At 64.0% G+C, this 114,059-nt stretch carries 97 protein-coding genes and 1 tRNA gene (1 of these 98 running past the window's edge); 35 read left to right on the forward strand and 63 right to left on the reverse strand.

What is annotated here, in order from left to right; genetic code table 11:
* Positions 1–265: 265 nt before the first annotated feature.
* The 8 genes from RTI28_RS09875 to glnE form a co-directional block, all read right to left on the reverse strand.
* Entirely contained in the window at positions 266–1,708 is a 1,443-nt protein-coding gene (locus RTI28_RS09875) for a lipopolysaccharide kinase InaA family protein (protein ID WP_316920281.1), read from the reverse strand.
* Positions 1,708–2,460: a lipopolysaccharide kinase InaA family protein gene (locus tag RTI28_RS09880; RefSeq protein ID WP_316920282.1), complete on the reverse strand. Its 753-nt coding sequence runs from the start codon at positions 2,458–2,460 to the stop codon at positions 1,708–1,710. Before RTI28_RS09880 ends, RTI28_RS09875 begins: the two co-directional genes overlap by 1 nt.
* Positions 2,457–3,191: a lipopolysaccharide kinase InaA family protein gene (locus RTI28_RS09885; RefSeq protein WP_316920283.1), complete on the reverse strand. Its 735-nt coding sequence runs from the start codon at positions 3,189–3,191 to the stop codon at positions 2,457–2,459. Before RTI28_RS09885 ends, RTI28_RS09880 begins: the two co-directional genes overlap by 4 nt.
* Positions 3,191–3,997 carry a lipopolysaccharide core heptose(I) kinase RfaP gene (gene rfaP / locus RTI28_RS09890; protein WP_316920284.1) on the reverse strand — a complete coding sequence of 269 codons (807 nt, stop codon included), beginning with the start codon at positions 3,995–3,997 and terminating at the stop codon, positions 3,191–3,193. The genes RTI28_RS09885 and rfaP overlap by 1 nt, the downstream gene beginning before the upstream one ends.
* Positions 3,994–5,115, reverse strand: a complete 1,122-nt coding sequence (locus RTI28_RS09895; protein ID WP_316920285.1) for a glycosyltransferase family 4 protein — start codon at positions 5,113–5,115, stop codon at positions 3,994–3,996. The genes rfaP and RTI28_RS09895 overlap by 4 nt, the downstream gene beginning before the upstream one ends.
* Positions 5,115–6,176: a lipopolysaccharide heptosyltransferase I gene (gene waaC, locus RTI28_RS09900; RefSeq protein WP_316920286.1), complete on the reverse strand. Its 1,062-nt coding sequence runs from the start codon at positions 6,174–6,176 to the stop codon at positions 5,115–5,117. The genes RTI28_RS09895 and waaC overlap by 1 nt, the downstream gene beginning before the upstream one ends.
* Entirely contained in the window at positions 6,177–7,226 is a 1,050-nt protein-coding gene (waaF, locus tag RTI28_RS09905) for a lipopolysaccharide heptosyltransferase II (protein WP_316920287.1), read from the reverse strand.
* A gap of 135 nt (positions 7,227–7,361) precedes the next feature.
* Positions 7,362–10,295, reverse strand: coding sequence for a bifunctional [glutamate--ammonia ligase]-adenylyl-L-tyrosine phosphorylase/[glutamate--ammonia-ligase] adenylyltransferase (glnE, locus tag RTI28_RS09910; RefSeq protein WP_316920288.1), 2,934 nt, complete (start codon positions 10,293–10,295; stop codon positions 7,362–7,364).
* 383 nt (positions 10,296–10,678) lie between these two features.
* On the opposite strand from glnE, the gene aceE reads away from it, so the two are divergent.
* The 5 genes from aceE to RTI28_RS09935 all read left to right on the forward strand — a co-directional run bounded on the left by aceE (position 10,679) and on the right by RTI28_RS09935 (position 19,459).
* Positions 10,679–13,324 (forward strand): pyruvate dehydrogenase (acetyl-transferring), homodimeric type, encoded by a 2,646-nt coding sequence (gene aceE / locus RTI28_RS09915; RefSeq protein ID WP_316920289.1) that lies wholly within the window; start codon positions 10,679–10,681, stop codon positions 13,322–13,324.
* A 13-nt stretch (positions 13,325–13,337) separates the two neighbouring features.
* The gene (aceF, locus tag RTI28_RS09920) at positions 13,338–14,981 is read left to right on the forward strand and encodes a dihydrolipoyllysine-residue acetyltransferase (RefSeq protein WP_316920290.1); all 1,644 of its coding nucleotides are present in this window, start codon (positions 13,338–13,340) and stop codon (positions 14,979–14,981) included.
* A 391-nt stretch (positions 14,982–15,372) separates the two neighbouring features.
* Positions 15,373–18,063, forward strand: coding sequence for a putative bifunctional diguanylate cyclase/phosphodiesterase (locus RTI28_RS09925; RefSeq protein WP_316920291.1), 2,691 nt, complete (start codon positions 15,373–15,375; stop codon positions 18,061–18,063).
* A gap of 88 nt (positions 18,064–18,151) precedes the next feature.
* Positions 18,152–18,820, forward strand: coding sequence for a peptide-methionine (S)-S-oxide reductase MsrA (gene msrA, locus RTI28_RS09930; RefSeq protein ID WP_316920292.1), 669 nt, complete (start codon positions 18,152–18,154; stop codon positions 18,818–18,820).
* A gap of 9 nt (positions 18,821–18,829) precedes the next feature.
* On the forward strand, positions 18,830–19,459 hold the full coding sequence (locus RTI28_RS09935; protein WP_316920293.1) for a glutathione S-transferase: 630 nt from the start codon (positions 18,830–18,832) through the stop codon (positions 19,457–19,459).
* 214 nt (positions 19,460–19,673) lie between these two features.
* On the opposite strand, the gene creD is transcribed toward RTI28_RS09935, so the two are convergent.
* The 4 genes from creD to RTI28_RS09955 form a co-directional block, all read right to left on the reverse strand.
* Positions 19,674–21,005 (reverse strand): cell envelope integrity protein CreD, encoded by a 1,332-nt coding sequence (gene creD / locus RTI28_RS09940; protein WP_316920294.1) that lies wholly within the window; start codon positions 21,003–21,005, stop codon positions 19,674–19,676.
* Between the two features lie 86 nt (positions 21,006–21,091).
* The gene (creC, locus tag RTI28_RS09945; RefSeq protein ID WP_316920295.1) at positions 21,092–22,525 is read right to left on the reverse strand and encodes a two-component system sensor histidine kinase CreC; all 1,434 of its coding nucleotides are present in this window, start codon (positions 22,523–22,525) and stop codon (positions 21,092–21,094) included.
* On the reverse strand, positions 22,525–23,208 hold the full coding sequence (gene creB / locus RTI28_RS09950) for a two-component system response regulator CreB (RefSeq protein WP_316920296.1): 684 nt from the start codon (positions 23,206–23,208) through the stop codon (positions 22,525–22,527). The genes creC and creB overlap by 1 nt, the downstream gene beginning before the upstream one ends.
* Before the next feature lie 67 nt (positions 23,209–23,275).
* Positions 23,276–23,773 (reverse strand): ATP-dependent zinc protease, encoded by a 498-nt coding sequence (locus RTI28_RS09955; protein ID WP_316920297.1) that lies wholly within the window; start codon positions 23,771–23,773, stop codon positions 23,276–23,278.
* Positions 23,774–23,951: 178 nt separating this feature from the next.
* Here RTI28_RS09955 and RTI28_RS09960 point away from each other — a divergent pair, with 178 nt between their 5' ends.
* Positions 23,952–24,839, forward strand: a complete 888-nt coding sequence (locus RTI28_RS09960; RefSeq protein WP_316920298.1) for an acyltransferase — start codon at positions 23,952–23,954, stop codon at positions 24,837–24,839.
* Here the strand turns inward: RTI28_RS09960 and RTI28_RS09965 are convergent.
* The 8 genes from RTI28_RS09965 to RTI28_RS10000 all read right to left on the reverse strand — a co-directional run bounded on the left by RTI28_RS09965 (position 24,831) and on the right by RTI28_RS10000 (position 33,717).
* Complete coding sequence (locus tag RTI28_RS09965) at positions 24,831–25,424, reverse strand: DUF2780 domain-containing protein (protein ID WP_316920299.1); 594 nt, start codon at positions 25,422–25,424, stop codon at positions 24,831–24,833. The genes RTI28_RS09960 and RTI28_RS09965 overlap by 9 nt on opposite strands.
* Positions 25,425–25,574: 150 nt before the next feature.
* On the reverse strand, positions 25,575–25,730 hold the full coding sequence (locus RTI28_RS09970) for a hypothetical protein (protein WP_316920300.1): 156 nt from the start codon (positions 25,728–25,730) through the stop codon (positions 25,575–25,577).
* Positions 25,727–26,833, reverse strand: coding sequence for a PepSY-associated TM helix domain-containing protein (locus tag RTI28_RS09975; RefSeq protein WP_316920301.1), 1,107 nt, complete (start codon positions 26,831–26,833; stop codon positions 25,727–25,729). The genes RTI28_RS09970 and RTI28_RS09975 overlap by 4 nt, the downstream gene beginning before the upstream one ends.
* A gap of 6 nt (positions 26,834–26,839) precedes the next feature.
* A complete protein-coding gene (locus tag RTI28_RS09980; RefSeq protein WP_316920302.1) occupies positions 26,840–29,266 on the reverse strand; it encodes a TonB-dependent siderophore receptor in 2,427 nt (808 codons plus the stop codon).
* A 192-nt stretch (positions 29,267–29,458) separates the two neighbouring features.
* Positions 29,459–30,439 (reverse strand): FecR family protein, encoded by a 981-nt coding sequence (locus tag RTI28_RS09985; protein WP_316920303.1) that lies wholly within the window; start codon positions 30,437–30,439, stop codon positions 29,459–29,461.
* A complete protein-coding gene (locus tag RTI28_RS09990; RefSeq protein ID WP_316920304.1) occupies positions 30,436–30,954 on the reverse strand; it encodes an RNA polymerase sigma factor in 519 nt (172 codons plus the stop codon). The genes RTI28_RS09985 and RTI28_RS09990 overlap by 4 nt, the downstream gene beginning before the upstream one ends.
* A 118-nt stretch (positions 30,955–31,072) precedes the next feature.
* Complete coding sequence (locus RTI28_RS09995; RefSeq protein ID WP_316920305.1) at positions 31,073–31,783, reverse strand: 3'-5' exonuclease; 711 nt, start codon at positions 31,781–31,783, stop codon at positions 31,073–31,075.
* Positions 31,780–33,717, reverse strand: a complete 1,938-nt coding sequence (locus tag RTI28_RS10000; protein ID WP_316920306.1) for a putative nucleotidyltransferase substrate binding domain-containing protein — start codon at positions 33,715–33,717, stop codon at positions 31,780–31,782. Before RTI28_RS10000 ends, RTI28_RS09995 begins: the two co-directional genes overlap by 4 nt.
* 211 nt (positions 33,718–33,928) lie before the next feature.
* On the opposite strand from RTI28_RS10000, the gene RTI28_RS10005 reads away from it, so the two are divergent.
* A complete protein-coding gene (locus RTI28_RS10005) occupies positions 33,929–34,369 on the forward strand; it encodes a response regulator (RefSeq protein WP_316920398.1) in 441 nt (146 codons plus the stop codon).
* Positions 34,370–34,493: 124 nt separating this feature from the next.
* Here RTI28_RS10005 and RTI28_RS10010 read toward each other — a convergent pair whose 3' ends face one another.
* Positions 34,494–36,671 carry a malate synthase G gene (locus tag RTI28_RS10010; protein WP_316920307.1) on the reverse strand — a complete coding sequence of 726 codons (2,178 nt, stop codon included), beginning with the start codon at positions 36,669–36,671 and terminating at the stop codon, positions 34,494–34,496.
* A 440-nt stretch (positions 36,672–37,111) separates the two neighbouring features.
* On the opposite strand from RTI28_RS10010, the gene RTI28_RS10015 reads away from it, so the two are divergent.
* On the forward strand, positions 37,112–37,630 hold the full coding sequence (locus tag RTI28_RS10015) for a glycine cleavage system protein R (protein WP_316920308.1): 519 nt from the start codon (positions 37,112–37,114) through the stop codon (positions 37,628–37,630).
* A 226-nt stretch (positions 37,631–37,856) separates the two neighbouring features.
* On the opposite strand, the gene rarD is transcribed toward RTI28_RS10015, so the two are convergent.
* The 5 genes from rarD to RTI28_RS10040 all read right to left on the reverse strand — a co-directional run bounded on the left by rarD (position 37,857) and on the right by RTI28_RS10040 (position 43,481).
* Positions 37,857–38,744 (reverse strand): EamA family transporter RarD, encoded by an 888-nt coding sequence (gene rarD / locus RTI28_RS10020; protein WP_042124013.1) that lies wholly within the window; start codon positions 38,742–38,744, stop codon positions 37,857–37,859.
* 60 nt (positions 38,745–38,804) lie between these two features.
* Positions 38,805–39,779: a serine/threonine protein kinase gene (locus RTI28_RS10025; protein WP_316920309.1), complete on the reverse strand. Its 975-nt coding sequence runs from the start codon at positions 39,777–39,779 to the stop codon at positions 38,805–38,807.
* A 174-nt stretch (positions 39,780–39,953) separates the two neighbouring features.
* The gene (locus tag RTI28_RS10030) at positions 39,954–41,855 is read right to left on the reverse strand and encodes a PhoX family phosphatase (RefSeq protein ID WP_316920310.1); all 1,902 of its coding nucleotides are present in this window, start codon (positions 41,853–41,855) and stop codon (positions 39,954–39,956) included.
* 64 nt (positions 41,856–41,919) lie between these two features.
* The gene (locus RTI28_RS10035) at positions 41,920–42,684 is read right to left on the reverse strand and encodes a TOBE-like domain-containing protein (RefSeq protein ID WP_316920311.1); all 765 of its coding nucleotides are present in this window, start codon (positions 42,682–42,684) and stop codon (positions 41,920–41,922) included.
* 59 nt (positions 42,685–42,743) lie between these two features.
* Complete coding sequence (locus tag RTI28_RS10040) at positions 42,744–43,481, reverse strand: ComF family protein (protein WP_316920312.1); 738 nt, start codon at positions 43,479–43,481, stop codon at positions 42,744–42,746.
* Positions 43,482–43,570: 89 nt separating this feature from the next.
* Here RTI28_RS10040 and bioB point away from each other — a divergent pair, with 89 nt between their 5' ends.
* The 9 genes from bioB (at position 43,571) to RTI28_RS10085 (ending at position 53,945) form a co-directional block, all read left to right on the forward strand.
* The gene (bioB, locus tag RTI28_RS10045) at positions 43,571–44,629 is read left to right on the forward strand and encodes a biotin synthase BioB (RefSeq protein WP_316920313.1); all 1,059 of its coding nucleotides are present in this window, start codon (positions 43,571–43,573) and stop codon (positions 44,627–44,629) included.
* The gene (gene bioF / locus RTI28_RS10050; RefSeq protein ID WP_316920314.1) at positions 44,626–45,798 is read left to right on the forward strand and encodes an 8-amino-7-oxononanoate synthase; all 1,173 of its coding nucleotides are present in this window, start codon (positions 44,626–44,628) and stop codon (positions 45,796–45,798) included. Before bioB ends, bioF begins: the two co-directional genes overlap by 4 nt.
* Positions 45,791–46,522 carry an alpha/beta fold hydrolase gene (locus tag RTI28_RS10055; protein ID WP_042124000.1) on the forward strand — a complete coding sequence of 244 codons (732 nt, stop codon included), beginning with the start codon at positions 45,791–45,793 and terminating at the stop codon, positions 46,520–46,522. Before bioF ends, RTI28_RS10055 begins: the two co-directional genes overlap by 8 nt.
* Positions 46,515–47,339: a malonyl-ACP O-methyltransferase BioC gene (gene bioC, locus RTI28_RS10060; protein ID WP_316920315.1), complete on the forward strand. Its 825-nt coding sequence runs from the start codon at positions 46,515–46,517 to the stop codon at positions 47,337–47,339. The genes RTI28_RS10055 and bioC overlap by 8 nt, the downstream gene beginning before the upstream one ends.
* A gap of 2 nt (positions 47,340–47,341) precedes the next feature.
* The gene (bioD, locus tag RTI28_RS10065; protein ID WP_316920316.1) at positions 47,342–48,022 is read left to right on the forward strand and encodes a dethiobiotin synthase; all 681 of its coding nucleotides are present in this window, start codon (positions 47,342–47,344) and stop codon (positions 48,020–48,022) included.
* A 171-nt stretch (positions 48,023–48,193) separates the two neighbouring features.
* On the forward strand, positions 48,194–48,490 hold the full coding sequence (locus tag RTI28_RS10070; RefSeq protein ID WP_316920317.1) for a pyrroloquinoline quinone biosynthesis protein PqqE: 297 nt from the start codon (positions 48,194–48,196) through the stop codon (positions 48,488–48,490).
* 268 nt (positions 48,491–48,758) lie between these two features.
* Positions 48,759–50,564, forward strand: a complete 1,806-nt coding sequence (locus RTI28_RS10075) for a phenylacyl-CoA dehydrogenase (protein WP_316920318.1) — start codon at positions 48,759–48,761, stop codon at positions 50,562–50,564.
* Between the two features lie 196 nt (positions 50,565–50,760).
* Positions 50,761–52,044, forward strand: a complete 1,284-nt coding sequence (locus RTI28_RS10080) for a GGDEF domain-containing protein (protein ID WP_316920319.1) — start codon at positions 50,761–50,763, stop codon at positions 52,042–52,044.
* Positions 52,045–52,166: 122 nt separating this feature from the next.
* A complete protein-coding gene (locus RTI28_RS10085; protein ID WP_316920320.1) occupies positions 52,167–53,945 on the forward strand; it encodes an acyl-CoA dehydrogenase C-terminal domain-containing protein in 1,779 nt (592 codons plus the stop codon).
* A 230-nt stretch (positions 53,946–54,175) separates the two neighbouring features.
* Here RTI28_RS10085 and RTI28_RS10090 read toward each other — a convergent pair whose 3' ends face one another.
* Positions 54,176–55,096 carry a LysR family transcriptional regulator gene (locus RTI28_RS10090; protein ID WP_316920321.1) on the reverse strand — a complete coding sequence of 307 codons (921 nt, stop codon included), beginning with the start codon at positions 55,094–55,096 and terminating at the stop codon, positions 54,176–54,178.
* A gap of 103 nt (positions 55,097–55,199) precedes the next feature.
* On the opposite strand from RTI28_RS10090, the gene RTI28_RS10095 reads away from it, so the two are divergent.
* The 3 genes from RTI28_RS10095 to RTI28_RS10105 all read left to right on the forward strand — a co-directional run bounded on the left by RTI28_RS10095 (position 55,200) and on the right by RTI28_RS10105 (position 57,469).
* On the forward strand, positions 55,200–55,898 hold the full coding sequence (locus tag RTI28_RS10095) for an MOSC domain-containing protein (protein ID WP_316920322.1): 699 nt from the start codon (positions 55,200–55,202) through the stop codon (positions 55,896–55,898).
* Positions 55,895–57,163 carry an aspartate aminotransferase family protein gene (locus RTI28_RS10100; protein ID WP_316920323.1) on the forward strand — a complete coding sequence of 423 codons (1,269 nt, stop codon included), beginning with the start codon at positions 55,895–55,897 and terminating at the stop codon, positions 57,161–57,163. Before RTI28_RS10095 ends, RTI28_RS10100 begins: the two co-directional genes overlap by 4 nt.
* 147 nt (positions 57,164–57,310) lie before the next feature.
* A complete protein-coding gene (locus tag RTI28_RS10105; RefSeq protein ID WP_042123980.1) occupies positions 57,311–57,469 on the forward strand; it encodes a YqaE/Pmp3 family membrane protein in 159 nt (52 codons plus the stop codon).
* Between the two features lie 49 nt (positions 57,470–57,518).
* Here RTI28_RS10105 and RTI28_RS10110 read toward each other — a convergent pair whose 3' ends face one another.
* The 11 genes from RTI28_RS10110 to panB all read right to left on the reverse strand — a co-directional run bounded on the left by RTI28_RS10110 (position 57,519) and on the right by panB (position 69,075).
* Complete coding sequence (locus RTI28_RS10110) at positions 57,519–59,327, reverse strand: S9 family peptidase (RefSeq protein ID WP_316920324.1); 1,809 nt, start codon at positions 59,325–59,327, stop codon at positions 57,519–57,521.
* Positions 59,293–60,453 (reverse strand): pyrroloquinoline quinone biosynthesis protein PqqE, encoded by a 1,161-nt coding sequence (gene pqqE, locus RTI28_RS10115; RefSeq protein WP_410478974.1) that lies wholly within the window; start codon positions 60,451–60,453, stop codon positions 59,293–59,295. Before pqqE ends, RTI28_RS10110 begins: the two co-directional genes overlap by 35 nt.
* Positions 60,425–60,700, reverse strand: coding sequence for a pyrroloquinoline quinone biosynthesis peptide chaperone PqqD (gene pqqD, locus RTI28_RS10120; RefSeq protein ID WP_316920326.1), 276 nt, complete (start codon positions 60,698–60,700; stop codon positions 60,425–60,427). The genes pqqE and pqqD overlap by 29 nt, the downstream gene beginning before the upstream one ends.
* Positions 60,697–61,452 carry a pyrroloquinoline-quinone synthase PqqC gene (gene pqqC, locus RTI28_RS10125; RefSeq protein ID WP_316920327.1) on the reverse strand — a complete coding sequence of 252 codons (756 nt, stop codon included), beginning with the start codon at positions 61,450–61,452 and terminating at the stop codon, positions 60,697–60,699. The genes pqqD and pqqC overlap by 4 nt, the downstream gene beginning before the upstream one ends.
* A gap of 8 nt (positions 61,453–61,460) precedes the next feature.
* Positions 61,461–62,372, reverse strand: a complete 912-nt coding sequence (gene pqqB / locus RTI28_RS10130; protein WP_316920328.1) for a pyrroloquinoline quinone biosynthesis protein PqqB — start codon at positions 62,370–62,372, stop codon at positions 61,461–61,463.
* A gap of 68 nt (positions 62,373–62,440) precedes the next feature.
* A complete protein-coding gene (gene pqqA / locus RTI28_RS10135) occupies positions 62,441–62,512 on the reverse strand; it encodes a pyrroloquinoline quinone precursor peptide PqqA (RefSeq protein ID WP_003243383.1) in 72 nt (23 codons plus the stop codon).
* A 160-nt stretch (positions 62,513–62,672) separates the two neighbouring features.
* The gene (gene pqqF / locus RTI28_RS10140) at positions 62,673–64,997 is read right to left on the reverse strand and encodes a pyrroloquinoline quinone biosynthesis protein PqqF (RefSeq protein WP_316920329.1); all 2,325 of its coding nucleotides are present in this window, start codon (positions 64,995–64,997) and stop codon (positions 62,673–62,675) included.
* A gap of 41 nt (positions 64,998–65,038) precedes the next feature.
* Positions 65,039–65,836, reverse strand: coding sequence for a carbon-nitrogen hydrolase family protein (locus RTI28_RS10145; protein WP_316920330.1), 798 nt, complete (start codon positions 65,834–65,836; stop codon positions 65,039–65,041).
* A 13-nt stretch (positions 65,837–65,849) separates the two neighbouring features.
* Positions 65,850–67,532: a flavin monoamine oxidase family protein gene (locus RTI28_RS10150; protein WP_316920331.1), complete on the reverse strand. Its 1,683-nt coding sequence runs from the start codon at positions 67,530–67,532 to the stop codon at positions 65,850–65,852.
* 217 nt (positions 67,533–67,749) lie between these two features.
* Positions 67,750–68,211 (reverse strand): Lrp/AsnC family transcriptional regulator, encoded by a 462-nt coding sequence (locus RTI28_RS10155; protein WP_316920332.1) that lies wholly within the window; start codon positions 68,209–68,211, stop codon positions 67,750–67,752.
* Between the two features lie 42 nt (positions 68,212–68,253).
* Positions 68,254–69,075, reverse strand: a complete 822-nt coding sequence (panB, locus tag RTI28_RS10160; RefSeq protein WP_316920333.1) for a 3-methyl-2-oxobutanoate hydroxymethyltransferase — start codon at positions 69,073–69,075, stop codon at positions 68,254–68,256.
* 81 nt (positions 69,076–69,156) lie between these two features.
* On the opposite strand from panB, the gene RTI28_RS10165 reads away from it, so the two are divergent.
* Complete coding sequence (locus RTI28_RS10165; RefSeq protein ID WP_316920334.1) at positions 69,157–69,942, forward strand: helix-turn-helix transcriptional regulator; 786 nt, start codon at positions 69,157–69,159, stop codon at positions 69,940–69,942.
* Here RTI28_RS10165 and RTI28_RS10170 read toward each other — a convergent pair.
* On the reverse strand, positions 69,939–70,916 hold the full coding sequence (locus RTI28_RS10170) for a cyclase family protein (protein WP_316920335.1): 978 nt from the start codon (positions 70,914–70,916) through the stop codon (positions 69,939–69,941). The two genes, RTI28_RS10165 and RTI28_RS10170, sit on opposite strands and share 4 nt — an antisense overlap.
* Before the next feature lie 173 nt (positions 70,917–71,089).
* On the reverse strand, positions 71,090–71,971 hold the full coding sequence (locus RTI28_RS10175) for a LysR family transcriptional regulator (RefSeq protein ID WP_316920336.1): 882 nt from the start codon (positions 71,969–71,971) through the stop codon (positions 71,090–71,092).
* Positions 71,972–72,362: 391 nt separating this feature from the next.
* Here RTI28_RS10175 and kdgD point away from each other — a divergent pair, with 391 nt between their 5' ends.
* The 4 genes from kdgD to RTI28_RS10195 all read left to right on the forward strand — a co-directional run bounded on the left by kdgD (position 72,363) and on the right by RTI28_RS10195 (position 78,065).
* Positions 72,363–73,274 (forward strand): 5-dehydro-4-deoxyglucarate dehydratase, encoded by a 912-nt coding sequence (kdgD, locus tag RTI28_RS10180; RefSeq protein WP_316920337.1) that lies wholly within the window; start codon positions 72,363–72,365, stop codon positions 73,272–73,274.
* Positions 73,275–73,377: 103 nt separating this feature from the next.
* On the forward strand, positions 73,378–74,745 hold the full coding sequence (locus RTI28_RS10185; protein ID WP_316920338.1) for an MFS transporter: 1,368 nt from the start codon (positions 73,378–73,380) through the stop codon (positions 74,743–74,745).
* A gap of 78 nt (positions 74,746–74,823) precedes the next feature.
* Positions 74,824–76,377 (forward strand): galactarate dehydratase, encoded by a 1,554-nt coding sequence (gene garD, locus RTI28_RS10190; protein WP_316920339.1) that lies wholly within the window; start codon positions 74,824–74,826, stop codon positions 76,375–76,377.
* Between the two features lie 104 nt (positions 76,378–76,481).
* A complete protein-coding gene (locus RTI28_RS10195) occupies positions 76,482–78,065 on the forward strand; it encodes an aldehyde dehydrogenase (NADP(+)) (protein WP_316920340.1) in 1,584 nt (527 codons plus the stop codon).
* A 45-nt stretch (positions 78,066–78,110) separates the two neighbouring features.
* On the opposite strand, the gene RTI28_RS10200 is transcribed toward RTI28_RS10195, so the two are convergent.
* Positions 78,111–78,869: a FadR/GntR family transcriptional regulator gene (locus tag RTI28_RS10200; RefSeq protein ID WP_316920341.1), complete on the reverse strand. Its 759-nt coding sequence runs from the start codon at positions 78,867–78,869 to the stop codon at positions 78,111–78,113.
* A gap of 622 nt (positions 78,870–79,491) precedes the next feature.
* Here RTI28_RS10200 and RTI28_RS10205 point away from each other — a divergent pair.
* The 4 genes from RTI28_RS10205 (at position 79,492) to RTI28_RS10220 (ending at position 82,115) form a co-directional block, all read left to right on the forward strand.
* Positions 79,492–79,959: a helix-turn-helix domain-containing protein gene (locus RTI28_RS10205; protein WP_316920342.1), complete on the forward strand. Its 468-nt coding sequence runs from the start codon at positions 79,492–79,494 to the stop codon at positions 79,957–79,959.
* Complete coding sequence (locus RTI28_RS10210) at positions 79,956–80,531, forward strand: PIN domain-containing protein (RefSeq protein WP_316920343.1); 576 nt, start codon at positions 79,956–79,958, stop codon at positions 80,529–80,531. The genes RTI28_RS10205 and RTI28_RS10210 overlap by 4 nt, the downstream gene beginning before the upstream one ends.
* Before the next feature lie 76 nt (positions 80,532–80,607).
* Positions 80,608–81,222 (forward strand): hypothetical protein, encoded by a 615-nt coding sequence (locus tag RTI28_RS10215; RefSeq protein WP_316920344.1) that lies wholly within the window; start codon positions 80,608–80,610, stop codon positions 81,220–81,222.
* Between the two features lie 47 nt (positions 81,223–81,269).
* A complete protein-coding gene (locus RTI28_RS10220; RefSeq protein WP_316920345.1) occupies positions 81,270–82,115 on the forward strand; it encodes an abortive infection family protein in 846 nt (281 codons plus the stop codon).
* Positions 82,116–82,249: 134 nt separating this feature from the next.
* On the opposite strand, the gene RTI28_RS10225 is transcribed toward RTI28_RS10220, so the two are convergent.
* The gene (locus tag RTI28_RS10225) at positions 82,250–82,462 is read right to left on the reverse strand and encodes an AbrB/MazE/SpoVT family DNA-binding domain-containing protein (protein ID WP_316920346.1); all 213 of its coding nucleotides are present in this window, start codon (positions 82,460–82,462) and stop codon (positions 82,250–82,252) included.
* A gap of 46 nt (positions 82,463–82,508) precedes the next feature.
* A complete protein-coding gene (locus RTI28_RS10230) occupies positions 82,509–83,549 on the reverse strand; it encodes a hypothetical protein (RefSeq protein ID WP_316920347.1) in 1,041 nt (346 codons plus the stop codon).
* A 267-nt stretch (positions 83,550–83,816) separates the two neighbouring features.
* On the opposite strand from RTI28_RS10230, the gene RTI28_RS10235 reads away from it, so the two are divergent.
* Positions 83,817–84,152 carry a hypothetical protein gene (locus tag RTI28_RS10235; RefSeq protein WP_316920348.1) on the forward strand — a complete coding sequence of 112 codons (336 nt, stop codon included), beginning with the start codon at positions 83,817–83,819 and terminating at the stop codon, positions 84,150–84,152.
* On the opposite strand, the gene RTI28_RS10240 is transcribed toward RTI28_RS10235, so the two are convergent.
* Both RTI28_RS10240 and RTI28_RS10245 read right to left on the reverse strand, forming a co-directional pair.
* Positions 84,153–86,411 (reverse strand): DotA/TraY family protein, encoded by a 2,259-nt coding sequence (locus RTI28_RS10240; RefSeq protein ID WP_316920349.1) that lies wholly within the window; start codon positions 86,409–86,411, stop codon positions 84,153–84,155. It abuts the gene before it with no gap.
* 292 nt (positions 86,412–86,703) lie between these two features.
* Positions 86,704–86,931, reverse strand: a complete 228-nt coding sequence (locus RTI28_RS10245) for a hypothetical protein (protein ID WP_079743374.1) — start codon at positions 86,929–86,931, stop codon at positions 86,704–86,706.
* A 580-nt stretch (positions 86,932–87,511) separates the two neighbouring features.
* Here RTI28_RS10245 and RTI28_RS10250 point away from each other — a divergent pair.
* A complete protein-coding gene (locus tag RTI28_RS10250) occupies positions 87,512–87,754 on the forward strand; it encodes a hypothetical protein (RefSeq protein ID WP_316920350.1) in 243 nt (80 codons plus the stop codon).
* A 62-nt stretch (positions 87,755–87,816) separates the two neighbouring features.
* The gene (locus RTI28_RS10255; RefSeq protein ID WP_316920351.1) at positions 87,817–88,230 is read left to right on the forward strand and encodes a hypothetical protein; all 414 of its coding nucleotides are present in this window, start codon (positions 87,817–87,819) and stop codon (positions 88,228–88,230) included.
* 522 nt (positions 88,231–88,752) lie between these two features.
* Here the strand turns inward: RTI28_RS10255 and RTI28_RS10260 are convergent.
* The 6 genes from RTI28_RS10260 to rpsU all read right to left on the reverse strand — a co-directional run bounded on the left by RTI28_RS10260 (position 88,753) and on the right by rpsU (position 98,359).
* On the reverse strand, positions 88,753–89,832 hold the full coding sequence (locus tag RTI28_RS10260) for a site-specific integrase (RefSeq protein ID WP_316920352.1): 1,080 nt from the start codon (positions 89,830–89,832) through the stop codon (positions 88,753–88,755).
* 125 nt (positions 89,833–89,957) lie between these two features.
* Positions 89,958–90,034 (reverse strand) — tRNA-Ile (locus tag RTI28_RS10265).
* 13 nt (positions 90,035–90,047) lie between these two features.
* A complete protein-coding gene (locus RTI28_RS10270; RefSeq protein ID WP_316920353.1) occupies positions 90,048–93,791 on the reverse strand; it encodes a bifunctional diguanylate cyclase/phosphodiesterase in 3,744 nt (1,247 codons plus the stop codon).
* A gap of 125 nt (positions 93,792–93,916) precedes the next feature.
* Complete coding sequence (rpoD, locus tag RTI28_RS10275) at positions 93,917–95,767, reverse strand: RNA polymerase sigma factor RpoD (protein ID WP_316920354.1); 1,851 nt, start codon at positions 95,765–95,767, stop codon at positions 93,917–93,919.
* A 67-nt stretch (positions 95,768–95,834) separates the two neighbouring features.
* The gene (gene dnaG / locus RTI28_RS10280) at positions 95,835–97,820 is read right to left on the reverse strand and encodes a DNA primase (protein ID WP_316920355.1); all 1,986 of its coding nucleotides are present in this window, start codon (positions 97,818–97,820) and stop codon (positions 95,835–95,837) included.
* Between the two features lie 323 nt (positions 97,821–98,143).
* The gene (rpsU, locus tag RTI28_RS10285) at positions 98,144–98,359 is read right to left on the reverse strand and encodes a 30S ribosomal protein S21 (RefSeq protein WP_002551877.1); all 216 of its coding nucleotides are present in this window, start codon (positions 98,357–98,359) and stop codon (positions 98,144–98,146) included.
* A 202-nt stretch (positions 98,360–98,561) separates the two neighbouring features.
* On the opposite strand from rpsU, the gene tsaD reads away from it, so the two are divergent.
* Positions 98,562–99,587, forward strand: coding sequence for a tRNA (adenosine(37)-N6)-threonylcarbamoyltransferase complex transferase subunit TsaD (gene tsaD, locus RTI28_RS10290; RefSeq protein WP_316920356.1), 1,026 nt, complete (start codon positions 98,562–98,564; stop codon positions 99,585–99,587).
* Positions 99,588–99,613: 26 nt separating this feature from the next.
* On the opposite strand, the gene plsY is transcribed toward tsaD, so the two are convergent.
* Entirely contained in the window at positions 99,614–100,183 is a 570-nt protein-coding gene (plsY, locus tag RTI28_RS10295) for a glycerol-3-phosphate 1-O-acyltransferase PlsY (RefSeq protein ID WP_316920357.1), read from the reverse strand.
* A 75-nt stretch (positions 100,184–100,258) separates the two neighbouring features.
* Between plsY and folB the strand changes: the two genes are divergently transcribed.
* Positions 100,259–100,615 (forward strand): dihydroneopterin aldolase, encoded by a 357-nt coding sequence (folB, locus tag RTI28_RS10300; RefSeq protein WP_042123928.1) that lies wholly within the window; start codon positions 100,259–100,261, stop codon positions 100,613–100,615.
* Positions 100,606–101,118, forward strand: a complete 513-nt coding sequence (gene folK / locus RTI28_RS10305) for a 2-amino-4-hydroxy-6-hydroxymethyldihydropteridine diphosphokinase (protein ID WP_316920358.1) — start codon at positions 100,606–100,608, stop codon at positions 101,116–101,118. The genes folB and folK overlap by 10 nt, the downstream gene beginning before the upstream one ends.
* 13 nt (positions 101,119–101,131) lie before the next feature.
* On the opposite strand, the gene RTI28_RS10310 is transcribed toward folK, so the two are convergent.
* The 11 genes from RTI28_RS10310 to RTI28_RS10360 form a co-directional block, all read right to left on the reverse strand.
* Positions 101,132–102,361 carry a multifunctional CCA addition/repair protein gene (locus RTI28_RS10310; RefSeq protein WP_316920359.1) on the reverse strand — a complete coding sequence of 410 codons (1,230 nt, stop codon included), beginning with the start codon at positions 102,359–102,361 and terminating at the stop codon, positions 101,132–101,134.
* Between the two features lie 60 nt (positions 102,362–102,421).
* On the reverse strand, positions 102,422–103,984 hold the full coding sequence (locus RTI28_RS10315) for a SpoVR family protein (protein WP_316920360.1): 1,563 nt from the start codon (positions 103,982–103,984) through the stop codon (positions 102,422–102,424).
* Positions 103,981–105,252 (reverse strand): YeaH/YhbH family protein, encoded by a 1,272-nt coding sequence (locus RTI28_RS10320; protein ID WP_316920361.1) that lies wholly within the window; start codon positions 105,250–105,252, stop codon positions 103,981–103,983. The genes RTI28_RS10315 and RTI28_RS10320 overlap by 4 nt, the downstream gene beginning before the upstream one ends.
* Before the next feature lie 141 nt (positions 105,253–105,393).
* Positions 105,394–107,316 (reverse strand): PrkA family serine protein kinase, encoded by a 1,923-nt coding sequence (locus RTI28_RS10325; RefSeq protein ID WP_316920362.1) that lies wholly within the window; start codon positions 107,314–107,316, stop codon positions 105,394–105,396.
* Positions 107,317–107,597: 281 nt separating this feature from the next.
* On the reverse strand, positions 107,598–107,927 hold the full coding sequence (gene glpE, locus RTI28_RS10330; protein ID WP_316920363.1) for a thiosulfate sulfurtransferase GlpE: 330 nt from the start codon (positions 107,925–107,927) through the stop codon (positions 107,598–107,600).
* Positions 107,928–107,959: 32 nt separating this feature from the next.
* A complete protein-coding gene (locus tag RTI28_RS10335) occupies positions 107,960–108,805 on the reverse strand; it encodes a symmetrical bis(5'-nucleosyl)-tetraphosphatase (RefSeq protein WP_316920364.1) in 846 nt (281 codons plus the stop codon).
* Positions 108,805–109,185 carry a Co2+/Mg2+ efflux protein ApaG gene (gene apaG / locus RTI28_RS10340; RefSeq protein WP_316920365.1) on the reverse strand — a complete coding sequence of 127 codons (381 nt, stop codon included), beginning with the start codon at positions 109,183–109,185 and terminating at the stop codon, positions 108,805–108,807. Before apaG ends, RTI28_RS10335 begins: the two co-directional genes overlap by 1 nt.
* Positions 109,186–109,291: 106 nt before the next feature.
* A complete protein-coding gene (rsmA, locus tag RTI28_RS10345) occupies positions 109,292–110,098 on the reverse strand; it encodes a 16S rRNA (adenine(1518)-N(6)/adenine(1519)-N(6))-dimethyltransferase RsmA (protein ID WP_042123911.1) in 807 nt (268 codons plus the stop codon).
* The gene (pdxA, locus tag RTI28_RS10350; protein ID WP_316920366.1) at positions 110,095–111,084 is read right to left on the reverse strand and encodes a 4-hydroxythreonine-4-phosphate dehydrogenase PdxA; all 990 of its coding nucleotides are present in this window, start codon (positions 111,082–111,084) and stop codon (positions 110,095–110,097) included. Before pdxA ends, rsmA begins: the two co-directional genes overlap by 4 nt.
* Entirely contained in the window at positions 111,081–112,397 is a 1,317-nt protein-coding gene (gene surA, locus RTI28_RS10355) for a peptidylprolyl isomerase SurA (RefSeq protein ID WP_316920367.1), read from the reverse strand. Before surA ends, pdxA begins: the two co-directional genes overlap by 4 nt.
* Positions 112,378–114,059, reverse strand: the 3' portion of a protein-coding gene (locus RTI28_RS10360; RefSeq protein WP_316920368.1) for an LPS-assembly protein LptD. 1,138 nt of this gene lie beyond the right edge of the window; 1,682 of the gene's 2,820 nt are visible here — the last part of the coding sequence; its start codon lies off the right edge, out of view; its stop codon occupies positions 112,378–112,380. The genes surA and RTI28_RS10360 overlap by 20 nt, the downstream gene beginning before the upstream one ends.

Here is a 114,059-nt window from a genome sequence, read left to right on the forward strand (position 1 = left end):
CGAAACCGGGAACAGACTGGTCTGGCTGCGAGACTCTCCTTGTATGTAGGCCATAACGAAAAATGCTCCGTATCTTTCGATACGGAGCATTCTCTTAAAGGGCCGGGCAGATTGCTAGGTTTTCACACAGTCTGATGATTGGCCCCTTCTTCATTGTTGGCTGGTCGGGSCTCATCGCGGGCAATGCCCGCTCCCACAGGTTACGTGGCGCACACAAAACCTGTAGGAGCGGGCGTTGCCCGCGATGAGGCCAGCAGCAACACCCTCAATCCGCCAGTTTCGGCAGACACTCATCCAGCCGCTTGTACAGGGCACTCTCCACCGGCCAGTTCCTCAGCAAGCGCGCCCGGTCCCTGGCGAATGCCGGGGCGAAGCTCAGTTGCGTCGCATGCTGGCTCATCGCATCGAGGTCGATCAGCGCCCACTGCCCGTCCTGCCAGAACAGGTTGTAGGCCTTCAGGTCGCCATGGCTGATGCGTTCGTGGATCAGCTGTGCCAGCAACTGCTGCAACGCCGCCAGCTGCTCCTCCGGCACCTCGCCACTGTCCACGTAGGGCGCGAAGCTGGTCATCAGGTCCGGCCCGTCGAGCAGTTCGGTGACCAGGTAGGCCTTGCCGCGCAGGCCCAGCCAGCGCGTCTCCAGCACCGCCAGCGGGGTGGGCGTGGCGAAGCCGAGGAATGCCAGGCGATGCCCTTCGATCCACGAATGCCAGGCCCGGCTCGGGCGCCAGAAACGCTTGAACCAGTGGGCGGTGTTCTTGATGTTGTAGCGCTTGATCACCAGCGCCCGACCATCGGCCTCGACCCGCGCCACGCTGGCGGCACCGCCGGTCTTGTACAGGTGCCCGGCGTCGATCAGCGCGTCAGCGTTGTCCAGTACCGGCTGCATCGCGGCGACCTGCTTGCGCGGGATCGCCTTCAGGCCCGAGGCGCCACGCTCGACGCTGAACAGCGTGCAGTCACGGCCGGCCTTGTCCAGGTAGTCCTTGAGACGCCAGTGGCGGACCTTGTCGATCTGCTTCTGCAGGGCTTCCAGCGGCAGCGCGTGCTCGCTGTTGGCCAGCAGGTAGTGCACCAGCAGTTCTTCGATGAAGGGTTCGAGGCGCTTGGGCAACTGGGCGAAGAGCACCCCGAGGTTCTGCAGCACCTGCTGGCGCGACAGGGGCTGGCCCGGGGTTTGCGCCTTGATGCCGCCGCCGTCGATGACGTAGAGCTGGCCGTCATGGCGCAGCAGGTTGTCCAGGTGCAGGTCGTCCTGCCACAGGCCCTTGGCGTGCAGTTGCGCGACCGCGGTAAGGGCTTCGCCGAGGACCAGGCTCTGCGCGTCGCTGAGCGGTGCCTGGCCTTCGACTTCAGCCCAGGCGTCGCCCAGGCTGCTCGAGCCTTCGAGGTATTCGAACAGCAGCCAGCCGCCTTCGCCTTCCTTCAGGCCGTCGGCCAGCAGCCGCGGGGTAGTCACGCCGTTGTCGGCGAGCAGGCGCACGCCGTCCCGCTCCCGCTGGAAATGCCGCGCGGCGCTGCCGCCGACCAGCAATTTGGCCAGCACCGGCGTGCCCCGCCAGACCCCGGCACCGACATAGCGCTGCCCCGGCAGCACCCGCAGCAGGCTGAGCAGTTGCAGCTCGGCGCTGCCGGCGGCATCGGCGAGGGTAATGCTCAGCGGCAGGGCCGGGGCGCGCCCGGCATCCTTGAGTTCGGACAAACGCATCAGCGGGATTCCTTATGACGACGGCGACGCAGCAGGCGCTGCAGCCAGGCATTCACCAGCGCGCTGTCCGCAGGCTGATCCAGGTACGCCGAGAGCAGCAGGCGCACGTCCGCCTCGCTCCAGAGCGGCGCGCGGCGCAGCAGCGGCTCCAGGTCCTTGAGGCGGTCACGTTTGCCGAACAGCAGTGGCCGGGTCTTTTCCAGGTCGATCAGCTGGGCCTGCCAGCCGTCGCCGCGTTCGCGCAGGAAGATGTGCTTGGGGTAGAAGCAGCCGTGGACCTGCCCGGCACCATGGACGGTGCGGGCCAGCTGGCCGCAGGCGCGCAGGATGCCGTGGCGCTGGCCGGTGTCCAGCTGTTGCCACTGGCCGAGCAGCAGGTCGAGATCGGTCCACTCGTCCAGCGCCCGGGTCATGAGGATCGCCCGGCGCTCGCCGTCGACCTTGCGCTCGCCGTAGAACACCGCCTGCAGCGCCGGAATGCGCAGCTTCTGGTAGCGGCGGATATTGCGGAATTCGCGGGCGAAGGTCGGCTCGCCGAACGGCCGGTGCAGGGTGTGGGTCAGGTAGTTGCTCTGGCGCTTGAGGTAGTAACCCTTGCCCTCGAGTTCCAGGCGAAACACGCTGCTCCAGCCACCGCGGCCGGTGTTGGGCTCGTCCACCGCGTCCAGTTGCACGGCCCAGAGCTGATCGAAGCCCTTCAGGCCATGGCGTTCGAGCAGCGCCGTGTCGCTGCTGGCGACAAAATCACTCATTCGCGTCCCTCGAAAAACTTCACGATATGGCGGATGCGCTTCTTGTCGGCCGCGTTCAGGCGCTCGCGGTTGCGGTACTGCAGGTAGAAGCGCAGGCGCTGGGTGGCCGACAGATGATACTTGGCCACTTTGTCCAGGCACGCCAGGTCCTTGGTGATGCGGTAGCGCAGCATGAAGCTGCGCCAGAAGTCGCCGGTCGGGCAGTCGATGAAGAACAGCGTGCCCGCGTCGTCCACCAGCAGGTTGCGCCACTTCAGGTCGTTGTGGGTGAAGTGGTGGTCATGCATGACCCGCGTATGCCGGGCCAACTGGCGGCTGATGTGATCGACCCAGCGGCGGTCGGCCAAGCGCGGATCGTTGCGCTCGGCCAGGGCGTTGAGATCCTCGGTGCGCGGCAGTTCGCGGGTGATCATCGCGCCGCGGCCGAAACTCAGGCCATTGCGCTCCAGGCCGCAGGCCACCACCTCGGCGGTGGGGATCTGCCATTTGGCGAACTGCTTGAGGTTCTGCCACTCGGCCTTGATCCGCGGCCGTCCCAGGTAGCGGCGCAGGTGCTTGCCGGCGCCGATGTAGCGTTTGACGTAGTAGTTGATCCCGTCACGCTGGATGCGGATCACCTCGCTCAGCGGATCGCGGGTGAGCTGCTCGCCCTGCAGGGCGAACACCTTGTCGATACTGCCGAAATCCTCTGCCAGGGCCGCGTACTTCGGCTCCAGTGTCCAACCCGCCATCAGAGCGCATCCCCATACCGTTGCTTACGCTCGTAGAGCTTTTGCGCCTTGCCGTCCAGCCAGCGCAGCAGGCCCGCGTGTTCGGCGAGGATCTGCCGCAGCGGCTGCTGGAAATAGCCGCGCAGGAAGCGCAGTTTGTCGCGCCGCGTCAGGCCGATGTCCAGCGCCGAGAAATACAGGGCGGCCAGGTCCTTGTCGCGCCAGCGCCGGGTGATCCTGTCACGGGTCTGGGCGCGGTGCAGGTCGATGACCGACAGCTTGAAGTCATCCGCCGTCACCGGTTTGTCGGTGTGCAGGAGGAAGTGGCAGATGTAGCAGTCGCGGTGGTTGACCCCGGCGCGATGCATGCCGCCGGTCATCTTCGCCACCTCGGCGATCAGCGCGCGCTTGAGGCGCGGTTCTGGCGGCTGGCGCAGCCAGTCGATGCTGAAGTCTTCCAGGCTGACCGTCGGCGCCAGTTCCTCGGTGACGATGAACGAGTGCTGGGTCGCCGGATTGCTGCCGCGCTCGCCGAAGGCCACCGCGGTCATGGTCGCTACGCCGGCCTGGTGCAGGCGCTGGATCGCCGTCCATTCCTGGCCGGCGCCGAGCACCGGCAGCTTGGCACTGAACAGGTTCTTGAAGATCTCGCCCCAGCCGATGCCGCGGTGGATCTTGACGAAATAACCGTCGCCGGCGACCTCGGTGCGCAGGGTGCGGCGGCCTTCCAGTTCGCGGTAGACCTCGCCCTGCAGCGCTTCGACGGCCTCGAAGGGATCGCGTCCGGCCCACAGGCGCTTGAAGGGTTCTGCCAGGATCAGCTTCATGGGCGCTCCCCGAGAATCACGTCGGCGGCATGCTCCGGCATGCTGTACAGGTCGGCGGTCTCGGCGAAGGCCAGGCCATTCTGGCCCCAGCTGGCGCGGGCCGCCGGGTCTTCGAGCATGCGCTGCAGGTAGCGGTTGAGCTGCTCCTGCTCGAACGGTTCGTCCAGCACCAGGCCGCTGTCGGCCTCGGCGATGTAGTGGGCGTAGCCGCACACCGCGGTGACCAGCACCGGCAGGCCGGCGACCAGCGCCTCCAGCAGCACGGTGCCGGTGTTCTCGTTATAGGCGGGGTGGATCAGCACGTCGGCGCCGAGCAGGAAGCGCGGGATATCGCTGCGTCCCTTGAGGAACTGCACCTGGTCGCCGAGGCCCAGGGCGGTGCTCTGCAACTGGAACACCTTGGGATCGTCCTGGCCGATGACCATCAGCCGGGTGCGCTTGCGCAGGGCCGGGGGCAGGGCGGCGAGGGCCTTGAGGCTGCGGTCGGTGCCCTTGGTCTTGAACCCGGAGCCGATCTGCACCAGCAGCAGGTCGTCGTCGCCCAGGTCGAATTCGCGGCGGAAGTCGGCGCGGATCCCGGCGGCGTTGGCCGGTGCCCGGCGGTCCTGGGATATGCCCGGCGGCAGCAGGTGGAAGCGCTCTTCCGGGGTGCCGTAGTGCTTGATGAACAGCGGCTGCTGCACCTCGGAAATCATCAGGATCTCGGTGCGCGCGTCCTTCGCGAAGACCGCGCGCTCGTACTCGGCAAAGTGCCGGTAGCGGCCCCAGCGCCGGTACAGGCCGCCGCGCAGGGTCTGGGCCTTGTCCTCGAAGCAGCCGTCGGCGGCGTAGTAGACGTCCAGGCCGGGCATCTTGTTGAAGCCGATCAGGCGGTCGACCGGGCGTTTCGCCAGGTCGGCGGCCATCCAGGCGCTGAGTTTTTCATTGCGGCGGTGGTTGAACAGCGCCTTGACCGGCGCCACCAGCACCTCGAAGCCGGGCGGCACGTCGCCTTCCCAGATCAGGGTATAGACACGGATCCTGTGCCCGCGGCGCTGGCACTCCAGGGCGATGCGCATGAAGTCACGCTGCAGGCCACCGAAGGGGAAATACTTGTAGAGCACGAAAGCCAGTTGCATCAACGAACATCCTCGGCCCGCAGCAGCTCGCCCAACTGGCGTGCCACACGTTCGGGATTCAGGCGAGTGAAGCACAGCGGCCACTCACGTTTGAGATCGAACCGGCGCAGTTCCTCGGCGCCCGGTTTGTAGGTGCACTTCTTGCGCAGGCAGGGCGCACAGGGGAAATCGCTGGCCACATGGACCTGGGATTTGCCATAGGCCCCGGTGAGGCCCGGATTGGTCGGGCCGAACAGGGAAATGGTCGGCACGTCCAGTGCCGCCGCGAGGTGGCCGAGTCCGGTATCGACGGCCACGCAGGCCTTGGCCGAGGCCAGCACCTTGCCCACCCCGGCCAGGTTCAATTTGGGTAGTACCTGGGCATTCTTCAAGCCCTGGGCGATGCGCTCGGCGCGGGCTTTCTCCGTCGGATTGCCCCATGGCAGGCAGACATGCAGGCCGGCGCGACCGAGGCGCTCGGCCAACTGGCGCCAGTACAGTTCGGGCCAGTGCTTGGTGTCCCAGGTGGTGCCATGCAGGAACACCACGTAGGGCGCCACGCCGATCTGCTCCAGGCGGCTGCGGTCCAGGCCGTAGTCGCCGATGCCTTCCGGCAGGTCGTAGCCCAGGGCCAGGGCGAACAGCTGGCGGACCCGCTCGACCGCGTGCTGGCCGGTGGCAACCGACAGGCGGCGGTCATAGAAGCGGCTGGAGAGCCCTTCGCGCGCCGAATAGCGGTCGAGGCCGGCGACCGGGGTCTTCTTCACGTAGCGGGTCAGCCAGGCGCTCTTGACCAGGCCCTGGGCATCGATCACCAGATCGTACTTGCGCTCGCGGATGCGCTTCTTGAACTGGCCCCATTCGCCGCTCTTGAAGGTCTGCCAGAGGTTCTTGCGCCAGCGGCGGATCGCCACCGGGATGACCTGGTCCACCGCCGGATGCCAGCTGGGGATCTCGGCGAAGCCTTCTTCCACCACCCAGTCGAATCGGATGCCGGGGATGGCATGGGCCGCGTCGCTCAGGGCCGGCAGGGCGTGGATCACGTCGCCCAGGGATGAGGTCTTGATCAGCAGCACGCGCACTTAGTCGACCTCTGGACTGATGTCGACCAGCGACGGGCCGTTGAGGCGCTGCAGTGCCGCCGCGACGGCATCCGGCTCCAGCTGGCGCAGGCAGTTGTAATGGCCGTAGCGGCAGGTGCGGTCGAAGCACGGGCTGCAATCCAGGCCCAGGCGCACCACCTCGACCTGGTCGGCGAGCGGCGGGGTGAAGCCCGGCGACGTGGAGCCGTAGACCGCCACCAGCGGCCGGTTCAGTGCCGCGGCGACGTGCATCAGCCCGGAATCGTTGGACACCACGGCATCGGCGCAGGACAGCAGGTCGATGGCCTCGGCCAGCGAGGTTTCCCCGGCCAGGTTGTACGACTCTTCACGAAAGCCCGGGATCAGGCGCGCGCGGATCTGCTCGCCGACCGGATGGTCGTTCTTCGAACCGAACAGCCAGACCTGCCAGCCTTCACGGATCTTCAGCTCGGCGACCTTGGCGTAATGCTCGGCCGGCCATTTCTTCGCCTCGCCGAACTCGGCGCCCGGGCACAGGGCCAGGACCGGACGGTCCAGCTCCAGGCCGAACTTGGCCAGGGCCGCGGCTCGGCTGGCATCCTCGATGCGCAGGCTGGGGCGCGGGTAGGGCTGTGGCAGGTCGCTGTCAGCCGGGTAGGCGAGGGCCATGAAGCGCTCGATCATCAGCGGGTAGCGCGCCTTGTCCAGGCGCCGCACGTCGTTGAGCAGGCCGTAGCGGAATTCGCCACGCCAGCCGGTGCGCCTGGGAATCCCGGCGAAGAACGGCACCAGCGCCGACTTCAGCGAGTTGGGCAGGAGGATTGCCTGGTCGTACTGGCCGGCCAGGGACTTGCCGATGCGCCGCCGCGTGGCCAGGTCGAGCACGCCGTGGCCGAGCGGGAAGCTCAAGGCCTGGCGCACTTCGGGCATGCGTTCGAGGATCGGCCGGCTCCATTCGGGTGCCAGCACGTCGATCACGCAATCGGCGTGACGCTGCTTCAGGACCTGGAACAGCGTCTGCGCCATCACCATGTCGCCCACCCAGCTGGGCCCGATTATCAAAATTCTCATGCGTTTTCCAGAAACGATCAGGGAGGCTGCAGTCTGTCTTGCAACAGCCTGGCCTCCCTTCTTTATATTCAGGCTCGGTCCAGTGTAAGTCACTGAGTGTAGGCTGGCGTCCTGCCAGCCGTTTGCGCTCACTGTTCAGCCAAGCCCCAACTCGCTCCAGATACGCCGGACTTCACGGCGTTCCGTGGCGAACTGGGCCGCGTCGATCACCCCGGCCTGTTTCTGCAGGGCCTGGCGGTGCGCGGCGGAGCGGAACGCCTTGTACACCTCGCGCAGCAGCACGGCATCGCTGGCGGGCATCAGCCCGGCCTCCTCGAGACCCTCGAGAATGCGGATGTTGTCGGTGTAGCGCAGCAGCGCCGGATGGCTGTGGGACCAGGCGAGCGCGGCGTATTGCACCATAAATTCAATATCGACGATACCACCGGCATCCTGCTTGATATCGAAGGGAACGCCGGCGTCGTAGGCATTGCCCGCAGTGCCGGCGGCGGTGCCTTTGGTGCCCAGGTTGTCGCGCATCTTGGCGCGCATCTCGCTGACTTCGACACGCAGGGCGGCCAGGTCGCGCTGCTTGCCCAGGACTCGCGCACGCACGTCCTCGAAGGCCGCGCCGACCTGTTCGCAGCCCACCAGCACGCGGGCGCGGACCAGGGCCTGGTGCTCCCAGGTCCAGGCTTCGTTCTGCTGGTAGCGCTCGAACGCCCCCACCGAGCTGACCAGCAGCCCGGACGCTCCGGACGGCCGCAGGCGCATGTCGACGTCGTACAGCTGGCCGGAGTTGGTCTGGGTGGTCAGCAGGTGAATGATGCGCTGGCCCAGGCGGGTGAAGAACTGCGCGCTGTCGATCGGCTTGGCGCCATCGGTCTCGGCCTGCGGGTCGCCATCGTGGATGAACACCAGGTCGAGGTCCGAGCCGTGGCCCAGTTCGAGGCCGCCGACCTTGCCATAGCCGACGATGATGAAGCCCGGGTCGCAGGGGCTGCCGTCGCTGCGCTGCGGGCGGCCGTGGCGGGCCACGGTCTGGCGCCAGGCCAGGGCCAGCACCTGGTTGAGAATGGCCTCGGCGAGCCAGGTCAGGTAGTCGCTGACCTTCATCAGCGGCAGGCTGCCGGCGATTTCCGAGGCGGCGACGCGCAGGCTGTGGGCCAGCTTGAAGTGACGCAGGGCCTCCATCTGCTGTTCCAGGTCGTCCTCGGGGATGCGGGTCAGGCGTTCGCGCAGCTCGGCGGCCAGTTCCGGCGCCTTCGGCGGGCTGAACAGACGGCTTTCGTTGAGCAGTTCGTCGAGCAGCAGCGGGAAGCGGGCGATCTGCTCGGCGATCCACGGGCTGGCGGCGCACAGGGTCAGCAGGCGGCGCAGGGCCCCGGGGTTTTCCGTGAGCAGCACCAGGTAGGCGGAGCGGCGCGCCACGGCCTCGACCAGTGGCAGTACCCGCTCCAGCACCAGGTCTGGATCGTCGTGCTCCACGGCCTGGGCCAGCAGGCGCGGAATAAAGGCATCGAGGCGCTCGCGGCCAAGGCGCTGCATGGCCCGCAGCTGCGGGCTGGAACGCAGCGCGGCGAGCAGCTTGAGGGCGCGCTGCGCGTCGCGGAAGCCGGCGTCCTGCAACTGGCGGCAGGCGGCTTCCTCGTCCTGGGCCTCTTCCCACAGCGGCAGCCATTCGCCGCCGACCACCACTTCGCCGTCGCCTTCCTCCTCGTCCGGATCGGCGATGACCTGGCGGAAGTGCCAGTCGATACGCCCGCGCCAGTGCATCAGCTGGGTATGGAAGGCCTCCCAGTCGGAGAAGCCGAGCATGAAGGCGATGCGCGCGCGGTCGAGGTCGTCGTCCGGCAGCATCTGGGTCTGGCGGTCGCCAATGGCCTGGATGGCGTGCTCGGTATAGCGCAGGAATTCGTAGCCTTCGCGCAGCTCGGCGACCACCGCGGCGGGCAGGTAGCCCTGGCCTTCGAGGGTCGCCAGTACTTTAAGGAGGGGACGCTGCTGCAGGCTCAGGTCGCGACCGCCGTGGATCAGCTGGAAGGCCTGGGCGATGAACTCCACCTCGCGGATGCCACCGGCCCCCAGCTTGATGTTCGCCGACATGCCCTTGCGCCGGACTTCCTGCTGGATCAGCTGCTTCATGGTGCGCAGGGCTTCGATGGCAGAGAAGTCCAGGTAGCGGCGGTAGACGAAGGGCCGCAGCATTTCCTGCAACTGCGCGCCGGCGGCCTGGTCGCCGGCCACCACGCGGGCCTTGATCATGGCGTAGCGTTCCCAGTCGCGGCCCTGGTCCTGGTAGTACTGCTCCAGGGCATTGAAGCTCAGCACCAGGGCGCCGGACGAACCGTAGGGGCGCAGGCGCATGTCGACACGGAAGACGAAGCCGTCGACGGTGATCGGGTCCAGCGCCTTGATCAGGCGCTGGCCGAGGCGGGTGAAGAACTCCTGGTTGTCCAGCGAGCGCTTGACCCCGGTGGTTTCGCCGCCTTCGGGGTAGGCGAAGATCAGGTCGATGTCCGAGGACAGGTTGAGCTCCACCGCGCCGAGCTTGCCCATGCCCAGCACCACCATCTGTTGCGGCTGGCCGCTGCGGCTGCCGGTCGGCGTGCCGAACTGCTCGCACAGGCGCGGGTAGAGCCATTGATAGGCCTGGTCGATGGCAGCGTCGGCCATGTCGGAGAGGTCGCGGCAGGTTTCGATCAGGTCGGCCTGGCGGGTCAGGTCGCGCCAGACGATGCGCACCTGGTGGCGGTTGCGCTGGCGGCGCAGGGCGCGGGCCAGGTCGTCCTCGGTGGCGGCGGCGCTGGCCGCGGCGGCCAGTTGCGCGCACAGCTCGCCGGGGGCGAAGCGGCGGTCGAGGTCGCCGCTGGCGGCCAGCTCGAGGAGCATCGCCGGGTCGCGCAGGCTCTGTTCCAGGACGAACACGCTGGCGGCCGAGACCCGGGCGAACGCGGCCCAGCGTTCGGCGTTCCAGTCATCCAGGCTCAGACCGTCGACGGCGGCCACGGCCCCGCGCAGGGCCTGTTGATTGTCGAGGGCGGTGGCTTGCAGGGGTTGTGGCAGCTCGACCAGCAAAGGCAGGCTCATGGTCTATCCTTGATCCGCGGGAAAAGGCAGGCAGTGACGAGGTGGCTGAAGCGCGGCCCGGGTTGGACTGTCATACAAAAGTGAGAAATAGCTGCAATCTCGGAATTTCTGGCAGAAATCATCACGGCAGACCTTTTCGTAACCGGTTTTTAATCGCCGGTATCGTTTTATCTCACAAGCCAACGGATGGCCCGAGGCTGTTCTCATGTAGTTTTACTACTGCTTTTTTCAGTCGAAGGCATGTAATGACGAACGATTTGTAGTAAAACTACACGCCGCCGGGACTACCTCCGGTAATCCAAGAATTCATGTCGTCTGCCCAAAAGGCCAGTCGCAAACTTCAGGCAACCGATTCTGGAAGCCTTTCCGCCCTGGAGCAAGCCATGCAAGACCTCGATCCCGTCGAAACCCAGGAATGGCTGGACGCCCTGGAGTCGGTCCTCGACAAAGAAGGCGAAGACCGCGCTCACTACCTGATGACCCGTATGGGCGAGCTGGCCACCCGTAGTGGCTCGCAGCTGCCATACGCAATCACCACGCCATACCGCAACACCATTCCCGTCACCCACGAAGCACGCATGCCTGGCGACCTGTTCATGGAACGCCGCATTCGCTCGCTGGTACGCTGGAACGCATTGGCCATGGTAATGCGCACCAACCTGAAGGACTCGGACCTGGGCGGCCACATCTCTTCGTTCGCCTCCAGCGCCACCTTGTATGACATCGGCTTCAACTACTTCTTCCAGGCGCCGACCGAAGAGCACGGCGGCGACCTGATCTTCTTCCAGGGCCACGCCTCGCCAGGCGTCTACGCCCGCGCCTTCATGGAAGGCCGCATCAGCGAAGACCAGATGAACAACTTCCGCCAGGAAGTCGATGGCAAGGGCCTGTCGTCCTACCCGCACCCATGGCTGATGCCTGACTTCTGGCAGTTCCCGACCGTTTCCATGGGTCTGGGTCCGATCCAGGCGATCTACCAGGCACGTTTCATGAAGTACCTGGAAGCCCGCGGCTACATCCCGGCCGGCAAGCAGAAAGTCTGGTGCTTCATGGGCGACGGCGAGTGCGACGAGCCGGAATCCCTGGGCGCGATCGCCCTGGCCGGCCGCGAGAAGCTGGACAACCTGATCTTCGTCATCAACTGCAACCTGCAGCGCCTCGACGGCCCGGTTCGCGGCAACGGCAAGATCATCCAGGAACTCGAAGGCGTGTTCCGTGGCGGCGGCTGGAACGTCAACAAGGTGGTCTGGGGCCGTTTCTGGGACCCACTGCTGGCCAAGGACACCGACGGTATCCTGCAGCGCCGCATGGACGAAGTCATCGACGGCGAGTACCAGAACTACAAGGCCAAGGACGGCGCGTTCGTCCGTGAGCACTTCTTCAATACGCCAGAACTCAAGGCCATGGTCGCCGACCTGTCCGACGACGAGATCTGGAAGCTCAACCGTGGCGGCCACGACCCGTACAAGGTCTATGCGGCCTACCACCAGGCGGTCAACCACAAAGAGCAGCCGACCGTCATCCTGGCCAAGACCATCAAGGGCTACGGCACCGGTGCTGGCGAAGCCAAGAACACCGCGCACAACACCAAGAAGGTCGACGTCGACAGCCTGCGTCACTTCCGTGACCGCTTCGACATCCCGGTCAAGGACGAAGAGCTGGAAAACCTGCCGTTCTTCAAGCCGGAAGAAGGCAGCGCCGAAGCGCGCTACCTGGCCGAGCGCCGCGCCGCGCTGGGCGGTTTCGTACCGCAGCGCCGCAGCAAGTCGATCAGCATCCCGACCCCGCCACTGGAAACCCTGAAGGCGATCCTGGACGGTTCGGGCGACCGTGAAATCTCCACCACCATGGCCTTCGTGCGGATCCTCGCGCAACTGGTCAAGGACAAGGAAATCGGCCAGCGCATCGTTCCGATCATCCCGGACGAAGCCCGTACCTTCGGTATGGAAGGCATGTTCCGCCAGCTGGGCATCTACTCGTCCGTCGGTCAGCTCTACGAGCCAGTCGACAAAGACCAGGTGATGTTCTACCGCGAAGACAAGAAGGGCCAGATCCTCGAGGAAGGCATCAACGAAGCGGGCGCCATGTCCTCCTTCATCGCGGCCGGTACTTCGTACTCGAACCACAACCAGCCGATGCTGCCGTTCTACATCTTCTATTCGATGTTCGGCTTCCAGCGTATCGGCGACCTGGCCTGGGCTGCCGGCGACAGCCGTACCCGCGGCTTCCTGATCGGCGGTACCGCCGGCCGTACCACCCTCAACGGTGAAGGCCTGCAGCACGAAGACGGTCACAGCCACATGCTGGCCGCGACCATCCCGAACTGCCGCACCTATGATCCGACCTACGGCTACGAGCTGGCGGTGATCATCCAGGACGGCATGAAGAAGATGACCGAAGAGCAACAGGACGTCTTCTACTACATCACCGTGATGAACGAAGCCTACACCCAGCCAGCCATCCCGGCCGGCGCCGAGGAAGGCATCATCAAGGGCATGTACCTGCTTGAGGAAGACACCCGCGAAGCGGCGCACCACGTCCAGCTGCTGGGCTCGGGCACCATCCTGCGCGAAGTCCGCGAAGCGGCGAAGATCCTGCGCGACGAGTTCAACATCGGTGCCGATGTCTGGTCCGTCACCAGCTTCAACGAACTGCGTCGCGACGGCCTGGCCGTGGAGCGCAGCAACCGCCTGAAGCCGGGTCAGAAACCACAGGTCACCTACGTCGAAGAGTGCCTGGCAGGTCGCAAGGGGCCGGTCATCGCTTCCACCGACTACATGAAGCTGTTCGCCGAGCAGATTCGCCAGTGGGTACCGAGCAAAGAGTTCAAGGTCCTGGGTACCGATGGCTTCGGTCGCAGCGACAGCCGCAAGAAGCTGCGTCACTTCTTCGAAGTCGACCGTCACTTCGTCGTGCTGGCTGCCCTGGAAGCCCTGGCTGACCGTGGCGAGATCGAACCGAAGGTGGTGGCTGACGCCATCGTCAAGTTCGGCATCGACCCGGACAAGCGCAACCCACTGGACTGCTGAGGAGTATTTTTAAGTGAGCGAAATCATTCGCGTACCTGACATCGGCAGCGGTGAAGGTGAAATCATCGAGCTGTTCGTCAAGGTCGGTGACCGTATCGAGGCAGACCAGAGTCTGCTGACCCTGGAGTCCGACAAGGCCTCCATGGAGATCCCGGCTCCCAAGGCCGGCGTGATCAAGGCGCTGAAGGTCAAGCTGGGCGACCGCCTGAAAGAAGGCGACGAACTGCTGGAACTGGAAGTCGAGGGTGCCGCCGCCGCGGCCCCCGAGGCACCTGCCGCCGCGCCTGCCGCTGCCGCGCCTGCCGCCGCGCCTGCCGCAGCACCGGCACCTGCCGCCGCGCCAGCCGCGCCGGCTGCCGCCAGCGTGCAGGACATCCACGTGCCGGACATCGGTTCGTCGGGCAAGGCCAAGATCATCGAAGTGCTGGTCAAGGCCGGCGACACCGTCGAAGCCGACCAGTCGCTGATCACCCTGGAGTCCGACAAGGCCTCCATGGAGATCCCGTCGCCTGCCGCGGGCGTGGTCGAAGCCGTGATCGCGAAACTGGACGACGAAGTCGGCACCGGTGACCTGATCCTCAAACTGAAAGTCGCTGGCGCCGCGCCAGCCGCGGCTCCGGCACCTGCTGCCGCTGCCCCGGCCCCGGCTGCTGCTCCGGCTGCCGCGCCAGCACCTGCTGCGGCCCCGGCCGCTGCGCCAGCCGCTGCCGCTCCGGTCGCCGCACCGGCGCCAAGCGGTGCCAAGGTTCACGCCGGTCCTGCCGTGCGTCAGCTGGCCCGCGAGTTCGGCGTCGAGCTGAGCGCCGTGGCGCCGACCGGTCCGCACGGTCGCGTGCTGAAGGAAGACGTGCAGGTCTACGTCAAGGCCATGATGCAGAAGGCCAAGGAAGCCCCTGCCGCTGGCGGCGCTACCGGTGGCGCGGGCATCCCGCCGATCCCGGCCGTCGACTTCAGCAAGTTCGGTGAAGTGGAAGAAGTGGCAATGACCCGCCTGATGCAGGTCGGTGCCGCCAACCTGCACCGCAGCTGGCTGAACGTGCCGCACGTGACCCAGTTCGACTCGGCTGACATCACCGAGCTGGAAGCCTTCCGCGTCGCGCAGAAAGCCGTGGCCGAGAAGGCCGGCGTCAAGCTGACCGTGCTGCCGCTGCTGCTCAAGGCCTGCGCCTTCCTGCTCAAGGAACTGCCGGACTTCAACAGCTCGCTGGCGCCAAGCGGCAAGGCGATCATCCGCAAGAAGTACGTGCACATCGGCTTTGCCGTGGACACCCCGGATGGCCTGCTGGTCCCGGTGATCAAGAACGTCGACCAGAAGAGCCTGCTGCAACTGGCTGCCGAAGCGGCTGCCCTGGCCGAGAAAGCCCGGACCAAGAAGCTCTCCGCGGACGACATGCAGGGTGCCTGCTTCACCATCTCCAGCCTCGGCCACATTGGCGGCACCGGCTTCACGCCGATCGTCAACGCGCCGGAAGTGGCGATCCTCGGTGTCTCCAAGGCCACCATGCAGCCGGTCTGGGACGGCAAGGCTTTCCAGCCGAAGCTGATGCTGCCGCTGTCGCTGTCCTACGATCACCGCGTGATCAACGGCGCCGCCGCCGCGCGCTTCACCAAGCGCCTGGGCGACGTGCTGGGCGATATCCGCACCATGCTGCTGTAACGAAAAGCTGTTACCTGTCTTCCTCTGCCGGGGAAGACAGGGCTTGACCCTTTCGAGCTGCCACGCTCGTACCTCAACCCCGTCATCTGGCGGGGCTTTTTTTTGCCTGTGAAAACAAAAACAGGCCTGCGCGCCCTTCCCGTAGGAGCGTGGCTTGCCCGCGAAAGGACCGCATAGCGGTCCCAGAGTCTCTCTTTGGGGACCGCTATGCGGTCCTTTCGCGGGCAAGCCACGCTCCTACGGGCTGAAGAAAAGCATTGCCGTGCCGACATAGATCAAACCGGTGCCCAACCAATTGCTTGTCAGCCTCCGGCGCATGATGCAACCTTGCCCGCACGTGCATAGCAAAGTGCCAAGCCCGTGCCATCAGTCTTATTCGAGCGAGCTTCCCATGAAGAGCCAAACCGATGCTGCCAGCCGTCCGGCGGCCGAGGTAGTGACGCAGTTACCGGTGCCATCACGGCTCGGCATGCTGCGTTTCGAGCGGCTGAACGAAGCGAGCTGGGCGATGCTCTATCTCGATCCGTGCTGCGAGCGCCAGTTCGGCCTGCCGGCTGTGGAGCTCTGCGCCCTGGTCGGCTCGCCCTACGCCAGCCTCATGGAGCCCGAAGCCCGCTACAAGCTGCATGACACCATCCAGGCGCAACTGGCGGCGAGCAATCACTACGTCAGCCGCTACACCCTGCACACCAACCACGGGCCGCTGAACCTGCTGGAACTGGGCGAAGCCTACAAGCAGCACAATCGCCAGCTGCTGCGCGGCTACCTGCTGGTGCTGGACGAGCAGGAAGGCATCAGCCCCGAGCTCAGCGCCGAAGACCTGGAAACCCGCAACAGCCGCCTGCAGATCGCCCTCAAGCTGAACCAGCAGGCACAGCAGGAGCAGCTCGAACACCTGGAGCGCGTGCGCGCCCAGCAGGACCTGATCCTGCACCTGGCGCGGCACCGCTACAGCGCCAGCAATTCGCTGCAGGAAGCCGCCGAGCTGATCACCCGCAGCGCCTGCGATATCTACCGGATCGAATGCGCCAGCCTGTGGTACCTGGAAGACCAGCGCCTGGAGCCGATCTCCGCGTTCTACCGCGAGACCCGCGAGTACCGCACACCCAAGCCGATCGATGCGAGCCTGTTCCCGGATTACCTGGAGGCCCTGCACACCAGCCGCGCCATCGATGCGCACAACGCCAGCCACGATCCGCGTACCCGCGACATCACCGAGAGCCTGCGCCCGCGTGACGTGATCGCCATGCTCGATGCCAGCATCCGCGTCGATGGCCAGGTGGTCGGCGTGCTCTGCCTCGAACACGGCGGCAGCCCGCGGGCCTGGCAGGCCGACGAGATCGCCTTCGCCGGCGAGCTGGCCGACCAGTTCGCCCAGGTCATCAACAACCACAACCGCCGCGCCGCGACCAATGCCCTGCACCTGTTCCAGCGCGCGGTGGAGCAGAGCGCCAACGCCTTCCTGCTGGTCAATCGCGACGGTGTGGTGGAGTACGTCAACCCGAGCTTCACCGCGATCACCCAGTACAGCTCCGAGGAAGTCCAGGGCCATCGCCTGTCCGAGCTGTCGGCCCTGGAGAACCTCAGCGAGCTGCTGTTCGACGAGTCCAGCCTGGCCGTGGGCAACAGCTGGCAGGGCGAGTTCAAGAGCCGGCGCAAGAACCTCGAGCCGTACTGGGGGCAACTGTCGATTTCCAAGGTGTATGGCGACAACCGCGAGCTGACCCACTACATCGGCATCTACGAAGACATCACCCAGAACAAGCTGGCCCAGCAGCGCATCGAGCGTCTGGCCTACACCGACAACCTGACCGGCCTGGGCAACCGTCCGGCGTTCATCCGCAACCTCGACGAGCGTTTCGCCCGCGACAGCGACACGCCGATCTGCCTGCTGCTGGTGGACATCGACAACTTCAAGCGGATCAACGACAGCCTCGGCCACCAGACCGGCGACAAGCTCCTGGTCAGCCTCGCCCGGCGCCTGCGCAACAGCCTCAGCCCGGGCGGCAGCCTGGCGCGCTTTGCCAGCAACGAATTCGCCGTGCTGCTGGACAACACCGACCTGGAAAGCGGCCAGCAGATCGCCCAGCAGTTGCTCAACACCCTCGACAAGCCGATGTTCGTCGACAACCAACTGATCAACGTCACCGGTTCCGTGGGCCTGGCCTGCGCGCCGCTGCATGGCCGCGACCCGCAGACCCTGATGAAGAACGCCGGCCTGGCCCTGCACAAGGCCAAGGCCAACGGCAAGCACCAGGTCCAGGTGTTCACCGAGGCGCTGAACGCCGAGGCCAGCTACAAGCTGTTCGTCGAGAACAACCTGCGCCGGGCCCTGGCGCAGAACGAACTGCAGGTGTTCTACCAGCCCAAGCTGTGCCTGCGCACCGGGCGCCTGCTCGGCCTGGAGGCCCTGCTGCGCTGGAACCATCCGGAGAAGGGCATGATCCGTCCGGACCAGTTCATCAGCGTCGCCGAGGAAACCGGCCTGATCATCCCCATCGGCAAATGGGTGGCGCGCCAGGCCTGCCGCATGAGCCAGCAACTGGCCGCGGAAGGCATGGGCAGCCTGCAGGTGGCGATCAACCTGTCGCCCAAGCAGTTCTCCGATCCGGACCTGGTCGCGTCGATCGCCAACATCCTTCAGGAAGAGGCGCTGCCGCCGCACCTGCTGGAGCTGGAGCTGACCGAGGGCCTGTTGCTGGAAGCCACCGAGGACACCCGGCGCCAGCTCGACCAGCTCAAGCAGCTGGGCCTGACCCTGGCCATGGACGACTTCGGCACCGGCTATTCGTCGCTGAGCTACCTGAAGAAGTTTCCCATCGACATCATCAAGATCGATCGCAGCTTCATCAACGAGATCCCGGCCAACCAGGACGACATGGAAATCACCTCGGCGGTGGTGGCCATGGCCCACAACCTCAAGCTCAAGGTGGTCGCCGAGGGGATCGAGACCGCCGAGCAGCTGGCGTTCCTTCGTCGGCATCGTTGCGACGTCGGTCAGGGCTACCTGTTCGACAAGCCGATTCCCGGCGACGAACTGGTCGACAAGCTCAAGCGCTACCCGCGTGGCCCCAGCGCCTGACAGTCACGCAACACTCGGGCACACTACCGGTCTATCCCACTGAGGGCATCGCTGGCGATGCCGCCTACCTGACAAGAGGAATGGGTCAATGGTCCTGCGTTCGGAGATCCTCGTGAATAAAAGCGTCCTGCCTACCGCGGAACAGGCCCTGCCTGGCCGCGAAACCCCGATGGCCCTGCCGGAAAAGCATTTCGTCTTCACTGAAACGCCCCTGCTCGGTCCCTTCTTCGAGAACGCCGTCGACTTCGCCATCTTCGGCCTGGGCTGCTTCTGGGGTGCCGAGCGGCGCTTCTGGCAGCGCGAGGGCGTGATCAGCACCGTGGTCGGTTATGCCGGCGGCTTCACCCCGAACCCGACCTACGAAGAAGTCTGCTCGGGCCTGACCGGCCATACCGAAGTGGTGCTGGTGGTGTTCGACAAGGACAAGCTCAGCTACCGCGAACTGCTGGCGATGTTCTGGGAACTGCACAACCCGACCCAGGGCATGCGCCAGGGCAACGACATCGGCACCCAGTACCGCTCGGTGATCTACTGCACCTCGCCGCAGCAACTGACGGAAGCCGAGGCAAGCCGCGAGCAGTATCAGGCCGAACTGAGCAAGTCCGGTTTCGGCGAGATCACCACCGAGATCGCCCAGGCGCCGACCGTGTACTTCGCCGAGGCCTACCACCAGCAGTACCTGGCGAAGAACCCCGATGGCTACTGCGGCATCGGCGGTACCGGCGTGTGCCTGCCACCTAGCCTGCAAGGCAACTGAGGAGCGACCATGAGCACAGCGAGCATGACCCTGTTTCACTCGCCGATGTCGCCCTTCGTGCGCAAGGTGAGAGTGGTGCTGCACGAGACCGGCCAGACCGACCGGGTCGCGCTGCAGGCGGTCAATGTCACCCCGGTCAGCCCTGACGCCGACCTCAACCAGGGCAACCCGGCGGGCAAGCTGCCGGCGCTGCGCCTGGAGGATGGCACCGTGTTGCACGACAGCCGGGTGATCGTCGATTTCCTCGACCAGCAGCATGTCGGCAACCCGCTGATTCCCCGCGAGGGCTCGGCGCGCTGGCGGCGCCTGACGCTGGCCTCGCAGGCCGATGCGATCATGGATGCGGCGGTGCTGACCCGCTACGAGACCTTCCTGCGCCCGGCCGAGAAGCGCTGGGATGCGTGGGTCGAGGCGCAGTCGGAGAAGATCCGCCGGGCGCTGGCGGATCTCGAGGACAACCACATGGCCGAGATTGCCTCGGTCTTCGACGTCGCGGCGATCGGCCTGGCCTGTGCCCTGGGCTACATCGACCTGCGCATGCCGGACTTCGGCTGGCGCGAACGGCAGCCGAAGCTGGCGGCGTGGTATGCCGAGGTCAGTCAGCGCGAGTCGATGCGTCTGACCGCGCCGCCGGTTTAATTGGCCTTGGGCCCGCTTTGCGGGCCTTCGCAGGCAAGCCAGCTCCTACAGTTTGGGGCGCGGTGTGTGCCCTGTAGGAGCGAGGCTTGCTCGCGAACGACCGCGGAGCGGTCGCAATCCAGCCGACGCCAGACGATATGACACTCAGCCATCCAGACGTCGCCAATCCCTCGGGCCAGAACCCAGCCCAGGGTTCTTTCTTCCCTGAGCCCGCTCATACCCGCACCTGCCCGGCCCGATACCAGTCCAGCCGCCGCGTCAGCACCATGAACACCCCGAGCAGGGCGAACAGCAGCAGCGCGCCCATCAGCAACGCATAGTCCTCGGCACTCAGCAGCCCGTACAGCAGCGCATACAACACCGCCAGCCCCGCGGCAAAACCGAGCCCGCGCACGGCGCTGTGCAGCACATGGCACAGGTAGAAGCCGATCAGCCCGACACAGCCGCCCGCCGACACCAGGTAGGCCATGCCGAAGCCGATATGCTCCGACAGCGACAGCAGCAACAGGTAGAACAGCGCCAGCGCTGCGCCCACCAGGGCGTACTGGATCGGGTGCACGCTCAGGTCGCGCAGCACCTCGAAGAGGAAGAAGCCGGCGAAGGTCAGGGCGATGAACAGCAGCGCGTACTTGATCGCCCGCTCGCTCTTCAGGTACTGGTCCACCGGATCGATGAAGCTGACGCCGAAGGCGCGGCCCTGGAAGTCCGCGCAGTTTTCGCTGGTCACGCAGCGGGCGACGGCTTCCTCGAGGTTGGTCGAGAAGAACGAGGTCTGCCAATGGGCCTTGAAGCCCTTGTCGTCGATGTCCCGGCTGTTGGGCAGGTAGTTGCCGATGAAGCTTGGGTGCGGCCAGTTGGCGGCGAGGGTCACCGTGCTGCTGCGCCCCACCGGCAGCACGTGCAACTGGCCGGTGCCTTGCAGGTTGAGGTCGTAGGCGTAGTCCAGGCGCAGCTCCGCGCTGCGGTCGAGCTCGCCGAGCATGGCGTGCACGCCGCCACCGAGCCAGTCCAGCCTGCTGCCGGCGGCGAAGTCCAGGGGGCGGCCGTTGAGCTGCAGTTGCAGACCGTTCTGGATACCGCGGATGTCGCTGATGCCAACGGCGATGAACGGCGTGTCGAAGCGGTAGTCGTCGAGGTCGCGGGTGATGCCCCAGTTGGCCGGCACCTTGAACTGCCCGCTGATGTGGCTGCGGGCATGGAACAGCCGGGCTTCGTAGATGCTGCGGGAGCGCAGCTCGGTGTCGACCTGGCCATCGAGGACGAAGGTGTCCGGGAGGAAGGTCAGGTAGCCCTTGTTGACCCGGGTTTCCTGGAAGCTCTTGCCGTCCTGCATCTTCCACACGCGCTCGTACTTGCTGTAGGGCACCACCAGCAGCGGCCCGCTGATCTGCTGGGCATGGCTGGAGCTCTGGGCGATGTCCTCGAGCACGCTGTCGCGCAGGGACTGCCGTTCGTCGATCAGGCCGCCGATCATCAGCAGCGGGATCAGCAAGGCCACCACCAGCAGGGCGATGGTGCCGAGTTTCAGACTCAGGTTCTTGTTCATGGAAAGGGCTCCGCTTGAGAAGGAGCCCAGTCTGCCGAGCGCGTGTGGAGCGTCGCGGGAGCCAGTGTGGAGTTTGTGTGGAAAAATCAGCTCAGGCGGCTGGCCGGCAACCACAGGCGTACGCGCACGCCGTCCTCGACGTTGGCGATTTCCAGTGTGCCACCGTGCAGTTGCACCACTTCCTCGACGAAGTTCAGGCCCAGGCCGGTGCTCTTGCGCCCGGTGCCGGGGCGCGGCAGCGAGTAGAAGCGCTCGCTGAGGCGGCCCAGGGCATAGTCGGGAATCGCCTCGCCCTGGTTATACAGGCTCAGGGCCACGCGCTGCGCCTCGTGCTCCAGCTCGAAGGCCAGCAGGCCGCCGGGCGGGGTGAAGTCGAGGGCGTTTTCCAGCAGGTTGCCGATGGCCTGGCGCATCAGGAACGGCTCGCAGTACAGCCGGATCATCGCCGGAACACGCTGGCGCACCTGCAACCGGGCGCTTTCGATGCGGGCACCGCGGGCCACCAGCAACTCATCGACCATGGCCGCCAGGGCCACCTGCTGCTGGTCCTCCAGGCCCTGGCGCTGCTCGACCTGGGCCAGGCCCAGCAAGCGCTCGATCAACTGCTGCATGCGCGCGCTTTCGCTTTCGATATTGCCGGCGAAGCGCTGGCGCTGTTCTTCGCTCATCGGTCCTTGCAACAGCTCGCTGGCGCCGCGGATCGCCGCCAGCGGGCTCTTCAGTTCGTGGGTCAGGGTGTGCACGTAGCGCTCGACGTAGTCCTTGCCCTCCAGGCGGCTGCGCATGCGCTCCACCGCTGCCGCCAACTGGCCCAGCTCGCCGCCGCGGTAGTGCGGCAGGGCGACCCGCTCGCCGGCGCTGACGGCCTGGGCATAGCGGGTCAGGCGGCGCAGCGAGCGCGCCAGCCACCAGGACAGCGCCGCGCCTACCAGCAGGCCGAGGACGATCAGGCCGATGCCGAGGTTGATCAGGCGCTGTTCCGAGCGATCGACATAGGGCTGCAGCGAGCTGTTGGGCTTGGCCACGGTGACCACGCCGATCACCTGGCCACCCTCGAGAATCGGCGCCGCCACGTGCATCACCGAGGAGTCCGGGTCGTTCGGCTCGCTGCGGGTGGAGCGCGCGCCGTACTGGCCGCGCAGGGTCAGGTAGACGTCGTTCCAGCGCGAGTAGTCCTGGCCCACGGCGGCGCCGCTGGAGTCGAGCAGGACGATGCCCTTGGCGTCGGTGACGTAGATGCGGTGGTTCACCTCGGTCTTGGCCAGGCCCCAGATATCCGCGTTGGGGCGGCGCTGGCCATAGGCCTTGAGCAACTGCGGCAGATCGCTCTGCGCCAGGGTGCCGGCGCGGACCTGGTCGCGGAGGATCTCGGCGAGCAGGTTGGCAGTGTCCACCAGGGTTTCCTCGGTGGACTGGCGCACCGCCGGGCGCACCTGTTCGCGCACGGTGTTGAGGACGAAATACGCGGTCAGCCCGACGAACAGGAAGTACACCAGGAAGATGCGGATGCCCAGGCGCATCAGCTGTGCGCCGGGTTGTAGCTGTAGCCCAGGCCGCGGTGGGTCTGGATCGGCTCGGCATCGGCGGCGATCCCGCGCAATTTGGCGCGCAGGCTCTTGATGTGGCTGTCGATGCTGCGCTCGTAGCCGGCATCGGCGGCCACACCCACGGCATCCAGCAACTGCTCGCGGCTGAACACCCGCTGCGGTTGCTCCAGCAGGCATTGCAGCAGGCGGAATTCATGGCGGGTGAGGTTGAGCAACTGCTCGCGGTAGTGGATCTGCATGCGCAGGGTGTCGAGGCTGAACGGCGTACTGCTGCTCGGCGTCGCGACCAGTGCTGGCGCCATGCGCTTGAGGATCGCGCGCACCCGGGCCGTCACTTCACGCGGGCTGAACGGCTTGACCACATAGTCGTCGGCGCCGATTTCCAGGCCCACCACCCGGTCGATCTCGCCGTCGCGGGCACTGAGGAACATCACCGGCACCTCGCTGAAGCGGCGCAGCTGGCGGCAGGTCTCGAAGCCGCTGATGTCCGGCAGGCCGATATCGAGGATCACCAGGTCCGCTGGCTGCTGGCGCTGGCGCTCCAGCGCGGCCTGGCCGAGGGTCACCCACTCGGTGCTGTGGCCTTCGCCCTGCAGGGCGAAGATCAGGGTGTCGGCGATGGCGGCTTCGTCTTCAACGATGAGGATATGGGGCATGGGGGCAGCGGCAAGCGGCAAGGGGAAAGTTGCAAGTGTAAGCGATCCGCCCCGGCTTGCCGCGCTGTCAGCAGGCCGGCTTGCCGGCGGTGAAGCGCTTCGCCGGGTTCACCGCGGCGTCGAATTTGCGCAGGGCCTTGGCGCCGATCAGCAGCGGATAGTTGAAGTTGCTGCGGTCGGTGAGGTTGACCTCGACGGTGCGCTTGACCTCGCCCAGGCACAGCTCCATTTCCACCACCGGACGATGAGCCAGCTCGACGCCTTCCTCGTCTTCCTCGTCGGCGCGGTTCTTGATCTTGCTGATGCGCGCCAGCTTGTGTTCGTAGACCTTGCCATCGGCATCCTTGGTCGCCAGGCGGAAGCGCACCCAGTCCTCGCCGTCGCGGGTGAACTGTTCGATGTCTTTCGCCGACAGCGAGGCGGTGTAGGCGCCGGTGTCCATCTTGGCCTTGAAGGTTTCGCCGATATCGGACACGGCAATGTATTCGTAGCGACCGTAAAGGGTGGGTTCGGCGGCCATCACCGGCAGTGACAGCAGGCCGAGCAGGGCGATCAGTGATTTCAAGGGAAGGGCTTCCGTGGACAAGACAGGCGTTAGACTGTCGTTGTGCTATTGGTTCGGCAAGAGAGCGTAGTTCACATAATGTGAAACATTTGTCTGTGACAGTCGCCGGGTGGCATTTGGTGATCCCGACGCGGCTGCTTATCATGGCCGACTGTTTTCCCACAACAAGAGTGGATTTATGCGTCGCCTGCTCACCGGCAGTTTCGTCACCCTGCTGCTGTTGCTCAACACCCTGGTCCTGATCGGGCCGCTGATGGTTTTCGCCCTGCTCAAGCTGGTCCTGCCCGGCCGTTACCGCGACCATGCCTCGCGGGCGGTGATGTGGATCGCCGAGACCTGGGCCGAGGTCGACAAGCTGATCTTCGCCCTGTGCATCCCCACGCGCTGGGATGTGCGCGGCAATGCCAACCTGCGCCTGGACACCTCGTACCTGTGTGTCAGCAACCACCAGACCTGGGTCGATATTCCGGCGCTGATCCAGGTGCTGAACCGCAAGATCCCGTTCTTCAAGTTCTTCCTGAAAAAGGAACTGATCTGGGTGCCGCTGCTGGGCCTGGCCTGGTGGGCGCTGGACTACCCGTTCATGAAGCGCTACAGCAAGGCTTTCCTTGAGCGCAACCCGCACCTCAAGGGCCAGGACCTGGCCATCACCAAGGCCGCCTGCGAGCTGTTCAAGCGCCAGCCGGTGACCGTGGTCAACTACCTGGAAGGCACCCGCTTCAGCGAGGCCAAGCGCGAGGCCCAGGCCTCGCCGTACCGGCATCTGCTCAAGCCCAAGGCCGGTGGCGTGGCCTTCGTCCTCGCCGCGCTGGGCGAGCAGCTCGATGCCCTGCTGGATGTGACCATCGTCTATCCGGGCAACAAGGCCCCGGGTTTCTGGGACCTGGTCAGTGGTGCGATTCCACGGGTGATCGTCGATATCGAAGTCCGCGAGCTGGACCCGGCGCTGTGGGCCGGCGACTACGAAAGCGACCCGCTGCTGCGCCAGGCCGTGCAGGCCTGGGTCAACCAGCTGTGGCAGGACAAGGACGCGCGCATCGAGCGCCTGCGCGCCGAATTAAACTGACGGAGCCGGCGCCAGCGCCGGGGCGAGCGGCGCGGTCAGGCCATTGCCCCAGATGCCGGCGAGGTTCTGCAGCAGCGAACTGGCCACGCCCTGCTGGCCGAGGTACTGCAGGATCAGCGGGGCGAAGCGGGCGATCATGCCGTCCTGCATGCCCAGCGCGCTGAAGGCGTTGTTCAGGTCTTCGCCATTCTTCACATTGCCGCCCAGGGCGTTGCTCAGCGCCGATGCCTGGCCGCTCTTGCCGAGCAGATCGCCCAGCCCCGCCAGCCCGCCCAGGGCGTTCTCGCCGGAGAGCATGTCCAGGCCTGGTACGGCCTTGCTCAGTTGCTCGTAGTCACCGCTGCTCAGCTGGTTGCGCGCCAGGCCGAGCAGGGCGCCGGTGCCGCCGATGGCCTGTTCCGGGGTGATGTCCAGATCCTTGCCCAGGGTGTTGAGCAGATTGGCCGATGCCGCCGGCGCCTGCACCGCCGCGCCGTTCTGCGAGCCTTGCATGGCCGAGACCGCGTTGGCCGCGTCGCTGAGGTTGAAGGCGAAGGCCGAGCTGGCGGCGAGGGTCACCAGGGTGACCAGGGCGAAACGTTTCATGGGGAGGACCTCGTCAACCGTAAAGGCAGGGAAACGAGGTGTTGGAGTTGATTTCGGGGGGAATGTTCCCGGAGGCATTGTTCCCGGAGGCATTGTGTCGTTGCTGATGGCCCCCATCGTTGGCTTGCCAGCGATGGGGGCCATGAACATCTACCTGAAGAAACCGCGAAACCCATACCACGCCGGCAACCCCAGCCCGACCCAGGCCAGCGCATCCCACCCGCCATCCCCCAGCAGCGCGGCGAACAATCCCGCCGCGCCAAGCACGCCGATCAGCAGCGGCAGGCCGAACACCTTCCAGTTCATCGGCTCGCCTCCGTACGACGGCGCACCCACCACAGGTACAGGCCACTGCCGAGCACGACGATGGTCAGCACATCCAGCGCTGCCCAGAGGATCTGCATCGGGCGTCCGCCGTAGTCGCCGAAATGCAGCGGCTGCGACAGGCCCATGGCGTCCATGTACCAGGGCCGTTCGCCGACCGCGGTGACCTGCAGCGTGCTGGCATCGATCAGTACCGGCGTCAGCAGGTGTGCGGTCAGGTGCGTGCCGCCTTTCATGAACACCGCGTAGTGGTGCTCGCTGGAGAAGCGCGTGCCGGGGAAGGCGATGAAGTCCGGACGCATGCCCGGCGCCGCCTCGGCCGCGATATCCAGCACCCGGCTGACCGGCGCCAGCTGGGTCAGCGGCGGTGCATCGCGGTACGGCGCGACCATCGCCGCCAGGCTCTCGTTGCGCCAGGCGGCGATGACCAGGTCGGACAGCGCGCTGATCACCCCGGTCACCCCCACCACCAGCGCCCAGGTCAGGGTGACGATGCCGATCAGGTTGTGCAGGTCGAGCCAGCGCAGGCGCCGCGACTTGTCATGGCGCACCGTGGCGAAGTCCAGGCGGCGCATGAACGGCGCATACAGCACCACGCCGGAAACGATCGCCACCACGAACAGCACGCCCATGAAGGCCAGCAGCAGCTTGCCCGGCAGGCCGGCGAACATGTCCACGTGCAGGCGCAGCATGGTCATCATGAAGCCGCCGTTGGCCGAGGGCATTTCCACCGGTTCGCCGGTGCGGGCGTCGAGCATGAAGGTGTGTGACGAGTTCGGCTCGGTGCCGGCGCTGGCGGCCATGATCGCGACCACGCCGTTGGCGTCGTCCTCGTCCCAGCCGAAGTACTGCATCACCTCGCCCGGGCGGTGGGCCTGGGCCTTCACCACCAGTTGCTGGAGATCCAGCTGTGGCGTGTCGGCGGGCATGACCTTCAGCTCGGGCGCGTCGCCCAGCAGGTGATCGATCTCGTGATGGAAGATCAGCGGCAACCCTGTCACCGCCAGGAGCAGCAGGAACAGGGTGCAGATGAGGCTGGTCCAGGTGTGTACCCCGGACCAGGTGCGGATGGTCTTGCTCTTCATCCCGGCTTAGAACTTGTAGTTCACGCTGGCGACCACGTTGCGCTCGTCGCCGTAGTAGCAGTAGTAGCCGTCACAGGTGGACAGGTAGTCCTTGTTGAACAGGTTCTTCGCATCCACGGCGACGGTCACGCCCTTGAGGCTGCTGTTGACGCGGCCCAGGTCGTAGTGCACCGAGGCGTCGTAGATGGTGTACGAGCCGACATGACCCCAATCGGTGTTGGTGGTGTTGCCGTAGGTGTCGCCCACGTAGCGCACGCCGGCACCGATGCCGAAGCCGTCCAGCAGCCCGCTGCGCCAGGTGTAGTCCGCCCAGGCGGTGGCCTGGTTGCGCGGTACCTGCTTGAGGCGGTTGCCTTTCTCGCCGTCGTTGCCCTTGATGATTTCGCTGTCGTTGTAGGTGTAGGACGCGACCAGCTTGAGGTTCTCGTTCACGTCGGAGGTGGCTTCCAGCTCCAGGCCGCGGTTGCGTACCTCGCCCACCTGGCGGGTGATGTTGGCTTCGGTCACCGAGAGGTTTTTCTGGGTCAGGTCGAAGACGGCCGCGGTCAGCAGGGTGTTGCTGCCCGGTGGCTGGTACTTGATGCCCAGTTCGTACTGCTTGCCTTCGGTAGGCTTGAACGCATTGGTGCTGGCGACCTGGGTACCGATCGCCGGCTGGAAGGACTCGGCGTAGGCGATGTACGGGGTGATGCCGTTATCGAACACGTAGCTCAGCGCGGCGTTGCCGCTGAACTTCTTGTCGCGCTGGGTGGTGGTGGCATCGCCCTGGTTGTGGAAGGTGGTGCCGTTGTGGACCCAGTCCTCGCGGCCGCCGAGGGTCAGGCGCCAGTTGTCCAGGGCCATCTGGTCCTGCACGTACAGGCCGGTCTGCTGGATCTTCTGGTTGTAGTTGTACATGTCGAAGTACTGGACGTTGGAGAAGTCCTGTCCGTAGATCGGCCGGTGGATGTTGCTCGACGGCACGCCGGCCGAGCCCCAGCGCCAGCGCGCGTCGGCGGTGGAGCGCTGGTGGTCGAGGCCGAGCAGCAGGGTGTGGCTGATCGCGCCGGTCTGGAAGTCGGCCTGGAAGTTGTTGTCCACGGCGAACTGGCTGATGTCTTCCTCGACGATGCCGGCGGTACGGCTGACGGTGCCGTCGGGCTGGACCGCCTGGTCCGGACCGGCCGGCCAGATCATGCCGCCGGCGGTGATGCCCTTGAAGTCCAGCTCGTTGCGCGTGTAGCGCAGGTTCTGACGGAACTGCCACATGTCGTTGAGGCGGGTCTCGAAGGCATAGCCGAGGGCGTAGTAGGTGCGGTCGTAGGATTCCCAGTCCGGATCACCGAGGTTCTTGTGGTGGGAAATCTTGCCCGCCGCGCTGGCCAGCTTGGTTCCCTGCAGCGGCAGGAACTGGCCGGTGATGCCGGTATCGTCGCGGGTGAACTGCGAGATGAAGGTCAGCTTGGTGTCGTCGTTGATGTTCCAGGTCACGCTTGGCGCCAGGTTGTAGCGCTTGTCCGGAACGTGGTCGATCGGCGAGCCACTGTCGCGCACGGTGCCGCTCAGGCGATAGAGGAACTGGCCCTGGTCGTCGATCTTGCCGGTGCTGTCGAAGTTGATCTGCTTGTGTTCGTTGCTGCCGACCTGGACCTCGATCTCGTTGCTGTTCTCGGCTTGCGGGCGGCGGGTGACCATGTCCACCAGGCCGCCGGGCGGGGTCTGGCCATAGACGGAGGAGGCCGGGCCGCGCAGCACGGCGACGCGCTCCAGGTTCCAGGTTTCGATCTTCGGCGTGGCGTAGTTGCCGCGTGGCAGGGGCAGGCCGTCGAGGAACTGGGTCGGCTCGAAGCCGCGTACCAGCAGCCAGTCGCTGCGCGAGTCGGAGCCGTAGCCGCTGCTCTGCACGCCGGCGGCGTAGCGCAGGGCATCGTTGAGGTTGAGCACCGGGCGGTCTTCCATCTGCTCACGGGTGACCACGGTCAGCGAGCGCGGCAGTTCGGCGATGGCGGTGTCGGTCTTGGTCCCGGCGGCGGTGCGGGTGGCGGTGTAGCCATCCACCGCGCCCCAGGCGCTTTCATAGTGGCTGGCAGCGTTGATGCTGGTTTCCGGCAGGGCCAGGCTGCCTTGCGGGGCGACGATCAGGCTGTAGGTCCCGGCGCTGCTCTGCTGCAGCTGCAGGCCGGTCCCGCGCAGGGCCTGCTGCAGTGCAGCGACTCCGTCGAACTGACCGTTGACCGGCGCCGAGGTGCGACCGTTGGCCAGGGCCGGGTCGAGGGCCAGGGCGATGCCGGCCTGGCTGGCGATCTGGTTCAGGGTGGTGGCCAGCGGCGCGGCGGGCAGGTTGTAGCTGCGCGCTTCGGCGGCGATCAGCGGGGTGCTGGCCAAGGGGGCGGCGATGGCAATGGCCATGGCCAGCAGGCTTGGACGCAGGAAGCTTTCGATTGAGCGGGTCATGCGGGTCCTCGACGGGATTTGTGCTAACTAGCCTCCATGCCGAGCGAGATGGGAAAAGTGATAGGGCTCTTAGTGAAAATATTTTCGATTTAGATTTCCGGGGTGCAACACGGGATTGGCGCGTACCCGGTAGGAGTGTGGCTCGTCGTGTGACGAACCACCGCGAAGGACCGCGGAGCGGTCCCCGATGACTCAAGGTTTCTCGGTCCGCGCCACCACCGTCACCCACCACGGCGTGCGCTGCTGCACCTGCACCGGCAGGGTCGGCAGCAGCGACTGCAGGGCCAGGTCGGTGTCGTGCAGCGGGAAGCTCCCGGTGATCCGCAGGTCGGCCACTTCCGGCGCCACTCCCAGGTAACCGCTGCGATAGCGGCCCAGTTCTTCCACCAGGTCGCCCAGGCGCACGTTGTCCACCACCAGCATGCCGCGGGTCCAGGCATCGGCACCGAGGCCCAGCGTGCCGACCCGACCAAGGTGGTCATGGCTCATCAGCACCTGCTGGCCTTCGTGCAGCACCTGCTCCACGCCGCTGTCCTGCGGCTTGGCCGCGACCGCCGACTGCAGCACGCTCAGGCGCGTGCCCTGGTCTTCCAGGCGCACCAGGAAGCGCGTGCCCAGCGCGCGCATGCGGCCGTCGCCGGTGGTGACGACGAACGGTCGGGCATCGTTGTCCTTGTGCCCGGTTTCGATGGAGATCTCGCCTTCGTGCAGGACGATCAGGCGCTCCCGGGCGCTGTAGCGGATATCCACGGCGGAATGGGTGTTCAGGCTGATCAGCGTGCCGTCGTCCAGGCGCAGGCTGCGTTGTTCGCCGGTGCCGGTGCGCTGGTCGGCCAGCCAGTAGCCGAGGCTCTGGTGCGCGTTGAGCCAGCCGAGCAGGCCGGCGACCAGCGCCAGGCTGGCCAACCCGCCACCCAGCTTGCGCGCGCGCTGGCGCAGGCTGACGCGCGATTGCTGCAGGGCCTTGCGCGCCGGGCCGGCAGCCGCGGCGAAGCGCTGGTCGAGCATGCCCAGTTGCGACCAGGCGCGGGCGTGTTCCTCACTGGCGGCGTGCCAGCGTTCGAACTCGGCGCGCTCCTGGGCGCTGCCGCTGCCGCAATCGAGGCACAGCTGCCAGTTGATCGCGGCATCGAGCACCCGGGCGGATACGGGGTTGGTATTGAAATGGCTCATGTCGGTTCGCCATACAGGGCGATGTAGCACTGGCGCATGCCTTGGGCCAGGTACTGGCGCACCCTGGGCACGGAGACCGCGAGTTTCTCGGCGATTTCGGCGTGGGTCATGCCGTCCAGGCGGTTGTGCAGGAAGGCCGCGCGGGCCTTGCTCGACAGCTTGCCGAGCAGGCGGTCGATGGCCTTGAGGTCTTCGAGGATCAGGTGCAGGGTTTCCGGCGAAGGGTGCTCGGCCTCCGGGACCAGCAGCAGTTCCTCCAGCCAGGCCTGTTCCAGCGCGGTACGGCGGAAGTGGTCGAACAGCAGGCCCTTGGCCACGGCCATGAGGAACGCGCGCGGCTGGCGCGGCGCCGGCAACTCGTCGCGACCGAGCAGGCGGACGAAGGTGTCCTGGCTCAGGTCTTCGGCGCGTTCGGCGCTGGCCAGGTTGCGGCGCAACCAGCCGAGCAGCCAGGCGCGATGATCGCGATAGAGTGCGCCAACCAGCTCGCTGTGAGGGCTAGGTACCGACGACAAGGCGTTCCCCGGAGAAGAGTGTGTTAACTAACGAGAATTATTCGCGATTGTGTCAGAGCACGTGGCACTGTGCAATTAACGCTCATCGGATTGCTCGTCGGTCTTTCCCGGAAAGGTATTACATGCCGTGACTGTGCTGGCGCTTGCGCCGCCAGCTCTGCAGGCGCTGCTCCAGGTGTTTCGGACTGTCCAGTTGCTGGCGTCGGGCCTGGCTGAAGAGGATCAGGCTCAGTTCGGCGGTGACCTGGGCATCGGCGCTGGCGTTGTGGCGTTCTTCCACTAGCAGGCCGAAATGGGTGACCCAGTCGTCGAGGCCGGCATGGCGCATCACCACCTCAGGGTTGAGCAGCGGGGCCAGTTCGGCGACGTCCATGAACGGGTGCTGCAGCTTGTAGCCGAGGCTGTCCTTGAGTGCGCGGCTGAGCATGCGCTGGTCGAAACCGGCGTGGAAGGCCAGCAGCGGGCTGTCGCCGATGAAGTCCATCAGGTCCAGCAGCGCCTGCGCCGGGTCGCAGCCGGCGGCGATGGCGCTCGGCGCCAGGCCATGGATCAGCGTGCTCGGCGCCAGCTTGTGGTCGTGGCGGTGCAGGGTGCGTTCGAACTGCTGGCTGAAGTCGATGGCGCCGTCCTCGATCACCACCGCGCCGATCGACAGCACCTGGTCGCGGTTGACGTTGAGGCCGCTGGTTTCCAGGTCCAGCACCACCCAGCGCTGCTGGCGCAGGGACTGCTCGCTCCAGGTCGGTGCGGGGGCCAGGTTCGCAAGGCGCTGGCGCTGCTCGTCGCCAAGTTCGGGTTGGCTGGGCCGCAGCCAGGCAAACAGACTCATAGTTGATACCGCAGGGCCAGGCTGCTTTGCAGGCGCTGGGCCTGACGCAGGGATTCACGCAGGATGCGCCGGTCGAGATCGTTGAGGTTGTCCGGGTCGACGCGGTTGGAATACGGCAGGTTCTGCCGGGTCTGGATCTGGTGCTGCTGCATGCGGGTCTGCTGGATGAAGTGGTAGGCCTCCTCGAAGGCACCGCCGTCCAGCGCGTCGATGACGTCCTTCTGCACCAGCTGGCGCAGGCGCTCCAGGGTGTTGTTGGCACTGATGCCGTTGGCCAGGGCCAGCAGTCGCGCGCCGTCGACGAAGGGGGTCAGGCCCTGGACCTTGAGGTCGAGGGTGGCGGCCTTGTCGTTGCCGCTGCGGGTCAGGACGAACTCGCGGAAGCGTCCCACCGGCGGTTTCTGGCGCAGCGCGTTGTCCGCCATCATGCGCTGGAACAGGCGGTTGTCGGCGACCTGGTCGAGGATGCCCTGGCGCAGTTGCTCGCAGCCGCGGTCATCGCCCCAGACCACCCGCAGGTCGAAATAGATGCTGGAGGCCAGCAGGTTTTCCGGGGTCGCCTCGCGGATGAAGGCGGCAAAGCGTCGTGCCCATTCCGCGCGCGACAGGCACAGCTCGGGGTTGCCGGCCATGATGTTGCCCTTGCACAGGCTGAAGCCGCATTGCGCCAGGTTCTGGTTGATGTGCTGCGCCAGCGGCAGCAGGCGAGCGCGGATCTCGGCGGCTTCCACCGCGTCCCTGGCCTCGAAGAGGATGCCGTTGTCCTGGTCGGTGTGCAGGGTCTGTTCGCGGCGGCCTTCGCTGCCGAAGCACAACCAGGTGAAGGGCACGCCGGGGTCGCCCTTCTCCGCGATCGCCAGTTCGATCACCCGGCACACGGTGTGGTCGTTGAGCAGGGTGATGATATGGGTGATCTGCGTCGACGAGGCGCCGTGGGCGAGCATGCGCTCGACCAGTTGGCCGATCTCGCCGCGCAGCGCCACCAGGCTTTCCAGGCGCGGCGCGCTGCGGATGGTGCGGGCCAGATGGACCAGGTCGACCCGTTGCAGGGAAAACAGGTCGCGCTCGGAGACCACGCCGCACAGGCGGCGGTCTTCCACCAGGCAGACGTGGGCGATATGCCGCTCGGTCATGGCGATGGCGGCGTCGAAGGCACTGGCCTGGGGTGTCAGGTAGAACGGCGAGGCGGTCATGTGCGCCGACACCGGCGCGTTGAAGTCGGTGTCGGCGCGGGCCACCACCTGGCGCAGGTCGCGCAGGGTGAAGATACCCACCGGGAAGCGCTCGTCGTCGACGATGACGATGCTGCCCACCTGGCTTTCGTCCATCAGCCGCACCGCTTCGCGCAGGCTGGTGCCCGGCGCGCACACCACCGGATGACGCATCGCCAGCTCACCGAGGCGGGTGTTCAGCGAATACTGGTTGCCGAGGGTCTCCACGGCGCGCCGCTGGACCTGCTGGTTGACCTGGTCGAGCAGGCTGCTGACCCCGCGCAGGGCGAAGTCGCGGAACACGTCGGAAAGGGCGAACAGGCGGATGAACGCGGCCTTGTTCAGTTGCAGGCAGAAGGTGTCCTCGCCCGCCAGGTGCTCGGTGCGGGTGGCGCGTTCGCCGAGCAGGGCGGCCAGCGGGAAGCATTCGCCGCGGGTGATTTCGAAGGTGGTTTCGGTATCGCCCTTGACCACATGGGTGCGTTCGCCGACCACGCGGCCCTGCTTGACGATGAAAAAGTGCTCCACCGGTCCGTCGGCGGGCTTGATGATGCTGTCGCCGGCGGCGTAGAAGCGCAGCTGGCACTGTTCCACCAGGTACGCCAGGTGGGCGTTCTCCATCTGGTTGAACGGCGGGAAACGCTGCAGGAACTGCATGGTCCCCTGGATGTTCTGCATTACCGCGGTTTTACCGGCCTGGTCGAAAGCGTCCATTTTGCTCATCAGCGACACCGTCTCGGGGTTTCGTCGGGCGAAACCGATTGTTGTTATTGGTCCTCATGGTCGGCCGCCAGCGGAGCGGGTGCCCATTGGACGTAAGTCTAAAGGGTGCGCGGCCGACGATGGCCCGACGAAAGGCAGGTTGCAAGCGCTTCGAATGCAGTCTGAACTTGAATTTGCCGGACATTCTGCAGGTCACGATGACGAGACGCCCATGGCTGAACACGACGATTTACTGAGCGACGCCGAGCGCGAAGCGCTGGCAGAGGTCACGGCGCCCCCGATCACGCCGCAGAAAGTGCTGATCGTCGACGACGACGAAGATGCCAGCGAACTGCTCGCGGAAATCCTGCAAACCTACGGAATAGAAAGCCTGGCGCTGACCAGCGCGAAGCAGGCGCTGCAACTGATCCTGGGTGATCGGAATATCGGCCTGCTGATCACCGACCTGCGCATGACGCCGTTCGACGGCCTGGAGCTGATCCGCAAGATTCGCGAGTCGGAGAAGGCTGCGTTGCCGATCATCATCATTTCCGGGGATGCGCAAGTGCAGGACGCGATCACGGCGATGCACCTGAGCGTGGTGGATTTCATGCTCAAGCCGATCGATGTGGGGAAATTGATGCCGTTGGTGCGAAGGGAGCTGGGCGTTTGAATGATCGGGCCTGCTTTGCAGGCCTTCGCGGGCAAGCCACGCTCCTACGGGGCATCGGATTGACGTAGGAGCGTGGCTTGCCCGCGAAGGACCGCAAGGCGGTCCCAATTGCAGACGCTGCGGATCAGAGGCCGTTACGCGCCTTGTACTCGCGACGACGACGATGCAGCACTGGCTCGGTGTAGCCGTTCGGCTGCTTGGTACCCTCGACCACCAGCTCGACCGCTGCCTGGAAGGCGATGTTGTTGTCGAAGTCCGGTGCCAGCGGGCGATACAGCGGGTCGTTGGCGTTCTGCTTGTCCACCACCGGCGCCATGCGCTTCAGGCTTTCCAGCACCTGCTCCTCGCTCACCACGCCATGACGCAGCCAGTTGGCCAGCAGTTGGGCGGAGATACGCAGGGTGGCGCGGTCTTCCATCAGGCCGACATCGTTGATGTCCGGCACCTTCGAGCAACCCACGCCCTGGTCGATCCAGCGCACGACATAGCCGAGGATGCCCTGGGCGTTGTTGTCCAGCTCGTTGCGGATCTCTTCCGCCGACCAGTTGGTGTCCGGCGCCAGCGGGATGGTCAGGATGTCGTCGACCGAAGCCGGCGCGCGCTTGGCCAGTTCGGCCTGGCGCTCCTGGACGTTGACCTTGTGGTAGTGCAGCACGTGCAGTGCGGCGGCGGTCGGCGACGGTACCCAGGCGGTGTTGGCACCGGCCTGCGGGTGGGCGATCTTCTGTTCCAGCATCGCGGCCATCAGGTCCGGCATGGCCCACATGCCCTTGCCGATCTGCGCGCGACCCTGCAGGCCGGTGGCCAGGCCGATGTCGACGTTGGAGTTCTCGTAGGCGCCGATCCATTTCTGCGTCTTCATGGTGCCCTTGCGCACCATGGCGCCGGCTTCCATGGAGGTGTGGATCTCGTCACCGGTACGGTCGAGGAAGCCGGTGTTGATGAACACCACGCGCTCGCTGGCAGCCTTGATGCAGGCCTTGAGGTTGACCGTGGTACGGCGCTCCTCGTCCATGATCCCGACTTTCAGGGTGTTGTGCGGCAGGCCCAGCATGTCTTCGATGCGGCCGAACAGCTCGTTGGTGAACGCGGCTTCTTCCGGGCCGTGCATCTTCGGCTTGACGATGTACACCGAGCCGGTACGGGTGTTCTTGCGCGAGGTGTTGCCGTTGAGGTTGTGCATCGCCGCCAGGTTGGTGACCAGGCCGTCGAGGATGCCTTCCGGCACTTCGTTGCCGTCCTTGTCGAGGATCGCGTCGATGGTCATCAGGTGACCGACGTTGCGCACGAACAGCAGCGAACGACCATGCAGGGTGACGCTGCCGCCATCGACCGTGGTGTACTCGCGGTCCGGGTTCATGGTGCGGGTGAAGGTCTGGCCGTTCTTGCTCACGCTTTCCGCCAGGTCGCCCTTCATCAGGCCGAGCCAGTTGCGGTAGACCACGACCTTGTCGTCGGCGTCCACGGCGGCGACGGAGTCTTCGCAGTCCATGATGGTGGTCAGCGCGGCTTCGACCAGGATGTCCTTCACGCCGGCGGCGTCGGTCTGGCCGACCGGGGTGGTCGGGTCGATCTGGATTTCGAAGTGCAGGCCGTTGTGCTTGAGCAGGATGCCGGTCGGCTCGCTGGCCTGGCCCTGGAAGCCGATCAGTTGTGCATCGTCACGCAGGCCGCTGTTGCTGCCGCCCTTGAGGGCCACGACCAGCTTGCCGCCGTCGAGGCTGTAGCGGGTGGCGTCGACATGGGAGCCGGCGGCCAGTGGCGCGGCTTCGTCGAGGAAGGCGCGGGCGAAGGCGATGACCTTGTCGCCGCGGACCTTGTTGTAGCCTTTGCCCTTCTCCGCGCCGTCGGCTTCGCTGATGGCGTCGGTGCCGTACAGCGCGTCGTACAGCGAGCCCCAGCGGGCGTTCGAGGCGTTCAGGGCGAAACGTGCGTTCATCACCGGAACCACCAGCTGCGGGCCAGCGACACGGGCGATCTCGTCATCGACGTTCTGAGTGGACACCTGGAAGTCCGCCGCTTCTGGCAGCAGATAACCAATTTCCTGAAGGAATGCCTTGTACGCCACGGCATCGTGTGCCTGGCCTTTGCGCGCCTGGTGCCAGGCATCGATCTGCGCTTGCAGGGTGTCGCGTTTGCTCAGCAGGGCTTTGTTCTTTGGAGCGAGGTCGTTGATGATCTTTTCCGCACCTGCCCAGAACTTCTCGACGCTGACGCCGGTTCCGGGAATGGCTTCGTTGTTCACGAAGTCGAACAGGACTTTGGCGACCTGAAGGCCACCGACTTGAACGTGTTCAGTCATTGCTTGCCTCACTCTGCTCAGCTATTTCGCTTTTCTATTTACGCCTTACACGCTTCTCTAAACACGGCACCAGTGCATGTCCTGACGGACGGCTGGGTACGGCTCGCCAGAGGGTCTGGCGGGCGGTTGCGCATTTTCACAGGCGCTTTGGCAGACATCGGATCGGACGTTTTGTAGTCCGCGCTGCGGCATACTACATGATGCGCTGCGCATGTGAAAATCAGACTAAATACGTCGTTCCGCGACCGTTTGGTCGCAAGGGGTCGTGCTGGGAGGCTATATGTTCGCAAAAAACGAGTGGATTGTTCCAGATAAATCTTAAAACAGTACACGATTTGATTTTCAACGCGCCTGCGGCAGGTTGCCGCGCCTTGCCTATACTTTCCCGACGCCCCACCGCCACGGGGTTTCCACGGGTTTTCCAGCAGAGGGTCGTCCGCGTGAATCATCTTGTCCTCACCGTCATCGCCGCCGACAAGGCTGGCCAGGTCGAGCGTATCGCCCAAACCATCGCCGAGCACAACGGCAACTGGCTGGAGAGCCGCATGTCGCGCATGGCCGGGCAATTCGCCGGGATCCTGCGCATCGCCGTGCCGGCCGAATCCCACGACGAACTGGTCGATGCCCTGCAGGCTCTGGGCGAGCGTGGGATCCGCGTGCTCATCGCCGAGAGCGGGATCGAGCCGTCCTGCACCTGGAAGCCGATCGCCATGAGCCTGGTCGGCAACGACCGCCCGGGCATCGTCCGCGATATCACCCGCCTGCTGGCGGAACAGGGGGTCAACGTCGAGCGCCTGAGCACCGATGTGCGCCCGGCGCCGATGAGCAGCGAGCCGCTGTTCCATGCCGATGCGTTGCTGGCGGTGCCGCTGACCCTGTCGCTGGATAGCCTGCAGTCCCGCCTCGAAGCGCTCGCCGACGACCTGATGGTGGAGCTGGAACTACGCCCGGAAGAGTAGTTATCCCCCGTTCACTTATCCCGTTTTAACGGGGATCGCCCTGTGGATAAGCTGGGGAGCCACCGCGCCAGCCCAGGCGCGCCGGGGCTTTCCGGCGATTGAGCAAAAAATCGCCAGAAATCAGCAGCTTGTGCACAAAGCGCGGGGATGAGGGTGTGGATAACCTTGGGAGAGGTCGCTGCAGGCTACGAATGGCGTGGCCTGCAGAGGATTGATCAATTATTGATCAGGTGCGTTTGCGCAGGCTCAGCCAGGCATCGACGCTGTACAGGGCCAGGCCGGCCCAGATGAACATGAAGGCAATCAGCGTGCTGTGCGACAGGTGCTCGTCGAACAGCAGCACCGCCTGCAGCAGCACCAGGGTCGGCGCCAGGTACTGCAGGAAGCCCAGGGTGGTGTAGGGCAGGTGGCGCGCAGCGGCGTTGAAGCTCACCAGCGGGACCAGGGTCACGGGGCCGGCGGCGATCAGCCACAGGGCCTGGCTGGTGCTGAAGAACTCGGGCTGGACGCTGCTCGCCGCGGGGTTGAGCAACAGCCAGCCGAGTGCGATGGGCACCAGCATCCAGGTTTCCACTACAAGACCGGGCAGCGCCGCTACAGGGGCCTGTTTGCGGATCAGGCCGTAGAAGCCGAAGCTCAGCGCCAGGGCCAGCGATACCCACGGCAGGCTGCCCACCTGCCACACCTGCTGGGCCACTCCCAGGGCCGCCAGGCCCACCGCGATCCATTGCAGGCGGCGCAGGCGCTCGCCGAGCAGCAGCATGCCCAGCAGCACGTTGACCAGCGGGTTGATGTAGTAGCCGAGGCTGGCTTCGAGCATGCGCCCGTTGTTCACCGCCCAGACGTAGGTCAGCCAGTTGAAGGCGATCAGCGCCCCGCTCAGGGCCAGGATCGCCAGGCGCCGCGGGTTGTCGCGCAGCTCGCGCCACCAGCCCGGATGCTTCCAGACCAGCAGCAGCAACGAACCGAACAGCGCCGACCAGAGCACCCGGTGAACGATGATCTCCACCGCGGGGACGCTTTGCAGCAGTTTGAAGTAGATGGGGAACAGGCCCCAGATGATGTAGGCGGTCAGGCCGAGAATGTACCCGCGACGCGGGTTGGCGGCAGTCATTTGTAATCCTTGCTTAGCTAGCTAAATGCGCGGCTATTGTAGACAGACTGCCGCTGGCTTCTAGAACAATTTCAGGGGCTCTTCGTCCAGCGCCGCGCATTGTTCGCGCAGGGCGAGAATCTGGTCGCCCCAGTAACGCTCCTGGCCGAACCACGGGAAGCTGCGCGGGAACGCCGGATCGTCCCAGCGCCGCGCCAGCCAGGCGCTGTAGTGCAGCAGGCGCAGGCCGCGCAGGGGCTCGATCAGGGCCAGCTGGCGCGGGTCGAAGTCGTGGAATTCGTTATAGCCGTCCATCAGTTCCGCCAGTTGCCCGAGGCGTTCCTCGCGGCTGCCGGCGAGCATCATCCACAGGTCCTGTACCGCCGGGCCCATGCGGCAGTCGTCGAGGTCGACGAGATGGAAGACTTCGTCGCGGCACATCATGTTGCCGGGGTGGCAGTCGCCGTGCAGACGGATGGTCTGGTGCGGGGTGCGGGCGTAGATGGCCTCGATGCGCTTGAGCAGGTCGCGGGCCACCGATTCGAAGGCCGGCAGCAGGCTTTTCGGGATGAAGTCGCCGTCGAGCAGGGTGGCCAGCGAGGCGTGGCCGAAGTTGTCCACCGCCAGCTGTTCGCGGTGCTCGAAGGGCCGGCTGGCGCCGACCGCGTGCAGGCGGCCGAGCAACTGGCCGAGACGGTAGAGCTGGTCGAGATTGCCCGGTTCCGGCGCGCGCCCGCCGCGGCGGGGGAACAGGGCAAAGCGAAAGCCCGCATGTTCGAACAGGGTCTTGCCGTTGTGCAGCAGCGGGGCGACCACCGGCACTTCGCATTCGGCGAGTTCGGCGGTGAAGGCATGTTCCTCGAGGATCGCCGCATCGCTCCAGCGGTCGGGGCGGTAGAACTTGGCGATCAGCGGCTCGGCGCCCTCGATGCCGACCTGGTAGACGCGGTTCTCGTAGCTGTTGAGGGCGAGGACGCGGGCGTCGCTGAGCAGGTCCTGGCTTTCGATGGCATCGAGGACCAGGTCGGGGGTGAGGGAATCGAAGGGGGGGGACATGCGCGGGCTCCTGCTGTTTCAGCCATGGTAACCCAGGCCCGCCCGCGTAGGAGCGCGGCTTGCCCGCGAAAGGACCGCGCAGCGGTCCCGATACCGGGTAATGCCGATTCGGGACCGCTGCGCGGTCCTTTCGCGGGCAAGCCGCGCTCCTACGGGGGCGGCGCGACTCAGCTATCAGGCGCCGATGACGCCGCCATCCTCCCGGGTGATCGCCATCACCGACGACCTCGGCTTACCGTTCGGCAGATGCTCCGGGAAGGTCGAGCCGCCGGTCTCGCCCGGATGCTGGATGCCCACGAACAGGGTCTTCTGGTCCGGCGCGAAGGCGATCCCGGTCACTTCGCAGGCCACCGGTCCGACCATGAAGCGGCGGATCTCGCCGCTTGCGGGATCTGCGCAGAGCATCTGGTTGTTGCCCATGCCGGCGAAGTCCCCGGCGTTGCTGTAGTCGCCGTCGGTGAGGATCCACAGCCGGCCATCCGGGTCGAAACCGAGACCGTCGGGGCTGTTGAACATGTTCTGCGCGTTGATGTTGCTCGACCCGCCCTTGGCCGCGCCCGGATGGACCTGCGGGTTGCCGGCGACCACGAAGAGGTCCCAGGCGAACGTCATCGAGGCATGGTCATCGCCCGTCTCGCGCCAGCGCAGGATCTGTCCGTAGACGTTCTTCTCCCGCGGATTGGGGCCGCCGGCCGGCTGCCCTTCCTCGCCGCGTTTGACGTTGTTGGTCAGGGTGCAATAGACCTGGCCATCCTTGGGGCTGACCACGATCCACTCCGGACGGTCCATGCGCGTGGCCTGCAGATGGCTGGCGGCGAGGCGCGCGTGGATCAGGACCTGGGCCTGGTTGGCGAAGCCGGCGGCGGCGTTCAGGCCGTTCTTGCCGTGGCTCAGTTCCAGCCACTGGCCCTGGCCCTGCGGATGGTCCGGGTTGCCGTCGCCCTGGTCGAAACGCGCCACGTAGAGGGTGCCGTGGTCGAGCAGGTTGCGGTTGGCGCTGGGGTTCTTGTGGTCGATGCGTTCGCGGCTGATGAACTTGTAGATGAACTCGCCGCGCTCGTCGTCGCCCATGTACACCACGGCGCGGCCGTCACGGGTTTCGCCGAGGGCAGCGTTCTCGTGCTTGAAGCGGCCGAGGGCGGTGCGCTTGATCGGGGTGGACTGCGGATCGAACGGATCGATCTCCACCACCCAGCCATGGCGATTCAACTCGTTGGGATTCTTCGCCAGGTCGAAGCGCGGGTCATGCTGGTGCCAGTTGACCTCCTTGCCGGTCACCGAGGCACCGTAGCGCTTCTGCCCGGCGTCGAAGGCCTGCTGCGGATCGCTGCTGCCGAAGCAGTCGGTGAAGTTCTCTTCGCAGGTCAGGTAGGTGCCCCACGGGGTCTTGCCGTTGGCGCAGTTCTGGAAGGTGCCGAGCACCTTGCTTGCGCTGTTGTCGGCGGCGGTGCGCAGCCAGGCATCGCCGGCGGCCGGGCCGCCGAAGCGCATCGGCGTGTTGCCGTGGATGCGGCGGTTGTATTTCGAGTCCTGGACGAACTGCCACTGGCCGTCCTGGCGCCGGATCTCGATGACCGACACGCCTTCGGCGGCCTGGGCCTTGTGCACGTCCTCGGCATTGGCCGGCTGGCCACCGTGGTCGAACAGGTAGCGGTAGTTGGTGTATTCGTTGTTGATCGCCATCAGCGCCCGGTTTTCATCGCCGGGGAAGGGGAACAGGCTCATGCCGTCGTTGTTGTCGCCGAACTGCCGTTCCTGGGCCTTGGCGGTGCCCTTGCCGGACGGGTCGAAGGCCGGTACGTCGGCATGCAGCGGCTGGCCCCAGCTGATCAGTACCGAGGCCTTGTAGCCGGGAGGCAGGCTGATGCCGTCGGCGGTGGCGGCGGGGATCCCGCTGAAGCCGAGCAGACCGGTGCTGGCGGCACGCACGCTGTCCGCCAGGACGCTGCGGCTGAGCAGGTTGCCACCGAGAAACAGCGCGGCACCACACAAGGCACCGGCACCGATGAAACGGCGACGGCTGAGGCCGACCATCTGCTCGAGATCGGTCGGCTGGTTTTCTTCTAGGAGGTTCATGACAGGCTTCCTGCGGTTTTGGCAGTCACCTTAATCAGCCTCCATGACAGTTTTGTGGAGGAATTCAGACCGGCGTGCCGAGCAGCACATAGCTGGGCAGGAAACGCACCTGCAGGGCCTTTCCGACGCCCAGGTCGTGGGTCTTCAACCATTCGGCCTCGGCAAAGGCGCAGAGGATCTGCCCGCTGCGCAGGGTCAGGCGCAACTCGCTGGGGCCCTGGGGATCCTCCAGCACTTCCTCGATGTCCGCCTCCAGGCTGTTGCTGCCCGCGGGCACCGGCGCGTCGACGGGAGCCAGTTCCAGCCAGCCGGCCTTGATCAGGGCGACCACTGCGGTACCCGGCTCCAGCTCCAGGCGCTGGGTGCTGTCATGGGTGATCTGCGCCTCGATGCGCAGGCCGCCGGCCAGGGTCAGTTCGATGGTGTCGTTGCGCCCCTGCGCGTGGATGGCGCTGACCCGGCCATGCAGCTGGTTACGCGCGCTGGTGCGCAGCATCAGGCGCCCGAGCAGGTCGAGGTCGCTGCTGTCCTCGGCTTCCTCGAGGATCTGCGCCTGGAGCACCTGCAGGCGCTGGTACAGGCGCAGCACGCGCCGGCCTTCGTCCGACAGGCGCGCGCCACCGCCGCCACGTCCGCCGGTGCTGCGCTCGACCAGCGGCCGGGCGGCGAGGTTGTTGAGTTCGTCGATGGCGTCCCAGGCGGCCTTGTAGCTCATGCCGGCGGCTTTCGCGGCGCGGGTGATGGAGCCTTGCTCATCAATGTGCTGCAACAGCGCGATGCGTTGCGGACGACGGACAATGTGCTGGGTCAGGGGGGCGGGCAAGGGCATGGGGTCGGTACGAAAGCTGACGATGATCGGCAGGAAAGTGCCCGCCTGCCTGCATCAAGTCAAGCATTGCCGGGGCGTGGCGTGCGTGCCAGGCAGTAGACATCGACCCGTGCCGCGCCGCCGTCGCGCAGCAAGCGCGCCAGGGCCTGGGCGGTGGCGCCGGTGGTCAGCACGTCGTCCACCAGGGCCACATGGCGACCCTCGATCGCGGCGGGATCGGCGAGGGCGAAGGCATTCTTCAGGTTGCGCCGGCGCGCGCGGGCGTCCAGTGCCTGCTGCGCCGGGGTGTCGCGCGGACGGCTGAGCAGATCGCTGGCGCAGGGGATCGCCAGTTGCGCGGCGAGCCACTCGCCCAGCATTGCCGCCTGGTTGTAGCCGCGCTGGCGCAGCCGGCGGCTGGCCATGGGCACCGGCAACAGCAGGGCCGGACGCGGCAGGCCTTCGTCGAAGCGATGGCTCAGCCAGTTGCCGAGCATCGAGGCCAGCAAGCGCCCCAACGGCCATTGGCGCTGATGCTTGAAGCGGGTGATCAGGCTGTCGATCGGGAATCCGTAGTGCCACGGCGCCTCGACCTGACGAAAGGCCGGACGCCGCCGCGCGCACTGGGCGCAGAGCAGACCGTTGATCGGCAAGGGCAGGGCGCAGATGCGGCAATGCTCGTCGAGCCAGGGCAGTTCGCTTTCGCAGGGAACGCAGACGGGATGGGTCTGGCCGGCGGGTTCGTCGCACAATAAACAGGTGTGGTTATTATTTGAGCAGATGTAAACCGACGATTTATTGCATGGTTGACAGCGCATTGGGCTTCCTTAACTATGCGGGCTATCCGTGATGCGCTGGCGGGCAATCCGATCCCGGCGCCAGTACAAGCCTAAACAAGGAAACGCCCATGAGCGCCAGCACAACTGCAACGCTTCGTCACGACTGGTCCCTGGCCGAAGTCAAAGCCCTGTTCCAGCAGCCGTTCAATGACCTGCTGTTCCAGGCGCAGATTGTGCACCGTGCGCATTTCGACCCCAACCGCGTGCAGGTCTCGACCCTGCTGTCGATCAAGACCGGTGCCTGTCCGGAAGACTGCAAATACTGCCCGCAGTCCGGCCACTACAACACCGGCCTGGACAAGCAGAAACTGATGGAAGTGCAGAAGGTCCTCGAGGAAGCCGCCCGGGCCAAGGCCATCGGCTCCACCCGCTTCTGCATGGGCGCGGCGTGGAAGCACCCGTCGGCCAAGGACATGCCCTACGTGCTGGAGATGGTCAAAGGGGTCAAGGCCATGGGCCTGGAAACCTGCATGACCCTCGGCCGCCTCGACCAGGAACAGACCCTGGCCCTGGCCCAGGCCGGCCTGGACTACTACAACCACAACCTCGACACCTCGCCGGAGTTCTACGGCAGTATCATCACCACCCGCACCTACAGCGAGCGTCTGCAGACCCTGGCCTATGTGCGCGATGCCGGGATGAAGATCTGCTCCGGCGGCATCCTCGGCATGGGCGAGTCGCTGGACGACCGCGCCGGCCTGCTGATCCAGCTGGCCAACCTGCCGGAGCACCCGGAGTCGGTGCCGATCAACATGCTGGTCAAGGTCGCCGGCACGCCGCTGGAAAATGCCGAGGACGTCGATCCGTTCGACTTCATCCGCATGCTCGCGGTGGCGCGGATCCTCATGCCGAAATCCCATGTGCGCCTGTCCGCCGGCCGCGAGCAGATGAACGAGCAGATGCAGGCGCTGGCCTTCATGGCCGGGGCCAACTCGATCTTCTACGGCGAGAAACTGCTGACCACCGCCAACCCGCAGGCCGACAAGGACATGCAGCTGTTCGCTCGCCTCGGCATCAAGCCCGAGGCGCGTGAAGAGCACGCCGACGAAGTGCACCAGGCCGCCATCGAGCAGGCGCTGATCGAGCAGAAGAGCAGCGAGCTGTTCTACGACGCCGCGTCCGCATGACCTTCGATCTTCGCGCGCGCCTCGAACAGCGGCGCGCCGCCGACCTGTATCGCCAGCGCCCGCTGTTGCAGAGCCCGCAGGGACCTGAAGTGGTGGTGGACGGGCAGGCGCTGCTGGCGTTCTGCAGCAACGACTACCTTGGCCTGGCCAATCACCCCGAGGTGATCGCCGCCTGGCGTGCCGGTGCCGAGCGCTGGGGCGTGGGTGGTGGTGCGTCGCACCTGGTGGTCGGCCACAGCACGCCGCACCACGAGCTGGAAGAAGCCCTCGCCGCGTTTACCGGGCGTCCGCGGGCCCTGCTGTTCACCACCGGCTACATGGCCAACCTCGGCGCGGTTACCGCGCTGGTGGGGCAGGGCGACACGGTGTTGCAGGACCGCCTCAACCACGCCTCGCTGCTGGACGCCGGCCTGCTCAGCGGGGCGCGCTTCAGCCGCTACCTGCACAACGACGCCGACAGCCTCGACAAGCGCCTGGACAAGGCCGAGGGCAATACCCTGGTGGTCACCGATGGCGTGTTCAGCATGGATGGCGATATCGCCGACCTGCCGGCACTGGTCAAGCGCGCGCGGAGCAAAGGCGCCTGGCTGATGGTCGACGACGCCCACGGCTTCGGCACCCTCGGTCGTCACGGCGGCGGCGTGGCCGAGCATTTCGGTCTGGGCCTGGAGGACCTGCCGGTGCTGGTCGGCACCCTGGGCAAAGCCTTCGGTACCGCCGGCGCCTTCGTTGCCGGCAGCGAGGAACTGATCGAGAGCCTGGTGCAGTTCGCCCGTCCTTACATCTACACCACCAGCCAGCCTCCGGCGCTGGCCTGCGCGACCCTGAAAAGCCTGAGCCTGCTGCGCGACGAGCACTGGCGTCGCGAGCACCTGGCGGCGCTGATCGCGCAGTTCCGCAGTGGCGCCGAGGCCATCGGCCTGCAACTGATGGACAGCTTCACGCCGATCCAGCCGATCCTGATCGGCGATGCCGGGCGCGCCATGCAGCTGTCGCGGATGCTGCGCGAGCGTGGCCTGCTGGTCACCGCGATCCGTCCACCGACCGTGCCCGCCGGCAGCGCCCGCCTGCGCGTGACCCTGACCGCCGCGCACAGCGCGGCGCAGGTCCAGCTATTGTTGAAAGCATTGGCCGAGTGCTATCCGCTGCTGGAGCCTGTCGATGCGTAACCATCTGATTCTTCTGCCGGGCTGGGGCCTGGGCAGCGCCGCGCTGGAACCGCTGGCGGCCAGTCTGCGGGCCCAGGACGCCGGGCTGCGGGTCGAACTGGCAGCCTTGCCGGCGCTGGTCAGCGATGACCCGCAGGCCTGGCTCGACGAACTCGACCGGCGCCTGCCCCAGGACACCTGGCTCGGCGGCTGGTCGCTGGGCGGCATGCTCGCCGCCGAACTGGCGGCGCGCCGTGGCGATCGGTGCTGCGGCCTGCTGACCCTGGGCAGCAACCTGAGCTTCGTCGCCCGTGCCGACTGGCCGGACGGCATGCCGGTGGACACCTTCGAAACCTTCGTCGACGGCTGCCGCAGCCATACCGCGGTGACCCTCAAGCGCTTCAAGTCGCTGTGCAGCGAAGGCGCGCAGGAGCCGCGCAGCCTGATCCGGCAACTGGGCGTCGGCGTGCCGGATACCGATCCGGTACTGCTGGTGAAGGGCCTGGAAGTGCTCGGCCGCCTCGATACCCGCGCGGCGCTGCAAGCCTATGGCGGACCGCAACTGCACCTGTTCGCCGGCGCCGACCAACTGGTCCCGGCCGAGGCGGCCCGGGCCCTGAGCGACTGGCTGCCGGATGTCGAAGTGGGCCTGGTGGAGGAGGCGTCCCACGCCTTCATCCTCGAATACCCGCAAGAGCTGGCCGCCAGTATCAAGACCTTCCTGCACGAGAGTGGCGATGACTGATCTTTCCCGGCCGGGCCTGCCCGGCGCCTTGCCCGACAAGCGCCAGGTCGCTGCGTCGTTCTCCCGCGCCGCCGCCAGCTACGACAGCGTCGCCGAGCTGCAGCGGGCGGTGGGCAGTCATCTGCTGGCCCAGTTGCCGCAGGACCTGCAGCCACGCTGCTGGGTCGACCTGGGCAGCGGTACCGGCTATTTCAGTCGCCAGTTGCAGGCGCGTTACACCGCGGGGCTCGGTGTCGCCGTGGACATCGCCGAAGGCATGCTGCGTCATGCCCGCGAGGCCGGCGGTGCGCAGTATCACGTGGCCGGCGACGCCGAACGCCTGCCGCTGCGCGATGCCTGCGCCGACCTGATGTTCTCCAGCCTGGCGGTGCAATGGTGCGCGGATTTTCGTGCGGTGCTGGGCGAGGCGCGGCGGGTCCTGCAGCCTGGCGGCGTGCTGGCTTTCTCCAGCCTGTGCGTCGGCACCCTGCACGAACTGCGGGCGAGCTGGGAGGCGGTGGATGGCCTGGTGCATGTGAACCGCTTCCGCCGCTTCGAGGATTACCAGCGCCTCTGCGACGACAGCGGCCTGGAGCTGCTCGGCCTGCAGGCACAACCCCATGTGTTGCACTACCCTGATGTGCGCAATCTGACCCATGAATTGAAAGCACTGGGTGCGCACAACCTCAATCCCGGCCGCCCCGCCGGGCTCACCGGACGGGCGCGGATGCAGGGATTGCTGCAGGCTTACGAGCAGTTTCGCCAGCCGCGGGGGCTGCCGGCCACCTACCAGGTGGTCTACGGTGTCCTGCGCAAGCCGCTGACAGAAGGGGAGTGACCATGGCCGCGGCCTACTTCATCGCCGGAACCGATACCGACGTGGGCAAGACCACCATCGCCGCCGGCCTGCTGCAGGCCGCCCGCCAGGCCGGGCTCAGCACGCTCGGCGCCAAGCCTGTGGCCTCCGGCTGTGAGGTCACGCCCAAGGGCCTGCGCAACAGCGATGCCCTGGCGCTGATGGCGCAGAGCTCGGTGCAGTTGCCTTATGAACGCATCAATCCGTACGCCTTCGAACCGGCCATCGCCCCGCACCTGGCGGCGCGCGAGGCGGGGGTCGAACTCAGCGTGCAGAGCCTGCTCGGGCCGATGCGCGAGGTGCTGGCGCAGGGTGCCGACTTCACCCTGATCGAAGGCGCGGGGGGCTGGCGCGTGCCGTTGTCCCATCATGCCAACCTGTCGGACCTGGCGGTGGCCTTGCGCTTGCCGGTGATCCTGGTGGTGGGGGTGCGCCTGGGCTGCATCAACCATGCCTTGCTCAGTGCCGAAGCGATCGCCCGGGATGGCTTGCAACTGGCGGGATGGGTCGCCAACATCGTCGATGCGCGGACCTCGCGGCTGGAGGAGAACCTCGCCAGCCTGGCCGAGCGCCTGCCGGCGCCATGCCTGGGGCGGGTGCCGAAGCTGAAGATGGTTTCGGCGGAGGCGGTGGCGGATCATCTGCAGCTGGATCTGCTGGATTGAAGGGGGCCTTTCGCAGGCAAACCACGCTCCTACAGATAATCCGCGCATTTTGTTGTTGTCTATTGGGAAGCCCATTGCCATTAGCGTTTTTCAACGGCATTTTCCGCCCGGCTCTGCTTCAATAGGCCACTGTATTGCCATCTACGTGTTCAGCTTTTCTGGAGTGATGAAATGGAAATCTCGGGCAGTTCCGCATTCTATGCCGGCCTGGGCGCCATTCAGGCCGGGCAGCAGCGGGTCGACCAGGCCGCCGGCCAGATTGCCAACACCACCGTGGAGCGCGCCGCCACCAGCCAGTCCAGCGACTTCCAGGCCGAGCGCCTGCGTTCCGTCGATCGCAGCCAGCAGATGGACCTGGCCACCGCCAGCGTCGAACAGGCCATGGGCAAGCACCAGGTCGAACTCGGTGTCAAAGTGGCCAAAGCATCGGACGAAATGCTCGGTACGCTGATCGACACCTACGCCTGAGACACGCCGTCTCACGCCTCATCTTTTCCGAATAGCCTTTATTCTTCAGCGCTTTGGCCGTTGCGGCCGGCGTTTGCCTGCGCGTCTTTCAGACTTCTCCTCACTTTCTACCGCGTATGGACGATGGCAAAAGCGCCATCGGCAGGGTGCTTGACAAGCACCAGGCGTAAACGTATGTTTCAAACAACTGTTTGACCGAAAGCCGCCTAGAGCTGGTCGGTGTGGTCTCTCTACCCTAACCAGGATTCATCAGCAGAGGTTCATCGCTATGCCTGATTACAAAGCCCCCTTGCGTGATATTCGTTTCGTCCGTGATGAACTGCTCGGCTATGAAGCGCACTATCAGAGCCTGCCGGGTTGCCAGGACGCCACGCCGGACATGGTCGACGCCATCCTCGAAGAGGGCGCGAAGTTCTGTGAACAGGTACTGGCCCCGCTGAACCGCGTCGGTGACCTGGAAGGCTGCACCTGGAGCGAGTCGGGCGTGAAGACCCCGACCGGCTTCAAGGAAGCCTACAAGCAGTTCGTCGAAGGCGGCTGGCCGAGCCTGGCCCATGACCTCGACCACGGCGGCCAGGGCCTGCCGGAGTCGCTGGGTCTGGCGATCAGCGAGATGGTCGGCGAGTCCAACTGGTCCTGGGGCATGTACCCTGGCCTGTCCCACGGCGCGATGAACACCCTGTCCGCCCACGGCACCGCCGAACAGCAGCACACCTACCTGACCAAGCTGGTTTCCGGCGAGTGGACCGGCACCATGTGCCTGACCGAGCCACACTGCGGTACCGACCTGGGCATGCTGCGCACCAAGGCCGAACCCCAGGCCGACGGTTCCTACAAGATCACCGGCACCAAGATCTTCATCTCCGCCGGTGAACACGACATGGCCGACAACATCGTCCATATCGTCCTGGCTCGCCTGCCCGACGCGCCGGCCGGCACCAAGGGTATTTCCCTGTTCATCGTGCCGAAGTTCCACGTCAACGCCGAAGGCGGCGTGGGCGAGCGCAACGCGGTGACCTGTGGCTCCCTCGAGCACAAGATGGGCATCCACGGCAACGCCACCTGCGTGATGAACTTCGACGCGGCCACCGGCTACCTGATCGGCCCGGCCAACAAAGGCCTGAACTGCATGTTCACCTTCATGAACACCGCTCGCCTGGGTACCGCGCTGCAAGGCCTGGCCCACGCCGAAGTGGCGTTCCAGGGTGGCCTGAAATACGCTCGCGACCGTCTGCAGATGCGCTCGCTGACTGGCCCGAAAGCCCCGGACAAGGCGGCTGACCCGATCATCGTCCACCCGGACGTGCGTCGCATGCTGCTGACCATGAAGGCCTTCGCCGAAGGCAACCGCGCCATGGTCTACTTCACCGCCAAGCAGGTGGACATCGTCAAGTACAGCCAGGACGAGGAAGAGAAGAAGAAGGCCGACGCACTGCTGGCCTTCATGACTCCGATCGCCAAGGCGTTCATGACCGAAGTCGGCTTCGAATCCGCCAACCACGGCGTGCAGATCTACGGTGGCCACGGCTTCATCGCCGAGTGGGGCATGGAGCAGAACGTGCGCGACAGCCGTATCTCCATGCTGTACGAAGGCACCACCGGCATCCAGGCCCTCGACCTGCTGGGCCGCAAAGTGCTGATGACCCAGGGCGAAGCGCTGAAGGGCTTCACCAGGATCGTGCACAAGTTCTGCCAGGCCCAGGAAGGCAACGAAGCCGTCAAGGAATTCGTCGAGCCGCTGGCCGCGCTGAACAAGGAGTGGGGCGAACTGACCATGAAGGTCGGCATGGCTGCCATGAAGGATCGCGAGGAAGTCGGTGCCGCTTCGGTGGACTACCTGATGTACTCCGGCTACGCCTGCCTGGCCTACTTCTGGGCCGACATCGCTCGCCTGGCCGCCGAGAAACTGGCCGCCGGCACCAGCGAGGAAGCCTTCTACACCGCCAAGCTGCAGACCGCGCGCTTCTACTTCCAGCGCATCCTGCCGCGTACCCGCACCCATGTGGCGACCATGCTGTCCGGTGCCAACAACCTGATGGCGATGGACGAAGAGCATTTCGGCCTGTCGTACTGAGTCATCTGCTGCACTGAAAAACGCCTGCCCTCACCGGCAGGCGTTTTTTTTGTGTCGCAAATGTGGTTCTAGGAGCAGGCAAGCCAGCTCCTACTGCCGTTAAATAAATTGGCGCCAGAAATTTATCTATTCATGTGCATTGTCGATACAGTGGAGGCACAATGACATTATCGATCTGCTGGATCGGAGAGTTCTCTTGTTTCGTTTTTCCGCTGTACGACTGAGTCACTTCCTGCCGGGTCTGTTCCTCCTGATCTCGGGGCTGGCGGCCGCCTACGTGCGCGACCTGTCGGTGTTCTTCACCTCGCTGTTCAACGTCTTGCCGACCCTGGTGCTGCTGCTCGGCGGTGCCTACTGCGCGGTGTATCGGCGTCAGCGCGAGCTGTTCCTGATGATCACCGTGTACATCGCCTACTACCTGCTCGATACCCAGACCGACTTCTACCGCGACCACGGCCGGGTGCGCGAGGACGCCGCGGTGGTGTTCCATCTGGTCTGCCTGCTGCTGCCGATGCTGTTCGCCCTGTTCGGCGCCTGGCAGGAGCGCACCCACCTGTTCCAGGACATGGTGGCGCGCTTCGCCGTGCTGCTGGCGGTGGGCAGTGTCGCCCTGGGCCTGGAGCAGAGCTACCCGCAGGTGCTGCTGGCCTGGCTGGCGGAGATCCGCTGGCCGGCGCTGCATGGGCAGTGGATGAGCCTGATCCAGATGTCCTACCCGATGTTCTTCCTCGCCTTCGTCGTCCTCGTCGCCCAGTACCTGCGCGAGCCGCGGCCGTTGCATGCGGCGCAGATCATCGGCCTGGTCGGCATCTTCTGGATGCTGCCACAGACCTTCATCCTGCCCTTCACCCTGAACATCATGTGCAGCCAGGTGATGCTGATGATCGCTGCCGCGGTCTCCCACGAGGCCTACCAGATGGCCTTCCGCGACGAGCTCACCGGCCTGCCCGGTCGCCGCGCGCTGAACGAGCGCATGCAGCGCCTCGGGCGCAACTATGTGCTGGCGATGACCGACGTCGATCACTTCAAGAAATTCAACGACACCCACGGCCACGACGTCGGCGACCAGGTGCTGCGTCTGGTGGCGAGCAAGCTGTCCAAGGTCACTGGCGGCGGGCGCGCCTATCGCTACGGCGGCGAGGAATTCGCCCTGGTGTTCGCCGGCAAGACCCTCGAGGAGTGCATTCCCCATCTGGAAGCGGTGCGTGAAATGATCGCCAACTATGCTATCCAGCTGCGCAACCAGGAGAACCGTCCGCAGGACGACCAGCAGGGGCGCCAGCGTCGCGGCTCGGCGGGGGCCAACAGTGTGTCGGTGACCATCAGTATCGGCGCCTGCGAACGCCAGCCCGAGCATCGTTCACCCGACGAAGTGCTGAAATCCGCCGACCAGGCGCTCTACAGCGCCAAGGGCGCGGGTCGCAACTGCGTGATGGCTCACGGGCAGAAGGAGCGGCGCGGGGCCATGCGGGTGGCGTGACCAGAGGTGACCTGGCAGTCTCTTGATGACCCTATGTGTCTAAAAAGTTGTTCGGTTACACTCGAGACCTTACGTAACGGTCCCGCAGGGACTACCCACGATCCAAGGTGTGAGAGGTTGCCATGGCTGACTATAAAGCGCCGCTGCGCGATATGCGCTTCGTCCTCAATGAAGTCTTCGAAGTCTCCAAACTGTGGGCAGTCCTGCCCGGACTGGCCGAAGCGGTGGACGAAGACACCGCCTTGGCGGTGCTGGAAGAGGCCGGCAAGGTCACCAGCAAGACCATCGCGCCGCTGAGCCGCGCCGCCGACGAGGAAGGCTGCCACTGGGACAACGGCGTGGTGCGTACCCCGGCCGGTTTCGTCGAGGCCTACCAGACCTACGCCGAAGGCGGCTGGGTCGGTGTCGGTGGCGACCCGGTGTATGGCGGCATGGGCATGCCCAAGGTGATCTCGGCCCAGGTCGAGGAAATGGTCAACTCGTCGAGCCTGGCCTTCGGCCTGTACCCGATGCTGACCGCCGGCGCCTGCCTGTCGATCAACGCCCACGCCAGCGAAGAGCTCAAGGAAAAGTACCTGCCGAACATGTACGCCGGCGTCTGGGCCGGTTCCATGTGCCTCACCGAGCCCCATGCCGGTACCGACCTGGGCATCATCCGTACCCGCGCCGAGCCGCAGGCTGACGGCAGCTACAAGGTCAGCGGGACGAAGATCTTCATCACCGGCGGCGAGCACGACCTCACCGAGAACATCATCCACCTGGTACTGGCCAAGCTGCCGGATGCCCCGGCCGGGCCGAAGGGCATCTCGCTGTTCCTGGTGCCGAAGTTCCTGGTCAACGCCGACGGCAGCCTGGGCGCGCGCAACCCGGCCAACTGCGGTTCGATCGAACACAAGATGGGCATCCTGGCCTCCTCGACCTGCGTGATGAACTTCGACGAAGCCACCGGCTACCTGGTCGGCGAGCCGAACAAGGGCCTGGCGGCGATGTTCACCATGATGAACTACGAGCGTCTGGGCGTCGGTATCCAGGGCCTGGCCTCGGCCGAGCGCTCCTACCAGAACGCCGTGGAATATGCCCGCGACCGTCTGCAGAGCCGCGCGCCGACCGGCCCGCAGGCCAAGGACAAGGCTGCCGACCCGATCATCGTCCACCCGGACGTGCGCCGCATGCTGCTGACCATGAAGGCCCTGAACGAAGGCGGCCGGGCGTTCTCCACCTACGTGGCGATGCAGTTGGACACCGCCAAGTACAGCGAAGACGCCGCCACCCGCAAGCGCGCGGAAGACCTGGTGGCGCTGCTGACGCCGGTGTCCAAGGCCTTCCTGACCGATGTCGGCTTCGAAACCACGGTACATGGCCAGCAGGTCTTCGGCGGCCACGGCTATATCCGCGAGTGGGGCCAGGAGCAACTGGTGCGTGATGTGCGCATCACCCAGATCTACGAAGGGACCAACGGTATCCAGGCCCTGGACCTGATGGGTCGCAAGATCGTCGGCAGCGGCGGTGCCTTCTACAAGCTGTTCACCGATGAGATTCGTCAGTTCACCGCCAGCGCCGGCAGCGAGCTCGGCGAGTTCGTCAAACCGCTGAATGCCGCCCTGGACGATCTCGACAGCCTGACCGCCTGGGTGCTCGACCGCGCCAAGGGCAACCCCAACGAGATCGGCGCCGCGTCGGTCGAGTACCTGCACGCCTTCGGCTACACCGCCTATGCCTACATGTGGGCACTGATGGCGCGCACGGCGCTGGACAAGCAGGGCGAGGACAGCTTCTACGCCAGCAAGCTGGGTACCGCGCGCTTCTACTTCGCCCGTCTGCTGCCGCGTCTGCAGTCGCTGTCCGCCTCGGTGAAAGCGGGCAGTGAATCGCTGTATCTGCTGGATGCGGAGCAGTTCTGAGGTGAGGGCGTCATGTAAGCATTTGCTTACATGACGTGGTGACTTTTAGGCTCTTCCCGAAAATTGGATCCACAGTTAATCTTTCTCACATGGACGAAGCGCAGGACGCGCAAAGTACATCACAAGGACGGAATTAAGGAGACCTGCCCAGGATGGCGGGGCGAAAAGGAAGTCAAAGGGAAACAGTCTGTAAAACCCCGCTTCGGCGGGGTTTTCTTTTGCCCGCGTTTTTATCCGAGCACGTCCAGCGGTGAGACACCCATCTGCCGCGGGTCGATCTCTTCCTCCAGCAGGGTCCGCAGCAACTCCACCGAAGCCTGCTGGCGCTGCGCATCGCGAAACACCAGGCCCACCTTCAGCGGCACCCGGGGTTCGCTCAGCGGTTTCCACAGCAACTGCGCATCTGCCGAGGCTTCCTGCGCCCGGCCCGGCAGCACCGTGGCCAGCGAGGTGTGCGGCAGGCTGTCGAGTATCCCGCCCATGTTGTTCATCTCCGCCTGTACCTGCGGGCGCCGTCCCAGGTTGGCCAACTGGCCCTGCCAGATCTGGCGTACCTGGAATTCCTCGCCCAGCAGGATCATCGGCAGTTCGGCGGCCTGTTTCAGCGAGACCTTCTTGAACTCGCGCAACGGGTGGGTGTGCGGAATCACCACCTGCAGCTCGTCCTCGTACAGCAGCAGGCCATGCAGCCCCGGCTGGCGTGGCGGCAGGTAGCTGATGCCGATATCCAGGCTGCCATTGAGCAGGCGCCGTTCGATCTCCAGTCCGGAAAGCTCGTAGATCTGCACCACAAGATGCGGCTGCGCCTTGCGCACACGGTCGAGCAGTTGCGGCACCAGGCTCGGCCGCACGGTCTGCAGCACGCCGATGGCCAGGGTGCGCAGGGCCTGGCCCTTGAAGTTGCGCAGGGCGTCGCGGGCGCGCTGCATGCCGTCGAGCAGGGGCAGGGCGTGGTTGTACAGGGTATGCGCGGCCAGGGTCGGCAACAGGCGTTTGTTGCCGCGCTCGAACAGGCTGACGTCGAGGCTGTGCTCCAGTTGGCGGATCTGCTGCGACAGCGCCGGCTGGGACAGGGACAGGCGTTCGGCGGCGCGGCCGACATGGCCTTCCTCATACACCGCGACGAAATAACGCAGTTGGCGAAAATCCATAAGGCTTACTTATCGAAAATGCTCGAAAAACGAAATGGCCGCAAGGGCCCGGCGCGCCTACTCTACGCCCGTATTCACAAGGTTTACAGGCCCAGAGGGCGCGATGAACAGCGTACATGTGGATGGCGTTTACATAGGCAAGGCTAAAAATCTCGGTTATGGCTTGATGACCGATATCGATAAGGAAGAGGTTGCGCGACGGCTGTGGTTATGGCCGCAGGGGCTGGGAAGCGACGAACACGGCGACCCACGTTTCCATACCGGCCCGGAACGGGCCCTGCACCACTATCCGGCCGAGCACTACGCCTGGTGGCGGAAACGTTATCCACAGATCGCCTGGCAGGCCCCGGCCTTCGGCGAGAACCTGTCGACCCACGGTATCGACGAGCACGACGTGTGCCTGGGCGACCTGTTCCGCTGGGGGGGCGCGTTGCTGCAGATCAGCCAGCCGCGCTCGCCGTGCTATCGCCTCAGCCATCGCTGGGGTCTGCCGGAGCTGCCGCAGTTGGCCCAGGACAGCGGGCGCTGCGGCTGGTTCTACCGGGTGCTGAAGCCCGGCTTTGTCAGCGCCGACGAACCGTTCGAACTGATACAGCGCAGCTATCCGGGCCTGACCGTGGCCTGGGCGCTGCACGCTTTTTACCGTGAACCTCTGGAGCATGCGGGTTTGAAGAAACTGGTGGATTGTCCGGCCCTGTCGTCACGCTGGCGCGATATCGCGATCAAGCGCCTGCGCACCGGCCGGATCGAGGACTGGAGCGCCCGTCTGCTCGGCCTGCCGCTGGAAGGACTGCGCGCATGAACCTGTTCAACCTCAGACGCCAGGCGGCGCCGATTGTCGAGCAAACGCCGGTGCCGGCCGACCCCGTCGATCCGCTTTCGCGGGACGGCCTGATGCCCGCGACCCAGCGCGCCGAACAGCTGTTCGTGCGTGGCCAGGGCTCCTGGCTGTGGGACAGCGAAGGCCGCGCCTTCCTCGATTTCACCCAGGGCAATGCGGTCAACAGCCTAGGCCACAGTCCCAAGGCGCTGGTCCAGGCCTTGAGCGGGCAGGCCCAGGCCCTGATCAACTCGGGGGCGGGCTTTCACAACCGTGGTCACCTGAAGCTGGTCAACCTGCTGTGCCAAAGCACCGGCAGCGACCAGGCCCACCTGCTCAACAGTGGTGCCGAGGCCTGCGAGGGCGCGATCAAGCTGGCGCGCAAATGGGGCCAGCGGCATCGCAACGGCGCCTATCACATCATCACCGCCAGCCAGGGCAGCCACGGGCGTAGCCTCGGCGCCCTGTCGGCCTCCGACCCGCTGCCGTGCAATCGCTGCGAGCCGGGCCTGCCGGGCTTCAGCAAGGTGCCGTTCAACGACCTGGCGGCGCTGCACGCGGCGGTGGATTCGCGCACCGTGGCGATCATGCTCGAACCGATCCAGGGCGAAGCCGGGGTGATTCCGGCGACCCGGCATTACCTCAAGGGTGTCGAACGCCTGTGCCGCGAGCTGGGCATCCTGCTGATCCTCGATGAGGTGCAGACCGGCATGGGCCGCTGCGGCGCCTTGCTGGCCGAGGAAACCTACGGGGTGCGCGCCGATATCCTCACCCTCGGCAAGGGCCTGGGCGGCGGCGTGCCGATCGCCGCGTTGCTGGCCCGCGGTAGCGCCTGCTGCGCCGAAGCCGGTGAGCTGGAGGGCAGTCACCACGGCAATGCGCTGATGAGCGCCGCTGGCCTGGCCGTGCTGGAGACCGTGTTGGAGACCGGGTTCTTCGAGCAGGTTCGGGATGCCGGGTGGCACCTGCGCGACGGCCTCAGCCGTCTGGCCGGCCGCTATGGCCTGGGTGAGGTGCGCGGCCAGGGTCTGCTCTGGGGCCTGGAGCTGCCCGAGCCGCTGGCGGCGCAGGTGGTCAGGGCGGCGCTGCAGGAAGGCCTGCTGCTCAACGCACCGCAGCCCCATGTACTGCGCTTTTCGCCGGCGCTGACCGTCAGCCACGGCAACATCGACGAAATGCTGCTGCGCCTGGCCCGGGCCTTCGCCCGTGTGCACACCGCGCAACTGAGCCGCCAGCGCCGCTCGTAACGAATCTGACGAACCGTCTCGCGTGTCTGCGCGTCGCCCCGGGCCTGTTGTTTTTGGCCTGGGGCGTTTTTTTTGCAGGAGGAAACAAGCGGAACCGTCGAGGGTGGGCCAGAGTCAGAACAGGAACATCAACTTGGGAGCGTTTCCATGGACCTGATCCGCATCATCTTCGCAATCCTGCTGCCGCCGCTGGGGGTGTTTCTGCAGGTCGGCTTTGGCGGGGCGTTCTGGCTGAATATCCTGCTGACCCTGCTGGGGTATATCCCGGGGATCGTGCATGCGGTGTACATCATCGCCAAGCGGTGAGGTGTATCGGGACCGCTTTGCGGTCCTTCGCGGGCAAGCCACGCTCCTACTACTCGCGATCCAGCACTTTGCGATAGAACTTCCATTCCTCTTCCAGCGCATGCGCCAGGTTCTCCGCCATCCTGAAGCCATGCCGCTCCGTCGGATAGAAATGCCCCTGGGCCTCGACGCCATTGGCCTTCAATGCCCTCAGCATCGCGCGCGTCTGCTCCGGCACCACCACCGCATCCAGCTCGCCCTGGAAGAAGATCACCGGCACGCGGATATTCCCCGCATGCAGTAACGGCGTGCGTTCGCGGTAGCGCTCGGCGTCGCGCTCGGGATCGCCGATCAGCCAGTCCAGGTAGTCGCCTTCGAACTTGTGGGTGGCCCGAGCCAGTGCCTGCGGATCGCTGACCCCGTACAGGCTGGCGCCGCCACGGAACACATCCTGGAACGCCAGGGCGCAGAGCGTGGTGTAGCCACCGGCACTGCCGCCACGAATGAACGCCTGGTACGGATCGATCAAGCCTTCAGCCGCCAGATGCAGTACCGCCGCACAGGCGTCTTCCACGTCGATCTCGCCCCAGCGCAGGTGCAGCGCCTGGCGGTACGCGCGGCCGTAGCCGCTGCTGCCGCGATAGTTGAGATCGGCCACGGCGAACCCGCGCTGGGCCCAGTACTGGATACGCGGATCGAGCACCGGATAGCAGGCCGAGGTCGGCCCGCCATGGACGAAGACGATCAGCGGCGCCGGCTTGCGACCGCTCATCGCCGGATAGAAGAAGCCATGGGCCTCGCCATCCCCACTGGGGTAACTGAAACCGCGCGGCCGACTGATACGCTCGGCGGGCAACGGCGCCACGCCCCCCGCCAGCACCTGCACGGCATGATCGCGGCGGTCGATGGCGATCACCGCCGCCGGCAGGACTGGCGACGCGGCGATGGCGTAGATGAAGTCGCGGTCCAGATCCAGGCAGCGCAAGCGGCTGTAGTCGCTGACGAAGGCCTCAAGCTCGCCATCGGCCTTGCGCAGGCCGAGGCGCGAGAAGCCGTTGTCGAACCAGGTGGCGAGATAGCCCTGATCCACCGGCCGCCAGGTGCTGGCCCCCAGTTGCCAGGGCGCCGCGGCATGGTCGGCAGGCGCGGCCGGCAGCGCCTGCCAGCCTTGCGCGGTTTCGCCCCAGGGTTGCCAGAAGCCGTTCAGGTCGGACAGGCAATGCAGCCGACCCTCGGCATCGAAGCGCGGTTGCTGCAGGGACTGCGCCGGGCCGCTGTCGCCGGCGATGCAGCGGGTTTCGCCATCGGCTTCGCGCACGTACAGGCGGGTCGCGGTCCAGGGCTGTTCGGGGCGGCTCCACTCGATCCAGGCCAGGCGCCGGGCATCGTCGCTCAGGGTCGGCGAGGCGTAGAAATCCGCGCCTTCGGCCAGCACCTCGCGCCCCTGCTCGGTGATCGCCACCAGGCGGTGCGTGGTGCCGCTTTCCTCCACCGCCAGCACGCGCCCGTCGGCCCAGAGCAGATCGCCATAGCGGCGTTCGCCTTCGCTCAGCGCTTGCGGCTGGCCACCGTCCAGGGTCTGTCGATACAACTGCTGGTCCGCCTCGTTGACGAACACCAGGCCGTCATCGCTCAGGCAGAAGGAGCGCCCGCCATATTCGTAGACCCGGCTGCGCACGCTGAAGCCGTCGGGGGTCAGGCAGCGGGCCTGGCCGTCGCGCCAGTGCCAGATCCGGCAGGCGCCGTCGCGGGGCCGGAATTCGTTCCAGAACAGGCCGTGCCGGCCCACCTGCAGGTCAGCGAAGTCGGTGCCGGCCGCGACGGCCTGTTCGGCGCTGAAGCGCTCAGCCGCGGGCGATGAGTCGTGAGTTGCGGTCATTGCGGAAGGTCATCTCCTTGATGGTCAGGGCGGCGGTTTCGGCCTCCTCCCTTGTCGCGAGGATGATGCCATGGTCCGCCGATTTGCCGCATACCGGGTCGGCCTTGCTGGCGTCTCCGGTCAACATGAAGGCCTGGCAGCGGCAGCCGCCGAAGTCCCGTTCCTTCTCGTCGCAGGAGCGGCACGGTTCCGGCATCCAGTCGTAACCACGATAGCGGTTGAAACCGAAGGAGTCGTACCAGATGTGCTGCATGCTGTGCTCGCGCACGTTGGGGAACTGCACCGGCAACTGGCGGGCGCCGTGGCAGGGCAGGGCGGTGCCGTCCGGGGTGACCGTGAGGAACACGCTGCCCCAGCCGTTCATGCAGGCCTTGGGCCGCTCTTCATAGTAGTCCGGGGTGACGAAGATCAGCTTGCACGGATTGCCTTCGGCCTTGAGCCGCTCGCGGTACTCGTTGGTGATGCGTTCGGCTCGTTCCAGCTGCGCCCTGGTCGGCAGCAGGCCGACCCGGTTGAGGTGGGCCCAGCCGTAGAACTGGCAGGTGGCGAGCTCGACGAAGTCGGCCTCGAGGGCGATGCACAGCTCGATGATGCGGTCGATGCGGTCGATATTGTGCCGATGGGTGACGAAGTTGAGCACCATCGGATAGCCCTGGGCCTTCACCGCCCGGGCCATTTCCAGCTTCTGCGCGAAGGCCTTCTTCGAGCCGGCCAGCAGGTTGTTCACCTGCTCGTCGCTGGCCTGGAAGCTGATCTGGATATGGTCCAGGCCCGCCTTGCGGAAGGTGGCGATCTTCTCCTCGGTCAGGCCGATGCCGGAGGTGATCAGGTTGGTGTAGTAGCCCAGGCGGCGGCCTTCGCCGATCAGCTCGGCGAGGTCCTGGCGCACCAGCGGTTCACCGCCGGAAAAGCCCAGCTGCGCCGCGCCCATCTCGCGGGCCTCGGCCATCACCTTGAACCACTGCTCGGTCGTCAGTTCCTTGCCCTGTTCGGCGAAGTCCAGCGGGTTGGAGCAGTACGGGCACTGCAGCGGGCAGCGATAGGTCAGCTCGGCCAGCAGCCACAGGGGCAGGCCGACCTCGGGCTTGCCGGGTTGCTCACTCAAGGGTGATCCAGTGTTCGGCACGGGCCACCTCCATGAATTGCTCGATATCGTCAGGCAGTTCCGGAACGCCGGGGAATTTCTCGTCGAGCCGGGCGATGATCGCCGCCACGTCGCGCTCGCCGTCGATCAGTTCGCCGATCAGCGCCGCGCTGTCGTTGAGCTTGATCATGCCCTCGGGGTAGAGCAGCACGTGGGCCTTCTGTGCCGGCTCGTACTGGAAGCGGTAGCCGGGACGCCAGCGCGGCGTCAGGTGGCGGTCGAAGCTCATAGCGCGATCCCCTTGTGCCAGACCCTGTCGCTGGTGACGCTGTGGTAGGGCGGGCGGTTGAGTTCGTAGGCCATGCTCATGGCGTCGAGCATGCTCCACAGGATGTCCAGCTTGAACTGGAGAATCTCCAGCATACGCTGCTGGCCTTCCGCGGTCGTGTAGTGCTGGAGGGTGATGCTCAGGCCGTGCTCGACATCGCGCCGCGCCTGGCTCAGGCGGGTGCGGAAATAGGTGTAGCCGGCCGGGTCGATCCACGGGTAATGCTGCGGCCAGGTGTCGAGGCGCGACTGGTGGATCTGCGGGGCGAACAGTTCGGTCAGCGAGCTGCTGGCCGCTTCCTGCCAGCAGGCGCGGCGGGCGAAGTTGACGTAGGCGTCTACGGCAAAACGCACCCCGGGCAGCACCAGCTCCTGGCTGCGCAGCTGGTCCGGGTCCAGGCCCACCGCCTGGCCGAGGCGCAGCCAGGCCTCGATGCCACCGTCCTCGCCGGGGGCGCCATCGTGGTCGAGCAGGCGCTGGATCCACTCGCGGCGCACTTCCCGGTCCGGGCAGTTGGCGAGGATCGCCGCGTCCTTCATCGGGATGTTCACCTGGTAGTAGAAACGGTTGGCGACCCAGCCCTGGATCTGCTCGCGGGTCGCGCGGCCTTCGTACATCGCCACATGGTAAGGGTGGTGGATGTGGTAGTAGGCGCCCTTGGCCCGCAGGGCCTGTTCGAATTCGGCGGGGGACAGCGGTTTCGCGTCGCTCATGACCACTCCTAGAGTTCGATGCTCATGCCGTCGAAGGCGACTTCCACGCCACGGCGGTCCAGCTCGGCGCGCTCGGCCGAGTCCTCGTCGAGAATCGGGTTGGTGTTGTTGATATGGATAAGCACCTTGCGCTGGGTCGGGAAGCCTTCGAGCACCTCCAGCATGCCGCCGGGGCCGTTCTGCGGCAGGTGACCCATTTCGCTGCCGGTGCGGGTTCCGACGCCGCGGCGCTGCATTTCGTCATCGTCCCACAGGGTGCCGTCCACCAGCAGCACGTCGGCGTCGTGCATGCGTTGCAGCAGGCTGGCGTCGACCTTGCCCAGGCCCGGGGCGTAGAACAGTCTGCCGCCCGTGCGCAGGTCTTCGACCATCAGGCCGAGGTTGTCGCCGGGGTGTGGATCGAAGCGGTGCGGCGAGTAGGGCGGCGCCGCGCTGCGCAGCGGGAAGGGGCTGAAACGCAGGTTCGGGCAGGCTTCGATGACGAAGCTGCCGTCCAGTTCGATGCGCCTCCAGTCCAGGCCGCCGTTCCAGTGTTCGAGCATGTTGAACAGGGGAAAGCCGCTGGTCAGGTCCTGGTGGACCATCTCCGTGCACCAGACCTGATGCGGGCAGCCTTCGCGCAGGCTGAGCAGGCCGGTGGTGTGGTCGATCTGGCTGTCGAGCAGGATGATCGCGTCAATACCGCTGTCGCGCAGGGCACGGGCCGGTTGCATCGGGGCGAAGCTCTGCAGTTGCGCGCGGATGTCTGGCGAGGCGTTGCACAGGATCCAGTGCTCGCCATCGTCGGACAGGGCGATGGACGATTGCGTCCGTGCCGAGGCGCGCAGGCTGCCGTCGCGAAAGCCCTTGCAGTTGGGGCAGTTGCAGTTCCACTGCGGGAATCCACCACCGGCGGCGGAACCTAGAATCTGGATGTACATGGCTGGCTCCCGCCTCGTCCGAAAATGAAAACGCCCCGGATGATCGGGGCGCAGTACCGCGAAAAGACTCAGCGATTCGCGAAGTACATGGTCACTTCAAAACCGATACGCAGGTCAGTGTATGCAGGTTTGGTCCACATGGGATTACTCCTTCCGGATAGGTGGGGCGGGGGACAGCTACTCATTTAGTCCCCCCTGCGGGGTGACGGTTCGGATAGCCAGGATTGCGCTATCTTACAAGATATTTTTTAACTGAATGGTTAAACCTGTCGGAAAGGTCTTTTACCGTGGTCGTAAAAATCAGCGGCAGTCGGCGCCGTTGGCGAGGATCAGCCAGTGCCGTTCGCTGGCCAACTGCGCCCAGGCCCGGTCGATGGCCGCCTGGTCGACCTGCAGAATGGCATCGGCCAGGGCCTCAAGGCGGGCATCGGCATTCCCCGCCAGATGCGCTTGCCACAGCCATTCGGCGACTTCCGCATTGCCCATGACCGGCTCGCTGAATTGCCCGGCCAGGGCCTCGCCGGCGCTGGCCAGCACGGGGGCGGGGCGGGCGAAGAACGCGCGCAGATGGCCGAGGATCTCGCCGTGGTCGGCGCTGGGCGACTGCACGCCGAACATCAGGCCGTTGTGGCCCTGGATCTGCCGATAGGTGCTGAACACCGCATAGCCCAGTTGCAGTTCGCTGCGCAGGCGCTGGTAGAACGGGCCCTGGATCAACTGGGCGAGCAGGCGCCAGGTGGCTTCTTCATGAGCGGGGACCGGATTGAACAGCAGCAGCGCATGCTCGCCCACGGCTTCGCCCTGGCAGTGCCATCGGCCAGGTTCGAGGACGGGCGCGCGGGGCTGGGCCGGTACAGCGGAAATCGACTGCAGCAGATGACCGAGGACATTCTGCGCCGCCGCGTCGAAACCCGTGGCCAGTGCGGTCCAGCCACCGCTGGTGGGGCTGGGCAGGTGATGAGCGAGCTGCTCCATCAGTTGCCGAATCGGGATCAGCGCGGGCGTATCGCCGGGGCCAGCGGCCGGCGGCTGTTCCAGCATCGCCAGTGCCTGCCCGACGACCGCCAGCACCGGCGCGGGGGCTCCGGCGCAACGCAGTTGCCAACTGTCGGCGGCGCGGTTCCATTGCAGTTCCACGGCGGCACGGCGGGCGCGTTCGATCAGGGGTTTCAGGACGTCGCGCAGGTGCTCGGCGGGTGTGTCGTACTGCCAGCGGATATATAGCGCGGCGTATTGGCGCGAGGCCGGCAGCACCGGGCTGATGTTCAACCCGGCCGGTACGGCAACGGCTGCGAGCGACGGTACGAGCGCCGCCAGCAAAGGCTCCGGTTCGGGCAGTCGCCACGGCTGGCGGGACACGCCCGGATGCGCGATGACCTGCGTGCTCGGCGGCAGCGCCGTGCTGTCCCGCCGCGCCAGTTCGAGGGCGCTGGCACTCAGCTCGCGTGCCGCTTGCAGGCGCTGATATTCCAGGCGCAGGGCGTGCTGATCGGCATCGCGGAAGAACGCCAGCCAGTCGCGCAGCAATGCTTCGACCTCACCTGCGTCCGCCGTAGGAGTCAGCTTCACCTTCGCATGCAGCAAGGCCTGCCCGGCAAACTCATAGAGTGAGGCAAAGCTGAAATCCTCCAGCCAGCCACGCTCGCGCAGTTCGGCGACCAGGCCGCCAGGCCGGCCGTCGGCAATCCAGGTGGCGAGGTACTCGATGGCTGCCGCGGCACCTTCCGGCAAATGTTCGTGGGCCAGCAGCAGGTCCAGTTGCCCATCGATCCGCGGCGCTTGCAGCGGGCCGTCGAGCAACGGTGGCGGAGTCTCCTGGGCGACGCGCCCGCCCGCCGCGAAGAGCCCGCCATACTGCTGCGCCAGGCGCTCTAGCTCCTCCAGCGGCTGTGGTCCGCTCAGGCTCAGCAGTATCTGCCCGGCCTGATAGAAGCGCTGATGAAAATCCCCAAGCGCCAGCTGAAATGCCGGCTCGTCCACGGGCAGAGTGTCGCGGTTGCCGGCATGGAAGCCGCTCAGCGGATGCTGCGCGGAGACGCTGCGCAGCAGCGCGTACTGCCGCTGCGCCTCGGCATTGGCCGACCAGGCGACCCACTCGGCATGGATCACCTCGCGTTCGGCGCGCTGCCGCTCCAGGGTCAGCAGCGGATGGGCGAGCATGTCGCACAGCCGCTCCAGCGCGCCGGCCATGGCAGTCAAGGGCACCTCGAAAAAGAACTCGGTGCAGCGCTCGCGGGTGCTGGCGTTGAGCTGTCCGCCCTGGCGCTGGACGTAGCGCATCAGTGCCTCCCCGCAACTGTGCGCTGACGTCGTAGGAGCTGGCTTGCCTGCGAAAGGACCGCGCAGTGGTCCCTGATTGCGCTGAGGTCCGGGACCGCTGCGCGCTCCTTTCGCAGGCAAGCCAGCTCCTACGGGGGCGGCGTGCGCCTCATCTACCGGGAAGCGCGTCGTGCCGAGGAAGAACAGGTGTTCGAGAAAGTGTGCAAGGCCGGGATAGGCCAGCGGTGCGTCATGACTGCCGGCCTCGACCCGCAACAACGCCGCACAGCGCTTCAGGTGAGGCGCATGCAGCAGCCTGACCCGCAGGCCGTTGCTCAGGATGAGATGCTGGGAAGTGTGGGACATGACGGCTCCGATACGCGCGAACCGCCATGCTAGCGGATAACCTACCCCTGTGGCGCGTCGTGCAGCTCGGCGCGCAGGTCCTGCAGGTAGGGGGTGCTGGCGCGGCCTTCGTGGACCCGTTGCAGGTCGAGGTCGGCCGAGAGCATCGCGTCGTCGCGTCCGGCCATGGCCAGGAGGCTGCCGTCCGGACCGACGATGCTGCTCTGCCCGCAGTAGCGGATCTCGCCCTCGGCCCCGCAGTAGTTGGCGTAGACCAGGTAGCACTGGTTCTCGTGGGCACGGCTGCGCACGGTGACCTGGCAGATGAAGTCGTAGGGCTCCATGTTCGCCGTCGGCACCAGGATCAGCTCGGCGCCGTCCCTGGCCAGGCGCCGGGCGTTCTCCGGGAACTCGATGTCGTAGCAGATCAGCATGCCGACCTTCCAGCCATTCAGCTCGACCACCGGGAAGTGGTTGCCGCCAGGGCTGAACATGGCCCGGTCGAGCCCGCCGAACAGGTGGGTCTTGCGGTAGTTGGCGAGGCTGCGCCCGTGGCCGTCGATCAGTTGCACGCTGTTGTACACGCGGCCGTCGTCGGCCTGCTCGGGATAGCCGTAGACGATCGCCAGGCGGTTGGCCTGGGCGATTTCCACCACGCGCATGGCCGAGGGGCCGTCCTCGGCTTCGGCCAGGCGTGCGACGGCTTCGCTGCCGATGTTGTAGCCGCTGAGGAACATCTCCGGGCACACCAGCAGCTCGGCGCCGCGGGCGGCGGCGAGCTGGGCCTGATGCTGCAGGCGCTCCAGGTTGCCGGGAACGTCCAGCGGCTGCGGCGAGCCCTGGTAGAGGGCGATACGCATGGCGAATCTCCTGTCAGTCGGCCAGGGCGATCGGCCCGATCTCGTCGAACACATCGCCCGGGCCCGGGTTGTCGGGGTGGGTATGGCCACCGAAGTGCTTCATGATGCCCCAAACCGCGTTCAGCGAGGTCTGCACCGCGCCTTCGACCCATGCCGGCGTCCAGGATACGTCGTCCCCGGCGATGAAGATGCCGCGCTGCTCGGCGGGCATGTCCTGCTGCATGAAGTGGGCGTACATGCGCTGGTTGTAGCGATAGTGGCCGGGCAGGGCGCCCTTGAAGGCGCCAAGGAAATACGGATCGGCCTCCCACGACACGGTGATCGGGTCGCCGATGATATGCCCGGCGATGTCCACTTTCGGGTAGATCTTCTTCAGTGCGTCGAGGGCCAGCTTGACGCGCTTCTCCACCGGGTGCGGAAGCATCTTCAGGGCATCGCTCATCCACGAGTAGGACAGGCAGATCACCCCCGGCTTGTCGTCGCCGTTGTCGAACAGGTAGGTGCCGCGGGTGAGGCGGTCGGTGAGGGTCATGCTCATCAGGTCGCGGCCGGTTTCCGGGTCCTTGTCCTTCCAGAACGGGCGGTCGACCATGACGAAGGTCTTCGACGACTGCATGTAGCGGGTGCGGTCCAGGGCCATCCACATCTTCTGCGAGAACAGCGATTCCTCGCATTCGATCTGGGTGGTCAGCAGCCAGCTCTGGCAGGTGGTGAGCACCGCGGCGTAGTTGCGTGTGTCGCCCCAGTTGTCGGTCACCGCCAGGCTGCCGTCGGCGTTGCGCGCGATGCGCTTGACCCCCGGGCGCGGCGCGCCACGGTGCAGCGAGGCCAGGCTGGTACCTTCCGGCCAGTGGGCGCAGCGCTGCGGCACGTGCTTCCAGATGCCCAGCGGCACCTGCTCGACGCCGCCGACCACGAGGTGCTGGTGATCGTCGCAGTTGGTCATCACCACGCGGAAGATTTCCAGCATCGAGTTGGGGAAGTCCGAGTCCCAGCCGCCGGTGCCGAAGCCGACCTGGCCGAACACTTCGCGGTGCAGGAAGCTCAGCTTGGCGAAGGATTTCGAGGTGGCGACGAAGTCGTAGAAGGTGCGGTCGTCCCACAGCGGCACCAGGGTGTTCCACAGTTCCTTCAGACGCGGGACGTCACGGTCGCGGATCGCCTGCTGGATATCACCGAAGCGCGCGCCGTCCTCCAGGGCATCGGCCCAGGCGTCGGCGACTTCCTGGAACAGTTTCGGCAGGTCGGCGATCTTCTCCGCGTAGTAGGTGCTGCCTTCCAGGTCGATCACCGTGCTGCCCGACGCCGGGGTCAGCGGGTTGGGAAACGGCCTGGTTTCCAGGCCCAGTTTGTCGACGTAGTGGTAGAACGCCGTGGACGACACCGGAAAGCGCATCCCGCCCAGTTCCGCGACGATGCCGTCGGTGCCGGCGAAGGCCTGCGAGCGCAGGCGCCCGCCCATCTTCGAGGCCTCGTAGACCACCGGCTTGAGGCCCAGCTTCATCAACTCGTAGGCCGCCACCAGCCCGGCGATCCCGGCACCGACGATCGCGACTTCCTCGCCATGCCGCGCGGCGGGAATGCTGCCCAGGCCGGCGGGGTGCTCGATCCAGTCGTCGAAGGCGAAGGGGAAGTCGGGACCGAAGATGGTGATGGGTTTCTTGCCGTCGGCGGGGTGGCGGTTGTTCTTGTTCATGATTGACCTGGCCAGGGGGCTGCGCGGGAGGCGGAGCCTGAGTATAGGAAATGCCTGGGGGTCAATTTTAGAGAGGGGTGTGTTCGTAATTAAGATGCAGAGTGTCGTCGTTTTGTGGTGTTTTTGGTCATTGTGACAAGAGATGGATGCATAGTGACATTGAGGGCCTCATCGCTGGCAACGCCAGCCCACAAGGTTCAGCGGTGAGGCCATCACGTCATACCGGCTGCCCGCGATCCACCTTGCTGCTGAGGATGATCGACGTCGTGGTCTTCTCCACCCCCTCCAGGCTGCCGATCTGGTCGAGCAACTGGTCCAGTTGCTCCGGCGACTCGCTGCGCAACCACGCCACATAGTCGAACTCGCCACTCACCGCGCACAGCTGCTGCACCTGCCCCATGGCGCTGAGGCGGCGCACCACCTCGCGCCCGGAGCGCGGCTGCACGGTGATGCCCACGTAGGCCTGCAGGCCGCCGTCGATCACCCGCTGGCCCAGACGCACGCCATAGCCGCTGATGACCTTGGTCTTCTCCAGCCGGGCGATCCGCGACGTCACCGTGGTCCGCGCAATACCCAGCTGGCGGGCGAGGGTGGCGACGCTTTCCCGGGCGTTGATCTGCAGGGCGGCGATCAACTGGCGGTCGATTTCGTCGAGGGCATGGGGGCGGCTGTCGGACATGGCGTTCTCAGGGGCAGGGCGGCTAAGCAGCCCAGTGTACCTTCAAGCCAGTGCCTTGAAGCAGTGCTCCGGCCCCGGAAACACCCCGGCGCGCACGTCGCGCGCGTACTCGCCGAGGGCCTGTTCTATCGGTCCCTGCAGCTCGGCGTAGCGCTTGACGAAGCGCGGCTGGTACTCGCCGAACAGCCCCAGCAGGTCCTCGGTCACCAGCACCTGGCCGTCACAGGCCGGCGAGGCGCCGATGCCGATGGTGGGAATCGCCAGTTCCTCGCTCAATGCCCGCGCCAGGGGCTCGGCGATGCCTTCCAGGACCACCGAGAAGGCCCCGGCCGCCTGCATCGCCAGCGCATCGCGGCGCACCTTCGCCGCGCTTTCGGCATCCCGGCCCTGGGCCCTGAAGCCACCCTGGGCATTGACCTGCTGCGGCATCAGGCCGATATGCGCCATCACCGGAATGCCACGCTGGCACAGGTACGCCACGGTCTCGGCCATTTCCTCGCCGCCTTCGAGCTTGAGGGCCTGGGCACCGGTATCGCGCAGGACTTTCGCGGCGTTCATGAAGGCCTGCTCCAGCGAGGCCTGATAGCTGCCAAATGGCATGTCCACCACCACGCAGGCGCGCTGCGCACCGCGCATCACCGCCTGGCCGTGGGCGATCATCATGTCCAGGGTCACGCCGAGGGTGCTGGGCATGCCGTACAGGACCATGCCCAGCGAATCGCCGACGATGATCAGGTCGGCGTGGGCATCCACCCAGCGCGCCATCGGCAGGCTGTAGGCGGTCAGCGCAACCAGGCTGCCGGCGCCCTTGCGCTGGCGGATGGCGGGAATGCTCAGGCGGCTTTGGCGAATCTGCGTGCTCATGACAAGACTCCTGTTGTTCAACGAGACGCGAGGCAGGCTAACATCGGCGTTCGTGGCTCACTTGAGCAAAGGGGACGAGTAATGCCGCACAAGAGCCAAGACGCTGTACCCCCGGTACCCGACTACCTGGCGCGCCCGGTGCAGGGGCGCATGTTCGATATTCCGCCGGGCTACCAGGTGCAGATGCACACCCATGAATGGGTGCAGTTCACCTACGCCAGCGCGGGCATCATGCAGGTGCTCACCGATGACCACAGCTACCTGCTGCCGCCGCAATGCGGGATGTGGATTCCCGCGGGTGTGCGCCACACCGTGTACAGCGAGCAGGTCCTGGCGTTTCGCAGCCTGTATCTGGGCGACGCGGTGCTCCAGGGCTACCGCCGCGACTGTGCGGTGGTGCAGGTGACGCCGCTGGTGCGCGAGCTGATCGACAAGGCCAGCGGCTTCTCCAACGACTATCCCGAGGACGGCCCGCAGGCGCGGCTGCTGCAGGTGCTGGTGGATGAACTGCGCGAGTTGCCGGAGGCGCCGTTCAGCCTGCCGCTGCCCAGCGACCCGCGCCTGCGGCGGATCACCGATGCCCTGCAGGTGGCGCCGGAAGACGGCCGCACCATCGAGGAGTGGGCGCAGCAGGTCGGCGCCTCGCGACGCACCCTGGCCCGGCTGTTCCAGGCCCAGACGCAGCTGTCGTTCCAGTCCTGGCGCCAGCGCCTGCGCCTGCTCGCAGCCTTGCCGCTGCTGGCCCAGGGCGGCAGCGTCACGGCGGTGGCCAACGAGCTGGGCTACGACTCGGTGTCGGCCTTCATCGCGCTGTTCCAGCGCCATTACGGCACTACCCCGGGCGCCTGGGCAGCACGCCTGGCTTAACGCAGTGGCATGGCCACCGGGCGCAGCGGCGCCGAATCGCCGCCACGGATCTTCAGCGGGCCGCCGATGAAGGCGAACTCGTAGACCTTGTCCCGGGCCAGCTCGTCCAGCGCCACCAGTTCCATGATCGGCACGCCTTTCTGCGCCAGCAGGTAACTGTGCAGCGGCACGTAGTCGTCGGCGACCTCGGACGGGAAGGCCTCGAAGCTCAGGTTGTCGGCACCGAGGATCATCGCCTTGCCGTCCTCGACGAGAAAGCGCGCCGCGTCCAGGCCCATGCCCGGCGACTGGCGCATATAGGCCTGGGGCTGTTCGTAGAGTTTCATGCGGCCGGTGCGGATCAGCACGATGTCGCCCCGCTGCAGGCTGGTGTTCTGGCGCTTGAGGGCGCTCTCCAGGTCCTCGCGGGTGATGCGGTAGTCGTCCGGGAGCATGTCCACGCCCTTGGCCGCCGCCACGTCGATCAGCACGCCACGGGCCACCAGCGGCGGGAATTTCTCCACCCCGGTCTTCTTCCAGCCGCGGTCGCCGAGGTGCTCGTCGGCGCTGAAGCCGTTCCAGATCTTGCCGTCGATACCGAAGTGGTTGAGGGCGTCGATATGGGTCCCTGTGTGGCCATACATGGAGAAGGCGCTGCCGGTGTAGCTGCGCAGTGCGTTCATCTCGTGGCCGACGCCGAGCGGGTCGTCGACCACTGTGCCGCGTGGCGTGTGGGTCATCCAGAACTGGTAGTGCGGGTCGCCGGCGGCCTGCCAGCTGGGCATGCCGATGTAGTACTCGGTGGCGAGGTCGTAGACCTTGCGCGCATCGACCCGCGACATCACCGCGGCGCGGGATTTGTCGGTGATCAGGTTGAGGCGGCCGATCTCGTCGTCCGGGCCCCAGGGGCTCACGCCGACCTTGGCGGGTTCGCCAGCGTGGGCGGCGGCGCTCAGGGCCAGGGCCAGCAGGGTGGTGATCAGCGGGGTTTTCATCGGCAACGCTCCTGTTTCGCGAGTGCCCGGGCACCGGCGCCGCTGGCGCGCGAGGCGGCCACGGCGGTGGGCGAGGGCGGGAAAGTGAGGCTGCGTCGGGCCCGACGGAGTGTGCCCAGTCTAGGCCTGAGGCCCGCTGTGATTAAGGCCCCGGCAGTGCAGGGATATTTCGCTCAGGGTTGATAATCCCGAGCCATGGAGAGGGGCAGGTGGTCGGCCAGGTAGTCGACGAACGCGCGCACCCGCGGCAGCAGGTGGCGGCTGGTGGGGTAGACGGCATAGACCTGGCGCGGGGTATCCGGGTGATCCGGGAGTACCTGGACCAGGCGCCCGCAGGCCAGCGCGGGATCGGCGAGGAACGAGGGCAGCCAGCCAATCCCTGAACCGGCGATCAACAGTTCACGCAGCATCAGGCTGTTGTTCACCGTTACCCGGGCACCCAGGGTGGGAGCGGCGGGGGCTTGCTGGCTCAGGCTGTAATGCAGTTGCGCGTGGCCTTCCAGCTCGGCGAGCGAGGCGGGATGGCCGTGCCGTTCGAGGTAGGCGGGGGCGGCGCAGAGTACCTGGCGCAGCGAGCCCAATTGGCGCGCGATCAGCGAAGAATCCGGCAGCGCCGGGGCCAGGCGGATCGACACGTCGAAGCCCTGGCTCACCGCCTCGACCAGGCGATCCTCCATCACCAGGTCCAGCTCCACCCCGGGATGCTCGCGCAGGAAACCGGCGAACAGCGGCGCGAGGGTGCTCAGGGCGAACGACAGCGGGGCGTTGACCCGCAGCTTGCCGCTGACTTGGCGCGATTCCTCGTGGACCGAGCGCTCCAGTTGCTCCAGTTCATCGAGCAACTGGCAGCACCGCGCGTAGTAGGCCTGGCCGGTCGCGGTCAGGCTCATGCGTCGAGTCGTGCGCTGCAGCAGCACCGTGCCGAGGTGGGCTTCCAGGGTGCGCAACTGCTTGCTCAGCCCGGCGGCGGAAAGGTTGAGGTCGTCGGCGGCCTTGCCCAGCCCGCCGAGTTCGACGATGCGCCGGAACGAGCGCATCAGGGTAAAGGTGTCCATGCCGCCATCCCTGTTGATGAGGCGGGCTATTTGATCAGATCCGCAAGCGCGCGACGACCAGGCTGAGGTCTTTGGCCAGGCACGACAGTTCGTTGCTCGATGTACTGGTCTCGATGGCGACTTCGCTCTGGCGGCAGTCCGTGTGAGATCGGGCTTCTATAGTTGTATGATAACCAAACACTTTTTTGGCCCTGCCAGAGCGTCACCAAGGTGAATCAGGGTAAAAATCGCCATTTTGCACCGTGAAAAGAGGACGAACGGTAGATAGAAGTCTGATGACTGGTGGTTAATCCGCATTTCCGGGACTAGTCATCGTACAACTTGTACGATAACCTACCTCTCACTTGCCTACCCCTCCCTGCTTCTCAAGCGCCACAGGATGCCTACAACAATGACTCCACAAGAACTGCGCTCCATCCTCTCCCATGGCCTGCTGTCGTTCCCTGTCACCGACTTCAACGCCCAGGGCGACTTCAATCCCGCCGGCTACATCAAGCGCCTGGAATGGCTCGCACCCTACGGCGCCAGCGCGCTGTTCGCCGCCGGCGGCACCGGTGAGTTCTTTTCCCTGGCCGCCAGCGAATACAGCCAGGTGATCAAGACCGCGGTGGACACCTGCGCCGGTTCCGTGCCGATCCTCGCCGGTGTCGGCGGCGCCACTCGCCAGGCCATCGAATACGCGCAGGAGGCCGAGCGCCTGGGTGCCAAGGGCCTGCTGCTGCTGCCGCACTACCTGACCGAAGCCAGCCAGGACGGCGTCGCCGCGCATGTCGAGGCCGTGTGCAAGTCGGTGAACATCGGTGTGGTCGTCTACAACCGCAACGTCTGCCGTCTCAATGCCAGCCAGCTGGAACAACTGGCCGAGCGCTGCCCGAACCTGATCGGCTACAAGGACGGCCTGGGCGATATCGAGCTGATGGTGTCCATCCGTCGCCGCCTGGGCGATCGCTTCAGCTACCTGGGTGGCCTGCCGACCGCCGAGGTATATGCTGCGGCCTACAAGGCCCTGGGCGTGCCGGTCTACTCCTCGGCGGTGTTCAACTTCGTGCCGAAGACCGCGATGGACTTCTACAACGCCATCGCCCGCGATGACCACGCCACCGTCGGCAAGCTGATCGACGACTTCTTCCTGCCGTACCTGGAGCTGCGCAACCGCAAGGCCGGCTACGCCGTGAGCATCGTCAAGGCCGGCGCGAAGATCGCCGGCTATGACGCCGGCCCGGTGCGCACCCCGCTGACCGACCTGAGCGCCGCCGAGTACGAGATGCTCGCCGCCCTGATGGACAAGATGGGTCCGCAGTAAGCCAGACCCCGCGGCCTGCCAGATGCCGCACCCCGGAGCGGAACCCCCGCTCCGGCTACCGCTCATGACCCCGCACAAAAATAATTAGTGGGAGTACTTTCAGATGCACGCGACTAAAAAGACGCATGTCCGCTATCTGATCCTGTTCATGCTGTTCCTCGTGACCACGATCAACTACGCCGATCGCGCCACGATCTCCATCGCCGGCTCCAGCCTGCAGAAAGACCTCGGCATCGATGCCGTCACCCTCGGCTATATCTTCTCCGCCTTCGGCTGGGCCTATGTGCTCGGGCAGATCCCCGGCGGTTGGCTGCTGGACCGCTTCGGCTCGAAGAAGGTCTACGCCTTCAGCATCTTCACCTGGTCGCTGTTCACCGTGCTGCAGGGCTTCGTCGGCTACATGCCGGTGGCCAACGCGATCATCGCCCTGTTCATGCTGCGCTTCCTCGTCGGCTTCGCCGAAGCGCCGTCGTTCCCGGGCAATGCGCGTATCGTCGCGGCCTGGTTCCCCACGGCCGAACGCGGCACTGCCTCGGCGATCTTCAACTCCGCGCAATACTTCGCCACCGTGCTGTTCGCGCCGCTGATGGGCTGGATCGTCCATGCCTGGGGCTGGGAGCACGTGTTTATCGTCATGGGCGTCCTCGGTATCGCCTTCTCCCTGGTCTGGCTGAAGCTGGTCTACAACCCCAAGGAACACCCGATGATCGGTGCCCAGGAACTGGCGCACATCGAGCAGAACGGCGGCCTGGTGGACATGGACAAGCCGCGCGCCGGCGGCAACGGCGGACCGAAGTGGGGCTACATCAAGCAGCTGCTGTCCAGCCGCATGATGCTCGGCGTCTACCTCGGCCAGTACTGCATCAACGCCATCACCTACTTCTTCCTCACCTGGTTCCCGGTGTACCTGGTGCAGGAGCGCGGCATGTCGATCCTCAAGGCCGGCTTCATCGCCTCGCTGCCGGCGATCTGCGGCTTCATCGGCGGTGTGCTCGGCGGCATCATTTCCGACCACCTGCTGCGTCGCGGCAACTCGCTGACCTTCGCGCGCAAGGCGCCGATCGTCATCGGCCTGCTGCTGTCCACCTCGATGGTGATCTGCAACTACGTCGACGCCGAATGGATGGTGGTCGGCATCATGGCCCTGGCGTTCTTCGGCAAAGGCCTCGGCGCGCTGGGCTGGGCGGTGGTCTCGGACACCTCGCCGAAGCAGATCGCCGGCCTGTCGGGCGGCATGTTCAACACCTTCGGCAACATCGCTTCGATCACCACGCCGATCATCATCGGCTACATCATCAGCGCCACCGGCTCGTTCAAGTGGGCCCTGGTGTATGTCGGCGCCAACGCCCTGGTGGCGGTGTTCAGCTACCTGGTGATCGTCGGCCCGATCAAGCGCATCGAACTGCGTGACGCGCCACAGGACGACGCCACCCCCGCGCCGTCTGCCAAGCTGGCCGACTCGCGCAACTGAAACACCCACGCGGCGCCCGGCCACGGCTGGGCGCTGGCGGATGAACAAAGCCTGGGAACCCACAAGAAGGTCACCACCATGCAGTTGATCGAAACTTCCGACTCGCCCCGCTATGTCCGCCTGCATGACGATGACAATGTCGTGGTGGTGGTCAATGACGGCGGCCTGGGCGAGGGTGCCCGCTTCGCCGATGGCCTGACCCTGGTCGAAGGCGTGCCGCAGAGCCACAAGGTCGCCGTGACCGATATCCGCGAGGGCGAACCGGTGCGCCGCTACGGCCAGATCATCGGCTATGCCCTGGAGGACCTGCGCCGCGGCAGCTGGGTCAAGGAGAGCCAGCTGGCCATGCCGGCGGCGCCGGAGCTGGACAGCCTGCCGCGCTGCGACGCGGTGCCCGCTGCGTTGCCGCCGCTGGAGGGCTTCACCTTCGAGGGCTACCGCAACGCCGATGGCACCGTCGGAACGCGCAATATCCTCGGCATCACCACCACCGTGCAGTGCGTCACCGGTGTGCTCGATCATGCGGTCAAGCGCATCCGCGACGAGCTGCTGCCGAAATACCCCAATGTCGACGACGTGGTCGCCCTGACCCACAGCTACGGCTGCGGCGTGGCGATCAATGCCCGCGACGCCTATATCCCGATTCGCACCGTGCGCAACCTGGCGCGCAATCCCAACCTGGGCGGCGAGGCGCTGGTGATCAGCCTGGGCTGCGAGAAGCTGCAGGCCGGCCAGGTGATGCACGACAACGATCCGTCCGTCGACCTCAGCGAGCCCTGGCTGTATCGCCTGCAGGACGCCAGCCTCGGCTTCGTCGAGATGATCGAGCAGATCATGGCCCTGGCCGAAGCGCGGCTGATCAAGCTCGACCAGCGGCGCCGCGAGACCGTGCCGGCCAGCGAGCTGATTCTCGGCATGCAGTGCGGCGGCAGCGATGCCTTTTCCGGCATCACCGCCAACCCGGCGCTGGGCTACGCCGCCGACCTGCTGGTGCGGGCCGGTGCCACGGTGCTGTTTTCCGAGGTGACCGAGGTGCGCGATGCCATCTACATGCTCACCTCCCGCGCCGAAACGCCGGAAGTCGCCGAGGCCCTGGTGCGCGAGATGGACTGGTACGACCGCTACCTCGAGCGCGGCGAGGCCGACCGCAGCGCCAACACCACGCCCGGCAACAAGAAGGGCGGGCTGTCGAACATCGTCGAGAAATCCCTGGGTTCCATCGTCAAGTCCGGCAGCGGCGCCATCCAGGGCGTGGTCGGTCCGGGCGAGCGCGTCCAGCGCAAGGGCCTGATCTTCTGCGCCACGCCGGCCAGCGACTTCGTCTGCGGCACCTTGCAACTGGCGGCGGGGATGAACCTGCACGTCTTCACCACCGGTCGCGGCACGCCCTACGGGCTGGCCATGGCGCCGGTGGTCAAGGTCTGCACCCGCAGCGAACTGGCGCAGCGCTGGCCCGACCTGATCGATATCGACGCCGGCCGCATCGCGACCGGCCGCGCCACCATCGAGGAGCTGGGCTGGGAGCTGTTCCACTACTACCTGGACGTCGCCAGCGGGCGCAAACAGACCTGGGCCGAGCAGCACAAGCTGCACAACGACATCACCCTGTTCAACCCGGCGCCCATCACCTGATCCCGCGAACATCACTGTCCCCGTAGGAGCGAGCTTGCTCGCGAAGGCCTGCGCAGCAGGCCCCGATGGCGACTCAAATCCCACTTCTCCCCGGAGCCCCTCCCATGCCTGAGATCCTCGGCCACAACTTCATCGCCGGCCAGCGCAGCGCCGCTGGTTCGCAACGCCTGCACAGCCTCGACGCCAGCAGCGGCGAAGCGCTGCCCTACAGCTTCGCCCAGGCCACCGAAAGCGAAGTCGACCAGGCCGCCCGCGCCGCCGCCGCCGCCTTCGGCGAGTACCGCCAGCTGGCTCCGGCCCGTCGCGCCGAATTCCTCAACACCATCGCCGCCGAACTGGATGAGCTGGACGACAGCTTCATCGCCACCGTCTGCCGCGAAACCGCGCTGCCCGCGGCGCGCATCCAGGGCGAGCGCGCACGCACCAGCGGGCAGTTGCGCCTGTTCGCCCAGGTCCTGCGTCGTGGCGATTTCCTCGGTGCGCGCATCGACCTCGCGCTGCCTGACCGCCAGCCGCTGCCGCGGGTGGATATTCGCCAGATGCGGATCGGCGTCGGCCCGGTCGCGGTGTTCGGCGCGAGCAACTTCCCGCTGGCATTCTCCACCGCCGGTGGCGATACCGCCGCGGCCCTGGCGGCCGGTTGCCCGGTGGTGTTCAAGGCCCACAGCGGCCACATGGCCACCGCCGACCTGGTGGCGTGCGCGATCCAGCGCGCCGCCGAGCGCACCGGCATGCCCAAGGGCGTGTTCAACATGGTCTTCGGCGGGGGGGTGGGCGAGTGGCTGGTCAAGCACCCTGCGATCCAGGCGGTGGGCTTCACCGGTTCGCTGAAGGGCGGCGATGCCCTGTGCCGCATGGCGGCCGAGCGTCCGCAGCCGATTCCGGTGTTCGCCGAGATGTCCAGCATCAACCCGGTGATCGTGTTGCCGGGGGCGCTGGCCAAGCGCGGCGAGGCGATCGCGCGCGAGCTGGCCGCTTCGGTGACCATGGGCTGCGGCCAGTTCTGCACCAACCCGGGCCTGGTGATCGGCGTGCAGTCGTCGGCGTTCAGCGAATTGCTCGACAACCTCGGCCAGCACCTCGACCAGCAGGCGGGGCAGACCATGCTCAACGCTGGCGGTCTGCGCAGTTATGTCGCGGGGCTGGAGCATCTCCAGGCTCATGCCGGCATTCAGCACCTGGCGGGCCAGGCGCAGGAAGGTGCTCAGGCGCGGGCACAGTTGTTCAAGGCCGATGCGCGGCTGCTGGTGGAGTCCGATTCGCTGCTGCAGGAAGAAGTCTTCGGGCCGACCACGGTCGCGGTCGAAGTGCGTGACGACGAGGAACTGCGTGCCGCGCTGCTGGGCCTGCGCGGCCAACTGACCGCCACCCTGATCGGCGAGCCGCAAGACCTGGAAACCTTTGCCTGGCTGGTACCGTTGCTGGAGGAGAAGGTCGGGCGGATTCTGATCAATGGCTATCCGACCGGGGTCGAGGTGTGTGATGCCATGGTTCATGGCGGCCCCTATCCGGCGACCTCCGATGCCCGCGGGACATCGGTCGGCACCCTGGCCATCGACCGTTTCCTGCGTCCGGTGTGCTACCAGAACTACCCGCAGTCGCTGCTGCCCGAGGCGCTGCGTGACGACAACCCGCTGAACCTGCGGCGCTTGGTCAACGGGCAGTGGAGCAAAGGCGTGATCGGCTGATCAGCCAAACAGAAAGCCCCGCATCGCGGGGCTTTTTTCTGGGGGTCAGGGGCGCAGGTTTTCCTGTTTTTCCGCATCTTCATGGGCCTGGCGCAGCCGCTCGCGGCTGTTGCTCAGGTGCATGCGCATCGCCATCTTCGCCCCTTCGCTGTCGCGCCGAGCGATGGCTTCGTAGATCGCTTCGTGTTCGTGGTGCAGGCGCCCCAGGTAATGCGGCTGGTCGTCGTGGGCCAGGCGGGCCGAGTTCAGTCGGGTCCGCGGAATGATGCTGGTGCCCAGGTGATTGATGATATCGGCGAAATAGTGATTGCCACTGGCCTGGGCGATCTGCAGGTGGAACTGGAAATCCGCCGACACCGCATCCGAGGCATGCGCCGCGCTCTCGTTCAGCTCATCCAGTGCCGCGCGCATCCCGGCCAGCGCCTCGTCGCTGCGCCGTTGCGCCGCGAGTCCGGCGGACTCCACTTCCAGGGCGATGCGCAATTCCAGGACCGCCAGCACTTCGCGCAGGGTGACGATGGTCGCTGGATCGATGCGGAAGCCGCCGCTGTTCGGCAGATCGAGCACGAAGGTGCCGATGCCGTGGCGGGTCTCCACCTGCCCGGCCGCCTGCAGGCGCGAAATCGCCTCGCGCACCACCGTACGGCTCACGCCTTCCTCGGCCATGATCTGCGATTCGGTGGGAAGCTTGTCGCCGCGCTTGAGCTGGCCGCTGCGGATTCGTTCGGTCAGTACCGCGACCAGTTCCTGAGCCAGGCTACGCGGCTTGCGCCGGGGCTGGACCTGTACCTGCTGCTCTGTCATGCCCTGTACATTCACATGGAGAAAACAGCGCTCATCATAGCTGATGCAGTTGTACGATCACATGGCTGGGGTAGGGTTTTGTGGAAAAGAAAAAGCCGCGCATTCGCGCGGCTTTCTTCATGATCTGGTGGGCCCACACGGACTCGAACCGTGGACCAAAGGATTATGAGTTCGCCAATGACACCGTTGCGCCAGGTTTCATTGGGTTACACAAGGAAACGGTACAGTACGCGAAAGTGCAGGGCAATCAGTACGTTAGCGAACGGTACGTTACAGGTAAGGATCTTCGTGCTGTACCGCTAGTGTACCTGGGAGAGTGGCTGGTTTTGTACCGTCGATCCGGCGTCCCTGCCGGCGCTGGTGTCCAGGCCCCGGGCAAAAAGCCGCCCGGGGCCTGGCTCGGCATCCATGCCTCACCAGCTTTGAGCAGCGTGATCCCTGCAAGAGTTTCTACCTCTCAACGGAATTCCCGTCCAGGCAGCGCGCCAAGAGGATCTGCCTTCGGTCGCATACGGGCGTTTCGTTTATTGCGTTTTTCGTTTTTTTCGAATATAAATGCTCTACGTGGCTGCAGCCATGCCTCCACGTTCACTGCTATATCACTGAGTTTTTGGAGAAAACCATGACCACCGCCGACCTCACTCGCACCGTGCTTCCTGATGAGAAGGAAATTGCTGCGGCCGTGGAGTCAAGCCGACAGTTAGCCGCCTTCCTCTCGACTAAGCTGGAAACCCAGCGCATTGAACTGGTGGATGGAGAGCAACAACGTCAGGTAGTTGAACTGCCGACGTTTGCCTTTCGCCTGCTTGGCGAGATTCTCAGTGAGCTTGCTTTGGGAAATGCCGTCAAGGTTGTCCCGATTCATGCTGAGCTGACCACTCAGGAGGGTGCTGATTTGCTTAACGTCTCGCGGCCTCACTTAGTGAAGCTGCTGGATGAAGGTAGGATTCCGCACACAAAGACAGGGCGTCATCGGCGGGTCAAATTCGCCGATCTGATGGAATACAAAGAGCAACGTGAACTCGCTAGCCACTCTGCCCTAGATGAGCTCGCTGCCCAGGCTCAGGAGCTGGGGATGGGGTACGAATGAGGCATTCTCCTTACACGGCAGTTTATGATGCGAATGTCTTGTACCCTGCACCATTGCGTGATTTTTTAATGCGTCTTGCGCTGACTGGTGCGTACCGAGCGCGCTGGTCAGCTTTGATCCATGATGAGTGGAAGCGCAATCTGCTATTGAATCGAACAGATTTAACTGCAGAACAACTGAATCGCACCTCTGAACTGATGGATCAAGCCATACCAGACGCGCTGGTTACTGATTACGAAGCCATTGTTGCGGGGCTTGAGCTGCCAGACCAAGATGATCGTCATGTGCTTGCCGTTGCAATCAAATGCAGCGCTTCCGCTATTGTGACTTTTAATCTCAAGGATTTTCCTAAAGCTTCTCTTGAGCCATTCGGTATAGAAGCGCTACACCCGGACGATTTTATTGCTGATCTTTGGGATCTTGATCAAGCGGCTGTACTGGAGGCCGCTCGACGTCAGCGAGCCGCTTTGAAAAATCCGCCGCATAGTGTTCGGGAATACCTTGATAAACTTCTGCAGCAGAAGCTCCCAGAGACGGTGAAGCTGCTCTCTGACTTCGAGTTCCTTCTCTAAATTTAACAAATAGTTTGCCAGGGCAGAAGTCTAGTCCCAATGTGCAAGGGGCTATACACGATTACAGGATGTATTTATGTCGAAGTCGAAGAAAGAGACTCCGAAAAATCCAGGGTTTGAATCTACAATCTGGATAAATGAAAGCCATATTCTTGAGAGCGCTGCAGCTTTTGGTGATGTCGCCATTGAGCTGGCTAAAATGCTGAGTCAATACGGTGACCCAAGACTGAATGTGGTGTTTACTAACGGGGCGCTTGCCTTGGAGTTGTATTTTAAGGCGCAGGTGGTTGAGCGAGTTTTCGATCCAGCATATTTCGAAATTACACCAGACGGTAATCAGCGGCCAGCGACCGAAAAAGAATATGTTGAGCAGACAAAACCTGTGGTTTCTATTCTGCACAGTCGTCTTCAGGTTCCAAAAAAATATAGAACTCATGAGCTGGTTGAGCTTTTTGTCAATCTCAATGACGAGGTTCAAGATAAGATTGTAGGGTTGATTTCAGGGCGCGTTCCTAGGATTAAATCTAAAAAGGATATGGTGGAGTTTTTAGGTTTAATAAACTGTTTTTTTGTAGATAAGCGCTATGAGTTTGAAGGTTTCATTTCAGGCATTGAGGCGGATAAGATTCACATCTACACTCTTATTCCGCTCTTGCAGGCAATGAAGGAGTCTATGCTAGGGAAGCGTTAAGGGCGACTAGAAATTGAAAGTTTGCTGAAAAGATTGGTGTGAGGCTTATGAATACTCTCCCGCTTACGGATACGATCATCCATGCATTGGCTCAGTTAGTAGACGACTCTGGAAATAATGGAAGCTATCGTGAGCCATCTCATTCTGATATTGAGTTCCAAGTAAACACTGCTGGTCTTTCCAAGCATGATCCAAAGCAGCAGGGGCAGACCATCGGCAAAGCGAAGCGAGTTCGTGCGGTGCTCTACAATGCGATGGAACTACAGCCTGAGGCGGGTTCTCGGTTAGTCGCTGGGCTTCTATCTAAACTCCGAGCCTGTGGTGGTTTTCGCGAGACGTCTGCGAACTACGTTGGCCGTGAGGCCGTGGATAACGCTAAGGCAGCCTTCAACGCAGAGGGCTTTAACCTAGCGGACGATGGGACGGTATCTCCCAAAGTCTTGACCGCCCTTGCCGGAGCGGAATTGACTGATGCTTTGTGGGCTTATGCCCGCCGTGCTCAAAAGGGGGCGGAAGATGCGGCTCTCATAGCGGGTACAGGAAAGGATTTGTTAGAGGCCACCGCAGCCCACGTGCTTATGACTCTTGAGGGGCGCTACCCAGAAAGGGCAAACTTCCAGGGCCTTTTGGGGATGGCCTTCATTGCTCTTGAGTTAGCAGTGCCAGAGATTCCCGAGCAGCCTGGTGAGCCAGCGATTAAGTCGATGGAGCGTGGCCTGTTCACCGCTGCTCTTGGCGTCAATCGAGTTCGCAACAAGCAGGGTGCTGGCCATGGAAGACCTTGGGTGGCCACTCTTTCATCAGAGGAAGCTAAAGCCGCTATTGAGATCGTGGGAACTATCTCAGCGTACTTGCTCGGGAAGTTGTCGAAACGTGAGCGTCGATCGGCCTAGCTACCGACCACCAAACTCGATCGAGAAAGAAGGCTTGTCACAGTAGCTACCGCTGCGAGCGCACAGACAACGCAGCTAAGCGTCGCAATCGGTCGAGGATTGGTGTCGTTCGGAGAGAGCTATCGAACTGACGTTCATTTTTTCTTCGAAAGAACCCATGTGTTTTCGCATCCGAGCTCGATTTTCAGAACGTCGCCTACCGTCCAGCCCAGGGCATCGCAGAGCTCATCGGGTAAGGAGATGATTACGTCGCCACTACCATCATTCGTATGCTCGCAGGCTACTCGCCAGGTATTTTTAGACTCACCTTTGAGGGCAAAGCTGTCCGCATCTTTATCGTTGCTCATGAGTACTGATCTACCTCAGAGGGTCAGAGCCTGCTTCCACGGAACGTTATAAATTTATCCGCACATGTTCCCGAGGATTGGGGCTACGGGTTTGTAATATGGGTCGTGCAGCTCTTACCTCGACAGGACTCAAACCACCGCCTCCCTGCCCAATCTGGAATTGACCATAGTTGCTGGAGGTCTTGTTGACGCAATGGCCTAGTGCGGCCGAGATTTCTTCTTCACTCATCTCGGCCCGCTTCCAGTCGCTGGCCGCGGCATTTCGGAGGTGGTACGGGCAGACTCTGAAGTTCAGCCTCGGCCACAGCTTCTGCCCGGCCGACGACAGCGCTGCACGCCAGTTGGTAGTTTTCTCGATTTCGACAACCGTCTCGATCGCGGCCGGCGCAACCTTTCTGCAGACCTCATAGAGAGCCCTAACCAACGGACTCGGACTCTGATCGACTCGATAGGTGATTTCTCGCCAGGGCTGCCCCTTCTGATTGGTGACCTTTACCCCGTTGTCGACCCGGATAGTCAACAGCCCGCTCTCTTTGGAGAAAATCACTTTGACGCCTCTCTCGAGTTCACCTGGCCGACATCCTGACACTGCCTCCACCAGATATGCCAGTTCGTACTTGCTACCCTCAAGTTGCTTATGCAGTTGATCCCGCCAATTGCTAGGTAAGTATTTTAAGTCAGATCGCTTTGACTTCCGTCTGGCAGTATTTTCGAGAGGACACTGTCCTTTGTGCCTCTCAATGATATTCAAGATTCCAACTACCTCTTCAATTACTTCAGCCTGATATCTAAGGGAGTTTAAATCGCCCGCACGCTGGGCTACGTCTTGACTCCGTAACGCTTCCTGAAGCTGAGTGCGACAACAATGGATTGTGGCGGCCATTCTTCTCCGATATGTGGACTTACTTTGAGTCGCACAGATTGCTGACCATAGCTTCTCTGGATTAGCTCCTTCATCGCCAACCATACGGTTATATTCGCGAACGTAACCATCTCCAGTCGACTGAGATAGACTTCTGGACGGCAACTCCTTCATTCGTTGGCGAGCTGTTCTTATGATCTCGAAAATCTCTTCCAGGGTCTTCATAGCGCCTTCTCCTGTGACCTAACTCGATTGAGCTGGTTGTCTGATGTGCCCCTTTCGCTACGCGAATCGCCGTTCCGGCGACCGGTGCCCACATTCACGCAGCTGCGTGAATGTGATTTCTTTTTAGGTCACTTACGACCTATTCTTTTTAGGTCACTCATGACTCATCGATTTTTAGGTCACATGTGACTTTTTCTTTGTCTTATCCTTGTACAGCTTAAATAAGTTTGCTTGAATACTCTCATCGACTATGCATGGAGACTTTCAATGTCATCCTCCGGATATCAGGTTGGCTTATCTGCTGGTTACGCCCACTCTCGCGCAACCCAAGCGTCATACGAAGCTGTAATTGATGAGTGGCGCTTGCACTCAGAGAATCTGAAACGTCAGGTAAACGCTTTGAATGAGCGTATCGAAATCATGCAAGGTCATTTTGAGGCGAATAACTATGTTTTGCTTCTATTGCTGGAGGAGTTAAGAAAGACCTCTCCTAACTCTCCACTACTGGCAAAGGAAAATAGAGATTCGCTCCGTCAGAAGGCCTTTGATAGATATCTTGAAGATTGCGAATATGAGGGGCAAAGTTCACGCCTCCGGAGATAATTAACCTCCAGGGGGCGGCCCACCCAGCAGTGTGCTGTTGTCTGGCATGCTTCGGCCAGGAGTAGAGTTATCTGGCCCCTTGGAGTGTTTTGCCCCGCCACCCAGACCACCCGCGGCCCCGTGCTTCGTTTCTCTGACACCGGCGACAAACACATCCTGGCCGCTGTCACCCGTGCGCTCTGCGTCGGCTATCCCACCAGTGGAACCATTGCCGATCCAGCGCAAAATATTATCGGGGACCCAATGGATCAAGCTGAACACGATATGGACAACCGTCGTCATCATCACCACATAGATTGCGACGTAGGCAAAGAACGACACGATGCCGGTCATGCTGTCCGCCTGAACTCCGGAGACGACTGACATGAAAGCCGCGTTGATGTAGCCAACGATCGGCTGAGTCAGCAGCATGCCGCCGAGAAGACCAAACAGCATTAATGCCGGCCGCATCACCAGCGAGAGGATCATCATGTAACCCTGCCCAGCGCGACCGACAGCATCGTCTCCGTCAGGGTGGATATGGGCCACGGCAAATAGCGGGGCCGCGATGACCGATTCGAGAACAAGCACGAACCAGTTCACGATCGAGGTCGTCCAGGTGATGAAAGGGATCATCGGGACGTAGGTGCTGAGCGTCACGCCGAAAGCGAACAGCAAAATCAACAACGTGGTGATGATGCCCGAGAGGAACTGGAAGACTGCGCCTGCGTCGAAGCCCACCTTCACCGTGGCTTGTGCTGCCCAGGAGTTTGCGACGCCGGTGGCGGTGGCCATGGCTGCCAGCATCACCTCACCGGTAGTCACGATAGTGTCGCCGAAGCTTTTCATCTGGCTCATGTGGTTGAGGTTGGAGCCGGCAATGCTCTGGGTCATCTGGTTGATAGCCCCCAAGAAGGGAGCGGACATCATCTTCTTGACGTACTCCCAGGCCCCTTCCCCGTCACGAGGCTCGCGCACGTTGGTCTCGGCGTAGTAGGTGTTGCGGACCGAGTCGACGCGGTGCTTGGCATACTCGTCGGCAGTGAGCATCGTATCGGCGTAGGTCTGGAGCGTCTCCTTGGTTTCTTTGTCGACGATGGCAATGGGTTCGGCTGCTGGCAGACCGTTCAGAGTGGACTGCATCACGTCGTTCATCTTGACAATATGATTGTACCAAGTCCCGGCAAACAACCAGCCGCCGTCCTTGGCGGCTTTGAGGAAGTCAGCCGAGGCCCGATCACTTGTCTGCATTACGGCTGTCTTGGCGGCGGCGCGAAGTGAGTTTTCGTAGGTGTTTGCCGCGGCATCGATTACGCCCGGGGCGGGCTTCTGCCCGGCGACAATTTGCCGTGCAATCGGCCGGATATCCTGGATCATCTGCCGGATGGCTTTCGCGTGGGCCGCGAGGATCGGCTCTTTGATGACGTTGGTGTTGCTGTTGCCTTCCGAGGCTTCCCAGGACTGCTTCCAGGTGAGTGCGCCACATACATCGGGGTTCATATACGAGTTGTCGTCAGCTTTCCATTTGTAATCCACGACGGTGTAGCTCGCCTTGTTGTACTTCTGAACCATGTTGATGCCGCCGTAGACCGGAATGGCGTCGGTGATATCGACGTCAATCTCCCCGGTGTTGACGACTTTGCGCGTGGATGCGACTGCCTGTATGCGCGTCGACCGGCCGGAAGCTTCGAACTGCTTGTTCATCGCTGCAGCGCAGACTTCGAACTTCAGGATATTGGCCGCGAGCGGCCTGGAATCGGGGATCAGCGGTCGAGACAGCATGCCGTCCTTGCCGATCTGGTCGACGGCCTGGTTCCAGATCGCGTCTCCTACGCCCACGCCCTGGATCGCGAGCCAGAGCACCATGATCTGTATCAGCGAGTAGCCATGTCCGAGCGGCAACAGCAACGCGCCGCCCGCAGCGGTGCGCAACGGAATCCAGATGTCGCTCATCTTCCGCCCGAGCACCTCGCCGTCCTGAGCGGAGTCCACCGTGCCTTTGACGGTCGTATAGGCAATGAAAAGCATTCCTAAGAACATTACGGCGCCACCGAACACGGACATCATGCTGCCCAGCACGTCCTCGGTTTCGCCGCCTTCCACATTCCCGCCCGAGTGGATGGTACCCACGATGGAGCCGAAAACTTCCTCCAGGAAGTCGACCGATGTGTCACCAGGCGGCGGGGTGAACTGGTTCAGTCCGCCCGAGGAGTCAGCGTGAGCTGTGCCTCCGAAAAGAGCGGCCAGAAGTAGACAAAGCTGCAGCAGCGATTTTTTCATCTGGCTGTCCCCCGCTGTGCTGGCGGTAAAACTAAGGGCACGGCGCTAGCGTCAAACACATAAAGCAACGCATACGGGATGCCGGCGAGCGCATAAAATTGACCCCCACCGGACAAGTACTGTTGCACGGCACAAAGGGCCAGGGCGGCCGTTGAGGGGAACAACCACCAGCCTGGCAATCCACCCCAAGTACGATGTTGCCCGAGGGGAACTGCTAGGTTGGTCAGGAGTAAAATAAGATAAATAATTCTGTGCGTTATACGGCTAAAGCCCGGTGAGCCAAGCCAGCTTATTAGGCCGGGCATGCGAGGATCTCCGCAACTTCTGGGGTTCTGTAGTAAACACGGCGACCAACTTTTACAGAGGTACCATTGAGGCTTCGATAAAAGTTATCGTTTTTGTAACGGGTGAGATGAACGCGAAGAGCTTCTGGAGACTTGCCTAAAAGCTCTGCGAGTTGGGCAGGAGACATCAAAAGTCCAAATTTTTCGACTAGGGCTTCTTCGAATCGACTTTTCATCGGAACGCTCCACAACTTGGGGGGTAAGTGTTGTGGGCTATTTAAATTCGGCGGCTCATATCCGGTCAACTAACGTGGCCTTATGTCTTGTACCGCTAATTTGTTATTTTGGCGTATTGTTGCGTATTTTTTGTTGTTATGTGTTATTGTTTGGCTCTTTTAATTACTCGGGGTTGGCGGTGCGGCGCGCTTATATGAAAAAAAGGTCTAAGAATGGCCTTCCCCATAAGTTTTCACCTTTGCCCCATAAGTATTCACTTTTCACCCCATAAATTTTCACCTTTGCTCCCCATAAGTTTTCACCTATAAAATTTCTACCCCATATCTTTTCACCTTTGGCCCCATATCCTTTCACCTTACGCCCCATAAGCTTTCACCTTAAATTTATAAATATCTTTAAATTCAATGAGTTAGTGAAATTCGGTGGTTTCTTCTGTTTGTATGTTTAAAGAAAAAACAAACAAACAGACATGAGGGCTGGACTAGGATCAGCGGTTGGGGATAAGGTGGCGACGCTGGGCAAGGGTTGCAGCCCTTACTCAGCGCCTAACCCAAAAGATCGGTAAGAGATCCCTAGGCTATGACTATCCTACCAGCTTCGCGTTTTTCACCAAACCTCACCCTGGATTTACTAACGGAAGTCGCACCAGAGCTCGAAATTCTGGAGCGCGAACAGCAGTTAGAACACCTTTCAGAGCTATTACAGCCCGCCCTGGATATCGTCGTTTCTGCATTTAAATTGGCTTCAGTGACCGAAGTGACCGCGCAGGCTTTCCAGTTGTTTCTGAAAGAGCTTGTAATTGCTGCTGGGAGCGAAGGTTAGTTACAAGTCCTGAATAACCCCACCGGATGCTTTTAGAGTGAGGGAAAATGGGAGGAATATCGATGCAGCAGCATTTTTACATCACGCGCGAGGACTTGGCTGCTTTCACACTGGCCCTCGACGTTCGGATTTATGCTGGCCGTGGCTGGCTCCCCCTGGTTCTGAGCGCCAAGACTATTATTGGCGATTCAGTCGTTGCCGCTGTTCGGGAAGACGCAGGAGCGCTACGGATCGAACTAAATCGCTGCAGCCCTCCGCAGCGTGAATGGCTTGCCGAGGTGGAGGCTGCCTCTCGGATGGTTTGTGAAATTTGTGGTAAGCCGGGGCAATTGCGGTTTGAGGGTCTTAAAAATGGCCAACCGGCAGGTTGGCACCGAACTCGTTGTGACGAACATATCGATGATCGATGCGCACACCTCCAAAGGCTTAAAGGGCATGCTTTGCAAGTCGTTCAACCCGGGGGGCGTTTGAAGTGAGCTGGTGAGGCATGGATGCCGCGCCAGGGCCGGGCGGCTTCATGCCCGGACCTGGCCACCAGCGCCGGCAGGGACGCCGGAAAGCAACCTATGGATTTGCACAGGGTTTCTTGCCCTGGCTTAGCAAGAGCCACGAGACCTCTCTCCAATAATTAGTTCTAGCCTGGAATCGCGCCAGGACGACCTTGAGAAGTTCCGCCTCAGGAGGAGGCAGGGCCTCATGGAGTCCACGATACGTCAACAGATCCAGGCCTAACTGTCGACTGGCAAACTTATCTCGTGGCAGCGAGCCTAACGTCTTTCCTCGCTCTAGAAGGCTTTGCTCTAGCTGCTGTAGGAGATCAAGCTTACGTGAGCTCGTTGCTACCCCAGAGGGGTCAAGGTTAGTTTCATGGCAGCACCTTTCATGGCAGCATCTACCATCGATGAACTCCTCGCCTATTGCCTGGCACCGGTCTGCCTCTGTTGGTGATAGCACGGGAGCCAGTAGCTCCAGCTCCTCATGGAACAGCCGGTCGCGACTCATGCTTTCCGTTTTCCCTTTGGACTAGTAATCGCGTCCAGGTCTTTTACCAGATCCTCCGCTCGCAAATGCGTATAGCGCCGCAGCATTTGCATAGATTTATGACCGCTTATGGCCGAAACTTTCTGGTCCGACATACCGCTTTCGACAAGTCGACTCACGGCTTCATGGCGTAGATCGTGAAAGCGCAGATCAGCCATGCCTAGCTTGGCCTTGAGCAGCCCCCATTTCTTTGTGAAAGCGTAGGGTCGGCGTTTACCGTCTTTGCCAGGCTCGCCAAAGAATACGAGGTTGCAATCGGCCGGGCGGACTGGATTATCCAAAGCGGCCTTGAAGGTGTCCGTAGCCAGTTTGGTGAGAGGAACGGTCCGGGCACTATCATTTTTTGTGTCTGACAGGCGCACTACACGCTTTTTCAGGTCGACCTGGTGACAGCGTAGACCTGTGATCTCCGATGAGCGCATGCCTGTCTCCAGGGCGATACGAACGATCCAGCCAAGCATAGGGTTGCTGTGTGTGCTAGCGGCGCTAAGCAGGCGTCGTTCTTCATCGGCTGACAGTCGGCGGTCGCGACCTTCTCCAGGGCTCGGTTTGCGAATATTGAGCACCGGGTTAAATGTCAGTCCGAGCCCCCATTCTTGAATCGCCACGGTATAGAGATGGCTAAGCAAGGCTATCTCGAGGCGCACGGTGTTGTTGCTAACGGGGACGCCACGCTTGCTCAGGGCGCCCAGTCGGGTGTCGCGGTAATTGGCGATAACTTCGGCGGAGAGGGCGGCCAAGGAGTATTTGCCCAGGTGTTCGATCAGCTGCTTGGCCTTGGTTGCCTCGGCTTTCTGCGTGGTGGGCTTTTTACTTGGGGTGACCTCGGCCAGATAGCGTTCCAGTGCTTTCTCAAGCGTTAGGCGCTCTGAGCCGCTGCGCTGGATGTAAACCCCTCGCACCATTTCGTCCTCGGTACGACGTGACCAGTCTTCTGCGTCGCGTTTAGTTCGGAAGGTTTTAGAGTTGGTGGGCCATCCAGTTTTGCGGATGACAGCTTTCCAAGTGCCGGCAGGGGTTTTGACAATTGTGGCCATCTGAGGACTCCAAAGGCGAGCAGACAGAACTGCACTGTACCTAATTTGTACCTTTGGACCATAGGATTATTCGTGAGGCCACACCTCTGGAAAGCACAAAGCCGCGCAGTGCGCGGCTTTGAAGGTGGTGGGCCCACACGGACTCGAACCGTGGACCAAAGGATTATGAGTCCTCTGCTCTAACCGACTGAGCTATAGGCCCCAGTGGTCGCGGATTATATCGAGGGATTCCAGGCAGTGCCATCCGAAAGATCGGAAAGTACTATGCGTAGAAACGACGCGGCGAAGGCATCCGCCGGCAGCGGCAGGCTGACGATGTAGCCCTGGATCTGTTCGCAACCCTCGCTGGCGAGGAATTGCTGCTGGGCGTCGGTCTCCACGCCCTCGGCGATGATGGTCAGTTGCATGCTGCGGCCCAGGGCGATGATGGCGCGGGCGATGGCGGCATCGTTGGCATCGTCGGGCAGGCCGCGGATGAACGACTGGTCGATCTTGAGAATGTCCAGCGGCAGGCGCTTGAGGTAACTGAGGGACGAATAACCGGTGCCGAAGTCGTCGATCGCCAGTTGCACGCCCAGGCGCTTGAGCTGGTGCAGGATGGCCAGGCTTTCCTCGGCCTGGCTCATGATGAAGTTCTCGGTGATTTCCAGCTGCAGGTCGCCGGCCTTGAGCTGGCAGGTCTTGAGCAACTGTTCGATGCGTCGCACCAGCCCCGGCTGGCGCAACTGGGCGCCGGCGAGGTTGACCGACAATGGGCCGAACGCCTGGTACTGGCGCTTCCACGCCTGCATCTGCTGGCAGGCGTGCTCCAGCACCCAGTCACCCAGTTGCAGGATCATGCCGTTCTCTTCGGCCAGCGGAATGAAATGCTCCGGCGGAACCTCGCCAAAGGTCGGATTTCTCCAGCGGATCAGTGCTTCGGCACCCACCAGCTGGCGGGTTTTCAGGCTCAGCTTGGGCTGGAAGTACAGGCTCAGTTCATTGCGATCTATGGCGCGGCGCAGTTCGTGTTCGAGGGCGATGCGTTCGCTGGCCTGGGCCGTGAGGTCGCGGGTGTAGGCCTCGACCCGGTTGCGCCCCTTGGCCTTGGAGCGGTACATGGCCGCGTCGGCGTTGCGGATCAGCGAGGGCACGTCGCTGCCGTCCTGCGGGTACAGGCTGATGCCGATGCTGGCGCTGGAGAAGAACTCATGGTCGCCGGCCTGGAAGGGCGCGTTGAAGCAGGTCAGGACTTTGTGCGCGATATGCTCGGCATCGCTGGCCTGGTGCAGGCCCGGCAGCAGGATGATGAATTCGTCGCCACCCAGGCGGGCGACGGTGTCGATGTCGCGCACCTGCTCCTTGAGCCGATGGGCGATGGCCTTGAGCAGCAGGTCGCCGACCGGGTGGCCGAGGCTGTCGTTGATGTGCTTGAAACGGTCGAGGTCGAGAAACAGCACCGCACCCTGGCGGCTGGCCGCCTGTGGACAGCTCAGCGCGGCCTGCAGGCGGTTCTCGAACAGCGTGCGGTTGGGCAGGCCGGTGAGGGGGTCGTGATGGGCCTGGTAGTCGAGCTTGGCCTGGGCGTGCTTGAGGCTGGAGATGTCGGCGAAGACGGCGACGAAGTGCGTGGTCCCCAGCTCCGGATTGCGCACCGCGCTGATGGTCAGCCAGCTGGGGTACAGCTCGCCGTTCTTGCGCCGGTTGAAGATCTCGCCCTGCCAGTGCCCCTCGGCGTTCAGCTGATGCCACATGGCGGCGTAGAAGGCGCTGTCGTGCTGGCCCGAGGCGAGCAGGCGCGGGGTCTGGCCGAGGGTTTCGGCCTCGCTGTAGCCGGTGATTTCACTGAAGGCCCGATTGACCGCGCTGATGCGCTGGTCGGTATCGGTGATGAGCACGCCTTCGGCGGTGTTTTCCAACACGGTGGCAGCCAGTTGCAGTTTTTCCTGCATCTGGTGGCGGTCGGTGATATCGCGGGCGATGGTCAGCATGCAGTCGGTCCCGCCAATCGGCAGGGGACGTGCCGACAGCTCGCAGAGGCGGATCTGGCCATCGGCCCGGCGCAGGTTGCAGCTGAAGTCGCTGACGAAGCCGTCTTTCTTCAGCAGTTCGAGCATCTGCCGCCGTTCGTTCAGGTCGACCCAGATACCCAGGTCGATGGCGGTATGGTCCAGGGACGACTGGGTGTCGAAACCGGTCAGGCGGCAGAACCCTTCGTTGACCTCCAGCAGCAGGCCGTCGCTCTGGCGTGACAGCAGCATGCCGTCGGGGGAGGCGTGGAAGGCCTTGGCGAACTTCTCTTCGGAAATCTGCAGTTGCCGCTGGGTTTCCTTGAGCTGGCTGATATCGCGTACCGCAACGACCAGCGCCGGGGTGCTTTCCAGGTCGAAGGATTCCGCCGAGATCAGGCCGGTGAACAGCTGCCCGTTGCTGCGCCGGAAGGTCATTTCCAGGTTGCGTACGCTGCCCCGTTGCAGGCGCTCCAGCAGGCTCGGGCCGATACCTTCGACGCCCCAGATATTCAGTTCGGTGGCGGTGCGCCCCACCACCTGCGCGGGGCCCATGCCGATCTGCTCCTCGAAGGTCTCGTTGACCTCCAGTAGGCAACCGTCGCTCAGGCGGGCAATCACCAGGATGTCCGGGCACTGGTGAAACACCGAGGCGAATTTTTCTTCCGACAGGCGCAGGGCCTGCTCGGTGTGCTTGGCCTCGCTGATATCAATCATCAGGCCGCGCATCACCGGTTTGTGGCCGTGCTCGATGAGGCTGACGATATCGCGGATCCACAGGGTCCTGCCGTCGGCGCGGATGACCCGGTAATCGAGGCTGTGATCGCGACCGGCGGCGGTCTCGGCATCGCAGTAGGCCTGGGCCCAGAGGGCGTCATCGGGGTGCAGGATCGAACGCCAGAAGCCGGGTTTGAGCCAGTCGCTCAGGGCATAGCCGAGCAGGTCCTCGGCATGGGGGGAGACGTAGTTGTAGGTGAAATCGTTGGCATCGGCTTCCCAGGCGATGGCCGACAGGCTCTCCACCAGCCCGCGATAGTGGTATTCGCTGCTGCGTAGTTCCTGCTCCAGGGCGATACGCCGGGAGATCTCCGAGCTGAGGCGGCGGTTGGCGCGGATCACGATGGCCAGGACCGCGACCAGGACCAGCAGGCCAGGCAGGCCGTACATCAGTAGGTTGCTCCACAGGGGGCGCTGGTCGAGGACCTTGCCGACCCAGCGCTCCTGGATGCTGCTGATTTCCTCGGGGCTCATGTCGGCGAGCACCTTGTCGAGGATGCCGATCAGCATCTGCTGTTCCCGCGGAGCGCCCATGGCGAGTTGATAGCGATAGGGCGTCTCGCCACTGACGTGCAGGCCTTCGAGTTTGAGCTGGCGCAGGCTCCAGACGCTGGACGCCAGGTCGCCGACGACCGCGTCGACCTCATTGGTGGCCAGGGCCTGCAGGGCCGCGCTGACATTGGGCAGGGCGACCAGGTTGAGGTCTGGGTGCTGGGCGCGCAGCAGTTCATGGGGGGCGTAGTTTTCCACCACGGCGATCTTCAGTCCGTAGAGGTCCTTGATCGAGCCCGGTTGCGGGCCGCCATCATGGGCCAGGATGACGATCGGGAAGTCCAGGTAAGGTCGGGTGAACGACAGGTAGGCCTGGCGTTCCGGCGTGGACATGATCCCCGGCATCAGATCGAGCTGATTGTGTCGCGCTTTTTCCAGGACAGCGGTCCAGCTGACCGGCTCGATCGGTTCGAACTCGATCCCCAAGCGCTTCTCGATCACAGCGATGTAGTCGGCAGCCAGTCCCTGGTAATGGCCTTCCTGGTCTCGGTATTCGAAAGGTGGCCATGAGGCATCAACGCCGAGGCGCAGCCTGGGGTGGGCATCGAGCCAGGTCTGTTCTTCGTCGGTCAGGGTCAGGGCGCCGGCCACTGCGCTCCAGAGGAACAAGAGCGGCAGCAGAAAGGCCGGCAATCTCGGCATAGCGCCCTCGTCGATCTGATGAATAGATTCGAGTGTAGACGGGCATTTCGCCGTCAGGGGAGCAGGTTGGCGGGAGTTTGTCGGCACATAAAGAAAAACCCCGGCGGGTGCCGGGGTTTCTCGTGTTACTCGTCGAGGAAGGAGCGCAGATGCTCGCTTCGGGTCGGGTGACGCAGCTTGCGCAGCGCCTTGGCTTCGATCTGACGGATCCGCTCGCGGGTCACGTCGAACTGCTTGCCGACTTCTTCGAGGGTGTGATCGGTGTTCATGTCGATACCGAAACGCATGCGCAGCACCTTGGCTTCGCGTGCGGTCAGGCCCGAGAGCACGTCACGGGTAGCTTCCTTGAGGCTTTCGACGGTGGCGACATCGATTGGCGACTGCATGGTCGAGTCCTCGATGAAGTCGCCCAGATGCGAATCTTCGTCGTCACCGATCGGGGTTTCCATGGAGATCGGCTCTTTGGCGATCTTCAGTACCTTGCGGATCTTGTCCTCGGGCATCTCCATGCGCTCGCCCAGCTCTTCCGGGGTCGGTTCGCGACCCATTTCCTGGAGCATCTGCCGGGAAATACGGTTGAGCTTGTTGATCGTCTCGATCATGTGCACCGGAATACGGATGGTACGCGCCTGGTCGGCGATCGAACGGGTGATCGCCTGGCGGATCCACCAGGTGGCGTAGGTCGAGAACTTGTAGCCGCGACGGTATTCGAACTTGTCCACCGCCTTCATCAGGCCGATGTTGCCTTCCTGGATCAGATCGAGGAACTGCAGGCCGCGGTTGGTGTACTTCTTGGCGATCGAGATCACCAGACGCAGGTTGGCCTCGACCATTTCCTTCTTGGCGCGACGAGCCTTGGCTTCACCGATCGACATGCGACGGTTGATGTCCTTGATCTCGGCGATGGTCAGGCCGGTTTCGGCTTCGAGGTCGACCAGCTTCTGCTGGCAACGCACGATGTCGGCATCCAGGCGACCCAGGGCTTCGGCCCATTTGGTGCTGCGCTTGGCGAGGTCGCCGCTCCAGGTCTGGTCGACTTCGTTGCTCGGGAACAGACGCAGGAAGTCGGCACGCGGCATGCGCGCGTCACGGACGCACAGTTGCATGATGGCGCGTTCCTGGGCACGCAGGCGATCCAGGGAGCTGCGTACGTGCTCGACCAGGCCTTCGAACTGCTTCGGCACCAGCTTGATCGGCATGAACAGCTCGGCCAGGGCCAGCAGTTCGGCAACGCCTTGCTTGCTGTCGCGGCCGTGCTTCTTCAGGACCTTGGTGGTGGCTTCGAGCTGTTCGGCGACAGCGCCGAAGCGCTGGCGGGCAACTTCCGGATCGGGACCGCTTTCGGTCTCTTCCTCGTCGTCGCCGCTCTCGTCCTTTTCTTCCTCGTCGTCGTCGCTCTCTTCGGCCGCAGCGGCCTTGGTGTCGACGGGCGGTGGCATCTCGGTCGGAGCCGCGATGCTGTCATCCGGATCGATGTAGCCGCTCAGGACGTCGGACAGGCGACCGCCTTCCGCGGTGACGCGATCGTATTCGCCGAGGATGTGTTCGACGGTACCGGGGAAGTGGGCGATAGCGCTCATCACTTCGCGGATACCTTCCTCGATCCGCTTGGCGATTTCGATTTCGCCTTCACGGGTCAGGAGTTCGACGGTACCCATTTCGCGCATGTACATGCGCACCGGGTCGGTGGTGCGACCGATGTCGGTTTCCACAGCCGCCAGCGCAGCGGCGGCTTCTTCGGCCGCGGCTTCGTCGGTGTCGGCTTCGGCCAACAAAAGGGCATCCGCATCCGGAGCACTCTCGAATACGTTGATCCCCATGTCGTTGATCATGCGGATGATGTCTTCCACCTGTTCCGGATCTGAAATATCCTCCGGCAGGTGGTCGTTGACCTCCGCGTAAGTCAGGTAGCCCTGCTCACGACCGCGGGTGATCAACTCTTTGATGCGAGACTGCTGTTGCGCTTTTCCGGACATAACACCCTATCCACTGAAGGTCTTGGCGGGCAAAAAACAAGCCGAGGATTATACCCGAGCATGGACCTCACGCGCCAGTTGAGGTCGGGGTTTGTGCGGGAACATTGCGACTGAGCAGGTCGCGCAGCTGATTTTTTTCCTCTGCGCTCAATTCGCTCTGACGTGCTTTGCGGAGCAGATGTTCCAGGCTGCGCTCGCGTTGGCGAGCGGACAAGCTAGTTATAGTGTCGAAAAACTGTTGTTCAAGGTTGTCGGCATCGATCAGCCATTCCTTTTCCGCCAGTGCCCGCAGCAGACGTCCCTGTTCGGTGCCGTGCCAGCGCGCGATCAGCTGTAGTGAGCGTAGCTCAGGATTCTTTTGCAGCGCTTCGAGCAGTGCCACCAGAAGCTGTGCGTAGACGTGTTCTTCGTCGGCGAAATGACTGGCGTCCTCGACCTTGCGGGCTAGCGCGGGGTGGTGCAGCAAGGTGCGCAGGGCGCTGAGCGTCGGTGGTTCGACCGAGGTCGGCACCCGCGGCGGATGATTCTGTTGCTTGCCGTTGCGATCCCAGGGCTTGCCACCTTTCTTGTCCCACGGCTTGCCGTCCCATTTCTTTTTCTGTCCGCCACCCTGGTTCGGCGTCCACTGCTGTTGCGGTTGTGGCTGGAAATGCTCGGCATGGTGGAAATCGCTGTAGTCCGGGCTGTAGTCGGGGACTGCGTCGTAGTCGAGGCCCGGGTCGTAGGCCGGCGGCATTTCCCGCGGTGCGCTCTGGGCCAGCTGTTCGACCTGCTGGTTGTCCAGGCCGGTGATTTCCTTCAGGCGGTTGCGCATCAGCGCACGCAGGTTGGCACCCGGCACCTTGTCGATCAGCGGCGCGGCGAGGGTGGCCATGTGCGCCTTGCCTTCCAGCGAGCGCGGGTCGGCTTCTTCGGTCAGTTGCTGGAAGAAGTAATCGGCCAGCGGCTGGGCATGCTGGTTGATCCGTGCACGGAAGGCGTCGGTGCCTTCCGCGCGGACCAGGCTGTCCGGGTCCTCGCCCTCGGGCAGGAACAGGAAGCGCGCCTTGCGCCCGTCCTGCAGGCTCGACAGCGTAGCCTCCAGGGCGCGCCAGGCGGCGTTGCGGCCGGCCTGGTCACCGTCGAAGCAGAACAGCACGCTGGGCACCACGCGGAACAGGCGCTTGAGGTGCTCCTCGCTGGTCGCCGTGCCCAGGGTCGCCACCGCGTTGCGCAAGCCTTGCTGGGCCAGGGCGATGACGTCCATGTAGCCCTCGACGACGATGATCTCGTCGAGGTTGCGATTGAACTTGCGCGCCTCGTACAGCCCGTACAGCTCCTGGCCCTTGTGGAACACCGGGGTTTCCGGGGAGTTGAGGTACTTGGGCTTGTCGTCGCCAAGGACGCGGCCGCCGAAGGCGATGACCCGACCGCGGCTGTCGCGGATCGGGAACATCACCCGGTCGCGGAAGCGGTCATAGCGTTTGCCGGTCTCGGCGTTCTCGATCAGCAGCCCGGCGTCGATCATGGCCTTCTGCTGCAGGGTATCGCTGCTCAGGTGCTTGAACAGGTTGTCCCAGCCGGGCGGGGCGAAACCCAGGCCGAAGTCGCGGGCGATTTCCCCGGACAGCCCGCGGCCCTTGAGGTACGCCACCGCGGCCTTGCGGGTCGGGTGGCTCTTCAAGGCCTGGCGGTAGAACTCGGCGGCGGCGCTGAGCAGCGGATACAGCGGCGAGTCGGTGGGTTGGCGCGGTTTGTGACCGCGGCCGCCTTCTTCGCGGGGGACTTCCATGCCGGCCGCTTTCGCCAGTTCCTCGACGGCCTGGGGAAAGTCCAGGTTGTCGTGGTCCATGATGAAGCCGAGGGCATTGCCGCCGGCGCCGCAACCGAAGCAGTAGTAGAACTGCTTGTCCGGGCTGACGCTGAAGGAGGGTGTCTTTTCCTTGTGGAAGGGACAGCAGGCGGTGAGGTTCTTGCCGGCCTTTTTCAGCTGCACGCGAGAACTCACCACATCGACGATGTCGGTGCGGTTGAGAAGGTCGTCAATGAAACTCTGGGGTATCAGCCCGGCCATGGCTCTCTCGTCATCAGGCGATCATCGAAAGTCTATCGCTAATGCTGCGGGAACGACGGTGCATTCGAAGCGAGGTCGAATGGCAAACGCAAGAAACGGAAGAAGATGTGCTCGTCGGTAACCCGTAAGGGCTCGTCAGGAGTGACGTGCACGGCTGGCGTTGAAGCCAGTTCTGACGATCAGGGCAGGCTGCCCGCGCTGGGAACCAGTCTGGGCGTCTCCGGCGATACGACAGGTGTCGTGGCTGGAGTGAACAGCAAAATCAACTGCCGGCAGCCCGGCTTTGGGCCGGGCGAGGCAGAAGCTTGCGACGAACGTCTGTATCAGTACAGACGAACGGCGCGGCGCTGTTCGCGCTGAACTTTCTTGGCGTGACGCTTAACAGCAGCAGCTGCTTTGCGCTTACGCTCGGAAGTCGGCTTCTCGTAAAATTCGCGGCTACGAACTTCAGCCAGTACACCGGCTTTTTCGCAGGAGCGCTTGAAACGACGCAGAGCTACGTCGAAGGGTTCGTTCTCTTTAACTTTGACGGCTGGCATCCAGAGCTACCTTCATTCATTACCGGGGTCAACGAACTCGTGGCAGAAAATGTGCACTGGAGTACGTCGGTTTTTAAGGGTTGCGGATGTTAACCCTTAGCCGGGCGGAATGCAAAGCCTCTGATCGAAAACCGCTGGTCGGCATCGGGAGCGGGGACTATCATGCGCGCCTTCGAATTCAGCCTCGAGAAGGCAAGGACCCATGCTAGTACTGGGATTGGAAACATCCTGCGATGAAACCGGCGTCGCCCTCTACGACAGCGAGCGCGGCCTGCTGGCCGACGCGCTGTTCAGCCAGATCGACCTGCACCGCGTCTACGGCGGCGTGGTGCCGGAGCTCGCCTCCCGCGACCATGTGAAGCGCATGCTGCCGCTGATCCGTCAGGTGCTGGGCGAGGCGGACTGCGTCGCCACCGACATCGATGCCATTGCCTACACCGCCGGCCCGGGCCTGGTCGGTGCGCTGCTGGTCGGCGCGTCCTGTGCCCAGGCGTTGGCGTTCGCCTGGGGGATCCCGGCGCTGGGTGTGCATCATATGGAAGGTCATCTGCTGGCGCCAATGCTCGAGGAGCAACCGCCGGAGTTTCCGTTCGTCGCCTTGCTGGTGTCCGGCGGCCACACCCAGCTGGTGCGGGTCGATGGCATCGGTCGCTACGAACTGCTCGGCGAGTCGCTGGACGACGCCGCCGGCGAGGCTTTCGACAAGACCGCCAAGCTGATCGGCCTGAGCTACCCCGGTGGTCCGGAAATCGCCCGCCTGGCGACTCAGGGTGTGCCGGGACGCTTCGTTTTCCCGCGACCGATGACCGATCGTCCGGGCCTGGATTTCAGCTTCAGCGGGCTGAAGACCTTTGCCCTGAATACCTGGCAGCAATGCCGCAATGCCGGCGACGACAGCGAGCAAACCCGCTGCGACATCTCGCTGGCCTTCCAGCAGGCGGTGGTGGAGACTCTGACCATCAAATGCCGCCGCGCCCTCAAGCAGACCGGGCTCAAGCGCCTGGTGATCGCTGGTGGCGTCAGCGCCAACAAGGCCTTGCGCGAGTCGCTGGAAGAAATGACCGCCGGGCTCAAGGGTAACGTGTTCTACGCTCGTCCGAAATTCTGTACCGACAATGGCGCGATGATCGCCTACGCCGGTTGCCAGCGCCTTGCCGCGGGCCAGCAGGAAACCCTGGCGATCAGCGTCCAGGCGCGTTGGCCGATGGAGCAGTTGCAGGCGATCTGAGCCCGAGCCGGGCTCGTGTCCGAGGCTTAGAAGTGCCGTTCGCGCCCGGCGAACAGGTCGCGTAGATTGCCGCGGTGGCGCCAGACGATGAGCAGGGTCAGAACCGTCATCGGCAGCAGCGCCTCCGGTTCGCGCCAGGCCAGCAGTGGCAGGGTCAGGGGCGTGGCGATCAGCGCGGCCAGAGAGCTGGTGCGGGTGAGATAGAAGGTCAGCAGCCAACTGCAGATGGCCAGCAGGGCGGCCGGTGGATACAGGCCGAGGAGCATGCCGGCGGCGGTGGCGACACCCTTGCCGCCGCGGAAACGGAAATACAGCGGAAACAGGTGGCCGAGCACTGCGCAGAGGCCGATCCAGGCTTGTTGCTGTTGGTCCAGACCCGCCATCTGGGCGAGCAGGATCGGCACCAGGCCCTTGCACAGGTCGCCAAGCAGGGTCAGGATCGCCAGTTTCCGCCCCGCCAGCCGCAGCATGTTGGTGGCGCCGGCATTGCCTGAACCGCTCATGCGCGGGTCGGGACTGCCGCTCAGGCGGCTGAGGACGATGGCGAAGGACAGAGAGCCAAGCAGGTAGGCGAACAACGCCAGTAACCAAAACATGCTAACTATTCCGGGCAAGGACGCCCCAGATTCTAACGGCGCAAGGCGCCCTTGTCGTGCTGTGGAGAGAAGTGCTTGGACAGAGTGTTCATCGAGGGGCTGGAAGTCGATACGGTGATCGGTGCCTACGACTGGGAACGCGGCATTCGCCAGTGTCTGCGGCTGGACCTGCGGTTTGCCTGGGATAACCGTCCGGCGGCGGCGGGGGACGACCTCACCCTGGCCCTGGACTACGCCAGCGTTTCGGCGCGCATCCAGGCGTTCGCCGAACAGGCGCAGTTCCAGTTGGTGGAAACCTTCGCCGAGCGCCTGGCCCAGGTACTGATGGATGAATTCAACATTCCCTGGCTGCAGTTGAAGCTGACCAAGCCCGGCGCGGTCCCCGCGGCCACTGGCGGGGTTGGCGTGGAGATCGAGCGCGGATGCCTCTGACACGGGTTTACCTGGGCCTCGGCAGCAATGTCGAGCGCGAGCGGCACCTCTGCGCTGGTCTCGACGCGCTGGCCGGCTTTCTCCAGCAGATGCACTGCTCGCCGGTGTTCGAAAGCCAGGCGGTGGGAATCAAGAGTGGGCCGTTCTTCAATCTGGTGGTGACCGGCCTGACCGATCTGCCGCTGATCGAGCTGGACCGCCGACTCAAGTTCATCGAGGCCGACAACGGCCGCTACGCCCCGGAGCGCAAGGGCCTGCCGCTGGACATCGATGTGTTGATGTACGGTGACCTGCACGGCAATTTCGATGGCCTGGTCCTGCCCCGTGCCGAGATCCTCAAGAACGCCTTCGTGCTCTGGCCGCTGTCGTTGATCGCGCCGCAGCTCATGCATCCGGGGGCGGGCAAGAGCATGGCGCAGTTGTGGGGCGAGGCGCGGATCGATCAGGTCCTGGCGCCGGTCTCGTTCTTCTGGCAGGACCAGCAACTGACGCCGGGCGTTTGAGAGAAAGGCCGGCTCAGCCGCCGGCACTTTCCTTGTAGGTTTTCAGCGCATTCAGGCGTGCTTTCTTCAGCGCTTCACCCAAGGCCTGACCGCTGTAGCCCTGTTCCACCAGCGGCTTTACCGCGACCTTTCGCGCCGTTTCGGCGGCACCACGCAGAAAATCAGCCTGTGGATAATCACGATCCTCCAGGCCGAGTCGGCCGCGGGCATCCATCTCGCAGGCAACGATGAACTCTTCGAACCGCTGTGGACGACGGTAGACGTCGAACCGCTGCAGCAACTCCAGCAGGGTAGTGGGGCGAAGCTCCAGCGCGCGATGGCCGTGGGTGTGGTACTCGCCCACCAGCATCGCCAGTTCCTGGCAGTCGCGAGGTGCCTTGAAGCGCTGGTTGACCGCGTCGATCAGCTTCAATCCCCGGTGTTCGTGGGCGATATGCCGTGGCCATTCGGCTTCCGGCGTGGCGCCCTTGCCCAGGTCGTAAAGCAGGCAGGCCCAACGCACGGTCAGGGGCTGGCCATGGCGGGCTGCCTGTTCCAGCACCGAGAGGGTATGGGCGCCGGTATCGACCTCCGGGTGATGGGCGGGAGGTTGTGGCACGCCGAACAGCGCATCCACTTCCGGTATCAGTTGCTTCAGCGCGCCGCAGTCACGCAGGACCTGGATGAATACCTGGGGATGATCTTCCATCAACGCCCGGGAAATCTCCTTCCAGCTACGTTCCGGGGTCAGGGCTTGCAGCTCACCGGAGTCGCTCAGCTGACGCATCAGTTCAAGGGTTTCCGGCGCCACGCTGAAGCCGAGGCCGGCAAAGCGCGCGGCAAAGCGTGCGACCCGCAGGACACGAAGAGGATCTTCGGCGAACGCCGGAGAAACATGGCGCAAAAGACGGCTATCGAGATCTTGTTTGCCTTGGTAGGGATCGGTCAGGTTGCCATGCTCATCTTCGGCCATGGCGTTGATGGTCAGGTCGCGTCGAATCAGATCCTGTTCGAGGGTGACGTTCGGGCTGGCGTGGAAAGTGAAGCCGCCATAGCCCACGCCGCTCTTGCGTTCGGTACGGGCGAGTGCGTATTCCTCACCGCTCTTCGGGTGCAGGAACACCGGGAAATCGCTACCCACCGGGCGATAGCCCAAGGCTTGCATCTGTTCGGCGGTGGCGCCGACCACAACCCAGTCGTTATCGGTGACCGGTCGGCCGAGCAGACGGTCGCGCACCGCGCCGCCGACTTTGTAGATCTGCATGAAAAACCTCCGTAGATACCCCACAGGATAACCTGTGTGACATCACGGAGGCTGCTGGCGTTACAGGTGCACGACGGCCAGATCGAGACGACCGTGGTCGCCCCCTTCGCCGTGTTCACCCCTGGGTGGTATGTGGTGGGTCTTCATCACCTGATCGCCCTGCAGGGTTTCCAGGTGGATGTCGAAGCCCCACAAGCGGTGCAGGTGCTTGAGCACTTCCTCGGTGGAGTCGCCCAGCGGTTTGCGGTCGTGTTGCTGGTGGCGGAGGGTGAGGGAGCGGTCGCCGCGGCGGTCGATACTCCAGATCTGCACGTTGGGCTCGCGGTTGCCGAGGTTGTATTGCGCCGCGAGGGTTTCCCGGATGATGCGGTAGCCGCCTTCGTCGTGGATGGCCGGGACCAGCAGATCGTCGCGCTGGTCATCATCGAGGATGCTGAACAGCTTCAGGTCACGGATCACCTTGGGCGAGAGGTACTGCAGGATGAAGCTCTCGTCCTTGAAGCTGCTCATGGCGAACTTGATAGCCGAGAGCCAGTCGCTGCCGGCGATGTCCGGGAACCAGCGGCGGTCTTCCTCCGTGGGGTTCTCGCACATGCGGCGGATGTCGGTATACATGGCGAACCCCAGGGCATAGGGGTTGATGCCGTTGTAGTACGGGCTGTCGAAGCCTGGCTGGAACACCACGCTGGTGTGGGACTGGAGAAACTCCAGCATGAAGCCGTCGGTGACCAGGCCTTCGTCGTACAGGTCGTTCATCAGGGTGTAGTGCCAGAATGTGGCCCAGCCTTCGTTCATCACCTGGGTCTGGCGCTGTGGATAGAAATACTGGGCGATCTTGCGCACGATGCGCACCACCTCGCGTTGCCAGGGCTCCAGCAATGGTGCGTGCTTCTCGATGAAGTAGAGGATGTTTTCCTGGGGTTCGGCGGGGAAGCGCGCCGTGTCCTTTTCGCTGATCTTGTCAGCGCTTTTCGGAATGGTCCGCCACAGATCGTTGATCTGCTTCTGCATGTGTTCTTCACGGTCCTTCTGCCGCCGGCGCTCTTCCTCGGCGGAGATGGGATAGGGGCGCTTGTAGCGATCGACACCGTAGTTCATCAGGGCGTGGCAGGAGTCGAGCAGGTCCTCCACGGCGTCGATGCCATGGCGTTCTTCACACTGGGTGATGTACTGCTTGGCGAAAACCAGGTAGTCGATTATCGAACTGGCGTCGGTCCAGGTACGGAACAGGTAGTTGCCCTTGAAGAAGCTGTTGTGCCCGTAGCACGCATGAGCCACCACCAGGGCCTGCATGCAGATGGTGTTTTCTTCCATCAGGTAGGCGATGCACGGATCGGAGTTGATCACGATCTCGTAGGCCAGTCCCATCTGGCCGCGGCTGTAGGATTTTTCTGTGCTGAGGAAATGCTTGCCGTAGGACCAGTGGTGATAGCCCAACGGCATGCCTACGGAGGCGTAGGCATCCATCATCTGCTCGGCGGTGATGACTTCGATCTGGTTGGGATAGGTATCCAGGGCGTAGCGCTCGGCCAGGCGGCTGATCTCGCGATCGTAGGCCTGGATGAGTTCGAACGTCCACTCGGACCCGGTGGATAGGGGTTGGCGCTTCTCTCTGGCGGTCATGTCACTAACCTGCGCTGGAAGAGTTCACGGAAGACCGGATAGATATCGCCGGCCGACACCAGCTGTTGCTGCGCGAATGTATCGGGAAAGGCTTCGCCGATGCGTTCGTACTCGAACCACAGTGCCTGATGTTCGCGGGGGGTGATCTCGACGTAAGTGTAGTACTGGACGAACGGCATGATCTGCTTGCTGAGGATCTCCCGACAGATTGGCGAATCGTCGTTCCAGTTGTCGCCGTCCGAAGCCTGGGCGGCATAGATGTTCCATTCATTGGCCGGATAGCGTTCGGCCATGATCTCCTGCATCAGCTTCAGGGCGCTGGAGACGATGGTGCCGCCGGTTTCCCGCGAGTAGAAGAACTCTTCTTCGTCTACCTCGCGCGCGCTGGTGTGATGGCGGATGAACACCACCTCGATGCGGTCGTAGTTACGCTTGAGGAAGAGGTACAGAAGGATGAAGAAGCGCTTGGCAATGTCCTTGGTGGCCTGGGTCATGGAGCCGGAGACGTCCATCAGGCAGAACATCACCGCTTTGGAGCTGGGGTTGGGGTGCTTGACCAGCAGGTTGTACTTGAGGTCGAACGTATCGAGGAACGGGATGCGATTGATGCGTGCGATCAGCCGTTCGATCTCCGCCTCGACCTCCTGGATATCTCCGAAGTTGTCCGGTTCTTCACGTTTCAGCCGTGCCAGCTCCTCTCGCGCCTCGCGCAAGCGTGCTCGACTGCTGCCGGACAGGGCAATGCGTCGCGCGTGGGCCGAGCGCAGGGTACGGATGATGTTGATTCGCGACGGGTTGCCTTCGTTGCTGATCCCGGCGCGCACGGTCTTGAAGGTATCGGTGCCGGTCAGGTGACGCTTGACCAGGTTGGGCAGTTCGAGGTCTTCAAACATGAATTCGAGAAACTCTTCCTGGGTGATCTGGAAGACGAACTCGTCCATGCCCTCGCCGGAGTTGCCCGCCTTGCCGCGGCCGCCCCCACCGCCGCCGCCCTGTGGTCGGGGGATGTGTTCACCGGCGGTGAATTCCTTGTTGCCCGGGTGGACGACGGTTTGCTTGCCGCCACGGCCATGGTGCAGTACGGGTTCGTCGATATCGCGGCCGGGGATGCTGATCTGTTCGCCATGCTCCATGTCGGTGATGGAACGGCGGCTTACGGCTTCCTCGACGGCTTTCTTGATGTGGTCACGGTAACGCCGCAGGAAGCGCTGGCGGTTGACCGTGCTCTTGTTCTTGCCGTTCAGGCGTCGGTCGATGACGTAGCTCATGGGCCCTCCGGTAGCTGGGATACAGCTGCAAGCTTCTAGCTACAAGCTGCAAGTAAAAGCATCCGCCACAGTCATCCGCCGTACGGTGTGCAACGGCACACCGCGGACGGCTGACGACGTGTGGCTTGTAGCTTGCCGCTTTTACTGGGACTTTCTGACCCGCAGGTACCATTCCGAGAGCAGGCGAACCTGTTTGTCGGTATAGCCGCGTTCCACCATGCGCGTGACGAAGTCGTTGTGTTTCTGTTGATCCTCTTTGCTCGCCTTGGCGTTGAAGCTGATGACCGGCAGCAGGTCCTCGGTGTTGGAGAACATTTTCTTCTCGATGACCACCCGCAGTTTCTCGTAGCTGAGCCAGGTCGGGTTCTTGCCGTTGTTGTTGGCCCGGGCACGCAGGACGAAGTTGACGATCTCGTTGCGGAAATCCTTCGGATTGCTGATGCCGGCCGGTTTCTCGATTTTTTCCAGTTCTTCGTTGAGGGCGATGCGATTGAGGATCTCGCCGGTTTCCGGATCGCGGTATTCCTGGTCCTGAATCCAGAAGTCCGCGTACAGCACGTAGCGGTCGAAGATGTTCTGGCCGTACTCGCTGTAGGACTCCAGGTAGGCGGTCTGGATTTCCTTGCCGATGAACTCGATGTAGCGCGGTGCCAGGTATTCCTTCAGGTAGCGCAGATAACGTTCGCGAACCTCGGCCGGGAACTGTTCCTGCTCGATCTGCTGTTCGAGCACGTAGAGCAGGTGTACCGGGTTGGCGGCGACTTCATGCGGATCGAAGTTGAATACCTTGGACAGGATCTTGAAGGCGAAGCGGGTCGACAGGCCGTTCATGCCCTCGTCGACACCTGCGGCGTCGCGGTACTCCTGGATCGACTTGGCCTTCGGATCGGTGTCCTTGAGGTTCTCGCCGTCGTACACACGCATCTTCGAGTAGATGTTGGAGTTCTCCGGCTCCTTCAGGCGCGACAGCACCGTGAACTGGGCCAACATCTTCAGGGTGTCAGGTGCGCAGTGGGCCTTGGCCAGGGAGCTGTTGAACAGCAACTTGTCGTAGATCTTGATCTCGTCGCTGACGCGCAGGCAGTACGGCACCTTGACGATATAGATCCGGTCGATGAAGGCCTCGTTGTTCTTGTTGTTGCGGAAGCTGTGCCATTCCGATTCGTTGGAGTGGGCCAGCAGGATCCCGGAGTAGGGGATCGCGCCCAGGCCTTCGGTACTGTTGTAGTTGCCTTCCTGGGTAGCGGTGAGCAACGGGTGCAGGACCTTGATCGGTGCCTTGAACATTTCGACGAATTCCATCAGGCCCTGGTTGGCCCGGCACAGTGCGCCCGAGTAGCTGTAGGCATCTGCGTCGTTCTGCGGGAATTCTTCCAGCTTGCGGATATCCACCTTGCCCACGAGGGCCGAGATGTCCTGGTTGTTCTCATCGCCCGGTTCGGTCTTGGCCACGGCGATCTGGTTGAGGATCGACGGGTACAGCTTGACCACCTTGAACTGGCTGATGTCGCCGCCGAACTCGGCCAGGCGTTTGGTCGCCCAGGGTGACATGATGGTGTTCAGGTAGCGCCGCGGAATGCCGAAGTCTTCCTCCAGGATGGCACCGTCCTCGGCAGCGTTGAACAGCCCCAGTGGCGATTCGAACACCGGCGAACCCTTGATCGCGTAGAAGGGCACCTTTTCCATCAGTTGCTTGAGTTTTTCCGCCAGGGACGATTTACCGCCACCCACCGGGCCAAGCAGATACAGAATCTGTTTCTTCTCTTCCAGGCCCTGTGCGGCATGCCGGAAGTAGGAAACGATCTGGTCGATGCACTCTTCCATACCGTGGAAATCGGCGAACGCCGGGTAGCGGCGAATCACCTTGTTGGAAAAGATTCGCGACAGCCTGGAGTTGTTCGAGGTGTCGACCAGTTCCGGCTCGCCGATGGCCATGAGCAGACGCTCGGCCGCCGAAGCGTAGGCGCTGCGGTCGTTCTTGCAGAGCTCCAGGTACTCCTGTAGCGAGAGCTCCTCCTGGCGGGTGGACTCGAAGCGTTGTTGGAAGTGGCTAAAAATACTCATGACGTCACCTCGCTCGATACGTGGAGCCGACGCCGGATCAGTCAGCTGATGCTGGCATGCAATCGATATGGACGATTGCTGTATACCCCCCAGAACACCTTGAATTCGCTACCGATGACCCGCACGCCGGTGTACCGGCTCTCCCCTTTTTGGATGGCCTGGGCTTAAGGATAGTTCGTAATCCGGGAGGTCAAGGTTGGATGGCGGATAGTTTCGCCATGACCGTTCGTCTGGTCAGGCGCGAGCCCGCGCGGGACGCGGGCTGCGGGGCAGGAAAAAAATTATTCCGCAGTGCCTTGAGTGGTTTCCGCGGGAAAGGTGCCGCGCCACAGCTCGAAGCCGCCGTCGAGGCTGTAGACGTTCGAAAACCCCTGGCTGACCAGGTAGGCCGCGGCGTTCTGGCTGGAGTTGCCGTGATAGCAGACCACTACGGTCGGGGCATCGAGGTCGGCGTTGCGGATGAAGTCGGCCACCGAGTGGTTGTCCAGGTGGCTGGAGCCAGTGATATGGCCGTTGGCGTAGGCTTGCGGGTCGCGAATGTCGACCACGACCGCACCTTGCTCGCGCAGCGCTTGGGCCTGTTCGGGAGGGATGCGTTTGAATTCGCTCATGGGGGCGGTTCCTTCAACAATGACGGGCCATTCTAGCTGCTTGTGGCGGTCGCTGGCGCATCCTTGTCCTTGCACTCGCAGCGGTGCATCTCGCCGCTGTCGACATTCATCAGGGTCATGGCGCCGCCCCAGACGCAGCCGGTGTCGAGGGCGAACACGCCGGGTGCGTTGCAGCGGCCTTCGAGTGCGGCCCAGTGGCCGAAGATGATCTTCACATGCCGTGAGCGCCGCTCCTTGTGCGCGAACCAGGGCTTGTAGCCGGGCAGCGCGGTATCGGCACCTTCCTTGCCCTTGAGGTCGAGCTTGCCCTCGGCAGTACAGAAGCGCATGCGCGTGAAGTAGTTGGTGATGACCCGCAGGCGGTCCACGCCGGTCAGGTCTTTGTTCCACTTGACGGGATCGTTGCCGTACATGCCGTCGAGGTACTGCTTGATGCGCAGGTCGTCACGCAGGACTTCCTCGACCTCCGCAGCCAGTCCCAGGGCCTTGCCCAGGGTCCACTGCGGTGGAATGCCGGCGTGGACCAGCACGGTGCCGCGGGGCTCGTCGAAATGCAGGAGCTTTTGCCGGCGCAGCCAATCGAGCAGCACGGGAGCGTCCGGCGCCTCGATGATTTCACGCAGGGTGTCGCTTTTCTTCAGGCGTTCGATGTTGTGCCACACCGCCAGCAGGTGCAGGTCGTGGTTGCCCAGCACGCACACCAGCGACTCGCGCATGGCGTAGAGGTAGCGCAGGGTTTCCAGGGATTGCGGACCCCGATTGACCAGGTCGCCGACCAGCCACAGGCGGTCCACCGCCGGGTCGAAGGTGACCCGCTCGAGCAGGCACTTGAGCGGCTCGAGACAGCCCTGCAGGTCGCCGACGGCATAGGTCGCCATCAGTGCAGGGCTCCAGGTACGGCGAGACGGAACGGTGCGATATCGGCCTCGAAGCGTGTTCCGTCCTGGGCGAACATCTGGTAGCTGCCTTCCATGGTGCCAACCTTGCATGAGATGACCGCGCCGCTGCTGTAGGTGTGGCTTTGGCCCGGTGCGATCAGTGGTTGTTCGCCGACCACGCCATCCCCGCGTACTTCCTCCACCTTGCCGTTGCCGTGGGTGATGACCCAGTGGCGGGACAGCAGTTTGGCGGGGAGCGTGCCGTTGTTGCTCACGGTGATGGTGTAGGCAAAGGCGTAGCGGTCATTTTCGGGTTGCGACTGCTCTGGAAGGAAGCGGGTGACGACGCTGACGTCGACCTGATACAGGGGATCGGACATGCGGGGAGCCTTCAAGACGAACGGATGTTTCGATTTTTGGGGGTCAGTCTAGGCCATCGGCGGGGCAGCGGGCCAGCCTCGTGGAGAGGCTGGCCCGGCTGAGGATTCACTTGGCGGGGGACTGTTCGGCCAGCTTGTCCGCCAGGCGGACGAAGGCAGCCAGATCGAGTTGCTCGGGGCGCAGGCTGCCGTCGACGCCGGCGGCTTCGATGGCGTCGCTGCCGAGCAGGGCCTTCAGGGTGTTGCGCAGGGTCTTGCGACGCTGGTTGAACGCCTCGCGGACGATGCGTTCGAGCAGGCGGTGGTCCTTGGCCGGGAACGGCAGGACCTCGTGAGGCACCAGGCGCACGATCGCCGAGTCCACCTTCGGCGGCGGATTGAATGCCCCGGGGCCGACGTTGAACAGATGCTCCACCCGGCAGTGGTACTGCACCATGATCGACAGGCGCCCCCAGTCACCACCACCGGGGCCCGCCGCCAGGCGCTCGACCACTTCCTTCTGCAGCATGAAGTGCATGTCGCGGATCAGTTCGGCGTTGTCCAGCAGGTGGAAAATCAGCGGGGTGGAGATGTTGTACGGCAGGTTGCCAACCACCCGCAGCGAGCGTGGGGCGGCGCCGAGGGTGGTGAAGTCGAATTTCAGAGCGTCGCCCTGATGCAGGCGGAAATTATCGCGGCTGGCGAATTGCCGATTGAGGATCGGTACCAGGTCCTTGTCGAGCTCGACCACGTCGAGTTGCGCGCCGCTGCCCAGCACGCCCTCGGTGAGGGCGCCCTGGCCCGGGCCGATTTCGAGGATGTGCTCGCCGGCCTTGGCATTGATCGCGCGCAGGATGCGGTCGATCACGCCAGCGTCGTGCAGGAAGTTCTGACCGAAGCGCTTGCGCGCCCGGTGTTGGTATTGCTCGGTCATAGTCGGGTCTCGGCCATCTGGTAGGCGGTTTCCAGGGCGACCTGCAGGCTGCCGGTGTCGATCCTGCCGGTGCCGGCAAGGTCCAGGGCTGTGCCGTGATCCACCGAGGTGCGGATGATCGGCAGGCCGAGGGTGACATTCAGTGCAGCGCCGAAGCCCTTGAACTTGAGCACGGGCAGGCCCTGGTCGTGGTACATCGCCAGCACCGCGTCGCAGTGCTCCAGATATTTGGGGGTAAACAGGGTATCGGCCGGCAACGGGCCGCGCAGGTCCATGCCTTCGGCGCGCAGGCGTTCCAGTGTGGGCTCGATGATGTCGATTTCCTCGCGTCCCAGGTGACCGCCTTCACCGGCATGCGGGTTGAGTCCGCAGACCAGGATGCGTGGCTGGGCGATGCCGAACTTCTGTTGCAGATCGGCATGCAGGATCCGCGTGACCCGCTCCAGGCGTTCGACGGTGATGGCATCGGCGACGTCGCGCAGGGGCAGGTGGGTGGTGACCAGGGCGACGCGCAGGCCGCGGGTGGCGAGCATCATCACCACCTGGGCGGTGTTGGTCAGCTCGGCGAGGAATTCGGTGTGTCCGGAGAAAGCGATGCCGCTTTCGTTGATCACGCCTTTGTGGACGGGGGCGGTGATCATGCCGGCGAAATGCCCGTCCAGACAGCCCTGTCCGGCGCGGGTGAGGGTTTCCAGGACGAAGGCGGCATTGGCCTTGTCCAGCGTGCCAGCGACTGCCTGGTGCGCCAGCGGCGTATCCCAGACATACAGGCTGCCGGGCTCGGCGGGCTTGTCGGGGAAGGCATCGGGACTGACCGGCAGCAGCGTGACGGCCACACCCAGCTGGGTGGCCCGCTCGGCGAGCAGGTCACGGCTGGTGATGGCTATCAAGGGGTAAGGCTGGGCTTGCGAGGCGAGCAGCAGGCACAGGTCGGGACCTATGCCTGCGGGTTCGCCGGGAGTGAGGGCGAAGCGCTGCGGTTTCACTGGGCGGCCTGGTCGGCGCCAGGAAGCTTGATTTCCACATAGGCTTCGTCGCGAATCTGACGCAGCCAGCTTTGCAGCTCTTCGTCGTACTTGCGGTTGCGCAGTACGTTCATGGCCTGTTGCTCACGGGCCTGGGCGGTGCTGTCGGTGGCGCGGCGGCCGAGGACTTCCAGTACGTGCCAGCCGTATTGGGTCTGGAACGGCTTGGACACCTGGCCCTGAGGCGCATTGGCCATGACTTCGCGGAACTCCGGTACCAGAGCGTTCGGATCGATCCAGTTCAGATCGCCGCCGTTGAGCGCGGAGCCCGGGTCTTCGGAGAAGCTCTTTGCCAGCTCGGCGAAGTCTTCGCCAGCCTGGATGCGATCGTACAGGCGCTGGGCGAGGACCTTGGTTTCGGCTTCGCTGCGGATCTCGCTCGGCTTGATCAGGATGTGGCGAACATGCACCTCATCACGCAGTTGGGTCTGGCCGCCGCGTTTTTCCTGGAGCTTGAGGATGATGAAACCGCCCGGCGTACGAACCGGCTCGGTGACGTCACCGACAGCCATGGAGCTGAGCATGCGATCGAACGGAGGTGGCAGCTGAGCGGCTTTGCGCCAGCCCATCTCGCCGCCTTCCAGCGCGGTTTCGCTACCCGAACGGGCGATGGCCAGTTGCGCGAAGTCGGCCCCCTGCTTGAGCTGCTGGTAGATCTCGCCGGCCTGGCGTGCTGCGGCCTGGATCGTGGTGGAGTTGGCGCTTTCCGGCGTCGGGATCAGGATGTTGGCCAGGCGGTATTCTTCCGACAGCTGCATCTTGCCCAGATCGGAGGCGAGGAAGTTCTTCACTTCCTGCTCGGAGACCTGGATACGCTCGGCGACGCGGCGCTGGCGCACGCGGCTGATGATCATCTCGCGACGTACCTGCTCGCGGGCGTCATTGAACGACAGACCATCATGGGCCAGGGCAGCGCGGAACTGCTCCAGGCTCATGTTGTTGCGCTGGGCGATGGTGCCGATGGCCTGGTTGAGCTCTTCATCGGTGATGCGGATGCCGGAACGCTCGCCGATCTGCAGTTGCAGGTTCTCGACGATCAGCCGCTCCAGCACTTGCTGGTCGAGCACGCTGGTCGGCGGCACCGCGCCACCGCGCTTGGCGATGGTCTGCTGTACCTCATGGACGCGCTGGTCCAGTTGGCTCTGCATGACCACGTCGTTGTCGACGATGGCGACGATCTTGTCGAGGGGCTGCACCGCGGCGTGCGCAGTGCTGCTCAGCATTACGGCGCCCAGCATCAGCGGGCGCAGACAATCAATAAGCTTGGTCTTCACGTGTACGGTAACCTTGAATGCCGGTGTCGAGGAAACTCTCGACCTTGTTGCCCACTACGCCACCGAGGCCTTTCAGCACGATCTGCAGGAAGACGCCGTGGTCGCCTTTTTCGTTTTGCGGGGTTGCCTGGCTGAAGTCGTCATAGTCAACCCAGTAGCGGTTGATCAGGCGCAGCTTCCAGCAGCAGTTGTCGTATTCGAAACCACCGAAGGCTTCCAGGGTGCGATTGCGGTTGTAGTCGTGCTGCCAGCGAGCGATCGCGGTCCACCGTGGAACGATCGGCCACATGACCGAGAAGTCATGCTGCTGGATCTTGTAGTAGTCCTTGATGTAGTTCGGATCGCCCGGGCTGCCGTAGTCCCCGCCGCCAACCTGCCACTGGCCGGTCGTGCTGTTGAAGGACACGGTGTCGTTGCGATAGCGATAACCCAGGTTGACGATCTTGTTGACGTTGTCTTCCGGCTGGTAGTGGAACATCGCGCTGCCCGAGCGGGTGCTGCGGCTGTCCGGGTCCCAGTTGAAGTCGGAGTTGAAGCGCCAGTCGCGGTTGAAGCGGTATTCGTATTCCAGCGCGTATGGCGAAACGTCCGACTTGGCATCGGCGCGAGTACGGTAGTCGATGCCTGGCAGTTGAACCTTGCGATCCTTGAAGTACACGGCCTGGCCAATGCTGAAGCGCTGGCGCTCGAAGCCGTTTTCCTCGATCCAGCGATTGGTCACGCCCAGGGACAGCTTGTTCTCGTCGCCGATGCGGTCGGAGCCACTGAAGCGATTGTCCCGGAACAACGAAGCGAAGTTGAACAGGGATTCGCTGGTATCAAAGAGCGGGATGTCGCTCTGATTCTCATAAGGCACATACAGGTAGTAGAGGCGCGGTTCGAGGGTCTGGTTGTAGTTCTTGCCGAACCATTGGGTCTGACGGTCGAAGTACAGGCCGCTGTCGACACTGAAGATCGGCACATTACGGGTCTGGGTACCGCTGAAGTCACCCTGGAGTCGCAGCGTTTCCGCGCTTGCTCCAGCGAGATCGCGTTTGCCCTTCGCGTCCAGATCCAGGTCATAGTACGTGGAGACATACTTGACCGATGGAGTCAGGAACCCATAACTGGCTTTCATCGGCAAGCTGATCATCGGCGCGGCATTGAGGCGGGTGCCGTTTGCGCGCGCTACGCCGAAGATGTTCTCGTCAAGGCGCTTGCCCGGGGTACCGAGAGAATCGTCCAGCTCACCGTCTTTCTTCCTTACCAGATCATCTCTCAGGTCGCGGTCGAACCGCACGGCTTCGGTTTTGTAGCTGAACTCGAATCCGCCGGGATGATAAGGCAGCATGCCGTTGAAAGTGACCTGCGGCAGACGATCATAAGGCGTGATCTGCGAAATGGTCGCCAGCTCGAACGCCTGGACATTCAACCCGGCGGTGTAGTTGTCGCCGCGGTAGGTCAGCTGGCCCTGCTGGTTGATGAAGTCGCGCTGTTCGACACCGATCTGGTCGGTTTCCAGATCCTGGAAGTAGAACGGGTCACTGATATCGGTGTAGTCGACTTCGGCCATCAGGCGCTCGTCGAGGCCGCCCTTGTGCTGCCAGTTGACCATCCAGCGCTGATCTTTGTAGTCGGTCTGCAGCTTGCGTTCGTCTTCCCGGTCGTTCAGCCAGGCACCAC

The organism is Pseudomonas sp. zfem002 (genome assembly GCF_032621685.1).
GTDB classification, from domain to species: Bacteria; Pseudomonadota; Gammaproteobacteria; order Pseudomonadales; family Pseudomonadaceae; genus Aquipseudomonas; species Aquipseudomonas japonica.

What these genes read in the sequence shown, in the direction of transcription:
- RTI28_RS09875 (WP_316920281.1), bottom strand. Translation starts at nt 1,708, where the DNA reads ATGCGTTTGTCCGAACTCAAGGATGCCGGGCGCGCCCCGGCCCTGCCG.
- RTI28_RS09880 (WP_316920282.1), bottom strand. Translation starts at nt 2,460, where the DNA reads ATGAGTGATTTTGTCGCCAGCAGCGACACGGCGCTGCTCGAACGCCAT.
- RTI28_RS09885 (WP_316920283.1), bottom strand. Translation starts at nt 3,191, where the DNA reads ATGGCGGGTTGGACACTGGAGCCGAAGTACGCGGCCCTGGCAGAGGAT.
- rfaP (WP_316920284.1), bottom strand. Translation starts at nt 3,997, where the DNA reads ATGAAGCTGATCCTGGCAGAACCCTTCAAGCGCCTGTGGGCCGGACGC.
- RTI28_RS09895 (WP_316920285.1), bottom strand. Translation starts at nt 5,115, where the DNA reads ATGCAACTGGCTTTCGTGCTCTACAAGTATTTCCCCTTCGGTGGCCTG.
- waaF (WP_316920287.1), bottom strand. Translation starts at nt 7,226, where the DNA reads ATGAGAATTTTGATAATCGGGCCCAGCTGGGTGGGCGACATGGTGATG.
- glnE (WP_316920288.1), bottom strand. Translation starts at nt 10,295, where the DNA reads ATGAGCCTGCCTTTGCTGGTCGAGCTGCCACAACCCCTGCAAGCCACC.
- aceE (WP_316920289.1), top strand. Translation starts at nt 10,679, where the DNA reads ATGCAAGACCTCGATCCCGTCGAAACCCAGGAATGGCTGGACGCCCTG.
- RTI28_RS09925 (WP_316920291.1), top strand. Translation starts at nt 15,373, where the DNA reads ATGAAGAGCCAAACCGATGCTGCCAGCCGTCCGGCGGCCGAGGTAGTG.
- msrA (WP_316920292.1), top strand. Translation starts at nt 18,152, where the DNA reads ATGGTCCTGCGTTCGGAGATCCTCGTGAATAAAAGCGTCCTGCCTACC.
- RTI28_RS09935 (WP_316920293.1), top strand. Translation starts at nt 18,830, where the DNA reads ATGAGCACAGCGAGCATGACCCTGTTTCACTCGCCGATGTCGCCCTTC.
- creD (WP_316920294.1), bottom strand. Translation starts at nt 21,005, where the DNA reads ATGAACAAGAACCTGAGTCTGAAACTCGGCACCATCGCCCTGCTGGTG.
- creC (WP_316920295.1), bottom strand. Translation starts at nt 22,525, where the DNA reads ATGCGCCTGGGCATCCGCATCTTCCTGGTGTACTTCCTGTTCGTCGGG.
- creB (WP_316920296.1), bottom strand. Translation starts at nt 23,208, where the DNA reads ATGCCCCATATCCTCATCGTTGAAGACGAAGCCGCCATCGCCGACACC.
- RTI28_RS09960 (WP_316920298.1), top strand. Translation starts at nt 23,952, where the DNA reads ATGCGTCGCCTGCTCACCGGCAGTTTCGTCACCCTGCTGCTGTTGCTC.
- RTI28_RS09965 (WP_316920299.1), bottom strand. Translation starts at nt 25,424, where the DNA reads ATGAAACGTTTCGCCCTGGTCACCCTGGTGACCCTCGCCGCCAGCTCG.
- RTI28_RS09970 (WP_316920300.1), bottom strand. Translation starts at nt 25,730, where the DNA reads ATGAACTGGAAGGTGTTCGGCCTGCCGCTGCTGATCGGCGTGCTTGGC.
- RTI28_RS09975 (WP_316920301.1), bottom strand. Translation starts at nt 26,833, where the DNA reads ATGAAGAGCAAGACCATCCGCACCTGGTCCGGGGTACACACCTGGACC.
- RTI28_RS09980 (WP_316920302.1), bottom strand. Translation starts at nt 29,266, where the DNA reads ATGACCCGCTCAATCGAAAGCTTCCTGCGTCCAAGCCTGCTGGCCATG.
- RTI28_RS09985 (WP_316920303.1), bottom strand. Translation starts at nt 30,439, where the DNA reads ATGAGCCATTTCAATACCAACCCCGTATCCGCCCGGGTGCTCGATGCC.
- RTI28_RS09995 (WP_316920305.1), bottom strand. Translation starts at nt 31,783, where the DNA reads ATGAGTCTGTTTGCCTGGCTGCGGCCCAGCCAACCCGAACTTGGCGAC.
- RTI28_RS10000 (WP_316920306.1), bottom strand. Translation starts at nt 33,717, where the DNA reads ATGAGCAAAATGGACGCTTTCGACCAGGCCGGTAAAACCGCGGTAATG.
- RTI28_RS10005 (WP_316920398.1), top strand. Translation starts at nt 33,929, where the DNA reads ATGGCTGAACACGACGATTTACTGAGCGACGCCGAGCGCGAAGCGCTG.
- RTI28_RS10010 (WP_316920307.1), bottom strand. Translation starts at nt 36,671, where the DNA reads ATGACTGAACACGTTCAAGTCGGTGGCCTTCAGGTCGCCAAAGTCCTG.
- rarD (WP_042124013.1), bottom strand. Translation starts at nt 38,744, where the DNA reads ATGACTGCCGCCAACCCGCGTCGCGGGTACATTCTCGGCCTGACCGCC.
- RTI28_RS10025 (WP_316920309.1), bottom strand. Translation starts at nt 39,779, where the DNA reads ATGTCCCCCCCCTTCGATTCCCTCACCCCCGACCTGGTCCTCGATGCC.
- RTI28_RS10030 (WP_316920310.1), bottom strand. Translation starts at nt 41,855, where the DNA reads ATGAACCTCCTAGAAGAAAACCAGCCGACCGATCTCGAGCAGATGGTC.
- RTI28_RS10035 (WP_316920311.1), bottom strand. Translation starts at nt 42,684, where the DNA reads ATGCCCTTGCCCGCCCCCCTGACCCAGCACATTGTCCGTCGTCCGCAA.
- RTI28_RS10040 (WP_316920312.1), bottom strand. Translation starts at nt 43,481, where the DNA reads ATGCGCTGTCAACCATGCAATAAATCGTCGGTTTACATCTGCTCAAAT.
- bioB (WP_316920313.1), top strand. Translation starts at nt 43,571, where the DNA reads ATGAGCGCCAGCACAACTGCAACGCTTCGTCACGACTGGTCCCTGGCC.
- bioF (WP_316920314.1), top strand. Translation starts at nt 44,626, where the DNA reads ATGACCTTCGATCTTCGCGCGCGCCTCGAACAGCGGCGCGCCGCCGAC.
- RTI28_RS10055 (WP_042124000.1), top strand. Translation starts at nt 45,791, where the DNA reads ATGCGTAACCATCTGATTCTTCTGCCGGGCTGGGGCCTGGGCAGCGCC.
- bioC (WP_316920315.1), top strand. Translation starts at nt 46,515, where the DNA reads ATGACTGATCTTTCCCGGCCGGGCCTGCCCGGCGCCTTGCCCGACAAG.
- bioD (WP_316920316.1), top strand. Translation starts at nt 47,342, where the DNA reads ATGGCCGCGGCCTACTTCATCGCCGGAACCGATACCGACGTGGGCAAG.
- RTI28_RS10070 (WP_316920317.1), top strand. Translation starts at nt 48,194, where the DNA reads ATGGAAATCTCGGGCAGTTCCGCATTCTATGCCGGCCTGGGCGCCATT.
- RTI28_RS10075 (WP_316920318.1), top strand. Translation starts at nt 48,759, where the DNA reads ATGCCTGATTACAAAGCCCCCTTGCGTGATATTCGTTTCGTCCGTGAT.
- RTI28_RS10085 (WP_316920320.1), top strand. Translation starts at nt 52,167, where the DNA reads ATGGCTGACTATAAAGCGCCGCTGCGCGATATGCGCTTCGTCCTCAAT.
- RTI28_RS10090 (WP_316920321.1), bottom strand. Translation starts at nt 55,096, where the DNA reads ATGGATTTTCGCCAACTGCGTTATTTCGTCGCGGTGTATGAGGAAGGC.
- RTI28_RS10095 (WP_316920322.1), top strand. Translation starts at nt 55,200, where the DNA reads ATGAACAGCGTACATGTGGATGGCGTTTACATAGGCAAGGCTAAAAAT.
- RTI28_RS10100 (WP_316920323.1), top strand. Translation starts at nt 55,895, where the DNA reads ATGAACCTGTTCAACCTCAGACGCCAGGCGGCGCCGATTGTCGAGCAA.
- RTI28_RS10105 (WP_042123980.1), top strand. Translation starts at nt 57,311, where the DNA reads ATGGACCTGATCCGCATCATCTTCGCAATCCTGCTGCCGCCGCTGGGG.
- RTI28_RS10110 (WP_316920324.1), bottom strand. Translation starts at nt 59,327, where the DNA reads ATGACCGCAACTCACGACTCATCGCCCGCGGCTGAGCGCTTCAGCGCC.
- pqqD (WP_316920326.1), bottom strand. Translation starts at nt 60,700, where the DNA reads ATGAGCTTCGACCGCCACCTGACGCCGCGCTGGCGTCCCGGCTACCGC.
- pqqC (WP_316920327.1), bottom strand. Translation starts at nt 61,452, where the DNA reads ATGAGCGACGCGAAACCGCTGTCCCCCGCCGAATTCGAACAGGCCCTG.
- pqqB (WP_316920328.1), bottom strand. Translation starts at nt 62,372, where the DNA reads ATGTACATCCAGATTCTAGGTTCCGCCGCCGGTGGTGGATTCCCGCAG.
- pqqF (WP_316920329.1), bottom strand. Translation starts at nt 64,997, where the DNA reads ATGTCCCACACTTCCCAGCATCTCATCCTGAGCAACGGCCTGCGGGTC.
- RTI28_RS10145 (WP_316920330.1), bottom strand. Translation starts at nt 65,836, where the DNA reads ATGCGTATCGCCCTCTACCAGGGCTCGCCGCAGCCGCTGGACGTTCCC.
- RTI28_RS10150 (WP_316920331.1), bottom strand. Translation starts at nt 67,532, where the DNA reads ATGAACAAGAACAACCGCCACCCCGCCGACGGCAAGAAACCCATCACC.
- RTI28_RS10155 (WP_316920332.1), bottom strand. Translation starts at nt 68,211, where the DNA reads ATGTCCGACAGCCGCCCCCATGCCCTCGACGAAATCGACCGCCAGTTG.
- panB (WP_316920333.1), bottom strand. Translation starts at nt 69,075, where the DNA reads ATGAGCACGCAGATTCGCCAAAGCCGCCTGAGCATTCCCGCCATCCGC.
- RTI28_RS10165 (WP_316920334.1), top strand. Translation starts at nt 69,157, where the DNA reads ATGCCGCACAAGAGCCAAGACGCTGTACCCCCGGTACCCGACTACCTG.
- RTI28_RS10170 (WP_316920335.1), bottom strand. Translation starts at nt 70,916, where the DNA reads ATGAAAACCCCGCTGATCACCACCCTGCTGGCCCTGGCCCTGAGCGCC.
- RTI28_RS10175 (WP_316920336.1), bottom strand. Translation starts at nt 71,971, where the DNA reads ATGGACACCTTTACCCTGATGCGCTCGTTCCGGCGCATCGTCGAACTC.
- kdgD (WP_316920337.1), top strand. Translation starts at nt 72,363, where the DNA reads ATGACTCCACAAGAACTGCGCTCCATCCTCTCCCATGGCCTGCTGTCG.
- RTI28_RS10185 (WP_316920338.1), top strand. Translation starts at nt 73,378, where the DNA reads ATGCACGCGACTAAAAAGACGCATGTCCGCTATCTGATCCTGTTCATG.
- garD (WP_316920339.1), top strand. Translation starts at nt 74,824, where the DNA reads ATGCAGTTGATCGAAACTTCCGACTCGCCCCGCTATGTCCGCCTGCAT.
- RTI28_RS10195 (WP_316920340.1), top strand. Translation starts at nt 76,482, where the DNA reads ATGCCTGAGATCCTCGGCCACAACTTCATCGCCGGCCAGCGCAGCGCC.
- RTI28_RS10200 (WP_316920341.1), bottom strand. Translation starts at nt 78,869, where the DNA reads ATGACAGAGCAGCAGGTACAGGTCCAGCCCCGGCGCAAGCCGCGTAGC.
- RTI28_RS10205 (WP_316920342.1), top strand. Translation starts at nt 79,492, where the DNA reads ATGACCACCGCCGACCTCACTCGCACCGTGCTTCCTGATGAGAAGGAA.
- RTI28_RS10210 (WP_316920343.1), top strand. Translation starts at nt 79,956, where the DNA reads ATGAGGCATTCTCCTTACACGGCAGTTTATGATGCGAATGTCTTGTAC.
- RTI28_RS10215 (WP_316920344.1), top strand. Translation starts at nt 80,608, where the DNA reads ATGTCGAAGTCGAAGAAAGAGACTCCGAAAAATCCAGGGTTTGAATCT.
- RTI28_RS10220 (WP_316920345.1), top strand. Translation starts at nt 81,270, where the DNA reads ATGAATACTCTCCCGCTTACGGATACGATCATCCATGCATTGGCTCAG.
- RTI28_RS10225 (WP_316920346.1), bottom strand. Translation starts at nt 82,462, where the DNA reads ATGAGCAACGATAAAGATGCGGACAGCTTTGCCCTCAAAGGTGAGTCT.
- RTI28_RS10230 (WP_316920347.1), bottom strand. Translation starts at nt 83,549, where the DNA reads ATGAAGACCCTGGAAGAGATTTTCGAGATCATAAGAACAGCTCGCCAA.
- RTI28_RS10235 (WP_316920348.1), top strand. Translation starts at nt 83,817, where the DNA reads ATGTCATCCTCCGGATATCAGGTTGGCTTATCTGCTGGTTACGCCCAC.
- RTI28_RS10240 (WP_316920349.1), bottom strand. Translation starts at nt 86,411, where the DNA reads ATGAAAAAATCGCTGCTGCAGCTTTGTCTACTTCTGGCCGCTCTTTTC.
- RTI28_RS10245 (WP_079743374.1), bottom strand. Translation starts at nt 86,931, where the DNA reads ATGAAAAGTCGATTCGAAGAAGCCCTAGTCGAAAAATTTGGACTTTTG.
- RTI28_RS10250 (WP_316920350.1), top strand. Translation starts at nt 87,512, where the DNA reads ATGACTATCCTACCAGCTTCGCGTTTTTCACCAAACCTCACCCTGGAT.
- RTI28_RS10255 (WP_316920351.1), top strand. Translation starts at nt 87,817, where the DNA reads ATGCAGCAGCATTTTTACATCACGCGCGAGGACTTGGCTGCTTTCACA.
- RTI28_RS10260 (WP_316920352.1), bottom strand. Translation starts at nt 89,832, where the DNA reads ATGGCCACAATTGTCAAAACCCCTGCCGGCACTTGGAAAGCTGTCATC.
- RTI28_RS10270 (WP_316920353.1), bottom strand. Translation starts at nt 93,791, where the DNA reads ATGCCGAGATTGCCGGCCTTTCTGCTGCCGCTCTTGTTCCTCTGGAGC.
- rpoD (WP_316920354.1), bottom strand. Translation starts at nt 95,767, where the DNA reads ATGTCCGGAAAAGCGCAACAGCAGTCTCGCATCAAAGAGTTGATCACC.
- dnaG (WP_316920355.1), bottom strand. Translation starts at nt 97,820, where the DNA reads ATGGCCGGGCTGATACCCCAGAGTTTCATTGACGACCTTCTCAACCGC.
- rpsU (WP_002551877.1), bottom strand. Translation starts at nt 98,359, where the DNA reads ATGCCAGCCGTCAAAGTTAAAGAGAACGAACCCTTCGACGTAGCTCTG.
- tsaD (WP_316920356.1), top strand. Translation starts at nt 98,562, where the DNA reads ATGCTAGTACTGGGATTGGAAACATCCTGCGATGAAACCGGCGTCGCC.
- plsY (WP_316920357.1), bottom strand. Translation starts at nt 100,183, where the DNA reads ATGTTTTGGTTACTGGCGTTGTTCGCCTACCTGCTTGGCTCTCTGTCC.
- folK (WP_316920358.1), top strand. Translation starts at nt 100,606, where the DNA reads ATGCCTCTGACACGGGTTTACCTGGGCCTCGGCAGCAATGTCGAGCGC.
- RTI28_RS10310 (WP_316920359.1), bottom strand. Translation starts at nt 102,361, where the DNA reads ATGCAGATCTACAAAGTCGGCGGCGCGGTGCGCGACCGTCTGCTCGGC.
- RTI28_RS10315 (WP_316920360.1), bottom strand. Translation starts at nt 103,984, where the DNA reads ATGACCGCCAGAGAGAAGCGCCAACCCCTATCCACCGGGTCCGAGTGG.
- RTI28_RS10320 (WP_316920361.1), bottom strand. Translation starts at nt 105,252, where the DNA reads ATGAGCTACGTCATCGACCGACGCCTGAACGGCAAGAACAAGAGCACG.
- RTI28_RS10325 (WP_316920362.1), bottom strand. Translation starts at nt 107,316, where the DNA reads ATGAGTATTTTTAGCCACTTCCAACAACGCTTCGAGTCCACCCGCCAG.
- glpE (WP_316920363.1), bottom strand. Translation starts at nt 107,927, where the DNA reads ATGAGCGAATTCAAACGCATCCCTCCCGAACAGGCCCAAGCGCTGCGC.
- RTI28_RS10335 (WP_316920364.1), bottom strand. Translation starts at nt 108,805, where the DNA reads ATGGCGACCTATGCCGTCGGCGACCTGCAGGGCTGTCTCGAGCCGCTC.
- apaG (WP_316920365.1), bottom strand. Translation starts at nt 109,185, where the DNA reads ATGTCCGATCCCCTGTATCAGGTCGACGTCAGCGTCGTCACCCGCTTC.
- rsmA (WP_042123911.1), bottom strand. Translation starts at nt 110,098, where the DNA reads ATGACCGAGCAATACCAACACCGGGCGCGCAAGCGCTTCGGTCAGAAC.